The following is a 110180-nucleotide window of genomic DNA, read 5'->3' as shown; positions in this document are numbered from 1 at the left end:
AAGGTGGCGGAGGCGGCAAAGGTCATCGAGAACACCCAGCGCGATCTCAATATCGCGCTGATGAACGAGCTTGCCCTTATCTTCGACCGGGTGGGCATCGCCACGAGCGACGTGCTCGACGCGGCCGCGACGAAATGGAACTTCCAGCGCTTCTCGCCGGGCCTCGTCGGCGGCCATTGCATCGGGGTCGATCCCTACTACCTCACCGCCAAGGCCGAGGCGCTCGGCTACCACCCGCAGATGATCCTCGCCGGGCGGCGCATCAACGATGCGATGGGGCATTTCATCGGCGAGAAGCTGGTGAAGCTGCTTCTGGCGCGCGGGCGCGACCTGCACACGGCGCGCGTCGCCATCCTCGGCCTCACCTTCAAGGAGAACGTGCCGGACCTGCGCAACAGCCGCGTGCCGGACATCATCGCCGAACTCGGCGAATACGGCATCCGCCCGCTGGTGCACGATGCCCTGGCGGAAGCGCGCGAGGCCGAGCGCGCCTATGGCGTCGCCCTCGCCGACTGGGGGGCCCTCGACGCGCTCGACGCGGTGGTGCTCGCCGTCCCGCACGGCGCCTATGTCGCGGATGAGGGCGCCCGCATCGCCTCGATGCTGGCGCCGGGCGCTGTCGTGATCGACGTGCGCTCGGCGATCAAGCCGGGGCGCCTGCCGAAGGACGTCCTGCACTGGCGTCTGTGAGGAGGGGCGCAGCCTCCATTCACGCGCGCTTGTCATATTCCAGTCCTATTGCCCTTTCCGTGGCGGGGCGGCAAGAACGACGCCGGCTGATGCCAGAACTCGGGGGGCGGGGATGAAGTGGGCAGCAATCGCGCTGACGCTCGCGGCAAGCGTCGTGGTCGCCGGATGCAAGACGACGGAAGAGGCCAGCAAGGCACTGCGAGGCAAGTGGATCGGCCAGACCGCTGATGCCTTCTTCGTGGAAAACGGCCCGCCGCTGTCGCGCTACGAGCTTGACGGCGGCGGGGCCATCTACACCTGGCGCGGCGGCGAGACGAGCTACGTGCAGCCGGCGCGAGTGCAGACGCAAGGGCCTTCGCAGCCGCTCAACCGTTCCGAGCGCACGGTTACAACCGTGTCCAATCCGGCGCCGGGCACCACCGTCACGCGCACAAAGACCACGTCGACATCCTTCGGTGCCATGATGCCGACTGCCGTCATCGTCGAGCCGGCGCGGCGCGTCGACCTATTCTGCGAAGCGCAGATCGCGACCGATGCACAGGGCGTCATCACCTCGGTGCGCATCAACCGGGATACGGATGGGGCTGGCTTCTCCTTCTCGCGCTGCGCCGAGTTGTTCGGCGACGAATAGCGCCCGGGTCAGGCGGCGACGCCGTGGCGCATGCCGGCCTCGCCGGCGTGCCGCTAGAACGTCGACCAACGAGGAGACACCGGGCCCATGGTTACGATTGAAGCTGTCTTTGCCGGCAAGGCGGTACCCTATGCGCGCGAGGGCATTCTGAGCGCCATCGACAAGCGGCGCCTCGAGGCGCCGGTCGAGATCCTCGCGGAAGGGCTCACCGGCGACGAGCAAGGCGACCGCAAGAACCACGGCGGGCCGGACAAGGCGGTGCACCATTATCCGGCCGAACACTATGAAGCCTGGGCGAAAGAGGGCATCGATATGTCGTCGTTCCTGCCCGACCGGGCGGCCTTCGGCGAGAACTTCCGCACGCGGGGACTCGCCGAAGCGCATGTATGCATCGATGACATCTTCCGGGCCGGCACGGCGCTCGTCCAGGTCTCGCAGGCGCGGCAACCCTGCTGGAAGCTGAACCACCGCTTCGGCCGCAAGGACATGGCGCGGCGCGTGCAGGAGAGCGGCCGCACCGGGTGGTACTACCGGGTGCTGGAGCCGGGGATGGTCGCGTCGGGCGACCGGATGGTCCTCCTCGAGCGGCCGCAGCCGCAATGGCCGGTGTCGCGCGTGCTCCACGTCCTCTATGTCGACATGCTCGACCGCGAGGCTCTGGCGGAACTCGCCCGTCTGCCGCATCTGCCGGCCTCGTGGAAGGCACTGGCGGTGCGGCGGCTGGAGCGCGGGATCGTGGAGGACTGGTCGCGGCGGCTTGGCGAGGGCTGATCAAGCGGGGGCCGGCCCCGGCGCTGGCATGGCGAGTTCGATGCTGCGCTCGCTGGCGCAGGTGGTGTCGAGGGGCCGCGCGGCGAGTTGGCGCACATAAGCGCGTGTCAGGCGCTCGCGCAGCGGATTGAGCGAGCCGACCGCCTCGTCGTCGGCGAAGCGGCAGCTCAGCACGAGCCCGCTCTCCCGACGCACCGCCGTGAGTTCGACGGCCCTGCGGGCGCGCTGCGCCTCGTCCAGATAGGCCGGCAGCAGTGCTGCGAGATAGAGGCCGATGCCGATGGCACGGTCGAGATCAACCGTGACGTCGCGGGCGGCAACCTCGATTCTCACCTGCTCGGCAGGCAGCGCCGCGGAGCGGCGCAGGCCGTCCACCACGTCCTCCAGCAGCTCGGTGAGCGGGGCGTCGGTGATGTCACCGAGCGCGTAGCAGACGCGATAGGCGACGGCCATGGCCTGCACGTGATCCTCGATGAACCGGATGTCGTCGCGCCGCTCCGCGGGCAGCGCCTGCTTGTGCAGGCTGAGCAGGCTGACGATGACCTGGAAGTTGTTCTTGACCCGGTGATGAAGCTCGCGCAACAGCTGCGACTTCTCCTCGGCTACCGTCTCCAGCGCCTCGGCATGCTGGGCGATGTTCTCGGCCATGTTGTCGAAGGCCTCGCCGAGCTCGGCGAGCTCGCTCGGCGCGTGCACGAGCCGCACGGCCCGGACGGAGAAGCGGCCGCTGCCGTAGACCCGCGTCAGGCGCTTGAGGTAGTGCAGCCAGCGCAACACCAGCCGGTCGACGGCGAAGACGATGCCTATCGTCGCGCCCAACAGCATGATGACGGGCGGCATGATGGCGCCCCACAGCTGGCGCTGCTCGTTGCTGAAGAAGGCTGCCGACGGATACCCGGTGAGGACCGTCACTCCCGTCCGCGACGAGCGGGTTGCGAAATAGCGATAGCCATCGCCGCCGCGACTCTCGTCCATGAAGGCATGCGATCCGCTGCCGAACTGCTGGGCGGAGATCCCCCCACGCGGTAGCCAATCGGCCGGGATATTCTCGGTCCGGTACTCGGCGACGAGGCGGTCCGACGGTGAAAGGACGATCGAGCCGTGCTCCTGTGACACCCGCGCCGACCGCAGAGCAATCTCGAAGATGACGTGCGACACGGAGAAGATCGCGACCGTATCGCGGTTGCTTCTGGCGGTGATTGCACTTGCCAGCAGCACCGGGCCGCCGCTGACCGGGCTGTCGAGAACGGCGGTGAGCCCTTGCGCGAGTTGGGTGGACAGTCGCTCCCGGGTCGTCGTGCTGGCGCGGGCAACGAGGGCATCACGATCGAAGCCGTAGGCGCAGCGCAATGTGTCACCAGTAAAGACGGCAACCGCCGTCAGCTCCGGGTAGGAGCCGAGGACCGGGGCGGCGGCGGCGCTGCAACTGTCGGCTGCAGCGCCGGTCTTTGCGAGCTGCGATTCGAGCTCTGCCGCTGCAAGCTGTGCCTCCCGCAGCACCTCGTCAATCTGTGCTGCGACATAGGCGTTGGCCTGGGTGGCGGCATCGATCCGCTCCTGCCGCAGCTGGCGGTTCTGTGCCACCGTCCAGCCGAGAGCGATCAGCGCGGCCGGAAGAAGCACGAGCGCGAGTGCCGCCACGAGGCGGCCGCGCAGGCTGCGGCTGAGACTGTTGACGCCTTCTATCGCCTGGACCTTGCGGTCCTCGTTGGGACTGCCGGTGCCGGCATTGCGAAGGATCGTCATGGCTCGCCGGTCCACTGACCCATGGAGCGCGACCGGTGCACTGGGCGCATGCGCGATCCTAAGGGCACGGACGGCGACCGTTCATGCCAACACGCTTCCATCATCAGGGAAACCGCCAGCAAATCGATCGATCCTCATTGCTTTTCCTCGCCCTCGTCCGGTTCGTCCGCACGTGGGAGGGGGGCGCCCGTTCTGGCGTCGAGTTCCGCCAGCAGCTTCATGAAGCGATCAGGCACCTCCTGCCTCAAGACATCGTCGTAGACGGCACGCAACTGCTGGCCGATCTGAACCTGGACATCCTTGTCGAGGGCCGGACGACTGCGGGGGGCCCTGCCCCCAATTGGAGGCGCGCTCGACGCCGGTTCCTGCTGCCGTTGGGAGCGCCCACCGCTTGCGGCCTTGTCTTCGCCCATATGCCTGCTCGTGTTCCGTCTGCGACTTCCGCCTCTCCATCGATAATGGGCGGAGTTTTAAATTGTTCCTGACCCAACGGAACTTTTTTGAATGGACTCCGTTTGGTCATGATGGTGCTGTCGCCGCGCCAGTGGCGGGGCGGCCCCCACCGCGATGGCGGTGTGCAGACGACGACAACGAAACAGAGGTTGTTCATGTCCCTCGCTCAAGCGATTGCTCCCCATCTACCCTACCTGCGCCGTTTCGCGCGTGTGCTCGCGGGCAGCCAGAGCGGAGGCGATGCCTATGCCGTCGCGACATTGGAGGCGATTCTGGCCGATCCGGCGGCGCTCGACCGGCAGATCGACCTGCGTGTCGCGCTCTATCGCGTTTTCCTCACCGTTTGGCAGTCTGCCCAGCCTGACAAGGCGCCTGCCGCCACCGGTACGGAGGCGCAGGATGAAGGCTTCACGCGCCTTGAGCAGTTGACTCCGCGCCCGCGGGTCGCCTTTCTCCTCGCGGCGGTGGAGGGGTTCCCGACTGCGCATGTAGCCCAGGCCCTCAATTGCAGTGAGGACGAGGCGGCTGCGCTTCTCGCCGAGGCTGGCAAGGAACTCTCGGAACAGCTTGCGACCGACATTCTCATCATTGAGGATGAGCCCATCATCGCCATGGATCTCGAGACGCTGGTCGAAAGCCTCGGCCATCGGGTCATCGACGTGGCGCGGACGCATAGCGAGGCCCTCGAAGCCGTGAAGCGGCATCGGCCGGGCCTGGTGCTCGCCGATATCCAGCTTGCCGACGGTTCGTCCGGCCTCGATGCGGTCAACGACATCCTGGCCGAGGCCGAAATGCCGGTGATCTTCATCACGGCCTATCCGGAGCGACTGCTGACCGGCGCGCGGCCCGAGCCGACCTTCCTCGTCACAAAGCCTTTCAGCCCCGATGCCGTGAAGGCGGTCATCAGTCAGGCGCTGTTCTTCGAGCGGCGCTCGCATCAGGCAGGGCCGGTCGCAGCGGCGAGCTGATCGTGCCGCTGCCGCGCCTCCGCTGAGGGGCGCGGCAGGGGGCCTTCCTAACGGCTATTTCTTCTGAGCCGATCGTCCGGGAGGTTCCAGCAGGCGCCCAGAGACGAAGCCAGCGATCAGCGCGATGAGTATCAGCTGCTTGCCGTCGAGTGATCGGGCGAGTTCGCGCCCCGCCGCCAGGGCGGAGGCTTCGAGCGCCTCGTGCCGCGGCAAGCCCGTCGTCGCGGCCGTTCCGGCTGCGATAGCGCGCGGCCGAGCGCGGCCGGCACGCATCACCAGGAGAAGGATCGTGGCCGCGAGAACGAAGGCCCCGGCGATGATCAGCGGAGCGGCGATGGGCCCATAGAGCTGTTCAAGCCACCGATGTGCGGCGATCGCGGCGAAGACGAGTCCGATGCCGAGTGAGATGGCGGCCAGCAGGCCCAGAACGATGCCGCGCACGATGCGTGCCGCACCCTTCTGCACCTGCTGGCGGACCGCGCCGGTGACGAGCGAGAGCACCCCACCCATCACCGCCGGCTCATCATGCCGAGGATGAGACCGATGCCGCCGGCGATCAGCACCGCCGTGAGCGGATTGCGCTCGATGCTGCGCTCGATCTCAGAGCCGACGGACCGCACCCGTCGCTCGGCGTCGGCGGCCGCATCGCGCGTGGCCCGGGCGAGGTCCTCGGCCGTCGCCGTGAAGCGGTCCATCGTCTCGCCGGCTGCCGTGCGCACGCGCTCGCCGGTTTCATCAAGTTCGCGCTGAAGGAGATTGGAGATCGCCTCGGTCAGACGGCCGATGTCGCCTTTGAGGGCATCGATCTCCCGTCGCAACTCACTCGCCTCGGCGGACCCGTCATCGGTCTTGGTGGCCATCCTCTCCTCCTCGCTTTTGACATGCGCGACGGCGTCTCAGTGCCGGTTCAGCCAGGTCTCGACCTCGCGCTCGGCCTGTTCCTTGGCATAACCGTAGCGCTCCTGGAGGCGGCCGACGAGTTCCGTCCGCTTGCCCTCGATGACGTCGAGGTCGTCATCGGTGAGCTTGCCCCACTGCTGCTGAGCCATGCCTTTGAACTTTTTCCAGTTACCTTCGATCTGATCCCAGTTCATCTCCATCTCCATTGCAAGGAATTCTGAAAGGTCGCATTGCCGTGCCGGCTTTGCCTGGAAAGAACGTCCATGCAGCAGCGATGGTTCCGTCCGCACATCGTCGCCGATCGGTCGGAACTTCTCGTCCGGAGCCACGTTGGTGGATGGAGAAGCACAGGACTGTATGATGATCGTGACAGCGTTTATGGAGACCTTGTTATGTCCATGACGAGCGACGGAAGAGCCGGAGACGGCCGCAACCGACGCCGTGATGCTGCCGTCGGCGGCGGGCCAGCCGTTCGGATGCGCGAGACGGATGGCGGATCCCTCATGGTCGGCGAAAAGAACGGTGCAGCTATTGCGCCGTTCCCGGCCGTGCAACTGGCTGCGCCGCTGCCGGAGCACCTGACGCGGTGCCTCAGAGCCATGTACGACGATGTTCTCGACGAGCCGGTGCCGGATCGCTTCCGTCAACTCCTCGAAGAGCTCGATCGTCAGCAGGGGGCAGCCGATGCAGCCGACTGAGAAGACCAAGCAGGATCTGCTGAAGGCCATCCCGAGCCTGCGAGCTTTCGCTATGTCGCTCGCCGGCAATCCGGATCGTGCAGATGATCTCGTTCAGGAAGCGCTCATCCGTGCCTGGGCCAATTTGGGTTCCTTCACTGAGGGTACCAACATGGTCGCCTGGCTCTATACGATCCTGCGCAACGCCTTCTATTCAGAATATCGCAAGCGCAGCCGCGAGGTCGAGGATGTCGACGGCCGTGCCGCCGCAGCACAGGCCATGCCGCCCTCGCAGCTCGACCACATGAACATGTGTGACTTCCGTACTGCCCTGATGACCCTGCCTGCCGACCAACGCGAGGCGCTCGTGCTCGTAGGGGCCGCGGGCATGTCCTACGAGGAAGCGGCGGAGATCTGCGGCTGCGCGCTCGGTACCATCAAGAGCCGCATCAACCGGGCGCGCACGCGCCTTGCCCAGATGCTCTCCGTCGAGAACGGCGCCGATTTCAGCGCCGATCCCGAATGGCAGGCGGTCCTGGAGCAGCCGGCTCCCGCGGCACGCGCCGGCTGAGCGCGCTCAGCCGGCCTTTTTGCCGAAGGTGGCCTTCAAGGCCCTGGCGAGGCGTCGGCTGTCGCCGTCGAACAGCCTGTCCGCGGCACGGGCGATCTTCTTCTCCAGCCGCCGCTGCTCGCTGCAGACGAGGGAGTCGATGGCGGCGAATTCCGCCCCATCGACGAGGCCGGCGCGCGCGATGGTCTGGCGGGCGTCATGGAGGTCGTGGTGGCGACCGAGGAGATCGCGCAGGTCCTGCATGCGCTTGCGCCGCGTCTCGGTGAGCCGGCCCGCGGCCGCGAGAAAACCGAGATGGTAGCGATGGCGCACGACCCAGCGCCGCGCGGCATGCAGTTCCTCCGCGTCGCCGCTGGCGAGGCCCTTCGCGAGGCGCTGCCGCGCGCGGCGCCCGGTGCGCTTCGCGCCCTTGATGAGGTGCGGCCACGCGTCCGGCAGCGGCCAATTGTCGACGCCCGCGGCCAGTCGGAGCAAGATCTCGGCCACCTGTGCCGCGCGCCGGTGGCCGAGGGCCTCGGCTTCGGCGATGGTGGCATATTCGTCGGCCCACCGGCACAGTCGGGCCAGCAGGGCAGCGGCCGTGCCTCTGGCGCGGGGTACCAGGTCGCCGAGGGTTCCGGCAAGGACGCGCGCCTCACGTGCGCCCGCGAGCAGTGCTGCGCTGTCGCGCAGCTGCGTGTCGATATCGCCGAGTTGCCCGCATGCCGGGTCGGCGAGGCGCAAAAGCGCTCTCAGTGCCTTGATGCCTTTCCGCGTCTCATGGGCGGCCGGCGCCGGCATCGTGTCGAATGTGTCGAGCGCGCGGGACATGTCGGCGAGGAGGGCACGCGCGAGCTGTCGCAAGGCCTCGTCGGCGGGCAAAGAGGGGTCGAGCGCGTGTTCCGCGATGGTCGGCGGACGTGCATCCATGGCGTTATTCGCGGCATCATCAAGCCTGCTGTCAACGGCAAGGTGCGCCCGGGCGGCGAATAGGATCGTGGAGCACGTCGCGGGGCAGCTTTCAAATCCGCAGCTTCCTGATCTAAGCTCGTGAAAGCGCCGTCATCGGCGGCCGCGGGCGTGTGCCCGCATCTCGGGAGGCAATCGATCATGCAGAAACTGTTCTCGCGCCGCGATGTCGCGCGGCTCGGTCTGGGGCTCGGCGCGGCTGCGCTCATGGGGCGCGCAGCCTTCGCGCAGGGGCCGGCCTTCTTCCGCATCGGCACGGGCGGCACGGCGGGCACCTACTATCCCGTTGGCGGCCTCATCGCCAACGCGGTCTCCAATCCGCCCAATCTCATCGTGACGGCGCAGGCGGCCAACGGCTCCGTCGCCAATGTCAACGGCATCGCCTCCGGCGCCATCGAATCCGGCTTCAGCCAGGCGGACGTCGCCTACTGGGCCTATACGGGCACGGGCCTGTTCGAGGGCAAGGGCAAGGTCGACGTGCTGCGGCTCATTGCCAACCTCTATCCGGAGAGCATCCACCTCGTCGTCTCCAAGGCCGCCAACATCAAGTCGGTCGCCGACCTCAAGGGCAAGCGCGTGTCGCTTGACGAGCCGGGCTCGGGCACCCTTGTCGATGCCAAGATCATCCTCGGCGGCTGGGGCCTGACCGAGAAGGACGTGGCGGCGGACTACCTGAAGCCGAACCAGGCAGCCGAGAAGATGCGCGACGGCGGCATGGACGCTTTTTTCTTCGTCGGCGGCTATCCGACGAGCGCCATCGCGGAACTCGCGGCGACCAGTTCCACCGGCATCGACATCGTGCCGATCGACGGCGAAGGCGCGGCCAAGATCATGAACGAATACAAGTTCTTCGCGGCCGACGAGATTCCGGCCGACACCTACAAGGGCGTCGGTGCTGTCAAGACGCTCGCCGTCGGCGCCCAGTGGGTGACCTCCTCGAAGGTGCCGGATGATGTCGTCTACGAGATCGTCAAGGCGCTGTGGAGTGACAAGACCCGCCAGGCGCTCGACGCCGGCCACGCGAAGGGCAAGCTCATCCGCAAGGAGACGGCGCTCGCCGGCGCGGGCATCCCGGTCCATCCGGGCGCCGAGAAGTTCTACAAGGAAGCCGGCCTCTTGAAGTAAGAGCCTGGAGAGGCAGTAGGCAATCGGCCGTCGGCAGTCGGGATCCCGGCCGCCGAGGCGCGATTGCCTGCTGCCAAGCCTTTTGGGGCAGACAGCCCCGACGACTGCCGACTGCCCATTGCCGTGTCCCTGACAATGACCAATGCAAATCTTCACACGGTGACCGAGAGCCGGTCGCTCGAGGAGAAGTTCGATCCGGAGATGCGCTTCCGCCCGCTCCAGCCGGGCGTGGCGTGGCTGGTCGCGGGGCTGCTCTTCGCGCTGTCGTCATTCCATTACTACACGGCCGGCTTCGGCCTCCTGCGCGAGACGACGCATCGCGGCATCCACATGGCCTTCGTCGTCGGCCTCATCTTTCTCGTCTTTGCCGCCCGCAAGGTCGACCAGGACAGGCTCGCGCCCTCGCGCTGGTGGCGTCCCGGCGGCATCCCGCTTCTCGACTGGATCCTGGCCGTCGCCGCCGTCGCTGCCAGCCTCTACGTGCCGTGGATCTTCAGCGAACTCGCCTTCCGAGTCGGCAACCCGACGCCGACCGACGTCCTCATGGGCACGCTGATGATCGTCACGCTGATCGAGGCGACCCGGCGTGGCGTTGGCTGGCCCCTGCCGATCATCGCGACGGGCCTCATGGTCTATGCCTATTTCGGCCCCTCCATGCCGGGCATCTTCCAGCATCCGGGTGCCTCCTGGTCCAACATCGTCAACCACCTCTACCTGACGAGCCAAGGCATCTACGGCATCCCGCTCGGCGTCGTGGCGACCTATGTCTTCCACTACGTCCTGTTCGGGGTGCTGGCGACGCGCATCGGCCTCGGCAAGCTGTTCATCGATCTCGCCTCCTGCGTCGCCGGGCGCTTTGCCGGCGGGCCGGCGAAGATCTCGATCTTCGGATCGGCGCTCTTCGGCATGATCTCCGGCTCGTCTATCGCCAACACGGTGACGGTGGGCTCGCTCACCATTCCGGCCATGATCCGGCTCGGCTATCCGCGCCACTTCGCGGCGGCGGTGGAATCGACTGCGTCGACCGGCGGGCAGATCACGCCGCCGATCATGGGGGCTGCGGCCTTCCTCATGGTCGAGTTCCTCGGCATCGCCTATACCAGCGTCATCCTCGCCGCCGCCGTGCCTGCCTTCATGCATTTCTACGGCGTCTTCGCGCAGGTACATTTCGAGGCGAAGAAGGCCGGCCTGCGCGGCCTGACCGCGGCCGAACTGCCGAATCCGCTCAAGGTGCTGCGGGAGGGTTGGCAGACGCTGATGCCGCTCGCCGCGCTGCTCACGATCCTCTTCTCGGGCTATACACCCTATCTCGCCGCGTTCTGGGGCATCACCGCCTGCATGATCGTCGGCCTCGCGCGCGTGCCGGCGATCACCGTCGGCTATTTCGTGGCGCTCGCGATGGCGGTGGCCTTCGGCGTCGTCACGCAGCTCTGGTTCTCGGTGCCGATGGTGCTCTTCGCCATCGGACTCGGCGTCGCTGGCTGGCTGCGCGACGATCGGCACAAGGCGCTCGTCATCGACGTCGCCGACGGCTTCGTGGTGGGCGCCAAATATGCCATATCGGTGGGAGCCGCTGCCGCGACCGTCGGCATCATCATCGGCATCGTCACGCTGACGGGTGTCGGCTTCAAGATCTCTTACATCGTCACGAGCCTTGCGGCGCAGATAGGCCAAGGGGTACTCTCGGTCGTACCAGGCGAACTCCTGAGCGACAAGGGGCTCACGCTCTTCTTCACCCTCGTGCTGACCGCCATCGTCTGCATCCTGCTCGGCTGCGGCGTGCCGACGACGGCCAACTACATCATCATGGTGACGGTGGCGGCACCGACGCTCGCGCTCTTCGGCATCGAACCCGTGGTGGCCCACTTCTTCGTCTTCTACTACGGGGTACTGGCGGATGTGACGCCGCCCGTTGCCCTTGCGGCCTATGCTGGCGCCAGCATGGCGGGCGCCGACCCGTTCCGCACGGGCAACACGGCCTTTCGGCTCGCACTCGGCAAGGTGCTGGTGCCCTTCGTCTTTGTCTATGGCCCGGCTATGCTCATCGTTACACAGGGCTTCAACTGGCCGGACTTCCTGACGACGACGGCGGGCTGCCTCATCGGCATCACGCTGCTCTCAGCGGCCTTCGCCGGCTATGGCCTTGCCCCGCTCGCCGGCTGGGAGCGGTGGCTCATCGGCATCGCGGCGCTGCCCACCGTGGCGCCGGGGCTGACGAGCTCGCTCGCCGGCGTCGCCCTCGCGAGCCCGGTCGTCCTGCGCCAGATCCTTGCCATGCGGCGCGCGGCGGCGCCCGGCCTCGGCTGAGGCCGGCAGGTCAGGCCTTGACGTAGACCCAGGCCTCGCGGCCGGAGGCGAGGCGCACGAGGATGCGCCGGTAGTCCGCCACCTCGTAGGCGTCGGCGGCCGCCAGCTCGGCCTCGGTGATGGCGAAGACCTTGCCGGGGACTCGGTCGGCCGGGTCACCGGTGGGCGCGACGATGGGGTGGAAGCGGCTGCCGCTGGTGCGGACGACCTCCGGATCGGTGATCTCGACGAAGGATTGCCGGTATCCCGGCATGGCATCGTCGCTGCCGTCGAGCAGCCGGCCGAAGGAGGCGAGCTGCACGTTCTCCTGCTGCAGGGTGCCGTAGGAGAACAGGAGAACGGTGCGGCTGTCGCTCATCGGGTCGCCCTTCAGTCGAAAAATCGCGGGGCCGATACGTTAGCGCCTCGCGCCCCGCCGGCCAGTGGGTGTCGCCGCGGCAGGCTGCGACATCGTCGCGCGGGTTCCTGCGGCGCATCTCGCCCTTCGCCGCGGAACGAAGGTGGCCGCGCTTCGTTCGAAGACTGTCCCCGACAACGAAAGGGAGAAGACAGATGCAGGATATTTCCGGCAAGCGCGTCGCAATTCTCGCAACGAACGGCTTCGAGCAGTCGGAGCTCGAGGTGCCGCGCGACAAGCTGCGCCAGGCGGGTGCCGAGGTTCACGTGGTTTCGCTTAAGGCTGGCGAGATCAAGGGGTGGGACAAGAGCGACTGGGGCCGCCCGGTGCCGGTCGACAAGACCCGCGAGGAGGTCCGGCCGCAGGACTACGACGCGCTGGTGCTGCCCGGCGGGCAGATCAACCCCGACCTGCTGCGCGTCGAAACGAAGGCGCTCGCCTTCATCAGGAGCTTCTGGACCGACAAGAAGGTGATCGGTGCCATCTGCCATGCGCCGTGGCTGCTGATCGAGGCCGGCGTCATCCGCGATCGTCGCGTCACATCCTACAAGTCCATCAAGACCGACGTGATCAATGCCGGCGGCAAGTGGGAGGACAGCGAAGTGGTCACGGACCAGGGCCTCGTCACCAGCCGCAATCCCGGCGACCTCGACGCCTTCTGCGGCAAGCTCGCGGAGGAGATCCGCGAGGGCCGGCACGAGCGCCGCGCTGCGTGACCGCCGTGACCCGGACCGCACACGGGAAAGCGCCCCTCAGAGGGCGCTTTTTCCATTTCGGAGCGGACAACGTGCCGCCGCTACCATCCCGGAAGCGTCCATCAGCTTGACAGGGGCCCGGTCCCGATTCATAGGAGAATGAATGTTCATTCTCATCGGGTGAGTGTTGGGTAGCGACCTATGGGAGCGTTCGGCCGAGGGCGAGGGCAGCGCTGACAGGCGCTCGCGTATCCTCGATGCGGCCGAGCGGTGTTTCGTCCGCAGCGGCTTTCATCGCACGACGATGCAGGACGTTGCCGCCGAGGCAGGCATGAGTGCGGGCAATCTCTACCGGTACTTCCGCTCAAAGGGCGCGATCGTCGCGGGCCTGACGGAGCGGGACCGGGCGGAGATGGCCTCCGACCTGTCCGTCATCGGTGCGGGGGACGATTTCATCGCCGCCTTCCGTGAACTGGGGCGCAAGCACTTCGAGGACGAGCCGCGCGAAAGGGCGGTTCTGTGCCTCGAGATCTGGGCGGAGGCCACCCGCAACCACGAGGTGGCCGCAACGGCGCGGGAGTTCGAGCACGACCTCATCACGCGCCTGACCGACCTGATCGCCGCGGCGCAGGCAAATGGCTCGGTCTCGACGCAAAGCGAGGCGCGTGACATTGCGGTGCTGATCGCAACGCTTGCCGATGGGCTGTTCGTACGCCGGGCTCTCCTGCCGGATTTCGACGCCGAGCGGGAGGTCCGTCATGTTCTCACAATCCTTGGTGCCTTGTTGAAGGGACACATTTGTCTGTCACAAGGCGGTTGCGGCGCGGAGGCGTCCCCATGAAGGCCAGTCGAGTTCTTGCCGGCGTCATCCTGATCAGCGCCGTCGCGTGGATCGGATCGGGCGTGTTCGGCCGCGACGGCGAGCAGACCGCGGCGCTTGCACCGCAGGTCGAGAAGCAGGCGTCGGCGCTCTTTCGCGTCGCGGTGCTGCCGGCGACGGTGGAGGACCATGCGCGGCGCGTCGTCCTGTCCGGCCGGACCGAGGCGGACCGGCGCGTCAATGTGACGGCCCGCGCCGATGGCACCATCGATCAGCTCAACGTGCGACGCGGCGCGCGCGTCAAGACCGGCGACGTCCTCGCCGTCATTTCCGACGAGGCACGCGAGGCTCTGGTGGCGCAAGCCAAGGCCAAGCTCGAGCAGCGTCGCGTAGAGCTTAGGGCGCGGCTTACTTTGATCGAGCAGGGCAATCTCGCCCCGTTGCAGAAGCCGCAACTCGAGGCAGAGCTGCGTGCGGCCGAGGCCTCGCTTGCCCAGGCCGAGACGGAGCTGAGCAAGAACCAGGTGCGTGCCCCCATCGACGGCATCGTCATCGAGGTGCCGGTGGAGGCCGGCCAGCCGCTGCAGGTCGGCGCCAAGGTGGCCGAGATCATCAGCCTCGATCCCATGCTTGCCGTGGTCGAGATTGCCGAGCGCCAGCTCGGCGGCATCACAGTTGGCGATACGGCGAAGGTCAAGACGGTGAACGGCGTCGAGGCCACCGGGCGCGTGCGCTTCATCTCGGCGGCAGCAAGTCAGCAGACCCGGACCTACCGCGTCGACATCGAGCTTGCCAATGCCGATGGGCGGCTGCCCGACGGCGTGACCTGCGAGGTGGTGCTGGAGCTCGCGCCCCAGCCGGCCGCGCATGTGCCGCGCTCGGCGCTGACCTTCTCGGCCGAGGGACGGCTTGGGGTGCGCGTCGTCGGCGCTGGCGATGAGGTGGCCTTCGTGCCCGTCACGATCATCGAGGACGGGCTTGAGAAGGTGTGGCTCGGCGGCCTTCAGACCGGCCAGCGCGTCATTGTCCAGGGGCAGGATTTCGTCAAGGAAGGCCAGCGCGTGGCGCCCGTCGAGGCGCCAGCGGCAATGGTCAGCAAGGGCTGAGGCCCGCGCGACTGCCTGTATCCGGCCCGCCGGCTGGCGTTTCGGGGCCATCATGCATCTTCAATGGCCGGACGGCGCGAGCGGCCGTTCCGCCTGTAACGTTCGGGGACCGGGTCCATGGCCAATCCTGTCGATTATGCCATCTCCCACGCCAGGCTGACGCTTGCGACGCTGGCGTTCCTGCTCATCGCCGGCTTTTCAGCCTATCTGTCCATCCCGAAGGAGGCGGAGCCGGACGTCAAGGTCCCGATCATCTATGTCAGCGTCACCCAGCGCGGCATCAGCCCGCAGGATGCGGAGCGGCTCATCCTGCGGCCGCTCGAGACGCAGCTCAAGTCGGTGTCGCACGTCAAGGAGATGCGGGCGGCTTCCTACGAGGGCGGCGGCTACGTGCTGGTCGAGTTCGAGGCGGGTTTCGATTCCAATGCGGCGCTCGCCGACGTGCGTGCCAAGGTAGACGACGCCAAGAGCGACCTGCCGCGTGAGGCGGACGAGCCGAAGGTGCAGGAGGTCAATCTCTCGCTCTTTCCGGTGCTCGTGGTGGCGCTCGGAGGCAATGTGCCGGAGCGGACACTGCTGCAGCTCGCACGTCAGGCCGAGACAGCGATCGAGCAACTGCCGGGCGTGCTCTCGGCCGACCTGCGCGGCGCGCGGGACGAAGTGGTTGAAATCATCGCCGAGCCGATGCTGATGAAGAGCTACGGCATCTCGCTCGACGCGCTGGTACAATCGTTTTCCGCCGGCAATAGCCTCGTTGCTGCGGGCGCCATCGAGAGCGCGTCGGGGCGCTTCGCGGTGAAGGTGCCTTCGCTCATTGAACGGCCGGAGGATGTGCTGAAGTTCCCGGTGGCGGCGACGCCATCTGCCGTCGTCACGCTCGGCGACGTCGCCGAGGTGCGGCCGACTTTCAAGGATGCGACATCGATCACGCGCATCAACGGCAAGCCGGCCATGACGCTCGAGATCGTCAAGCGCACCGGCGCCAACCTCATCGAGACGGTGGATGCCGTCAAGCAGACGATGGCGAATCTGCAGAAGACCTGGCCGTCGACCGTGGAAGTGGCGTTCACGCAGGACAAGTCGAAAGACATCCGTACGATGCTGCACGAGCTGCAGAACAGTGTCATCACGGCCGTGCTGCTCGTCGTCATCATCATGCTCTTTGTGCTCGGCGGCCGTGCGTCGATCTTCATCGGCATCGCCATTCCGGCTTCGTTCCTCGCCGGCATCCTCGGCCTGCAGCTCGCGGGGCTGACGGTCAATATCGTCGTCCTGTTCTCGCTCATCCTCGCCGTCGGCATGCTGGTCGACGATGCGATCATCGTCTCGGAATTCGCAGAGCGGCGCATGGCCGAAGGGATGCCGGCGAAGGCGGCCTATTCGCTCGCCGCCAAGCGCATGGCCGGGCCGGTGATCGCCGCCACGGCGACGCGCGTCGCCGCCTTCTCGCCGCTGATGTTCTGGCCCGGCATCGTCGGGGAGTTCATGAAATTCCTGCCACTGACGCTGATCGCCACGCTCTCGGCGTCGCTTGCGGTCGCCCTGTTCTTCACCCCGACTCTCGGCGCCATCATGGGCCGGGCCACCGAGATCAAGGACGAGCGTGCGGCGGAAAGGGGCTTCTACATGCGCACCGTGCGCGTTGCCCTGAAACATCCCCTCGCGACGCTCGGGCTCGCGGTGCTGCTGCTGGTCGGCGTCATCCAGGCCTATGGGCGCTTCGGCAACGGCGTGGAGTTCTTCCCGGAGGTGGAGCCGGACTATGCTCTGGTGCAGGTGCGCGCGCGGGGCAATCTCTCCATCGCCGAGAAGGACAGGCTCGTGCGGCAGGTGGAGGAGACGCTGCTCGGCATGAAGGAGCTGGAGACCGTCTATGCGCGCGCCGGCGAAGGCCAGCGCGGCTCCGACGAGGTGACCGAGGACACGGTCGGTACCATCCAGTTCGAATTCGTAGATTGGCGCGAGCGGCGGCCGGCTTCCGTCATCATGGAGGAGATCCGCCAGAAGACCGCGGACATTCCGGGCGTTATCATCGAGGTGACGAAGCCCGCAGCCGGTCCGCCGACGGGCAAGCCCATCACGCTGCAGATCACCTCTCTCGATCCCGAGAAGCTGTTCCCCACGGCCGTGCGGGTGGCCGACATGCTGCGTGCCATGCCGGACACGCGCGACGTGGACGACGGGCTGCCGCTGCCGGGCATCGACTGGCGGCTCGACGTGGACAAGGCCGAGGCCGCCAAGTACGGCGCCAATCCCTCCTCCGTCGGTACGGCCGTGCAGCTTGTCACGAACGGCGTGAAGATCGCGGAATACCGGCCCGACAACACCGACAAGTCGGTCGACATCCTCGTGCGCTTTCCGGAAGACCGACGCAGCATCGACCAGCTCGACGACCTCCGGATGAACACGCCTTCGGGCTATGTCCCGATCGGCAATTTCGTCACGCGCACGCCGGACCAGAAGGTCGGCCTCATCAATCGCGTCAATGCCCAGCGCGTCGTGACGGTGACGGCCAACGTCGCCGAGGGAGTGCAGACCGCCCAGGTTCAGCAGGCGGTGATGGAGGCGCTCGGCAGGGAGAATTTCGGCGACGGCATCTCCTTCAAGATGAAGGGTGAGGACGAGGAGCGCGAGAAGGCCGGCGCCTTCCTGATGAAGGCCTTCGGCGCGGCGTTGTTCCTGATCTTCGCCATCCTGCTCGCGCAGTTCAACAAGTTCACCAGCGTCCTCCTGGTGCTGACGGCCGTCATCCTGTCGACCATCGGGGTGCTCGTCGGCCTCATGATCATGGGCCAGGCCTTCGGCGTGGTGATGACCGGCATCGGCGTCATTGCCAATGCAGGCGTCATCGTGAACAACAACATCGTGCTGATCGACACCTACGACCGGTTGAGGCGCGAAGGCTGGACGGCCTATGACGCCATCATCGAGACCTGCCGCGAGCGTGCTCGGCCGGTGGTGCTGACAGCGGTGACGGCGGTGCTCGGTGTTGCGGCGATCGCCTTCGGGGTCAACATCGACTTCGTGACGCGCGACGTCTTTGTCGGGGCGCCGTCGACGCAGTGGTGGGTGCACCTGTCGACGGCCATTGTCTTCGGCCTCGGCTTTGCAACGATCCTGACGCTCATCGTCACGCCGGCCGCCCTCATGGCCATCGCCAATCTCGCCGCCTGGCGCGACGCGCGCCGCGCCCGCCGGCGCGAGCGTAAGGCCGGACCGGCCGGTGGCGGCTCTGCGGCGGGTGCGACGCCGGCGGAATAGCCGAGACAGAACGGGGCCGGCCGGGCAGGGTGATTGCCGACAGGACCCCTCTCGTGTCGACGGTCTTGAGTCACAGCGTCATGCCCGCGCTCGTCGCGGGCATCCACGCCTGCGAGGTCGTGCAGCTTCAAGAGCGTGGATGGCCGGGACAAGCCCGGCCATGACGCTGGAAGCGTGGTTTTCGATATTATTCCGCCGCGTCCGGCACCTTCAGCACGCCGCGGCGGATCTGGTCTTCCTCGATGGATTCGAAGAGGGCGCGGAAGTTGCCCTCGCCGAAGCCTTCGTCGCCCTTGCGCTCGATGAACTCGAAGAAGATCGGCCCGAGCACCGTGCCGGAGAAGATCTGCAGGAGCACGCGCGTCATGGTGCCGCCGCGCGCGCCGACCTTCACGGCGCCCTCCCCGTCGATGAGGATGCCGTCCTTCTTCAGCCGCTCCACGTCCTCGCCGTGGCCGGGCACGCGCGCGTCCACCTTCTCGTAATAGGTCGGTGGCGGAGCGGGCATGAAGGGCAGGCCGTTTGCCTTGAGGCGCTCGACGCTCTCGTAGATGTCACGGCAGCCGCAGGCGATGTGCTGGATGCCCTCGCCCTTGTAATCCTTGAGATATTCCTCGATCTGGCTCTTGTCGTCGACGGATTCGTTGATCGGGATCCGGATCTTGCCGCAGGGGCTGGTGATGGCGCGGCTGATGAGGCCGGTCAGCTTGCCCTCGATGTTGAAGAAGCGGATCTCCTTGAAGTTGAACAGCTTCTCGTAGAAGCCGGCCCACACGTCCATGCGCCCGCGGTGCACGTTGTGGGTGAGATGGTCGATGTAATAGAGCCCGACGCCCGCGGGCTTCTTTTCGGAACTTGGCAACCGCTCGAAATCGGCCATCCAGTCGTCGCCCTTGTTGGAGACGAAATAGATGACCGAGCCGCCGATGCCTTCGATCGCCGGTGCATCGAGCGCGAGCGGTCCGCGGTCCTCGCGTACGGGCTTGGCATTGAGCGAGAGCGCGCGGTCGCGTGCAAAGGCGGGATCGACCATGCGCCAGCCCATGCCGACAGCGCAGGGGCCGTGCTCGGCTTTGAAGGCCGCAGCATAGCTCGCCGGTTCGTCATTGGCGAGATAGCAGACGTCGCCCTGGCGCCATAGCGTCACCGCCCGGCTCTTGTGCCGGGCGACAGGGGCAAAGCCCATCTTCTTGAAGAGATCGGCGAGCCTCTCAGGCTCGGGATGGGCAAACTCGACGAAGGCGAAGCCGTCGGTGCCCATGGGATTGGAAGCATCGATGACGGCCGGTCCGGCGTCATGCGGGAAGGGTCCCATGCTGTTGTCTCCTCTCTGGCTATGGAAGACAGAATGACGCATGATCGGCGCAAGGTGCTTGCAAACGGCGGCATCTAGGTCGGCAATGATGCTAGTTTGGTGCATGAAACGGAGGATGGATGCAGGAAGCGATCGCGCTCGACGGGTTTGACTGGCGTCTCCTCCACGCGTTGCAGGGCGATGCCTCGCTGACCAATGCAGGGCTTGCCGAGCGCGTCGGCCTGTCGGCCTCGCAGGTATCGCGGCGGCGCCAGAAGCTGGAGGAGGCCGGGATCATCCGCGGCTACCGGGTCGATCTCGACGGGCGCAGGCTGGGCCTCGGCGTCACGGTCTTCGTCCATGTGACGCTCAACACCCATTCGCGCGACAATGCCCGGCGCTTCCGGGATCTCGTGCGGCGCACGCCGAGCGTGCTCGAGGGCCACGCCCTGACCGGCGAGGCCGACTATCTCCTCAAGCTCGCCGTTGCGGATCTCGGCGAACTGTCGCTCGTCATCAACGATGTCCTCCTGCCGGACCCGAGCGTTGCCCGGGTGCGTTCGGAAATCGTGCTCGAGACGTTGAAGGAGGCGGCCGGACTGCCGCTGCCCGGCCTGCCCGCCTGAGGTGGGGCGGAAGGCTGGCCGGTGCGATTTGCGGCCGGGCGAAGCAGGGCTCCATCTGGCAATAGCCGCCCGGCGATCCTACCTGCCGGAAGGAGAGGGCGGCGAGCAGCGCCCGCAACAGGGAGAGAGGGATGTTCGACGCCAAGAAGCTTCTCGACGCGCTGGTCGGTTCGGCGGCTGCCGGCGGCAATACCGCCAGGCAGGGGGATGCCGGCCTCGGTAGCATGCTGAACGAAGTGCTCGGGCAGTTCACGGGCGGTGCAGGCGCAGCCGGACGCCCCGGAGCACCAGGGGTGGACGGCAACATCGCCGAGAAGGCGATGGGCTATCTCAACACGCCGCAGGGCAACATGGCGGCGAGCGCCGTCATCGGCGGCCTCGCGGGCCTGCTGATGGGCTCGAAATCCGGCCGCAAGCTCGCCGGCTCGGCCGCGAAGATCGGCGGCCTCGCACTGATCGGTGGCCTCGCCTATACCGCCTACCGCAACTGGAAGGCCGGGCAGCAGCCGGCCGCCTCGGCCGGTGCGCAAAACGGCGGAGTGCAGATGCTGCCGCCGCCGTCGCAGTCGCCCTTCAGCGTCGAGGGCGCCTCGCAGGACACGGCGCTCGTGCTGCTGAGGGCGATGATCGCCGCGGCGGCTGCGGACGGGCACGTCGATACGGTCGAGCGCGGCCGCATCATCGGCGGGCTGAAGCAGGCGGGCTTCGACATCGAGGCGACGCAGTTCCTCGACAACGAATTCGCCAATCCCGCCCCGATCACGACGCTCGCTGCCGCCGCGCGGACGCCGGAACTGGCGAGCGAGATCTACACGGCGGCGCGCCTCACGATCGAGCCGGACACCTTCGAGGAAAAGACGTTCCTGACCCAGCTCGGCGACGCGCTCGGCCTCGACAAGGCGCTCATCGCCCATATCGACGCCGCGGCGACGGCGGCGAAGGCGTAAGCCGCGGGCAGAACATGGGGCGCCGACGCGCTCGTCGAGGGGATGACGGCGTGACGCTCGCCCGGGATTGAAGGGCGTGGATGGCCGGGACAAGCCCGGCCATGACGGGCGGAGAGGTTCTGCCTCATTCCTCCTGTTCCATCTGCGTAACTGTCTCGGCCGTCATGCCCGCGCTTGTCGCGGGCATCCACGCCGTCCGTGCTCGCGCAAGGCTGAAAGGCGTGGATGGCCGGGACGAGCCCGGCCATGACGAACGGGGAAGTTGCGCCACGCTCTTCCCGCTCCCTTTGCGCAGCCGTCTCCACCGTTGTGCCCGCTCGTCGCGGGCATCCACGCCGTGACGTTCGCGCAGGGGTGAAAGGCGTGGATGGCCGGGACGAGCCCGGCCATGACGAACGGGGAGGTTGTGCCACGCTCTTCCCGTTCCATCTGCGCAGCCGTCTCCACCGTCATGCCCGCGCTTGTCGCGGGCATCCACGCCGTCCGTGCTCGCGCAAGGCTGAAAGGCGTGGATGGCCGGGACGAGCCCGGCCATGACGGGCGGGGAGGCTACGCTCTGCCGTTGAGCGAGGCAGGCTCGTCACGCCTTGCGCGAGGCGAGGAAGGCGCCCATGCGCTCGAGCGCCTTCAAGATGTTCTCGGTCGAGTTGGCATAGGACAGGCGGATGAAACCCTCGCCATGGACGCCGAAGTCCGGCCCGCCGATGACGGCGACGCCCGCCTCCTCGAGAAGGGCTGAGGCGAGCGCCTTCGCCTTCCAGCCCGTGCGCGAGACGTTCGGGAAGGCATAGAACGCGCCCTTCGGCGTGGCGCAGGAGACGTTCGGCAGCTTGTTGAGGCCCTCGACGACGACCTTCCGCCGCCGGTCGAACTCGGCCACCATCTCTCCCACGCAATCCTGCGGCCCGGTGAGGGCGGCGAGTCCCGCCCATTGCGCGGCGGCATTGACGCAGGAATAGGAATTGACCGCGAGCTTGCGCGCCGCCTCGTAGAGCGGCTTCGGCCAGACCGAGAAGCCCATGCGCCAGCCGGTCATGGCATAGGTCTTCGACCAGCCGTCAAGCAGGATCAGGCGGTCGCGGATCTCGGGATAGGCGAGCAGCGACACATGGCTCTTGCCGTCATAGGTCATCTGGCCGTAGATCTCGTCCGACATCACGGCGACGTCCGGGTGGTCGGCAAGGCCGGCGACGAGCCGGTCGATCTCGGCCTTGGGCGTGACGCCGCCGGTGGGGTTGGCGGGGGAATTGAGGATGAGGAGGCGCGTCCGCGGCGTGATCAGCGACAGGGTCTCCTCGGCGGAGAAGGCAAAGCCGTTCTCCTCGCGGATCGGCACCGGAACGGGCGTCGCCCCGGTGAACTCGATCATCGAGCGGTAGATGGGAAAGCCGGGATCGGGATAGAGGATCTCGGCCCCCGGCTCGCCGAACATGAGGATCGCCATGAACATGGTGACCTTGCCGCCGGGTACGATCAGCACCTCGTCGGGCGAGACGGAGACGCCGAGGCGGCGGTGGATGTCGGCGGCGACGCCCTCGCGCAGCGGCAGGATGCCGGTGGCCGGCGTATAGCCGTGGTGGCCGTCGCGCAGGGCCTTGACGGCCGCCTCGACGATGTGGGGCGGGGTCGGGAAATCCGGCTGGCCGATGCCGAGGTTGATGATGTCGCGCCCCTCGGCGGCGAGCGCGGTGGCGCGGGCCAGCACGGCGAAGGCGTTTTCCTCTCCTATACGCCCGAAGGCGTCGACGATCCTGAGCATTCTCACTCCCTAGATCTTCCGTTGATGTCCCGGTTGTTCATCTGCTTGCCGAGGGCGCAGGCGCGGTTGGCGCCCGTGCCCGGGGCGTTCTCGAAAGTGCATCGGCGCTCCGGTTGCGGTCCGCAGACCTTCGCGAGGTCGCGAAAGCCGACGCAGCGGCCGTCCGGGCCGCGGTAGCCGGGGCCGCCCTTGCAGCCGCAGCCGCGGCACGCCGGCCGCTCGGGACAGGCCGCCAGGACCGGACCGGCGCAGGCCAGCACGGCGACGGCGAACACCGCCGCGAACAGCCGCATGGTTCGGCCGCTGCGCCCCCTCCGATCGCTCCCCACCCCTCGCGTCCCCCGCCTGTTGCCAGCGTGAGGCAACCGAGCCCTGCCTCCAGCGCATCCGTTCAGCGATTGATTTTCCGCTGCATTTAGGGCGATGCTGGCAGGGAAATCAAACGGCTAAATCGGTTTTATAGCGCCTTGCCAAAAAGGCGTGAGACGGGAAGGACAACGCCACATGACTGCGCAATCCCGGGACAAATCGCAGCTGCGCTCGCGCCTGTGGTTCGACAATCCCGACAATCCGGGCATGACGGCGCTCTATCTCGAGCGCTACCTCAACTACGGCCTGACGCGCGAGGAACTGCAGTCGGGCAAGCCCATCATCGGCATCGCCCAGACGGGCTCGGACCTCTCGCCCTGCAACCGCCACCATCTCGATCTGGCGCACCGGGTGCGCGAGGGTATCCGTGCGGCCGGCGGCGTGGTGATGGAATTCCCCGTCCATCCCATCCAGGAGACGGGCAAGCGTCCGACCGCCTCGCTCGACCGCAACCTCGCCTATCTCGGCCTCGTCGAAGTGCTCTACGGCTATCCGCTCGACGGCGTGGTGCTGACGACGGGCTGCGACAAGACGACGCCGGCCTGCATCATGGCGGCGGCGACGGTGAACATCCCCGCCATCGTGCTCTCCGGCGGGCCGATGCTCAACGGCTGGTTCCGCGGCGAGCGCACGGGCTCCGGCACCGTGGTGTGGAAGGCGCGCGAGCTGCTTGCCGAGGGCAAGATCGACTACGAGAAGTTCATCGAGCTCGTGGCCTCCTCGGCGCCGTCCGTCGGGCACTGCAACACCATGGGCACGGCCTCGACCATGAACTCGCTGGCCGAGGCGCTCGGCATGAGCCTGCCGGGCTGTGCCGCGATCCCGGCACCCTACCGCGAGCGCGGGCAGATTGCCTACGAGACCGGCAAGCGCATCGTCGAGATGGTATGGGAAGACCTGAAGCCCTCCGACATCCTGACGCGCGAGGCCTTCGAGAACGCCATCGTGGTCAATTCGGCCATCGGCGGCTCGACCAATGCGCCGATCCACATCAATGCTATCGCCAAGCACATTGGTGTGCCGCTGAGCGTGGAGGACTGGGAGACGGTGGGGCACAAGGTGCCGCTGATCGTCGACCTGCAGCCGGCCGGCAAATATCTCGGCGAGGAATATCACCGTGCCGGCGGCGTGCCGGCGGTGGTCAACGAACTGATGAAGCATGGTCTTATCCACGAGAGCGCGCTCACGGTGAACGGCAGGACCATCGGCGAGAACTGCCGTGGGCGCGAGGCGGAGGACCGCGACGTCATCCGCAGCTTCGACAACCCGCTGATGCAGGATGCCGGCTTCATCGTGCTGAAGGGCAACCTGTTCGATTCGGCGATCATGAAGACGAGCGTGATCTCGAAGGAGTTCCGCGACCGCTACCTGTCGAATCCGAGCGACCCCGACGCCTTCGAAGGGCGGGCCATCGTCTTCGACGGGCCGGAGGATTACCACAGGCGCATCGACGATCCGGCTCTCGGCATCGACGAGCATTGCATGCTCTTCATGCGCGGCGCCGGGCCCATCGGCTATCCCGGGGCGGCTGAGGTCGTCAACATGCAGGCGCCGGATTATCTCCTCAAGAAGGGCATCACCTCGCTGCCCTGCATCGGCGACGGGCGTCAGTCCGGCACGTCGGGCTCCCCGTCGATCCTCAACGCCTCGCCGGAAGCGGCGGCGGGTGGCGGCCTGGCACTGCTCAGGACCAACGACCGGGTGCGCGTCGACCTGCGCAAGGGCACAGCCGACATCCTCATCTCCGGCGAAGAGCTTGCCGCCCGCCGGGCGGAGCTCGAGAAGAACGGCGGCTATCCCTATCCCGCCAGCCAGACGCCCTGGCAGGAGATCCAGCGCGCCATGGTCGATCAGCTCTCGGAGGGCATGGTGCTGAAACCGGCGGTGAAATATCAAAAGGTCTCCCAGACCTTCGGGGTGCCGCGCGACAACCATTGACGTCGTTCACACGGCTCGCCTTTCCCGACGGAGAGACCAGTGAGCTCCATCCACGACCGCCGCCACGCATTCCGCCGGCTGCACGAGGCCGGCGGCACCTTCGTCATGCCGAACCCGTGGGACGTGGGCACCGCACGCTTCTTGCAGAGCCTCGGCTTCAAGGCGCTCGCGACGACGAGCGCGGGCGTCGCCTTCTCGCAGGGCTTCCCGGACACCGACTGGGCCGTGCCGCGCGATGCGATGCTGGCTCATATCCGCGAGATCGTCGAAGCCGTGGACGTGCCGGTGAACGCCGATTTCGAATCGGGCTATGCGCACGAGCCGGGCGACGTCGCCAAGAATGTGCGGCTGTGCGTCGACACCGGCGTCGCGGGCCTCTCCATCGAGGACGCGACGGGAGAGCCGTCGCGTCCACTCTATGACCTCAGCCTCGCGCAGGAACGGATCGCGGCGGCGCGTGCGGCCATCGACGAGGCCGGCAAGGGCGTCGTGTTGACGGCGCGGGCGGAGTGCTGGCTCGTCGGCCATGCGGCGCCGCTCGACGAATCCATCCGCCGGCTCGTGGCTTATGCCGAGGCCGGGGCCGATTGCCTCTATGCGCCGGGCTGCAGGACGCCCGAGCAGATCCGCGCCATCGTGGAAGCCGTGGCGCCCAAGCCCGTCAACGTGCTCATTCCCGCCGGCACGACCATGGGCGTCGACGATTTTTCGGCCCTCGGCGTCAAGCGCCTCAGCGGCGGCTCGGCCTTGTGCCGGGTTGCCTGGGGCGCCTTCATGCAGGCGGCGCGCAGTGTCGCGGCGACCGGGCGCTTCGACGCGCTCGCCGAGGCCGTGCCCTTCGACGAGATCAACGGCTTCTTTCGCGACGACCTGGCGCACGGGCGGAGGCCGACGCGATGAACGCTCCGGTCATCGGCCCGGCGCGCGGCCTGCCGCCGCGGCGAGAGCACGAGGGGCGCACGGTCGTTCTCGCGCCGCTTGACGCGCGGCGGCATGCGGCCGACCTGTGGGCGGCCGTCGCCGGCCACGACAGCCTCTGGGACTACATGGCCTACGGCCCCTTCGCCGATGCGGAGGCTTTCGGCCTCTGGCTCGAGGGGCGGGCGGAGCTGAGCGACCCGTTCTATTTCACCGTGATCGACCGCGGCACGGGACGGGCCGTGGGACTCGCGACGCTGATGGAGATCCGCCCCGCCCACGGGGTCGTCGAGGTCGGTAACATCGTCTTCTCGCCGGCGCTGCAGCGCACCCCTGCGGCGACGGAGGCGATCTATCTTCTTGCGAAGCATGCCTTCGACGATCTCGGCTACCGCCGCTTCGAGTGGAAGTGCAACGCGGCCAATGCCGCCTCGCGTCGGGCAGCCGAGCGCTTCGGCTTCACCTTCGAGGGCATCTTCCGCCAGCACATGATCGTCAAGGGAAAGAACCGCGATACCGCCTGGTTCGCGATGCTCGACAGAGAGTGGCCGGCGCGCAAGGCGGCCTTCGAGGGCTGGCTGTCGCCCGACAATTTCGACGCGGCGGAGCGCCAGCGCGTCCCGCTCGCCGCTTTTCAGAAGAAATCTCAAGCGACAATCTAGGGAGTAACGCAAGTGGCTGGACGCCTATCGGGCAAGACATGTGTCGTGACGGCGGCAGGGCAGGGCATCGGCCGGGCCTGCGCCGAGGCCTTCCTGCGCGAAGGAGCCCAAGTCGTCGCGACCGATCTCGACGAGACCAAGCTCGCCGGTCTTGCGGGCGCGCGCTGCAGCAAACTCGATGTGCGCTCGACCGTTGCCGTCGAGGCGCTGGCGCGCGCCGTCGGCCCGGTGGACGTGCTGCTCAACGCGGCCGGCTATGTCCACCACGGCTCGGTGTTGGAATGCTCGGAAGAGGACTGGGATTTTTCCTTCGACCTCAACGTGAAGTCGATGCATCGCACGGTGCGCGCATTCCTGCCCGGTATGCTGGAGAAGGGCGCCGGTTCCATCGTCAACATCGCCTCGGGTGCCTCCTCCGTGCGCGGCATCCCCAACCGCTATGTCTATGGTGCCAGCAAGGCGGCGGTCGTCGGCCTCACCAAGGCGCTGGCGGCCGACTTCATCCGCAAGGGCGTGCGCGCCAACGCCATCTGCCCCGGCACCATCGAATCACCCTCGCTCGACGAGCGGATCGCGACCCTGGCGCGCGAGACCGGCCAGAGCGTGGAAGCCGTCCGGCAGGCCTTCATCGACCGCCAGCCGATGGGCCGGCTCGGCAAGCCGGAAGAGATCGCCGCTCTCGCAGTCTATCTCGCCTCCGACGAGTCGGCCTTCACGACGGGCCAGATCCATCTCGCCGACGGCGGCTTCGCGCTCTGAACGACGATTGGTCTAACGGGGCGAGCGCATCCCGTTCCCTCTCCGAGGGTAGGGAGGGGGTGGTGCAGCATGCAGGGCTTCATGGCTCTTGCGTCGCGACCGCACCCCAACTCTCCCCGCAAGGGGGAGGGGCTCCGTCCCTACCGCAATGCAAAGGAACCCCAGGTCATGCATATCCTCATCATCGGCGCGGCGGGCATGGTCGGCCGCAAGCTCACGGAACGGCTGGTCCGAGACGGAGCGCTCGGCGGCAAGACGATCACGCGCGCCACGCTGCACGACATCGTGGAGCCGCCCGTCCCGGCGGGTGCGCCTTTCGCCGTGAAGACGCTCGCCTCCGATTTCTCTCAGCCGGGCGAAGCCGAGAAGCTGGTGGCCGAGCGACCGGATGTCATCTTCCATCTCGCGGCCATCGTCTCCGGCGAGGCGGAGGCGGATTTCGACAAGGGCTACCGCATCAATCTCGACGGCACGCGTTATCTCTTCGACGCGGTGCGCGCGATCGAGGGCTATGTGCCGCGCCTCGTCTTCACCTCCTCGATCGCGGTGTTCGGCGCGCCCTTCCCCGACGCGATCGGCGACGAGTTCTTCACCACGCCGCTGACGAGCTACGGCGCGCAGAAGGCGATCGGCGAACTGCTCCTTGCGGATTACACCCGCCGTGGCTTCTTCGACGGCATCGGCATCCGCCTACCGACGATCTGCGTCAGGCCGGGCAAGCCGAACAAGGCGGCGTCGGGCTTCTTCTCCAACATCATTCGCGAGCCGCTGTCCGGTATCGAGGCGGTGCTGCCCGTGGGCGAGGACGTGCGCCACTGGCACGCGAGCCCGCGTTCGGCCGTCGGCTTCCTCATCCACGCCGCGACCATCGAGGGCGAAAAGGTGGGGCCGCGTCGCAACCTCACCATGCCGGGCCTCTCCGTGACCGTGGGCGAGCAACTCGAGGCGCTGCGGCGCATCGCCGGCGACAAGGGGGTGGCGCTGGTCAGGCACGAGCCGGATCCGGGCATCATGAAGATTGTCGCTGGCTGGCCGCGCAACTTCGATGCCAGCCGCGCCCTCTCCCTCGGCTTCAAGGCGGAGGCGTCCTTCGACGACATCATCCGCGTGCATATCGAGGATGAGCTCGGTGGCAAACTGGGGGTGTGACGGGAAGGAGCACGCAAGCTGACATTCTTCGATGTGGTCAGGCCCGCGCTGGCCGCCGGCACCCACGTCTTTGCCGGCTGAGTAACGTCAACGGCGAAGATGGCCGGGATAGGCCCGGCCAAGACGTGGGGAGACGGTGGCATTTTATCTCAACCGAACAGCCGTGGGGCATCAAGCGCCCGTGGCGGGCGAGGAAGGTCTGACTCGAACGCCCCCGGTCGCGCCTTCCCCCACGAAGCGGTGGGGAGGGGCGGGGCGATGCCGCAGGCCGGCGGTCGCCGATTGAAAGTTGGGAGAGAGCGTTGCTGGTCGGGGATTGCCGGCATGCTCGTGACGAACGTCGGCGCCCCCCATCCCTAGCCCCTCCCCGCCGCAAGCGGGGGGGAGGGGGACAGGGCCCTCTGGCGGCTGCGCTGCTTGATGAGTTCGGCTGCGTGTCACTTCCGCGGCCAGGGCGTCTCGGCCACGGGCGTCTTCGGGCCCTTGCCCTCGAACCAGGACACGAGGTTGTCGACGACGAGCCGGCCCATGGCGTTGCGCGTGTAGACCGAGGCCGAGCCGACGTGGGGCAGCAGCACCACGTGGTCCATGGCGATGAGCTCGGCCGGGACGCGCGGCTCGTCCTCGAAAACGTCGAGGCCGGCGGTGAGGATCTTGCGGTCGCGCAGAGCGGCGATCAGCGCCTTCTCGTCGACAACACTGCCGCGCCCGACATTGATGAGGATTCCGTCCGGGCCGAGTGCCGTGAGCACATCGGCGTTCACGATATGATGCGTCGCCGCCCCGCCCGGCGCGACCACCATCAGCACGTCCACGTCGCGTGCCATGGCGAGGAGGTTGTCGTAGTAGCGGTAGGGCACGTCGGCCTGGCGGCTGCGGCCGTGGTAGGCGATGTCAAGGCCGAAGGCGGCGCAACGCTCGGCGATGGCCTTGCCGATGCGGCCGAGGCCGAGGATGCCGACCTTGCGCTCGCGCAGCGTGGCGGTGAGCGGATAGGGCTTCTCCAGCCACTTGCCGGCGCGCAGATAACGGTCCACCTGCGGAATCTGGCGCACGGTGGCGAGAAGCAGACCGAGTGCGAGGTCCGCCACCTCGTCCGTGAGCACGTCTGGCGTGTTGGTGACGATGACGCCACGCTCGGCTGCCGCCTTCACGTCGATGCCGTCATAGCCGACGCCGAAATTGGCGATGATCTCGAGCGCCGGTAGCTTCTCGATCAGTGCCCTGTCGGCCTTGCCGGCGCCACCGGCCGCGACACCGCGGATGCGCGGGCCTACCTCGCGGAAGAAGGCTGACTCGTCCGCGACCTGGGCGAGCTTGTGCAAGGTGAAGTGCTGCGTCAGTCCATCCTCGATGAGAGGCATGATGGGGCGGACGAGGAGAATGTCGGGCTTGCTCACGGGCGCGTTTCCCTGGCTGTCGTTCGGTTTCGTCGGGCTTAAGCGTTTAAACGATTGAATTCAAGTTGAGACGCGGCTAGCGTTAGGTGAACAAGGATGCCGCCGACGCGGCACGCCAAGAATTGCCGGATACCGGCGATGGGGGGAACAGCCTTCGCGGGCCCAGGGGAGGGGACAGCGTGCGCAACCGGTGCGCGTCATCTCAGCTTTTCGCGATGAGCGGGTTTTCGTCTTGCGTAGCGATTGCGTTTGACGAACGATCTCGCGTGTCCTGATGCCTTCCGTGGAAGGCATCGGGGAAAGTGGTGATGCGGCCGGTGGCGCCGCTCGAACAGGGACGGTCGACTTAAATGGCATCGGTTGAAATTCGAGACGTGCGCAAGGCGTTTGGCGCGACCCAGGTCATCCACGGCGTGTCGATCGACATCGTGGACGGCGAGTTCGTGATTCTCGTCGGCCCTTCCGGATGCGGCAAGTCGACCCTGCTGCGGATGGTGGCCGGCCTCGAGAACGTGACCGGCGGCGAAATCCGCATTGGCGAACGCGTCGTGAACGATGTGCCGCCGAAGGAGCGGGACATCGCCATGGTTTTCCAGAACTACGCGCTCTATCCGCACATGACGGTGGCGGATAACATGGCCTTCTCGCTCAAGCTGCGGAACGCACCCAAGAGCGAGATCGAGGCCCGTGTCAAGAAGGCGGCCGACATCCTCGGCCTCGGCCATCTGCTTGACCGCTATCCGCGCCAGCTCTCGGGCGGCCAGCGCCAGCGCGTCGCCATGGGCCGCGCCATCGTACGCGACCCGCAGGTCTTCCTTTTTGACGAGCCGCTGTCGAACCTCGATGCCAAGCTGCGTGTGCAGATGCGCACCGAGATCAAGGAACTGCACCAGCGCCTGAAGACCACGACGGTCTACGTCACGCATGACCAGATCGAGGCCATGACCATGGCCGACAAGATCGTTGTCATGCACGACGGCATCGTCGAGCAGATGGGCGCGCCGCTCGAGCTCTACGACAGGCCCGCCAACATGTTCGTCGCCGGCTTCATCGGCTCGCCGGCCATGAACTTCATCAAGGGCAGCATCACGGCTAACGGCAAGGCGGTCTTCAGGACAGAGGGCGGCCTCGAGCTGCCGCTGGCTACGGCGCCGGCCGGTGCAGACGGGCGTCCGGCCGTCTATGGCATCCGGCCAGAGCATTTCGTTATTGACGAGGCGAACGGCATCCCGGCCGAGGTCGTCGTCGTCGAACCGACGGGCTCGGAGACCCAGGTCTTCGCCAAACTCGGCGGGCAGGACATTGTCGGCGTCTTCCGCGAGCGCGTCACCGTCGGCCCGGGCGACACCATCCCGCTCACGCCCAATCCCGCGCTCGTTCACCTGTTCGACGCGCAGACGGGTCAGCGCCTGTAAGGCTTCGGCCGCGGCCTTGCGGCCGCGGCTGCATGGCGGTGTCTTCATGCAGAATGGCCAAGGGACGGCCGCACCGCGCCCATGAGTTGCGTCCCATCATATCGGAGGATTGCCCATGACCATTTCGAGACGCGATCTGCTTCTCGGCAGCGCCGGCCTTGCCGCCGGCGCTGCCGGCATGTCCATGCTCGGCTCCGTGCCGGCCCGTGCCCAGTCCGCCATGAAGTTCACGCCCGAGCAGGGCGCCTCATTGCGGGTGTTGCGCTGGTCACCCTTCGTCAAGGGCGACGAGGACGCTTGGCTCGCCAATACCAAGAAATTCACGGAAGCCACCGGCGTCGAGGTGCGCATCGACAAGGAGAGCTGGGAAGACATCCGGCCGAAGGCGGCGGTCGCGGCCAATGTCGGCTCCGGGCCGGATGTCATGTGGGTGTGGTTCGACGACGCGCACCAGTATCCCGACAAGCTCCTCGACGTGACCGACCTTGCCAACGACCTCGGCTCGCGCTACGGCGGCTGGTACGCTGGCCCCGAGGGCTATGCCAAGCGCGACGGGCGGTTTATCGGCCTGCCGCTCGCCACCATCGGCAACGCCCTGTGCTATCGCGATAGCTGGGTTAAGGAAGCTGGCTTCAGCGAGTTTCCGAAGGACACCAAGGGCTTCCTCGAGCTCTGCAAGGCACTGAAGGCCAAGGGCCACCCGGCGGGCTTCCCGCACGGCAAGGCCGTTGGCGACGGCAACAACTACGCCCACTGGCTGCTGTGGAGCCATGGCGGCAAGATGGTCGACGAGAACGGCAAAGTCGTCATCAACAGCCCGGAGACGATCGAGGCGCTGAAATATGCCCGCGAGCTCTACCAGACCTTCATCCCCGGCACGGAGAGCTGGCTCGACGTCAACAACAACCGCGCGTTCCTCGCGGGCGAGATCTCGGTGACGGCGAACGGCGTGTCGCTCTACTACGCCGCCAAGAACGATCCGAAACTCGCCGAGATGGCGGCGGACATCAAGACGACCAACCTGCCGATCGGACCGGTTGGCCAGTCTGTCGAGCTGCACCAGACGACGACGGCGGTGATCTTCAAGTACACGAAGTTCCCGCAGGCGGCGCAGGCCTATCTGCAGTTCATGTTCGAGGCCGACCAGATGAACAACTGGATCCAGGGCTCGAGCGCCTATTGCTGCCAGACCTTGAAGGCCTTCGCCAGCAATCCGGTGTGGACGTCGGATCCGGTGCACGCGCCCTATGCCAAGGCCTCCGAGACGCTGCGCCCGAACGGTTATGCCGGGCCGCTCGGCTATGCTTCGGCAGCGGTCATGGCGGATTACGTGCTCGTCGACATGTTCGCCGAGGCAGCGACCGGCCAGCGCACGCCGGAAGATGCGGCCAAGCGCGCCGAGCAGCGCGCCAACCGCTACTACCGCGTCTGATCGATCACGAGGCGGCGGCGCCGCCGCCGCCTCCTCAAGGCCGCCGCGGCCCGTCAAACCCGGCCGCGTGGCGGTCTCGTTCACTGTGAAACCGGAGAGCGGCGTATGTCCGTCAGTGCCGATTCGATCCCGGCCGCCCCCTCATCGCGCTGGAGCCTGTCGCGGCTTGCGCACGACCATAATGTCCTCGGCGTCCTGTTCCTGTTGCCAGCGGCCGCGTTCCTGCTGGTCTTCCTCACCTATCCCCTCGGCCTCGGTGTCTGGCTGGGGTTCACAGACACGCGCATCGGCCGCTCGGGCATCTTCGTCGGGCTGGAGAATTACCAGCTCTTGTGGGAAGACCACATCTTCTGGCTGTCGGTGTTCAACACCATCCTGTACACCACCGTCGCCTCGGTGCTGAAATTCGGGCTCGGCCTGTGGCTTGCCCTGCTTCTCAACGAGCGCCTGCCGTTCAAGGCCTTCTTCCGCGCCATCGTGCTGCTGCCTTGGGTCGTGCCGACCGTGCTGTCGGCGATCGCCTTCTGGTGGATCTACGACGCGCAGTTCTCCATCATCTCCTGGGCGCTAATCAAGATCGGCCTGATCGATTCCAACATCAACTTCCTTGGCGACGCGACGAATGCGCGGGCCTCGGTGATCGCAGCCAATGTCTGGCGCGGCATTCCCTTCGTCGCCATCTCGCTGCTCGCGGGCCTGCAGACCATTCCGCCTTCGCTGCACGAGGCGGCGACGCTGGACGGGGCAACATCATGGCAGCGCTTCCGCCACATCACGCTGCCCATGCTGACGCCGATCATCGCCGTTGTGATGACCTTCTCGGTGCTGTTCACGTTCACCGACTTCCAGCTCATCTACGTGCTGACGCGCGGCGGGCCGCTCAATGCGACACATCTCATGGCAACGCTGAGCTTCCAGCGGGCCATTCCCGGTGGGCAGCTGGGCGAGGGCGCGGCTATCGCGGTCGCCATGATTCCATTCCTGCTTGCCGCCATCCTGTTCAGCTATTTCGGCCTGCAACGCCGCCGCTGGCAGCAGGGCGGGGCCGATTGAGGGAGACATCGATGAGCGCTCCAACCCACACGGCGCCCCGCGAGGCCCTCGTTGGCGACGAGGGCGGGATGGGCTATCTCGAGCGCCTGCCGCGGCGACTCGTGACCGTCTACCTGCCCCTTCTCGTCTTCCTCTTCGTCTTGCTGTTCCCGTTCTACTGGATGGCGATCACCTCCATCAAACCGAATGCCCAGCTGACGGACTACAACAACTACAGCCCCTTCTGGGTGGTCGACCCGACGCTCGACCACATTCGCTACCTCCTGTTCGAGACCTCCTATCCGGGCTGGCTGGTTAACACGATGATCGTCGCGGTGGCGGCGACCTTCGTGTCGCTCGTCACCTCGGTGTTCGCGGCCTATGCCATCGAGCGGCTGCGCTTCACGGGCTCGCGCTTCGTCGGCCTCGCCATCTTCCTCGCCTATCTGGTGCCGCCGTCGATCCTGTTCATTCCGCTGGCCCTGATGGTGTTCAACTTCGGCATATACGACAGCAAGCTGGCGCTCATCTTCACCTATCCGACCTTCCTCGTACCGTTCTGCACGTGGCTGCTGATGGGCTATTTCCGCTCCATCCCCTACGAGCTCGAGGAATGCGCGCTGATCGACGGCGCCTCGCGCTGGCAGATCCTCGTCAAGGTGTTGCTGCCGTTGTCGGTGCCGGGCTTGATCTCGGCCGGCATCTTCGCCTTTACGCTGTCGTGGAACGAGTTCATCTACGCGCTCACCTTCATCGCCTCGTCGGAGAACAAGACGGTGCCGGTCGGCGTGCTGACGGAGCTGGTGCGCTCGGACGTCTATGAATGGGGGTCGCTGATGGCCGGGGCGCTCATCGGCTCCCTGCCGGTGGTCATCCTCTATTCCTTCTTCGTCGAGCACTACGTCTCGTCGATGACCGGCGCGGTGAAGGAATAGGGCCGGCTGGCCTGGTCATCATGCCCGCGCTCGTCGCGGGCATCCACGCCCTTGCCAACATCAGCGACGTCAAAGGCGTGGATGGCCGGGACGCGCCAGGCCATGACGAGAGGGGCGTGCACCGGGCCGTTGCAGACGATACGTCGCTCAACCTGGACGGTCGTGCGTTGTGCTGGCGCTGGGTCGAGAAATGGCCGGGCCTGCGGTTCGCTATCCGCCCCTTGTCACCGCAGCGGGCAGGTCGAGTTGCGCACGACGAGGCGCGGCTCGAGGAGGACGCGGCGCACCTCCGCCTGCGGTGAGGCGATGCGGCGGATAAGCAGCTCGGCGGCGCTCTGGCCCATTTCGAGCTGGCGGTTATGAACCGTCGTCAGGGCCGGATACCACTGGGCTGCCTCGGCGACGTCGTCGCAACCGACGACCGAAAAGTCGACGCCGGCCTCACGCCCCGCATGGCGCAGGCCGAGCATCGCGCCGAAGGCGACGAGGTCGTTGAAGCAGACGGCGGCCGTCGGCGGATCGTGAAGTCCGAGCAGACTCTGCACGCTGCGGAAGCCGAGCTCGCGCGTGCCGAAGCCCTCGACGACGAGGGCGGGATCGAAGCGGATGCCATGGCGGGCGAGGGTGTTGCGATAGCCGATCCTGCGGTTGTGCCCGGTCGAGATCAACTCGTTGCCGCCGATGAGCGCAATGCGCCGGTGGCCGAGCGCGAGCAGGTGCTCGACCGCCAGCTCCATGCCCCGCGCGTCGTCGGAGCCGGCGAAGTCGAGAGGGGCGTCAGGCACCTCGCGCGACACCTGCACGACGGGAATGCCCGCTGACGTCAGGATGCGCAGGTTGGCGACCGTGGTGCCACCGGCAGGGCAGATGATCATGCCGTCCGGCCGATATTCCCGGAGCGTCGCGAAGACCTTGTTCTGCTTCTCGAGACTCTCGGCATAGGTGCCTAGCAGGATGGTGAGGCCGTTGCGGCTCGCCGTGTCCTCGATCGTGCTGAGCAGTTCGGTGAAATAGGGGTTGGTGATGTCGTGGAAGGCGACCGCGATGATGTTGGTGCGGGCGGTGCGCAGGCTGGCGGCGCTGCGGTTGTAGACATAGCCGAGCTCGCGGGCGAGTTCCTGCACGCGCTGCTTGGTGCTCTCGGCCACCACGGCGCTGTCGCGCAGGGCGAGCGAGACGGTGGCCGTGGAGAGGGAGAGCTTGTCGGCGATGACCTGCAGGGTTACGCGGCCGCGCTCCTGGCCTTCGGTCATCAAGCCATCGACGGTCATGGTCTGCGCTTCCCCCTGGTCTGCCCCGCTTCGCCGGAGCCCTTTGCTTGTCCAGCAAGGACGCATTTTCAATCGAATTAAGTCAAGGGGCCATTTGGCGAAACGACATTCTGCGCCGCGGCACGCGGCAAGATGTCCGTCTCAGCCTGCAGCCTGGCTCAGCGGGGTCTTCTGCACGCGCTCCCGGTACAGCAGATAGAGCCCGGATGCGACGACGATGCCGGCGCCCGCGAGCGTCCATCCGTCCGGCACATCGCCGAAGACGATGAGGCCGAGCGCGATCATCCACACGATCTGCGTGTAGATGAAAGGGGCGAGAATCGGGGCGGGGGCACGCCGGTGCGCCAGAATCAGCATCCAGTGCCCGAGCGCGCCGAAAGCGCCGACGGCGAACATCATGAGCCAGACCATGAGCGAGGCCGGAGCTGACCAGACGAAGGGAATGATCGGCGTCGTCAGCGCCACCCCGGCGAAGCCGGAATAGACCATCGTCGTCTCGGACGAATCATGGGCGGCGAGGACGCGCGTGGCGATGCTGTAAAGAGCATAGCAGACGGCGCCGGCGACGGAGAGCAGCGCGGCCGGATGCAGCCCGCCGATGCCGGGCCGGGTGACCACGAGGACGCCGATGAATCCGACGCCGATGGCGGCGAGGCGTCGCGGCCCCGCCCATTCGCCGAGGAGCGGGCCGGCGATCAGCGCGACGATGAGCGGCGTCGAAAAGAGGATCGACATCGTCTCGACGAGCTGCAGGTAGCGCAGCGCGAAGAAGTTGAGAATCGTTGACAGGAAGAGCAGCAGCGAGCGCCCGAGCTGCAGCGCGAGGCGGTTGGTCCTGAGAACGCCGGGATGCGTGGCGGGATTGATGAGCGCCGCCACAAAGATGATGCTGCCGATATAGCGCACCCACACCGTCTGGATGGGGTCCATGTAACGGTTGAGCCACTTGGCGCTGGTGTCGAGGCAGGCGAAGCACAGAAGGGCCCCGCACATCAGGGCGATCGCGACGAGCCGGTCCCTGCGCGCCCTTTCATCCGCCGCTTCGAGCGAGGCCTGCGTCATCCTGCCGATTTCAACCGTTTTGACCGAGCCATGCCCGACGCTAGACGAGGCGCGGGCGAAGAGCGAGTCGTCCCCCCGCAAAGCTCCCCTGCGCCTTGTGCGGTGCTGCGGCGATGCGGTGCTCAGCCAACGGAGGCGATCGCGGGCGCCTCCTCGATGTCGTCGGTGTCAGGATCCTCGTCGAGACTCTCGCCCTCGTCGGAGCTGCTGCCCGCGAGATTCCTGGCAGCCTTGCGCAGGAGCTTGCGCAGGCGCTTGCGGTCCTTGTTGTCGAAGCCCCGCAGTAGATCGTCCTCCACCTCGTTCCAGAGATTATCGATCGAGGCGGCGCGGCGGGCGCCCTCGTCGGTCAGCCTCACGACGACGATGCGGGCGTCACCCGGCTCTGTGGCGCGCTGGACAAGCCCCTGAGCCGCGAGCCGAGCGATGGTCTTGGAGGCGGTGGGCGGCTTGACGCGCAGGAGGCTGGCGAGCTCGCCCATGGTTAGCGTCTTGCCGCCGACGAGGGCCTGCAGCACCTGTTCCTGGCCCGGGAACAGGCCGAGGCCGTTGAGCCGCTCGCCGACGCGCGTGCGGTGGAGACGGGCGGCGTGGACCAATGCCCACCCGACACTCTTGGCGACCGGGTGCTTCATTGCGGGCCTCGAACAGTTTTGCTCACGGAAAGGCTTGCCTTGCCGTCGAAATAATGACCGGCAGGCCGTGACACTTCAATGACGGCCTGAGCCTATCGTCGGTCAGACACGGCCGAGGACGCGCGAAACCCTGGCGAGAAAGCGCCGGCGCTCGTCCGCCGTCACGGTGTCCATGCCGTGCAGGCCGAGCCAGAGGCGCTTGCACCTGAGGCCGCACAGGGCGCCGATGCCGGTCAGCAGCATGCGCCGGCCGGGCATGCCCATGAACCACCACCACCAGCGCGGGCTGCCGAGGGTGGAGACGACGGCGAGAAAGCGGATGTGGCCCATGGTGCCGAGGGTCGTCTTGCCGCGCTCGGGCATGCGGAAGGTGGCATGCGGCACGAAGACGCGATCGAGCCAGCCCTTGAGCATCGCCGGCGGCCCGTACCACCAGGTGGGGTGGACGAAGACGAGCCCTTCCGCCCAGCGCAGCAGGGCGAGATGGCCGGCGACCGGCTCCTCGTTGGTGCCGGGCGTGTGATAGCCGCGGCGCTCGTCCGCGCTCATTACCGGGTCGAAGCCCTCGGCATAGAGATCGAGCAGGTGCACGTCGTGCCCTCGGCCCGACAGGGCAGAGAGGGCGGTGTCGCGCACCGCCGCGGTGAAGCTGTCCGCGCAAGGGTGGCAGTAGACGAGGAGGATGCGCATCGCTGCCGCCCGGCGTCAGGCGGCGCGGTCGGCAAGGCCAGGAAAGAGGTAGGTCTTGCCCGACGTGTAATCGTAGTCCGGGTTCTCCCAGGCGATCATCTTGCCGGGGTTAAGGAGGCCCCGTGGGTCGGCCTCGCGCTTGAAGGCGAGTTGCACGGCATCGGTCTGCTTCATGCCACCCTCTTCGAGCGTGTAGCGATGCGGATTGAACACAGGCACGCCCATGTCCTCGTGGATGCGGATGATCTCGTCGAGGCGCTCCTCGCTGGTAAAGCGCACGAGCGGCAGGCCAAAGCAGGTGATCTTGCCGTCGAAGCGGACGAATTCGAGATGGGCCATCACCTCGTCGCCGAAGCGCTCGCGGGTCTTCTCGACGAGGTCGAGCTGGTTCGGGAAGGGATAGAGCGTCTGCAGATAGGTGATGCTCGGGTCGATGCGCAGGGCGCGCAGCGTCGTGTGATTCCAGGCGAGCTCGAAGGCAGGCGGCAGGCCGCGCAGCTCCTCGGGGCTCATCACGTCCTGGCGGAAGAGCACCTCCGCCCCCGCGAAGCGGCGGGTGAAGGCGAGGGTGGCGTCGAGCGCGTGCTCCGCCACCATGGCGACAGCGATGTGCTTCTCCCGCGGCAGGAATTTCTGGTGGCGCAGGAAGACGTCATGGGGAACCGGCGCAGCGATGACGGCGAGCTCCTTCAGGAGGAGCCCGTCCTGCTCGCCGAGGGCGTTGGCATAGGCCGCGGCCGCAGCCAGCGTGTCGAAGCCGACAATGACGTCGACCCAGGTATAGGCCGGCGCCAGCGGCACGGAGACTTCCGTGATGATGCCGTTGGTGCCGTAGGCATGGGCCACCTTGTGCAGGTCGTCGCCCGTGAGCGTCAGGACGCGCGGGCTCGCCTCCATGGTCGCGACCTTGAGCGAGAGGACGTTGCCGGCATCGCGCAAGCCGCCCCAGCGGATGGAGCCGACGCCGCCCGAGCCGCCGGCGATGAAGCCGCCGAGCGAGGCGGTGGCATAGGTGGACGGGAAGAGGCGCAGCTCCTGCCCGGAATGGGGCCGGGTCTGCCGGTCGATCTTGGCGAGCATGGCGCCGGGCTCGGCCACGAGGCGCCCGGGGCCGATCTCCTTGACCTTGTCCATGCCCGACATGTCGAGGACGACACCGCCAGAGAGTGGCATGGCCTGGCCGTAATTGCCGGTACCGGTGCCGCGCGGTGTGACCGGGATGCCGAGCTCGTAGGCGGCGGCGAGCACGCGCAGCACCTCGCTCTCGCTCGCGGGCGAGACGAGGATGTCGCCGGTGACGTTCTCGAGTTGGCGCTTGAGGGTCGGCGAATACCAGAAGAAGTCGCGGCTCTTCTGGCGCACGAGGGCCGGGTTGTCCTCTGTCTTGATACCGTCGATGCGGCTCTTCAGCCCCTCGATGTCGTAGCGGTGGGTCATCGGTCCTGTCCCTCTCGTTGCGCTGCGACCAGCCGGTCGAGTTCGTGATAGTCCGGCAGGGCCTCGTCGAGGGCCCGGCCGGCCACGACGACGACGCGGTCCGCCTGTGGCCGTGCCAGAAGTTCCGTCCAGCTGCGCGCCCGTGTTAGCACGAGGTCGGCCGGGCCACCCTCGGCGAGCCGGCCCGCGTCGGCAAGGCGCATCACGTCGCCCGGCGTCGTCGTCACCGTCGCGATCCAGTCGTCGCCGTTGTGATCGAGATGGGCGACGCGCGTCGCTTCGCGAAAGACCTCGACCATGTCGAGGTCGCCGTAAGCGTAGAAGGGGTCGCGCGTGTTGTCGCTCGCCACCATCACCGGCACTCCGGCGGCCTTCAGCTCGTGCAGGGGCGCGACGCCGCGCCAGCGTGGCGTGCGTCCCGGGCGGCGATCCTGCAGGTACATGTTGCACATCGGCAGCGAGACCACGGCAATGCCCGCTTCGCCCAGCTTGTCGATAACGCGCGCGGCATCGGTTTCATTCTGCAGGGCCAGCGAGCAGCAGTGGCCGGCGAGGATGCGGCCCTTGAAGCGGTGGCGCATGGCGGCGTCGGCGATGCGCTCGAGGCTGCGCGCCTCGGGGGCGTCGCTCTCGTCAACATGGAAGTCGAGGTCGAGACCGTTGGCTGCGGCGGCCATGAAGATGCGATCGAGGGCAAGATCGAGCGCCGCATCTGGCGCGGCGCCGAGGAAGGTGACGCCGCCGAGGACGCCGCCATGACGGGCGACGGTGGCGACGATGTCGCGGAATTGCGGCTCGTCGCCGGTGACGATGTCGCAGGTGAAGAGCGCGGTCGCCTGTAGGGCGATGCGCCCCTTCCACGCCTCGCGCATCTCGGCGAAGACCGGCCAGGAGATGGCGGTCTGCGGCCCGAGCGAGTCGAGATGCGTGCGCACGGCGCCCGTGCCGTGGGCGAGGGCGCAGCGCAGGGCGAAGTCCATGCGGGCGGCGACGTCTTCGGCGCTCCAGAAGGCAATGCGATCCCGCCCGGCGCTGTCGAGCGCGCCCATGAAGCTGCCGTCGGGGTTCGGCGTGCGCGGCCAGATGTGGCCCTTGTCGAGATGAGTATGCACGTCGACGAGGCGTGGCAGGACGATGCCGCCGTCGAGGCCGACCCGCGTCGGCGCGGACGCTGTTTCCTCGCCGCCACCGACGGGAGCGATGCGCGCGATGCGGCCGTCGGCCACGTGAATGTCGCAGCGCACGAGCCCTTCGACGGCGCCGCGTAAGGCCGCCGCGGGCAGCACCGCCGCCGGCACCGTGGCGTCGGCGAGGACGAAGGCCGACGTGTCGGGAAGCGAAAGGAAGCCGCGGCTCACCTCAGGCCTCCCGCTTGCGGGCGCTCTCGTGCCAGCGGTGCAGCAGGAGATGGCTGAGGGCCGTGAAGAGGAGGAAGATGAGGATGCCCGCCACAGAGATCAGGAAGAGCGCCGCGAACATGCGCGGGATGTTGAGCCGGTAGCCCGATTCGATGATGCGGAAGGCAAGGCCCGAGCCCTGGCCCGCCGTGCCGGCGGCGATCTCGGCGACGATGGCGCCGATCAGCGCCATCCCGCCGCCGATGCGCAGCCCACCGAGGAAATAGGGCAGGGCGGCCGGCAGGCGCAGGTAGACGAGCTGCTTGAAGCGCGAGGCGCCGTAGAGGTCGAAGAGGTCGCGCAGGTTGTGATCCGCGGAGGCAAGCCCGAGCGCGGTGTTCGACAGGATGGGGAAGAAGGCGACGAGGAAAGCGCAGACGAGCACGGCCGTGCCCGGCTCGAGATAGATGAGCAGCAGCGGCGCGATGGCGACGATCGGCGTCACCTGCAGGATCACCGCAAAGGGGAAGAAGGACAGTTCGATCCAGCGCGACTGGGCGAAGAGGATGGCGAGCAGGACGCCCCCGACGACGGCGGCGAACAGCGCGAGAAAGGTGATGCGCAGCGTCACGAGCAGCGAGCCGAACAGCACCGGCCAGTCCTTGACGAGCGTCGCCGCGATCTGCGACGGCGCCGGCAGGATGTAGGGAGGGATCTCGTTGAGCTGAACCGCCGCCTCCCAGCCGGCGACGGCGAGGAGGAGAATCGCGACCGGCAGGAGGATGGCGGCGAGGCGCGTCGCATCCATGCGCGAGGGGCCGGAGGTTGCGGGCGTATCGTCTGTCGAGGCGCTCATCGTGGGCTGCTAGAGATGGTCGTCGGGCGCCATGGCGCCGTGCAGGGCGGCCGAGGCCTCGCGGCACAATTCGGCATAGCGCGCCGTGGCGCGGAAGCTCTCGCCACGCGGCATCGGCGCGTCGACCTCGATCGTCGAGACGACGCGGCCGGGGCGCGCCGCCATCACCACGATGCGGCTCGACATGTAGACGCTCTCGTAAACCGAATGGGTGACGAAGACGACCGTACAGCCGAGCTCGGCCTTGAGGCGCAGGAGATCGTCGTTGAGCCTGAAGCGGGTGATCTCGTCGAGCGCGGCGAAGGGCTCGTCCATCAGGAGGATGGAGGGCTTCGTCGCGAGTGCGCGGGCGATGGAGACGCGCATCTTCATGCCGCCGGACAATTCGCGCGGATACGCGCCGGCGAAGGCGGCGAGGCCGACGAGCGCGAGGCTGTCACGGATCACGGGATCGGCCTTCGCCCGCGATACGCCCTTGAGGCGCAGGGGCAGCCAGACATTGTCCGCCACCGTCGCCCAGGGCATCAGCGTCGGCTCCTGGAAGACGAAGCCGATGTCGCCGCGGTGCTCGCCGGGATCGTGGCGGACGATGGAGACCTCGCCGCACGTCGCCCGGCCGAGGCCCGCCATCAGCCGCAGCGCCGTCGATTTGCCGCAGCCCGATGGCCCGAGCAGCGACAGGAACTCGCCCGGAAAGACGTCGAGGTTGAGGTTATCGAGCGCCATCGTGCCGTTGGAGAACGTCTTGCCGACCCCGCTGAGGGACACGACCGGTTCCCGGTCCGCGACGGTCGGCGACAGCGAAGCGAGCATCATTAGGTCTCGAGTGTCGTTGAATCTCGTGCCGCCGGGCGACACGCCGCGCATTCGTCTTGGCGTCGATTGCGTCAGTGCTTGCACTCCCCGCCCCGGCGCGTCAACCGCCGGGGGCGAGCCGCTGCCGGTTTCCGACCGCTTCCTCTTCCCGTCAGTTCAGGTCCCGATCAATTCTTGGGTTTGAGGTCGAGGCCGACACCCTTGTTCACGAACTGGAGGGTGTAGCTCTTCTTGTAGTCGAGGTCCGCCGGCACGACGCCGGCCTTCACCATCTTGTCGAAGAAGTCCTTCATGCGCTCGTCGGTCATCGCGCCAATGCCCTTATCGCTCGCGTCGCCCGAATCGACGATGCCGTATTCCTTCATCTTGGCGACAGAATAGGCGATCTGCTCGTCAGTCATCTCCGGGTTGTCGCGCTTGATGGCTTCGTTGGCCTTGGCGTTGTCGCCGTAGAGGTAATTGTACCAGCCGATGGCCGAGGCATCGACGAAGCGCTGCACGAGGTCGGGGTTCTTCTCGACGAGATCGCGGCGCGTCTCGACGGTCGTCGCATAGGTCGAGAAACCGTAGTCGGCGAGCAGGAAGACGTTGGGCTTGAAGCCGGCCTCGCGCTCGACGGCCAGTGGCTCGGAGGTGAGGTAGCCCTGCTGGCCCGCTTTCTTGTCCGCGATGAAGGGGGCGGCATTGTAGTTGTAGGGGCGGACCTGGCTCTCGCTGAAGCCGTACTGGCTCACCATCCACTGGTAGAAGGAGGCAAGGCCCTCCTTGGAGATCAGCAGCGTGGCGCCCTTGAGATCCTCCCACTTGTCCATGCCAGGGTGCGAGATGATGACCTGCGGGTCCTTCTGGAAATGGGCGGCGACGACGAGGGTCGGGATGTTCTCCTGGACGGCCGAGAAGGCCTGGATCATGTTGCCGCCCATGTAAAAGTCGAGCTTGCCGACCGGGAGCAGCATGCGGTTGTTGGACTGCGGCCCGCCGGGGACGATCTCGACGTCGAGGCCGTATTTCGCGTAGGTGCCGTCGACGACGGCCTGGTAATAGCCGCCATGCTCGGCCTGGGCGACCCAGTTGGTGCCGAAGCGTACCTTGTCGAGCGCCTCGGCACCGCTCGTTGCAGCGAGGATGGCAAGAGCAGTCACACCTGCTGCCAGTGCCTTTGAACCGTTCATGCGCTGCCTCCCTCTTGCGCAGCCTTCCAGCTAAGACGCCTGTTGTGCGATGCCAGCGCGCCGGTTGGCAAGGTTCAACGGCGATCCCGGCACGGCGCTGGCAAGACCCGTGCCGGACAGGAACGGTCCCGCCCGGTGCATGGCGCCCTTCCCATTCGGGCGTTGCCGTGATGCGGCGTGTCCGCGATGGTGTGGCAAGTCTCCGAGCAACGGACGGACAAGAATGAACAAGGCCCATAGCCCGGCGGGTGTCCGCCCGCCCTTCGCCCGCTACAGCCATGCCGTCGAGGTGCAGGCCGGCAGCCGCATGCTGTTCGCTTCCGGCCAACTCGGCATCAGCGTCAACGACGAGGTGCCGGAGGACGCCGGCGCCCAGGCCGAACTGTGCTTTCGCGCGATCGGCGCGATCCTGGCGGAGGCGGACATGGATTTCGGCGATATCGTGCGCATCAACGCTTATGTCACCGACAGGGCCTTCATGAAGGCCTATATGGAGGTGCGCGACCGATTCGTGCGCGAGCCGCCGCCGGCCTCCACGCTGATGATCGTCTCCGGCTTCACGCGCGAGGAGTTCAAGGTGGAGGTGGAGATCATCGCCGCCGCCAAGGGCTGACGCCGGGCTGACATTCCGCAAGCCGAGGATCTGCCGCCATGTTTCCCTCTCGCTACTGGCTCGATCTGACGAGCGACGACTTCCGCCGTCTGCCCATGGACGAGGCGATCGCCGTGCTGCCGGTCGCTGCTGTCGAGCAGCACGGCCCGCACCTGCCGGTCGGCGTCGATACCCATATCATGCAGGGCTATCTCGACGCCGTGGCGCGGCGCCTGCCTGACGATCTATTCGTGCTGTTCCTGCCGGTGCAGTCGGTTGGCAAGTCGAACGAGCATCTCGCCTATCCGGGTACACTCACCTTGTCGGCCGAGACGGCCATGCGGGCCTGGACCGAGATCGGCGAGAGCGTCGCCCGCGCCGGTTGTCGCAAGCTCGTCATCGTCAACTCGCATGGCGGCAACGTCGCTATCATCGACATCGTGGCCCGTGAGTTGCGCGTCGCCTGCGACATGCTGGTGGTCTCGGCTTCCTGGCATCGCTTCGGCTATCCCGACCTCTTCGCCGCGCGCGAATTGAGGCACGGCATCCATGCGGGCGAGGTGGAGACCTCGCTGATGCTCGCCTTCCGGCCCGACACAGTGCGCATGGACAAGGCCGAGAACTTCGAGCCGCGCTCGCTCGCCATGGAGCAACGCTATCGCCACATCGGCATCGGCACGGCAACGTCCTTCGGCTGGATGAGCCAGGACCTGCATGAGGCTGGCGCCATGGGCGATGCCGCGCGCGCCAGCCGCGAGAAAGGCGAGGCCTGCGCCATTCACGGCGCCGAGGCCTTCATCGCCATGCTGCGCGAGGTGGCGGATTGTCCGCCGCCGCAGCCGTGGCAAAAAGAGGGTTACTGAGCCCCTTCACTGGCTCGACCAGGGATAGATCCAGGTTTCGGTCAGCGCCTTGTCGCCGGCGCGCAGGAAAGCGCGCACATCGCCTGTCTGGCCCTCCGGCACCTCGATATCGATGGAGGCGCGGAAGCCGCCGATGGCCGGATTCGGCAGCACGAAGGCGCGCGTGACCTGGCCGGCCGAGATGCTGGCATCGACCTGCACCAGTTGCGGGTCGCCGAGATAATAGGGCAGGTCGTCGCCGTTGAAATCGACGAGATAGCGTCGCGCCCCCGCCGGCACCGGCTCGTCCGAACCGTGCGCCTTCGGCACGGTGACGAAGGTGTTGAGCACCTTGCCGCCGGGATGCATCTCCGTCTCCCGGTCGAGGGCGGTGATGCGGTAGCCGAAGGTCAGTTCCTGCCCGCGATCCGGCGTCTGGCGCGGGATCCATGCGGCGACGATGTTGTCGTTCGTCTCGTCGCCGGTGGGCAGTTCGACGAGTTCCACATGCCCCTCGCCCCAGTCGCCGCGCGGCTCGATCCAGTAGCTCGGGCGTGTCTGATAGTGCAGGTCGAGGTCCTGATAGTGTGAGAAATGCCGGTCCCGCTGCATCAGACCGAAGCCGCGCGGGTTCCTCTCGACGAAGGCGGCGATGGCGGGACGCGCGGGATTGCGCAGGGGACGCCAGATCCATTCGCCCGAGCCGGAATGGATGAGCAGGCCGTCCGAATCGTGCAGCTCCGGCCGGTAGCCCGTGTCGAGGTGGCGGTCGTTCTCGCCAGAGAAGAACATCGAGGTCAGCGGCGCTATGCCGAGCTTCGGGATGCTGGTGCGCGGGAACAGCGTCGCCGTCACGTCGAGGACGCTCTGCGCCGCGGGGTAGAGGTGGAACTGGAAGGCTCCCGCGATGGAGGGGCTGTCGAGCAGGGCGTAGATCGTGGCGCGCTCGGCATTGGCTTCCGGGTTCTCGATCCAGAACTCTCGGAAGACGGGAAATTCCTCGGGTTCCCCGCCGGCGTTGACGGCGAGCCCGCGCGCCGAAAGCCCGTAGTGCTGGTTGCGGCCGAGGAAGCGGAAATAGCTCGCGCCGAGGAAGGAGATGACCTCGTCGAGCACCTTCGGGTTGTTGAGTGGATAGTGCAGACGAAAGCCCGCGAAGCCCGTATTCACCGGCAGCGGCTTGTCGAGCTTGGTGCGGCCGTAGTCGAACATCTGGGCGGAGAAGGGCACCGGCGTTGGCACGCCTTCGCGGATGACGTTGATCGTCACCGGCTGGCGGAAGAGGAAGCCGGGGTGGAAGAGCTGCATGCGGAAGGGCCCGCCACTCTGGGCGAGCAGGGCCTTGTCCGGACGGAAGCGGATGTCGCGGTAGGCATCGAAGTCGAGCTTGGCCAATACGTCGGCCACGGCGCTCGCCGGCCGCTCATAGGGTAGAGAACCGAGATCACGGGCCCGGCGAACGACCTCCTCGAAGCTGAAGGGCGGGCGGGCCTGCGGGCCACGGGCGGCGGGATCGACCTGCTGGGCGATGCCGGTCCGCGGCATCAGGGAAGCGGCGGCGGCCGTTGCGACGAGCTTGAGAAGGGTGCGGCGGTCCATCGTCATCTGCTGCGCTTTTCTGGTCCTCGTCCCATGGGAACAACGAGGCCGGAACGGTGCCATTCCGACCTTTAAGATCCCATCAATCCGCCCATGCGGCAGCATCAAGGCGGGGCTGCGCTGGGGGCACGAAATTTTTCGACATTTTTGCACGCTTCGGGTCTTGAGAGCGGCAGGCAACGATACTATTAAACGCATGCCCAATTTCGCACGTGCCTGTGGTCGCGTGCCGGTCGGTGGGCATCCGGACAAGAGGCCGGACAGCCGCCCGAAGCGCAAGCGCTTCGAACACTTGACTGGCAGCCGGAGGCGAAACCGGCGCACTCCGCTCTCCGCGGGGGACGCGGCTTAAAGCAACGACGGAACGGGCTTTTTTGGTCTCTACCGACCCTCCAAAGGTCGGCTCGGGCTACCGAAGAGGCTTGTCCATCATTGCCAGGCGTGCGGAAGGCATTCCTTCCAAAGCGTAGGCAGCACGTTCGGGTGTGAAACCCCTCGTCGTCGTCACGTCTCCACAGCGTGGCGACGCAGGCTATCGCATCCGTGTCATGCCGGGCGGTTTCGCCCCTGTTGAGCTTTGGGAGCAGGTCGATGACCGAGCGCATCCGCGAATTTCTGCGCAACCGACGAGAGGATGGTCCCTGCCTCGTGGTGGACCTCGACGTCGTGCGCGACAACTACCTCGATTTTGCGCGCGCGCTGCCGGACACGCGCGTGTTCTATGCCGTCAAGGCCAACCCCTCGCCGGAGGTGCTGAAGCTGCTCGCCGGCCTCGGCTCGTGCTTCGATACGGCGTCCGTCGCCGAGATCGAGATGGCCATGGCCGCCGGCGCGACACCGGACCGCATCTCCTTCGGCAACACCATCAAGAAGGAGCGTGACATCGCGCGCGCCTTCGCGCTCGGTGTGCGCCTCTATGCCGTCGACTGCGCGGACGAGGTGGAGAAGGTCGCCCGCGCCGCGCCCGGCGCCAAGGTCTTCTGCCGCATCCTCTGCGACGGCGCGGGTGCGGAGTGGCCGCTGTCGCGCAAGTTCGGCTGCGAGCCGTCGCTCGCCGTCGACGTGCTGGAGCACGCCCACCGCCTCGGCCTCGAGGCCTATGGCGTGTCCTTCCACGTCGGGTCGCAGCAGGGCAACACCGAGGCCTGGGATCAGGCTCTCGGCTCCGCAGCCGGCATCTTCCGCGAGTGCGCGGAGCGCGGCATCAACCTGTCGATGGTCAACCTTGGCGGCGGCTTCCCGACGCGCTACCTCAGGGACGTTCCGACGGTCGAGGCCTATGGCTCGTCAATCTTCCAGGCGCTGTGCCGCCACTTCGGCAACGCGATTCCGGAGACGATCATCGAGCCGGGCCGCGGCATGGTCGGCAACGCCGGCATCATCGAGGCCGAGGTCGTGCTCATCTCGAAGAAGAGCGCGAGTGACGAGGTGCGCTGGGTCTATCTCGACATCGGCAAGTTCGGCGGCCTCGCCGAGACGATGGATGAGGCGATCCGCTATCCCATCCGCACGCCGCGCGACGGCGACGCGGTGGAGCCGTGCGTGCTCGCCGGGCCGACGTGCGATTCCGCCGACGTGCTCTACGAGAAGGTGCCTTATCCGCTGCCGGTCAGCCTGTCGATCGGCGACAAGGTGCTGATCGAGGGCACGGGCGCCTATACGACGACCTATTCGGCGGTCGCGTTCAACGGCTTCCCGCCGCTGAAGGCCTATCACATCTGAGCCGCGGACCGTCAGGGTCCCGGCTCCGCCATCGTCGGGAGCCGGGCGGCCGGCTCCCCTTCCTCACGAAGCAACGCAGGTTGCACGGAACGTCCCGCCCGCGGGACGGGGAAGGCATTGCCATGATCATCGGGAAAGAAGAGCCGCGTGACATCGCGGCACGCGAGGCGCTGCTCGACGAGGCCTTCGGAGCGGCGCGCTTCACGAAGACGTCGGAGCGCCTGCGCGAAGGGCGCCTGCCGGCCGAGGGGCTCGCCTTTGCCGCGCGCGAGGGCGGGCGGCTCGTCGGCACCTTGCGCCTGTGGCACGTCACGGCCGGTCCCTCACGGCCGGCGCTCATGCTCGGCCCGCTCGCGGTGGCGGCTGATAGGCGCTCGGCCGGCGTTGGCGGCGCGCTGATGCGCCAGGCCATCGCCGATGCCGCCGATCTCGGCCACGGGGCCATCCTGCTCGTGGGCGATGCGCCCTATTACGCGCGCTTCGGCTTCTCGGCGGCGCACACCGGCGGCCTGTGGCTGCCCGGACCCTTCACGCGCGAGCGCTTCCTCGGGCTCGAACTCGCCCCCGGCGCGCTCGGCGGGGCGCGCGGCCTCGTCTCGCCGACCGGGCTGCCGGCGGCGCTGCCCGATCTTGGCCAGCTCGTCGCCGCGGCGCACGAAGGCGGCCGGGAATACGCCCGGGCGGCCTGATTCCTGCTTTTCCGATTGACTGCGCCGCACGGACACGGATTCGTGCGGTCGCAGCCGTTTTGTCCGTCCCGCCTGCGGGACATCACCCGCCAGCCCAGGAGAGTGAAGAGATGACCGACTGGCCCGTGCATGCCCGCTTCGACGGCCCCATCGTCATGATCGGCTTCGGTTCCATCGGCAAGGGCACCCTGCCGTTGATCGAACGCCACATCGCCCACGACCGCTCGAAATTCGTGGTCATCGATCCCGATGCCAAGAACCGCGGCGTGCTCGACGAGCGCGGCATCCGCTTCATCAACGAGGCGATCACGCGCGAGAACTTCGACCATCTCCTCAAGCCGCTGCTGACGGCCGGACCGGGGCCGGGCTTTCTCGTCAACCTGTCGGTCGAGGTGTCGTCCACCGAGATGATGCGCCTCGCGCGCGAGTGCGACGCCTTCTACATCGATACCGTGGCCGAACCCTGGGCCGGCTTCTACACGGACCCGCGCCTCACGGTCTCGCAGCGCTCGAACTACGCCCTGCGCGAGGGGGTGCTCAACATGAAGGGCGCGCTTGGCCCGGGCCGCACGGCCGTCAACTGTTGCGGCGCCAACCCCGGCATGGTGTCCTGGCTCGTCAAGCAGGCGCTCCTCAACCTCGTGGCCGACCTCGGCCTCGACGAGCCCGAACCGGCGAGCCGCGAGGAATGGGCGCAGCTGATGATGAAGGCCGGCGTCAAGGGCATCCATGTCGCCGAGCGCGACACCCAGCGCGCCAAGTGGCCCAAGCCGCGCGGCACGTTTGTCAACACGTGGTCGGTCGACGGCTTCATCGCCGAAGGCCTGCAGCCTGCCGAGCTTGGCTGGGGCACGCACGAGAAGACGCTGCCGCCAGAGGGCCGCAGCCACGACTTCGGTTGCGGCGCCGGTATCTATCTCATGCGCCCCGGCGCGGGCACGCGCGTGCGCTCCTGGACGCCGACGGCCGAGGCCCAGCACGGCTGGCTCATCACCCACAACGAGGCGATCTCCATCGCCGACTATTTCACGGCGCGCGAGGGCGGGAAGGTGGTCTACCGTCCGACCTGCCACTACGCCTACCACCCTTGCGACGACGCGGTGCTGTCGCTGCACGAGATGGCCGGTGGCCAATGGAGGATCCAGGACATATGGCACATCCTCGACGAGGAGGAGATCGTCGATGGCATCGATGAACTCGGCGTGCTGCTCTACGGCCATGCGCGCAATGCCTACTGGTACGGTTCGCAGCTTTCCATCGAGGAGACGCGGCGCCTCGCGCCTTATCAGAATGCGACCGGTCTGCAGGTGACCTCCGCGGTGCTCGCCGGCATGGTCTGGGCGCTCGAAAACCCGGACCGCGGCGTGGTCGAAGCCGACGAGATGGATTTCCGTCGGTGCCTTGAGGTGCAACTGCCCTATCTCGGCCCCGTCGTCGGCCGCTATACCGACTGGACGCCGCTCAAGGACCGCGGCGTCCTCTTCCCCGAGGACGTCGACCACGACGATCCCTGGCAGTTCAAGAACGTCATCGTGCGCTGAGGCGGGGCCGACAGGCCCTCGTTTCCGCTTCGACAGCAGCAAGCGCCGTCGCGGTTGACGCGGCGGCGCGGGCATGGACAGACTGTTGGCAACAGTGCGGTCCGAGCGGCCCGCAGGGTGCCGGTCCGGCTACCCCGACGTCGTCCGGCGTCTGTCGCCAGCGTTGCCCTTATCCGCGTAGCCTTGCCCGAGTTGTCGCGCCCATGCCCTTATTCGACGACATCTACGCAGCCAAGCTGCGCGGCAATCTCGGCCTCGCCGATGCCGAATCAGTGATCGACCTGCGCGGCCTGGCCCGCCAGCGGGCGCTCGCGTCCATCAAGGAGATGCTGGAGCGCAGCCGCTTCGCCGCGGGCAAATCCGTCGCCGTGCTCATCGATCCGGCCTCGCCGACGAGCGGAGAGACCTTATTCCAGCCCGTCGGCCGCCTTCTGCTCGAGGCGCGGCGCAAGGGCTGGGTCGAGCGGCTCACGCCGCTTCCGGCTCGCGACGGCGCCGGTTTCTACGTCGCGCTTTCGGGCCGGCCGGACAACGGCGATTGAACGCCGTCAGCCGGCGTCCTCCGGCAGGCCCGCGCCGGCAATGGGCAGGGTCTCGTGGCGGTTGCGGAAACCCGCGATCAGCGGCCGCGCCTCGGCGATGGCGGCCTTGACCGCCGGCAGGTCGAGCGAAGCGGCGTGGCTCTCCCTGTCCTTCCACACCTCCGTCACCCACAGGGCGTCGGCATCCTCCATGTCATAGGCGACGACATAGCTGATGCAGCCCGGCATGTCGGCCGTGCCCTCGACGAGGATGGCCGCCAGCCTGTCACGCGCGCCAGGCGTGGCGATGATCTGGCCGAGCAGTCCGTACATGGCGTCGTCTTCCCCTGAGGATGCCGGTGTGACGACAGGTTAGGGCGGGCGAAGGGGACTGGCAATCGGAGGGGCGGCGCCTGTGCATGCGCCACCCCCGACCGGTCTCAGAACCGATATTCCATGACGATCTCGCCCCCGATGACAGCGCCGGTGTACCGGAAGCCGAAGCTCTCGTAGATCCGGCGCGCCCGCTCGTTCTCGGGATGCACGCCCAGGACGACGCAGGGGCAACCGGGCAGCCGCGAGAGCTGCTCGAGGATGTGCCCCAGGGCAGCCCGCCCATATCCCTTGCCCTGGAACCGAGCATCGATCATCAGGCGATAGATCCAGTAGTTCCCGTCGTCCTCATCGCGTGCATACATGGCGAACCCGACGGGCTCACCTGCCGCGGTTATGATGAGCGGCACGCAGGCACCATTGTCTTCTGCTTCCTCAAGCGATTCCGCGTTGCTCGCGATATACGCCGCCTGGTGCGGATGGGGCCGCAACGACAAGATCGAGCGATAGTCCTCACGCTTCGGTGGTCTCACTGTAACGGCGGCGCGCACTTCGGCAGCCCGCTGCTCGATGTCTTTCATGAACAATTCCGGAGTTGTTCGCGATCACCGCCCTTTGCCCGGAGTGGGATCGGCCGTGGCAATGCACACCGTTCTTCTCAAGCCCGCGGGGGCCGAGCAGAACCGGTGACTGGTGAGCTGGCTCAGAAGGGATCGGGCGCGACCGGGCCTAACGCCTGTCGCCCTGTTCGATGCCAGCGAGCGCGCTTGAGACAGAAGTCTTGGACATGAGCGCGCTCCCCGGTTCGCATTGCACATCGCAGGGAGCTAGCCGATTGGACGACGGCTTGCAAGCTCACGCAATTTAAGATCATTGGGGAAAATCATAAATAATGGCGTGGGATGGGTCTGATATCGGACCGTTTCCACACCAAGTGCGTCGACACGAAGTCCGAGCAGGGACTACTGCTGACCGGCACAGAATGCATCACTCATTGAGAATTTCGGCCGGGCCCGTCACTGCTGCGAATGTATTTCTCGATACCGCCGTGTGTCGAGTTCGTAGAACATGTCGCCCTTCTCGCTTCCCGGCAAGGGGGCGGGCCAGTCCAGGTGACGGGTCTCGACGTGAACGAAGCCGAGCTTGTCAAGGACGCGCCGCGAGCCGGTGTTGACTGTCATCGTTGTCGCCCTGACCCGTGTCAGGCCCATTGTCGCGATCCCGTGCTGCAGGACGGCAGTTGCCCCTTCGGTGGCGAGGCCCCGACCCCAGTCAGCCGAACGCAGCCGATAGCCGAGTTCGGCCGTGCCGGAGCGATCCTCCGCAGCGATCAGGGCAAACCATCCGACGAAACTGCAGTCCGAACGCAACCGCGCAGTCCAGATGCCCGGTTCGCCGCCGCGCGGTCGCAGAAAGGGTGCGGAGTCATCTTCAGGCAGTCCCGGCGGTCCGAGGAAACGCATGACCTCGGCATCGAATTCAAGGGAAGCAAGCTCTGGGCCATCGTCCGGCGAGGCGGGCGTCAGAGTCATGCGGGCCGTCGTGAGGATCGTTGCCGGCGCCAGGGCGCCCGGCGACCTGAAGGTTTCGGCCGGAAGCCGCAGACGGGTGCCGTCGATCAAGGCCATGGAGAAGCCCTTCGTAATAGGCATGATGTGCCGGCCAATCCGTGCGGCGCCTGGCGTCAAATCCCGCGATCCGGGAGCCTGCGCGCGACGCCGCGGAATTCAGCAACTACGGTGCCGTCGGACGCGGTGACCGTACCGTCGTAGACGCCCGAGCGTCCGGCCCCGGACCGACGCGACACTTCGGCGGTCAGCCGCTCGCCCTGCCGGGCAGGCCGCAGATATGTGACGGTGCAATGCTGCGCCACCGCCGTATCGCTTCCGCCATTGCAGGCGACGCCGAACGCGGCATCGGCGAGGGCAAAGATCACACCGCCATGACACGTCCCATGACCTTGAACCATCCCCTCGCCAACGACCAGCGAAATCCGCGCCCTGTCGCCGTCGGCGCTTTCCAGAACGGCGCCGAAACTGCGCATCAGCGCGTCACCCTCGAACATCTGCCGGGCCCTTTTCCCTTCACTTACACCCATTGCAAGTTGCCTCGTCCGTCTTTATGTTGCCAAAAGCAACCTAAATGGAACATTGGCAACATGCAAGATGCCGCCATCGCCGCCATCCGGCAGTTCAACCGCTTCCACACGAAGCTTGTCGGTGCGCTGAACGAACATCTGCTGGCCTCCGACTATTCGCTGCCGCAGGTCCGGGTGCTCTACGAGATCGCCAACGCCCCCCCGGCCGCGCCGCTTTCGGCCAACGATCTGGCCGAAGCCCTCCGGCTCGATCCCGGCTATCTCAGCCGCCTGATCGGCGGGCTCGAGGCGAAGGGGCTGATCCTGCGCGAGCCGGCGCCCGGCAACGCGCGCCGGCAGGAACTGCGGCTCACCGAGACGGGCCGTGCGGAGTTCGCCCGGCTCGACAGCGCCTCTGCCGCCGAGGTCGAGGCGCTGATCGCGCCCCTGTCCGAGCGTGACCGGCGCGAGCTTGTCGGGGCCATGGCGCGCATCCGGCAGCTTCTCGGCGACCGGACCGAGGACCGTTTTGTGGTCTTGCGGGATCCCGAGCCGGGCGATCTGGGCTGGATCGTGCACCGCCAGGCGCGCCTTTATGCAGAGGAATACGGTTGGGACTGGACCTACGAGGGCCTCGTGGCCGAAATCGTCGGGCAGTTCGTGAAGCATTTCGACCCGGCCGGCGAACGCGCGTGGGTGGCCGAGCGCGACGGCGGCATCGTGGGCTCGATCTTCGTCGTCCGCGAGGACGATGCAACAGCGCGCTTGCGCCTTCTCTATGTTGAGCCCTCGGCGCGCGGCCTGGGTCTGGGGCGGCGGCTGGTGGAAGAGGCGCTGCGCTTCGCCGGCGCCCGCGGTTACCGGCGAATGATTCTCTGGACCAACGATGTTCTTGTCTCGGCGCGGCGCATCTACGAGGCGGCGGGTTTCCGGCTGATCGACGAGAAACCCCACCACAGCTTCGGGCAGGACCTCGTCGGCCAGACCTGGGAGCGCGCGCTGTGACCGGGTACGCTCACCTCGCGGCGGCGGCGACCGGCGTGCAGGTCGGCGCGGCGATGGCGATGAGCGCGGCGGCCGTGGCCGAAACCGGCGCGTCCACGCTCGCCTTTCTGCGCTATGGTGTAGGGCTCGCGATCCTCGTGCCGGCTTTGCGCGGAGCATGGCGCATCCTGCCCGGCACTCGCGATCTTCTGGTCATCTGCGCGACAGGTGCAGCCCAGTTCGGCCTTCTGGTCGTGCTGCTGAACATGGCTGTGGCCACGGCACCCGCGTCGCAGGTGGCGCTCGTCTTCGCGACCATGCCCCTGATGGCGCTGGCGCTGTCGGCCTTGGCGGAGGGACGCGCCGTCACGCGTTGTCAGGCGGTGGCGGTCTGCGGGGCGGTTGCTGCGACGGGCCTCGTCCTGGGGCGGCAGGCGCTGGCCGCGAGCCCTTCCGTCTCGGCCCTGCCGGGGCTGGGTCTGGCTGCGCTGGCCACACTGGTCGGGGCGGCTTGCGCGCTGGTCCATCAGCCGCAGATCGTGCGCCATGGAGTCGCCCGCGTGAGTGGCCTGTCGATGGCGGCGGCGCTGCCGTTCCTCGCCCTCGCAACCCTTCTCGAGGGTTGGCCCGTCCTGCCGCGCAACTGGTCGGAAGAGACAGTCGCGCTCGTGCTGGGCCTCGGCGCTTCGAGCGGCCTCGGCATCCTCCTGTGGCTCACGGCTCTGGAGCGGCTGCCAGCCGGAGTTGCCAGCGCTTTCCTCGGCCTCGGCCCGGTGACTGCGCTGGTCATCGGCTGGGCGGCATTGGGCACGCCGACACATCCGGTCGAGGTGGCCGCCGCGGCGCTGGTTCTCGGCAGTCTGATCCTGCTGGCGCGCTGCACTTCGATCGAACCTGCTGAAAGGAAATCGCCGCTTGCGTGACACCCTGATTCCCGGCCTTCGTCACGAGTCGAGGACGATCGTGACCCCTGCCATGCTGGTGCCGGCCCTGGCCGGCCAACTGCCACCCTTTGCGGACATGCCCGCCGTTCTGGCCACGGCGATGATGGTTGGCTTCGTCGAGGCGACCTGCATAGACCTGATGCGCCCGCATCTCGACGAGGGCGAACATTCGGTCGGCATCCATATCGACATGAGCCATGCGGCTCCGACCTCTGCAGGGTCGGATCTGCGCGCCGAGGTCGAAGTTGAGACCGTCGCGGGTCGGATCCTGAGTTTCCGCGTCCGGGCCTTCGATTCGGCTGGTCCAATCGGCGAGGGGACGCATCGCCGAGCGGTCATTCGCATGTCGCGCTTCTCCGAGAAGATCGTCGAACGTGCGGGGACAGCCACTGTAGGCACGGGGCGCCCGACATGACCGTGGCTGCAAGCATCGACAGGGACGCGATCCGGCAGACCGAAGCCCTGATCCGCCCGCACATCCGGCGCACACCCGTGCTGCGCTGCGACCTCGCGGACTTCGGTGGGGCGCCTTGCGCTGTCGCCCTGAAGCTCGAATGCCACCAGCATTCCGGATCTTTCAAGGCACGCGGCGCCCTTGCGGCGTTGATCGGCCATCCCGTGCCGCAGGCTGGCGTGGTCGCTGCCTCGGGGGGCAATCACGGCGCCGCGGTGGCATGGGCCGCCGGTCGCCTCGGACATCCGGCCACGATCTTCGTGCCCGAAGTCGTGTCGCCGGCCAAGGCCCGGCGCATCGAGAGCTACGGCGCTCGCCTTGTCGTCGGCGGTGCCCGTTACGCCGATGCTCTTGCCGCCAGCGAGGCCTTCGCAGCAGAAACAGGAGCGCGTCCGATCCACGCTTTCGATCAGGCCGAGACCCTGCTGGGTCAAGGAACGCTGGGCCTTGAGATTGCACAGGACGCCCCCGAAGCCGAGACCCTGCTGGTTGCCGTCGGCGGCGGCGGCCTGATCGGCGGGATCGCAGCCTGGTTTGCCGGCGAAAGGCGGGTCGTCGCCGTCGAGCCCGAGACAGCGCCGACGCTTCATGCCGCGCTGGCCGCAGGACAGCCGGTCGATGCCCCTGCGGGCGGGATCGCTGCGGATTCCCTTGCGCCACGGCAGGTGGGACGGATAATGTTCCCGATCGCCCGGGCCCTTGTCGCCGAAAGCCTGCTTGTTACCGATGACGAGATTCGGCGGGCGCAAGCCGCACTGTGGGAAACGGCGCGGGTCGTGGCCGAACCGGGCGGAGCCGCGGCCTTTGCCGCGATCCTGAGCGGGCGCTACCGGCCTCGGGCCGGCGAGACGGTCTGCGTGCTGATCTGCGGCGCGAACACCGATGCCGTGCGGATCGACTTGGACTGAGCCGCCGACGAGAGGCGAGGCAAGGTTGGCAACCGGCCGGCCTGTCACTACCCGATGTCGTTTGTGTCCGCGTCATGGCCGCCCCGTGGAGACGGGCCGCTCTATGTCGTTTGACGGAAGCCGCATGATCTATTCGGGTTCTGGATGGTTCAGGATGCCTGAGGTGACTCCATGGTCCCGAAGAATACCGTCTGTCTCGGATTCAACCGCGAGGTCGAGCGCGCCTTCGCCGCGATAATGACCATGCGCAAGATCGACCAAGCCGCCATCAATGCCGCCGGTCGGGGCTGAGGCCATGCAGGGCAAGACCCGCTATGCCAACGGCCAGCCCGTTTTCCGGCAGGAGGATGAACTGCTGACCTACTATTTCAAGACCGGGCTGAAGAAGGCCCAGGGACGCTCTGTCGCTGGTGTCATGCAGGGTGAATGGCTGTTCTGGCGCGAGACGGGCGAGCTGTGGCAGATCGGCCATTTCCGCGACGGCGTGAAGCACGGGGACTGGCTGCGCCTTGCCCGCGACGGGTCGGTGGAGAAGCGCGAGACCTTCGCCGAAGGCAAGGCCGTCCGGGGGGCGGCGCCGTGACTGCTCCTGCTCCTACATCGGCCGCCGACGTGCGGCGCCTCGCCCTGTCGCTCCCCGGCACGACCGAAGCGCCGCATTTCGACCGCGCGGCATTTCGGGCCCGGCGCATCTTTGCCACGCTGCCACGGGATGGGACCACCGCGAACCTGCGCCTGTCGCCCGAGGATCAGGCGCATTGGTGCGCCCTGCTTCCTGCGGCGCTGCGCCCGGTGCCGAACGGCTGGGGGGCGCGGGGCTGGACGGAGGTGCTACTGGATCGGATCGAGCTTGTCGATCTGGAAACGATCCTGCAGCGGGCTTGGCTCGATGCAGACGGGCGGATGGACGAACGGCCGCTCAGGGGGGCGACATAGCGCAGACGCTCATCCGCAAGGCGCGGTCCGACGCGGACGATACGCTGCATGCGCTCGCCATTCGATCCGCGACCGTCCGGGGCTATATGCCGTCTTCGGACGCTATTCCAGGGCGAATGTTGCCGCTGATGCCGCGCGAACCTCCGCGACGAAGGGTAAACTTCGCCGGTCGGCAAATTGTCCTTGACGACGGCGTGCCGTGCGATTACTTCGCCCTATGGAAAACAATTCGGACCGACTCGATCACGTCTTCGCCGCCCTGTCCGACCCGACCCGCCGCGCCATTGTCGCGCGGCTGGCGCAGGGCGAGGCGTCGGTGGGCGATCTGGCAGAGCCTTTCGCCATCGGTCTGCCGACGATGCTCAAGCACATCCGGGCGCTGGAGCGCGGCGGGCTGATCGTCTCGACCAAGACAGGCCGCGTCCGGCGCTGCGCTCTGGTCCCCGACGCCCTGCGCCAGACCGAGGCCTGGCTGCGCACCCATATCGCCGCTTGGGAAGGCCGGCTCGACCGGCTGGAGGCGCATCTCACCCGCATGAAGAAGGATCAAGGCAATGACCGCTGACTCCGCCTGGGCCGACTGGCCGCTCGATCGTGAGATCGTCCTTGCCCGGGTTCTCGATGCCCCGCCCGAGGCAGTGTTTGACGCCTGGACCGATCCCAACCAGATCACCGCCTGGTTCGGGCCTGAAGGCATGGCGATCGAGACGCGCGCGATCGACCTCACCGAAGGGGGCGTCTGGCGCTTCGACATGGTGGGGGCAGACGGCACCCGCTACGACAATCGCATGACCTTTCTCATCATCGACCGGCCGCACCGGATAGAGGTTGAACACGGCGCCGACCGCGACGACGACCCCGGCCGCTTCCGCATGCTGGTCACGTTCGACGCGCAGTCGGACGGCAAGACGGTGCTGACCTTGCGCCAGATGCATCCGAGCCGCGCGCAGCGGCAGGCGACTGTCGGCTTCGGTGCGGTCGAATACGGCGCGCAGACGCTTGACAAGCTCGCGCGCCACCTCGCCGCGCGTGGTGCGCGGGCAGGTGTGTGATGACGAGACGCTCCATGCCTATCCGTTCTCGTTTCACAGCCAGAAGGTGCTGGTCGCGCTGTGGGAGAATAACGTCCACATTGATGACCGACATCTCGAGGAACCCGGCGCAATGAACGCCATGCAGACCGCCGTGGACGGGGCGATCCGGCCCGGATAGGACGGGCTGGCTGAGGCGCGCCAAAAAGCCATCGAACGGCTCGATGCCGCCCATGGCTGGATCCGGCGGCGTATTACCGGCCGGGCCAGGGCGGCAGGGCTGGCGCTGTTCGATGCCGCTGGGCGCAACCCATCGGGCTCGAGCATCCGGGGTTGCCTATCGCGCCTGGCTGTTGGCGCGCCCGTCCTTTGCAGGCGCGGTCGACGAGGCGCCGCGCTGTTGCGGTGATTTTCCGCTGGTCGCGTCGGATCGGGACCGACGCGACCGGAGAATATGCAACCTTTTCGTTGTATTTTGCGGTGCCCGTGGCATCATGCAACTATTGTGTTGCATATTCAGAAGTGACCATGCCCGATACGATCGAGAAGACCATCCACCTCAAAGCTCCGCCCGACCGCGTCTGGCGTGCGCTGAGCGACAGTACCGAGTTCGGCCGCTGGTTCCGCGCAGAAGTGACCGGCGAGATCCGCGAGGGCGCGGTGCTCTCCTGCCGCAGCCTCTATCCCGGCACTGAGCACATGCGCTGGGACATGCGCATCGTGACGCTGGAACCCGGCCGGCGGCTGGTCTGGGACTGGCCCGCCTTCGACCCCGCAGCCTTTCCTGGTGATCCGGACAGCGACGCGCGGCTGACGGTCTCGATCACGCTCACGCCCGAGGGCGCGGGCACGCGGCTGACGCTGGTGGAATCGGGCTTTGCCGATCTGCCCGAGGGGCCGGCGCTCGCCGTCTGGCAGCGCAACGAGGGTGGGTGGACGATGCAGATGCAGAACATCGTCGATCATGTCGCGACCTGAGATGCGCGCGCCCGATGCGGTGCCGATCTTTGCCGCGCTCGGCGATCCCACCCGAGCGGGCATCCTGCGGCGGCTGGCGCGCGAGGGGCGGCTGAGCCTGACGCAGCTTGCCCGCGGCGCGCCGATCACCCGGCAGGCGGTCAGCCGTCATGTCGCCGTGCTCGAGGCGGCGGGCCTCGTCGCGGCGCGCCGCCATGGACGCGAACTACAGCTGACTCTGCGCCCCGCGCCGCTGGCCGAGGCGGCAAACTGGCTGGCCGAGGTTGGCGCCGCCTGGGACGGTGCGCTCGACCGGTTGGCGCGGCAGGTCGAGGAGGACGAGGGGTGACAAGAAACACATTCCTCACTCTGCGCGACAGGGGCGCCCGGCATGGCTGATCGACCCGGCTGCCAAACGGAGCCCCAGGCCCGCCGACTCTTCGTCGGCCTTCCAGGCGATACCGGGCCGGGGCCCGAGACCGTTGCACCGCAGGCCGAGACGGACACGCTGTCCGTGCCGCCGGACCTGCGCCCCGCGATCCGTCAGGCGCTGGTGTGGCGCGAGGCCGTGGCGCCCCACCGGCGGATTGTCGAGCATGTCCTGCCGGACGGGGCCGTGCGGCTCTGGTTCGACCTGTCGGGGGCGGCGGCAGAGCCGTTGGTTCTGGGCCCGCGGTTGGAGGCCCAGACTGTCATCGTGCAGGGGTGCGTGGCGGGGTTGTCGCTCGCGCTGACGCCTGCCGCGGCGCGGGCAATTGTGGGCGCCCCGCTCCGGGACCTGCGCGCGCAGGCCGTGGGCTTTACCGACCTCTGGGGACTGGAGGCGAGGGATCTCGGCGACCGGCTCACGGGTGCCGCAGACCTGGGGCAGCTTGCCGCGGCCCTGTGGCAAGGGCTGCGGCAGCGCCTTCAGTGCGCCGGCGGCCTGTCCGACGAGGGCAGGCGGACCGCGCGGGTGGCGGCGGCGCTGGCGCGCGGCGAGGGCCCCGACAAGATTGGACTCGGCGAGCGGCGAATTCAGCAGCTTTTCGTCGAACATCTGGGGCTTTCGCCGCGGGAGCATCGGCGGCTTTGGCGCTGGCACAGCTTGCTGCGCCGCCTGCGCATGGTGGACCGGCCGGACTGGGCCGCGCTCGCCGTTGCGCAGGGCTGGTACGACCAGGCGCACATGCTGCGCGACTTCCGCGCCTTCGCGGGCATGACGCCGACGGTCTATCGGGCGCTGGCCGTTTCGGGTCCGTCCAAGACGGCCGGCCGGGAGTCGGGCTAGGCAACGCGCCAGCCGAGACAGGAGACTGCCCATGTCAGCACCCGAGCGTCCCCTGAAGGATTGCATCGCGCTCGTGACCGGTGCCAGCCGCGGCGCGGGGCGCGGCATCGCCATCGAACTCGGGGCCGCCGGCGCGGTCGTCGTGGTGACGGGGCGCAGTACGCGCGGCCGGCCGGCGGACAGCTACGGCGGGATTCTGGGGCTCTCGGGCCTTTCGTCTGCACCGGGCAGCATCGAGGATACGGCCGAGGCCGTCACCGCCGCGGGCGGCTTCGGGATGGCGATGCGCTGCGATCATGGGGATCCGGCGGCGGTGAACGATCTGGTCGAACGGATCGAGCAGGAGACCGGCGCCATCGATCTTCTGGTCAACAATGCCTGGGGCGGACACGAGAGCTTCGACGGGCGTTTCGACGTGCCGTTCTGGGAACAGCCGCTGTCGCACTGGCCGGCGATGATGGACGGCGGCGCGCGTCTGCACTGGTTGGCGGCCCGCGCCGTCGCGCCGCGGATGGGGAGACGCGGCCGCGGGGTGATCGTCGCCACCACCTTCTGGGACGAGGGCCGGGTGCTGCGCGGCAACCTCTGCTACGATCTCGCCAAGGCCGCGATCTGTCGCCTCGCCGGTGCCATGGCAGAGGAACTGCGCCCCCACGGTGTGGCCTCGCTGGCGCTCTCGCCCGGCTGGATGCGGACGGAATGGGTGCTGGCGGCCCATGGCACCGACGAGGCGCACTGGCAGGACGTCCCGGCGCTGGCGCGGACGGAGTCACCCCGCTACCTCGGCCGCGCCGTCGCCGCGCTGGCCGCCGACCCGCGGGTCATGCGGCACAGCGGCAAGGTGCTGCGGGTGGCCGATCTCGCCGCGCACTACGGTTTCACTGACATCGACGGTCGCCGCGTGCCCGCCTTCGTGCCGGAGCCTTCGCCATGACTGCTTTCGCCCCGCCTCGCCGCGGGCTGTGTCAACTGAATAGAATCCTAGCTGGATACGGCCCCATATTGCAGGACCTGCACCTTTTCCAGCGTAACCAACCCGCTGGTCATGATGGTTTCGAGCACCGGCAGGAAGGAATTGATCTTGTCTTCGCTGTCGACGATTTCGATTACCAGGGGCAGATCCTCCGAAAGCCGAAGTATCTTTGTGGTGTGAAGGCGGCTCGATTTTCCGAAACCCATCGGACCGCGCAGCACGGTTGCTCCCGCGAGATGCATCTCGCGCGCCTTCAGCACAATGGACTCGTAGAGGGGGTGACCGTCATCCCGGTCGCTCTCTCCTATGAAGATGCGCAGGAGCAGCGCGTTCTTCGGTACCTGCACGTCAGTTTCCTCCAATGCGGTTAATGCGGGAAGCGATGGCATGTCCCAGCCAGACAGCGGCGAGCCAGGCCAATACTGAGATTCCAACATTCGCGCCTGCAGCCAGGAGCCTGTCCGCTTGGACCAGTCGAAACGTTTCTAAGCTGAAGACGGAGAAGGTGGTGAAGCCGCCGCAGATGCCGGTCATCACGAACTGTCGCTGGCGGACGCTCACGAAAGACCGGCCATCGGGCCCGGTCAGCGTGGCATAGAATCCGATGATGAAGGAGCCGACGACATTGACGAACAGCGTGCCGACCGGAAAACCGGCGTCGCCGATCTGCTGGACGACGGCGGAAGTACTTGCTCTCAACACGCCGCCGCATACTGACCCCGCGGCAACCGCCAGGTAGAGCGACAACGGTCCGCGGATCTTTCGCCAGCGGGCGCGCAGCGCCGCCTTGCGCCGGGGTAACCTGGTTTGATCGGCTCGCGGCCGTTCTTCTCGGCCGGTTCGGCTTCTCGCTGCGACGGTGGTCTCCTGCTCGGTCATGACACAACGCTCCCAAGCACCGCCGAGCCTATCGCGTAGCCGAGCGCGACGGCAGTCAGGCACAGGGCAAGTGAGGCGGCGACATTACCGATCGCGCGGGGGAACTCGCCGTCGCGCGCAAGCGCCAGGGTCTGCAGGCTGAAGGAAGAGACGGTGGTGTAGCTGCCGAGAAAGCCGACGACCATGAACTGCAAGGGCGCTCCGGACGAGAAGAGGCTATGCGCGCTTGCCAAGCCGGCGAACAGTCCGATCGTGAAAGCCCCGGTAACATTGACCGTTAGCGTGCCCCAGGGAAAGGTCTCACCGATATGCCGCCCCACGACGCCTGAAACGAAATACCTGGCCGTTCCACCCAAGGCGCTGCCGAGCGCAACCCAGATCATCCCAAGAAGAAAATCCTGCATCGAACTTACTGCGAGCGGCCAGAGGGACGGTTTGCGGAAGTCGCGGCTGATACAAGATCGATGCCGCGCATGATCATGGGCGCCCGCACAATGCCGAGCCCCACCGCTTGCCAGGAAACGGTTGCGAGAATGATCGCTGTGAACAGGATGAATGCCCCTGTCCGCTCCGGCGCGCCAAGGCCGGTGTGCTGGGACAGGATGTAGGCGCCCCCAGAGAGCAGCAGGATGAGGACCTGCGAAATAGGTGTATATCCGTCCGCCCACCTTTTATGGAGCCGAATTATGCCGATCGGGCGCGGTTCCGCGTTCATGGCTGCCTCCGTTGAGTGAAGTCTGCAACGTTCCCTGAATGTATGGATCTTTGAAAATCCTGTCGTAAAGGTCCTTGCCAAAGCTTGTCTGCAAGGGTTCTCCCTCCTTCAGCCTGAAGGTCCGCGTGCCGTCGGCCCCGCGCTCGGCCCGCAGAAACAAGGCCTGTGGCATCTTGCGGTCGAAAAGGCCGTGGGCGAACTCGTAGAGATGCGTTACGAAGAAAACCGTGTAGCCTTGCTCGACCAGAGCGTCGACGATCTGAATGGCGATCTCTGAGCCTTCCCTTTCGTTGGTCGCGGCGAACGACTCGTTGAACAGAACTATCGCGCCGTGCTCCAGGCGATCGGCAATCTCACTCATGCGGAGCAGTTCCTCGTCGAGCTTGCCGCTCCGCATTGTGACGTCTTCCTCACGTTTGAAATGCGTGACTACCTGGCTGAAGATGCTGGCCTGGAAGGCCACGGCCGGCACGAACATCCCGGCCTGCAGCATCAGTTGTGCAAGCCCGATGCTGCGCAGGAAGGTGGATTTGCCGCCCTGGTTCGCGCCAGTGATGACGACGAGGCACTTGCCGTCGGCGTCGGCATCGTTCCCGACCGCCTTGCGATCCATATTGAGAGCGAGGCCGATGTCATAAAGTTCCGAGAAGGAATGCCGCCGAGAGCCCAGCGGCTCGGGGACGGGAAAGCAGATCGGCTCGTGCATCTCCGTCAGGCGTTCGCGCAGATTCAGGCAGGCGACATAGAAGGCGAGTTCCGCGCGGAGCTGGCGGAAGAAGCTCAGGATGTGGTCGTTCGACTGCGCGAGCGCGTTGGCGACAAGGTTGATGCCCCTGTCCTGCAACTCCGACAGCGCCCTTGCCCCGGCCTCGTCACGCGGGTGCAGGGTATAGCTGAAGGTCGGTGGCCGTTCGGCGAACAATCGTCTCCACCAGCTGCGCTCAGTTTCCTTCGGCTTGCGGAGGACCAGGTTGGTGCTCTTGTTGCCGTGTCCCAGTTCCGCGCTGAGGAGGACGCCGTCCCGCAGCTTCAACTCGTTGAGATGCCCCTGGATCTCCGCGAAGTAGTCATCGCTCAACTCCTCGCGCAGTACGCGGAAGAACGTCCTGAAGCCTTCCGACGCGAAGTTTTCGGATCGCGTGTCGGCAACCACCCGCAGCCGCCGCAGCGCGCCAACGAAGAACTCAAGAACTTGCACGGACCGGCTCAGAATCGATCCAGGATATCGAAGGAAAAAGCCCCCGATCTTTTTCTCGCCTCCGAAAACCTTCACGGCGAGGTCGTAGAGATCACGGACGACCGCGGGATTTTCGAGACAATCCTTGAGGACGGCCTGACGGTAGAGGATCGCTTCCGGCTCGCTGAGGGGGCACAATGTCGCCCGCTTGGCGACGTCGCGCAGCAAGTCGTCCTTGCCCGCCATTGCCTCGAACACGGCTATGAGACCGAGATCCTGGATCAGCATCTCGGCGTTCCACGGCAGCGCAGCCTCCGCATCGAAATCGCGGTCGCGATACATCAGCAGCGGCTTCATGGCTTCAGCCGCTCCTTGAGATCGGCATAGGCCAGGCCGTGCAGCCGGGCGATCGCCATCGCGTGCGAGCGGCCGTCAGCGGGGCGTCTGATGACCTTGAAAGTACGCCGTGCAGGATTGTCCGGGTCGACCATGCTCGTAAGGCTCACGGTCTTGTCGCTGAGCGAGGCAAGCTCGTCGACGAAGGTGACGCAGACCGCGATGAGGTCGAGCGCCATGATCCTTTCCATCACCTTCCGACCGAGGAACAGCGCGTCGTGCAGCGTGGTCGAGGTGAATATCTCGTTCATGATAACGACGCTTCCCGGTGTGGCCTGCTCAAGCACCTGATGGATGCGGATGAGGTCATCCTCCAGCTTGCCGCGCAGGTTGGCGACGTCCTCCTCCTTCTCGAAATGCGTGAAAAGCCGATCGAACAGAAACAGCCGCGCTTCCTTGCCCGGAACCGGACAGCCGAGGCTCGCCAGGAAATGAAGCTGTCCGAACATGCGGGCAAAGGTGGTCTTGCCGCCCTGGTTTGGGCCCGTCACCACGAAGATGCGCTCGGGACCCTTCAGGAGAAAATCGTTGCAGACGATCGGCGCCTTCTCCGTCAGGAGCTTGGCAGCCAGGGCGAGGTCAAAGCTCTCAATGCTGTGGATGGCCTTATCGCTCGGCGAAACGTCAGGATAGCAGAAGGGGAGTTCGGCGGTAGCGAACCGCCGCATATACTCTATCCAGGAGAGGTAGAACTGCACCTCGCGGTCAAAGCCTATGATCCTCGAATCGGCGAAGTCCGGATGCTTCTGGAAGAAGGTGTCTAGCGCGTCGAACGTCTCCGGATAAAGCTTGGCCACCATGTCCACGACGGCGGCCTCGATGTGGTTCATCTCCAGATAGTCTGGAATGTCGCAGAGATGGCTTTCGACGGCGCCGCGCCGGAATTTTTCGAATGACCTTTCCACCTCCGCGCTGTAGTCGATCTCGGCTGCCGCCTTACGCACGCTGATCCGACCGCCCTTGATGTGCATGCAGTAGTGGACGGCAGAGAGGCTATCGTAAAGCTTCGCGATCTTGTCTTTCAGTGCGATGAAGTCGTTTGAGCCGATATGACCTTCGAGGAAGTTGCGAAAGGCCCTGAAACCACGCGAATGGAGTTTTGCGTCGGAAAGATTGTCGAGCAGGATGGAGACTGCCTCGCAATACGTGGAGGCTGCATCCAGGAACAGCCTCTCCTTCTGATATCGGTAGCGGAGCTTTTCCGCGGTTTCGAGCTGCTTGCGCATCTGCCGCATCCGGTTCGCGAAATCGACGATGTGCTCGAAAACACGTGTGTCCTCCAGATCCTGGAACACCTCGTGTCGGAAGCGGACGGCGTCCGCATCGTGCAGCGAGACATGGAAGAAGGGCTTCAGGTCGTATTCGGCGCGGCCCGCAGTCACGGCATCGACGATCTGGTCAAGGTTGAGGTCCACGAAACACTCAGGCGCATCGGCCTGCGTCTTGGGCATGCCGCCGAGGATGCTCGTGAAATCCTCCGGTGCGGGCTCATGTGCCTCAACGGCTTGCAGGACCGATGCGGTCGACGCCTCTGCCGCCCGATATGAAACGGGAGGTCGCCGTTGTCGCTCGGCTTTGACAGCTCGTCCCGGCATGTCTCCGCCTCCTGTCACTTGATCACCAAGACGTGGCACGGCGCGAGTTCCACCAGGCGGTCGGTGGTGCTGCCGATCAGCCGGTTATAAAGAGCGGAATGGCCCATGTAGCCGACAACGAGCAGGTCGAATCGACCACGCTCGACAAAGTCGATGATGGTCGGCACGGCATGGCCGGCGACGACATGCGTCTCGATTTTCACATGCGCGCTCCTGGCCTGGAACTGCGCCTGCGCGATCACCGGCTCGAACCGATGGTTCTCATCGAGCTTGTCTTCCACCACCTCGTCGATCGTGGTGGGAAGACGCGGCAGTTCCTCCACACAGATCATGTGCAGGTGGGCCTTGAGGCGATGGGCCAGCTTGATGGCATAGGCGAGCGCCCGGGTGCCGCCTTCTGAGCCGTCGTTGGCGATCAGGATCTTCTCGTACATCTCAGGCCTCCTTCCGTGACGGCTTTCCCGGCGCGAAATCGCCCTCGATGGGCTTGAACGCTGGCTGGAACCAGCGCTGCGCGATCAGCGTCGGCACGACCGCGCTGCCGATGACGGCGGTCACCAGGATCGTGTACTGGCGCTGGTCGATGATGCCGTTAGTGAGGCCGAAGAGTGCCGAGATCGTGCCGAAAGTCAGTCCGGTCGACATCAGCAGCGTCGTGTACATCCCCTCGCGCCGCTCGAACCGGAAGGCGTGAGTGAGCGGCAGTATGCCGACGAACTTGGTGACCATCTTGAGCGCGAGGAAGACGACGATGAGCCCGGCCGCCGCCAGGACCGCCTGGAAGTCGACCAGCGATCCGGCCTTCAGGAAGTAGAACGGCGTCAGGATGGTGAAGGCGATGATGCGCATGCGGTGCGGCAGTTCCGGATCGGCGAGGAAGGCTGGAGCCAGGGCCATGCCGACCAGATAAGCCGGGAGCACGGCTTCGCTGCCGGCGATCGAGGCCAGCCCGCCGAGGCCGAGCAGCACCAGCGAGATGAACTTGGTCTCGGGTTCGCTGACCCGGTGGCCGACCCTGGTGAAGAACCACGGCGCGAAGCGCGGCAGCATCCACAAGGCGGCTGCGGTGACGGCCCCGAACAGTGCCAGCCACCAGTCGAAATGGGCAAAGACGACGCCAAGCGCCAGCACCGTGCCGAGATCGTTGATGAAACAGGCGGCGAGGATGACCTTACCGATTTCGGTCTTGTTGAAGCCGGTCTCGACCATCACGGCGTAGACGACGGCAACCGAGGTGGTGGAAAGCGAAATCCCCGCGATCTGCGCCTGAGGCCAGGTCCAGTCTATGCCGTAGCGGGCATAGACCAGCACACCGAGATAGGGCGCCAGGAAGCCGACAACGCCAATCGACATGCTCGACCAGAAATGCATTCGGATGACGCGGCCGTCGATCTCGGTTCCGGCCAGGAAGGTGAGCAGGATTGCGCCGAACCCGGCGAGGAAGTTCACCCATTCGGTGAGTTGCAGCCCGATCGTGTTGCCGGCGAGCGCCCCGACCATGATCTCGACGAGCGCCACCGACATGGCGACGCGGATCGAGATGACCGAGGCAAGCAGCGCGAGCCCCAGCCAGACCGCCGAAACCAGCCAAACGTTTTCCATCGCATACCTCCGATCCGGCCGGCAGCCGGGTTGTTTCGGTCATGCGCATGGAAACGGGGCAGCAAAAAACCCGCCATTTTGGCGGGTCGCTTCCTTGAGCGACTCCCACCACATGTCTCCACGCGGCAGGAGTCATCAGCCCTCTCAGGCGGTTTCAGGGGGACTCCATCCCCATCACCTCGGTAAAATAATGTTTTGACCCACACGGGACAAGTCCCTCGCGGTCCAAAAGAAGCGCAGTCCAACGCCTGACCTTGCTCCTGCGATCTAATCCGGATCGAAGTTCGTTCTGGGCCTTTGAAAGGACCAGGCATGAAGCGCAGCCGCTTCTCAGTTCACAAGCGGGAGGGTCGAAACAGCTCATCGTTTCAAGGGATTACGAATCCGTGCCCTTGCTGGTTCAGTCCAGAGGTCGAGAGAAAAGCGGCCGAGAGAGAACGCTCGGAGCCGACTCTGCCGGGTTTGCAGTCCACACAGGTCAGCGCCCGGACCACGCGGTTCCTTGGCGTTTCAGCGCCGCGTCCGCGTGCCGAGAACGTTCGACGGGGTAGAAATGGCGGAGAGAGAGGGATTCGAACCCTCGATACGGTTGCCCGTATACACGCGTTCCAGGCGTGCGCCTTCAACCACTCGGCCACCTCTCCGGATCCGGATGCATGCCGGTTGGTCGGTTAGCCGACATGGGGCACGCTCGGATGGGGCGCGTTATATAGCCCGTCGGGCGGCGAGCGCAAGGCGTTCCGGCGGCAATTCACCGGTGCCGTCGATTTGATTGCACGGAACGCCGTGCGCGGTGATAGATGGAGGGAGGCGGGCGGTCCGCGCATGTACGGCAGCATCGGTTGCATACCATCTCGAGCCGTCCCGACCGGTCCGGTGGGCGGTGTCTTGCCGCCGCGGTCTCGTTGCAGCGTTCACGGGTGGAAGATGCGGTTCGTCCTGCGAGTTGTCGGTTTTCTGGTGATCGTTGCCGGCTTCGTGTCCTTCGTCATCGACAGCACGCGCGGCATAGCCAACGGGCATTTCGATTTCACCCCGCTCGGGGCGACTCTCTTCGCCCTGTTGCCGCACAGCTTTCCACTGATCGAGCCGGCAGTGGCGCGGCATATCCATCCCTTCCTGTGGGATCCGGTGCTGCTCACCGTCTTCACGACGCCGACCTGGGTGGTTGCGCTCGTCATTGGCATCCTCGCCATGTGGATCGGCCGGCGCAAGCCGGAGTCCGTCGGTTTCGCGAGCGACCGCTGAGGCGTGTCACGAAAGCTTGAGTGCTTCCCAGTCTCGCGACGACGCCTGCGCCTTCCTAAATCATGCGGGCCTGTTTAGCGAGGGAGATGCCGCATGTACGGTTTCAGGAAGCGCCAGACCATGCCGCTGCCGGGCGAGGCCTTGCCGGGCCGCGCGATGCCGCTGCCGACAGCGGAGCGGCATTTCGTGAATGGACAGCCACTGAAGGGGCCGTTTCCGCAGGATAGTGCGCAGGTGCTGTTCGGCCTCGGCTGCTTCTGGGGAGCGGAACGGGTCTTCTGGTCTCTACCGGGCGTCCATGTCACGGCGGTGGGCTATGCCGGCGGCGAGACGCCGAACCCTACCTATGAGGAAGTATGCACCGGACCGACAGGCCACAACGAGGTGGTGCTCGTGGTCTATGATCCCGCCGTCATCCCATTCGAGCATCTGCTCAAGGTCTTCTGGGAGAGCCACGATCCGACCCAGGGCATGCGCCAAGGCAACGACGTCGGCACGCAGTACCGCTCCGGCATCTATGTAACGGGCGCGACCCAGAAGGCAGCGGCCCTCGCCTCGCGCGAGGCCTATGGCAAGGCGCTCGCGGCGCGGGGCTATGGTCCGGTCACCACCGAAATCGTCGATGCGCCTGCGTTCTACTATGCCGAGGACTACCACCAGCAATATCTGGCCAAGAACCCTGGCGGCTATTGCGGCCTCGGCGGAACCGGCGTGTCCTGCCCGACGGTACAGGCGGCAAGTGCATAACACATTATTTGATGTGAAAATTACGAATTAACAAGATTATTGAGTTTATAGGCGCCCGCTGTATGCTGCGGCTGGCGCGGCGGATCAACGCCGCGCCTGGGCATCAGCGGGGCTTTCATGGTCTCCGAATTCCTTCTTCTCGCGCTCGTCGGCTTTTGCGCGCAGCTGGTCGACGGGGCGCTTGGCATGGCCTTCGGCCTCATTTCCACCTCGTCGCTGCTCGCGCTGGGCATACCGCCCGCCCATGCGAGCGCGGCTGTGCATACGGCCGAACTGGCGACCACTGCGGTGTCCGGGGTGTCTCACCTAGCGCACGGCAATGTCGACCGGCGCCTGCTCGTGCGCCTCGCGCTCGCCGGGGCGGCGGGCGGCAGTCTCGGGGCCTTCGTGCTCTCCAACGTCGAGGGCAGCGCCATCCGGCCCTTCGTGGCCGCCTATCTCCTCGTCATGGGCGGACTCATCCTCCTGCGCGTGGCGCGTTCGGCGCGCCGGAGCGATGCGTCGCCGGCCGGAGCCGCGCCGCTCGGTCTCGTCGGCGGCTTCCTCGACGCCATCGGCGGAGGCGGCTGGGGGCCGATGGTCACCTCGACGCTGATCGGCTCCGGCCATGCGCCGCGCAAGGTCATCGGCTCGGTCAACGCGTCGGAGTTCTTCGTCACGGCGGCCATCTCGGCGACGTTCTTCGGCCAGCTCGGCGCCACGCACCTGTGGAACGTCGCCGGCCTCATCGTCGGCGGCGTGCTGGCGGCGCCGCTCGCCGGCTATCTCGTCAGGCGCATCCGGCCGGAGCCGCTGATGATCGCGGTCGGGCTCGTCATCTCGCTGCTGGCGCTGCGCGAGCTCGCCATCGCCTTCAAGGTGTTCTGAGCGCCCTCCTATTGCGCCGCGAGGACCGAGCGGCAGGCTGCCGGCAGGTCTTCCAGGGTCAGGGGCGGGGCGGGGCGCGTGGGCTTGGGATTGCGTGCCTCATCGGAGAACCACCAGGCGAGTTCCTTGCCGCAGCCGTCGTCCTTCGGCGGCGGCGCCTGCGGGCGGCACTCATCCTCGCCGCGCGGGCAGGCGAGGCGGATGTGGAAGTGATAGTTGTGGCCGTATGTCGGCCGCACCGTCGCGAGCCATGCCCTGTCCCGCCCGGCCTCGCGGCACAGGGCCTTCTTGATGGCGGGGTTGACGAAGACGCGCTCCACCGCCGGCTCCTTCGCGACGGCGCGGATGAGCGCGGTGTGTGCCTTCGTCCAGGCCGTGGGGTCGACGTCATTCCAGTCGCCGGCGACGACATTGGTGGCGGCGATCTCGTCGCGTTCGGCGAGCGACAGGCGCCGCGACGGCATCGGCGTCAGCCAGATGTCGGCATCGAGGCCGACCTGGTGGGAGGCGTGGCCGGTCAGCATCGGGCCGCCGCGCGGTTGCGAGATGTCGCCGACGAGCAGGCCCGGCCAGCCGTTGATCTCCGGCACGCGCGCCGAGAGGCGCTCGAGGAAGGCGATGAGAGCGGGATGCCCCCAGTTGCGGTTGCGCGAGGTGCGCATCACCTGCCATGTCTCACCGTCGACTGGCAGTGCGCGGGCACCGGCGAGGCAGCCGCGCGAATAGAAGCCGATAGCGCGGGCGGCAAGGGGAGCGGCGCTCGTCTGCGTGCCGAAGAAGCGCTTGGCGGCGTCCTCGGGCAGGGATTTCAAAGCAGCCGCACGCCGCGCCGCCTCCTCGCGGGCGTTCTCCTGCCCATGAGCGGGCATCATCGACGCCGGCGCCAGCGCAAGAATGGCGAGCAGGGCGGCGAACGGCAGGCGGGCAGGGTGCATGGTGACGATCCCGGTTGCGAATCACCTCGATTGAGTATGACCAGAATGGCCCGGAATGCGGCCGCGATGCGCCTCGAGGGCGCCGCGGGCGCGAGGGTGAACGCAAGGAAGGATGCCGCCATGGCTTGGTCGCCGCAACAGGACGAGGCGCTCGCCGCCGTCGCCGCCTGGCTGCGCCGCAAGGACACGCAGGTGTTCCGCCTGTTCGGCTACGCCGGCACGGGCAAGACGACGCTGGCGCGCCACCTCGCCGAGGGGGTGGACGGTGGGGTCATCTTCGGCGCCTTCACGGGCAAGGCGGCCTCCGTGCTCAGGGCCAAGGGCTGCCCCGGTGCCGCGACCCTGCACAGCCTCATCTACCGCACGCGCGAGACCGAAGGCGAGAGCCCGACCTTCGTCCTCAATCGAGATAGCCCGGCCGCCAAGGCGGCGCTCATCGTCATCGACGAGTGCTCGATGGTCGATGAGGACCTCGGCAAGGACCTCCTGTCCTTCGACACACCGGTGCTGGTGCTGGGCGATCCGGCGCAGCTGCCGCCGGTCAAGGGCGGGGGCTTCTTCACCGAGGCGGAGCCCGACGTGATGCTGACGGAGGTGCACCGGCAGGCGCGTGACAATCCTATCATCCGCATGTCGATGGCGGTGCGCGAGGGTGAGGGCCTGTCGCGCGGCACCTATGGCGAAAGCCGCATCATCGGCAAGCGCGACATCGATGCCGAGGCCGTCATGCGCGCCGACCAGGTGCTCGTCGGCCTCAACCGCACGCGGCGGGCCTACAACAACCGCATCCGTAACCTCAAGGGTTTTCGCGACGCCATGCCGGCGGCTGGCGAGAAGCTTGTCTGCCTGCGCAACAACAAGCAGAAGGGCCTTCTCAACGGCGGCACCTGGCTGATCAAGGAATTCGCGACCTCGCGCTCGAAGAAGGCGGTGGTGACGATGCGCGTGCAGTCCGAGGAAGACGCCCGCAACGTCGTCAAGGTGTCCGTGCCGCAGGAGTTCTTCGACGGGCGGGAGGAGGAGCTGACGCCGCAGATGCGGCGCGAGTTCGACGAATTCACCTACGGCTATGCGCTGACCGTGCACAAGGCACAGGGCTCGCAGTGGGATGATATCGTCCTCTTCGACGAATCCTTCGCCTTCCGCGAGCACCGCAGCCGCTGGCTCTACACCGGCATCACCCGCGCCGCCCACTGCCTGACGCTGGTGATGTGAGCCCCGGTTACAGCGGCCAGACGACCAGCAGCATTGGCACCGAGACGGCGAGCACCACGACCTCGAGCGGCAGGCCCATGCGCCAGTAGTCCGAGAAGCGGAAGCCGCCTGGGCCCATGATGAGCGTGTTGTTCTTGTGCCCGATGGGCGTGAGGAAGGCGCAGGAGGCGGCGATCGCCACACCCATCAGGAAGGTATCGGGATTGACGTCGAGTTCGCGCGCAAGCCCGATGGCGACGGGCCCGGTGATGACCATGGTGGCGACGTTGTTGAGGACGTCCGACAGTGTCATGGTCGCCACCATGATGGCGAGGAGTGCAACGACGGGTGAATAATCGCGCGTCAGGGTGACGATGCCTTCGGCAATGAGCGCGGTGCCGCCCACCTCCTCGAAGGCCGCGCCGATCGGCAGGAGGAAAGCCAGCATGACGACGATCGGCCATTCGATCTGCAGGTAGAACTCGCGCGCCGGCACGATGCCGAGCGCCGCATAGGCCGCGACCGCCATGGCGATGGCGATGGTGAAGGAGACGAGGCCGAGCGAGGCGGCCGCGATGGCGGCGGCGAAGAGGCCGATGGTGATCGCCACCCTGCCCGGGGAGGTGCCGGCGACGCTCGCGCGGCTGAGCGGGATGACGCCGAGCAGGTCGAGCGTCGCGCTGTCGGTGCCGCGGCCGGTCAGGAGAAGCACGTCTCCGGCTGCGATGTAATTGTCGTGCACGCCCCTGCGGGTGAGGGTGCCCGCGCGAGCGATGCCGAGCAGCGTGATGCCGAAGCGGGGCCTCAGGCGCATCGCGCCGGCCGAGCGGCCGACGAGCAGCGAATCGGCCCGCACCACCGCCTCCACCACCTCCGGTCCCTTGTCGCGCTGTTCCTCCTCCTCGCCCTCAGGCTTGTTGTCTTCCTTCCTGCCGCTGCGGCGCCTGGTTCTTCCGGCGGGCTGGTCGGCCTCCACGTCGGCTCCCTCTTGCCGATCGCCCGGCTGCTGCAGGTCGAGCGCCTTGATGAAGGCGGCGATCGCATCGCTCGAGCCCTTCAGGCGCAGCTTGTCGCCGGCCGCAATGGCCGGCATGCGCATACGCGGCAGCTTGCGTCCCTCGCGCACGAGGCCGAGCACGATGACGTCGGCGGTGCGGGCTTCCTCGTCGATGTCCGTCGGATGGCGGCCGATGGCGGTGGAACCTTCGGGCACGCTCACCTCCGCCTCGAAGGAGGACGGTTTCGTCGCGGCGGACTGGTCGGCGCGGTGTGGCACGAGGCGCCAGCCCACGAGCGCGACGAAGGCGAGGCCGGCGGCGGCGACCGCGCCGCCGACGGGAGCGAAGTCGAACATGCCGTAGGGACTGCCGAGCAGGCGCTCGCGGATGCCGGAAGCGATGATGTTCGGGGGCGTGCCGATCAGCGTCACCATGCCGCCGAGGATGGTGGCGAAGGCGAGCGGCATCAGCGTGACGCCGGGCGGGCGGCCCGCCTTGCGCGCCGCCTCGACGTCGATGGGCATCAGAAGGGCCAGCGCGGCGACATTGTTGATGATCGCCGAGAGCGCCGCCCCGATGCCGCCGGTCATGGCGATGTGCCGGCTCGTGGGGCGGTGGTCGCTGACGAGCCGCCGCGTGACGAGCGTCAACGCGCCGGAGTTCTCGAAGGCCCGCGAGACGACGAGCACGAGCGCGACGATGACGACGGCCGGGTCGGCAAAGCCGGAAAAGGCCTTTTCCTGCGGCACGAGTCCAAAGGCCACCGCCACCAGCAGCCCGCCCGCCGCCACCAGATCGTAGCGCAGACGTCCCCACAGCAACATGGACAGGATGACGCCGAACAGGGCAAAGAGCAGGATCTGGTCGAAGGTCATCAAGGCTCCCCCGGGGCTTGCTGATGTCGGACCATTGCAGAACGGGTGTCACGCGACAAAGGTTCAGGCGGGCGAGGCGCATGGAGGGGCACAATGGATGGGAAGCCGGTCTGGGCCATCGGTCTGATGACGGGGACAGCCCTCGACGGGCAGATCGACATTGCGACGCTCCGCACGGACGGCGAGCGGATCGATCGGCTCGGGCCCTATGCGCTGTCGCCCTATCCCGCCGCGGTGCAGGCCCTGCTGACGCAAGCGGTCGCCGCGGCGCGAGGATGGAACTTCACCGGTCCCGAGCCGGCGATCTTCGCCGAGGCGGAGATGGCGCTGACGCGCGCGCAGGCCGAGGCGGTGAAGGCCTTCATGGGCCTGCACGGCCTGTCGGCGGCGGATGTGGCGGCGGTCGGCTTCCATGGCCAGACCATGTTGCACCGGGCGCCGCAGCCGGGACGGCCGGGGGACACGCGCCAGCTCGGGGACGGCGCCCTGATGGCGGAGATCGTCGGCGTGCCTGTCGTCTTCGATTTCCGCACCGCGGACGTGCGCGCCGGCGGACAGGGGGCGCCGCTCGCGGCGAGCTACCACGCCGCCCTCCTGCGGCGCGGGGGGCTCGGGCCGGAAGCGGCGGTGCTCAACCTCGGCGGCGTGGCGAACGTCACCTGGTGGGGCGGCGGGGACGATCTCGTCGCCTTCGATACCGGTCCGGCTAACGGCCCGCTCAACGACTGGATGAAACAGCATGCCGCCGGGGAGATGGATGTCGACGGCGCAGCCGCCCGGCGCGGCCGCGTGGACGAGGCGCGGCTCGCGCGGCTTCTCGACCATCCCTATCTCGCTGCGCCCTACCCGAAGTCGCTCGACCGCTACGACTTCACGGCCGCGATGGCGGAAGGCCTGACGCTGGACGACGGGGCGGCGACGCTGACGGCCTTCACCGCCGCAGCGGTCGGGCGCGGACTCGACCTCCTGCCGCGCCGGCCGGACAGGCTCGTGCTGTGCGGCGGCGGGCGCCGCAACCCGGCGCTCGTCTCGGCCCTCGCCGAACGGGCGGGCGTCACGGCGGTGATGGCGGAGGATGCGGGCTGGCGCGGCGATGCGGTGGAGGCAGAGTGCTTCGCCTTCCTCGCCGTGCGGCGCCTGCGGGGGCTGCCGATCAGCTTCCCGACGACGACCGGCGTGCCGGAGCCGATGGCGGGCGGGCGGGTAGCGATGCCATAGCGGCTTGGTGGGGCGGCCGCCGCTTTTCCTCTCCCCGCGGGGGGAGGGGCAGCGAGCGTCGCTCCTGGATCTTGGGAAAACCGCCTATTCCGCCGCGATGGGCAGCGGCAGCGTGCCCTGCATCTCCTCGGCCGCCTCTTCCTCCGCGGCTCCGCCGCGCTCGTCGAGATGCTTGCGGAACCATAGCGCGTAGAGCGCGGGCAGGAAGAGCAGGGTGAGGAAGGTGGCGACGAACAGCCCGCCCATGATGGTGATGGCCATCGGCCCCCAGAAGGCGGAGCGGGACAGCGGGATCATGGCGAGGATGGCGGCGAGCGCCGTCAGGATCACCGGCCGGGCCCGGCGCACCGTCGCTTCGACAATGGCCTCGCGGCGCGCGAGGCCGCCGGCGACGTCGGTCTCGATCTGGTCCACCAGGATCACCGTGTTGCGCATGATCATGCCGGCGAGCGCGATGAGGCCGAGCAGCGCCACGAAGCCGAAAGGCCTGTCGAAGACGTTGAGGGCGAGCGAGGCGCCGACGATGCCGAGCGGGGCGGTGAGGAAGACGAGGATCAGGCGCGAGAAGCTCTGCAGCTGGATCATGAGGATCGTCAGCATGACGATCACCATGATCGGGAAGAGCGCGAAGATCGAGGCGTTGCCCTTCTGCGATTCCTCGATGGCGCCGCCGATCTCGAGGCGATAGCCGGGCTCGAGCTTGTCGCGGATGTCCTTGAGGGCGGGCCAGATCTGGTTGGTCACGTCCGGCGCCTGCATGCCGTCGACGATGTCGGCCCGGGCGGTGATCGCCATGTCGCGGTTGCGCCGCCACAGGATCGGCTCCTCGTGGCCGTAGTCGATGCGCGCCACTTGGGCGAGCGGCACCGCGATGCCGCCGCGCGTGGTGATGGTGAGGTCGGGCAGGCGCGCGAGGTCGAGGCGCTCCTCGGCGACGGCGCGGGCCAGCACCTGCACGCGTTCGGTGCCGTCCCGCACCACCGTCACCGGCGCACCCGAGATGAGCGTTTGCAACGACTGTGCGATGTCGGCAACGTTGAGGCCGAGCGCCCGGGCCCGCTCCTGGTCGACGGAGAGCGAGATCGACGGCGTCTTCTCGTTCCAGTCGAGGTGCGGATCGACGACGTTGGGATTGGCGCGCATGACGTCGCGCACCTCGTAGGCGATGCGGCGCACGGCGTCGGGATCCGGGCCGACGATGCGGAACTGGACAGGGAAGCCGACCGGCGGGCCGAAGTTGAACCGGTCGACGCGCACCCGCGCCTCCGACAGGGCGCCGTCCGAAAGGGCCTTCTCAATGCGCGCCTTGATGCGCTCGCGCTCTTCGACGCCCTTCGCCACGATGACGATCTCGGCGAAGGCCTCGTTCGGCAGCTGCGGGTTGAGGCCGAGCCAGAAGCGCGGCGAGCCCTGGCCGATATAGGTCGTGTAGGTCGCGATGTCGTCGTCACCCGCGAGCAGGCGCTCCGCCTCCTTCGCCGTTGCCTCTGTGACGCCGATGGCGGTGCCCTCGGGCAGGCGCATCTGGAAGAAGAGCTCGGGCCGCTCGGAGAGCGGGAAGAACTGCTGCTGCACCCGGCCGAAGCCGACGATGGAGCCTGCGAAGATGAGGACCGTCGCGATGATGGTGAGCCCGCGCCAGCGCACGCAGAAGCGCACGAGGGCGCGGAAGCGCTCGTAAAGCGGTGTGTGGTAGATGGCGTTCGGGTCGTCGTGGATGCCGTGGCCGTGCTTCTTCGCCATCTTGGCCGCGAAGTCGGGCAGAAGCTTCATGCCGAGATAGGGCGTGAAGATCACGGCCACGAACCATGACGCGACGAGCGCGATGGCGACGACCCAGAAGATGCCGCCCGCATATTCGCCGACCGAGGAATTGGCGAAGCCGATGGGCAGGAAGCCGGCGGCCGTCACCAGCGTGCCGGTGAGCATGGGAAAGGCGGTGGAGGTCCAGGCGAAGGACGCGGCCTTCACCCGATCCCAGCCCTGCTCCATCTTCACCACCATCATCTCGATGGCGATGATGGCATCGTCGACGAGCAGGCCGAGCGCGATGATGAGGGCGCCGAGCGTGATGCGGTGCAGATCGAGCCCGATCGAGTACATCGCGATGAAGACGAAGGCGAGCACCAGCGGCACCGACAAAGCGACGACGATGCCCGTGCGCCAGCCGAGCGACAGGAAGCTGACGAGCAGCACAATGCCGAGCGCCTCGGCGAAGACCTTGACGAACTCGCCGACGGCACCGTCGACGACATGCGGCTGGTCGGCGATACGCTCGATGTCGATGCCCTGCGGCAGGGCAGCGGTGAAGCGCGCCATCGCCTCGTCAAGATCCTCTCCGAGCTTCAGGATATTGCCGCCCTTGGCCATGACGACGCCAACGCCGACGGCCGGCTCGCCGCGCTGGCGCACAAGATAGTCGGACGGGTCCTCGAAGCCGCGCGTGACGGTGGCGATGTCGCCGAGGCGGAAGGTGCGCCCGTTCGCCTCGACCGGCGTCTCGGCAACGGCCTGCGCCCCGTCGAGCGCGCCGGTGACGCGCAGGGGGATGCGCTGGGCGCCCGTCTCGACCGTGCCGGCCGGCGTCACCGCGTTCTGTCGCTGCAGAGAATCGAACAGCACCTGCGGCGAGAGGCCGAGCGTGGCGAGACGCGCGTGGCTGAACTCGACGAAGATCTTCTCGTCCTGCACGCCGTAGAGATTGACCTTGGTGACGTTCGGCACCTTGAGCAAGTGCTGGCGCATCGCCTCGGCCACGCGCTTCATCTGGGCGTAATCGAGGCCCGCACCGGTGATCATGTAGAGCACCGAATCGACGTCGCCGTATTCGTCGTTGACGTTCGGTCCGATGAGGCTGTCTGGCAGCTCACTCCTGAGATCGGTCAGCTTCTTGCGCAGCTGATAGAACAGCTCCGGCACCTCGCGCGCCGGCGTGTTGTCCCGGAACGTCACCTGCATCGCCGTGAAGGAGGGCTTAGTATAGGTCTGCACCTTGTCGAAATAGGGCAGCTCCTGCAGCTTCTTCTCGATGCGGTCGGCGACCTGCGCCTGCATCTCGGTGGCGGTGGCACCCGGCCAGATGGCGGTGACGACGGCGACCTTGATGGTGAAGGACGGATCCTCGGCCCGGCCGAGGCGCAGGTAGGAGATCGTGCCGCCGACGGCGAGCGCGAGGATGAAGAAGAGCACGAGCGCCTGATGCGTCACCGCCCAGTGCGAAAGGTTGAAGCGCTGCATGGTGGTGCGACTCTCGGCGGTCATCTCAAATCGTGATCGTTGACGGCCCGGCGGGATCAATAGACGAGGGCGTCGACGACGCGGACCTTCTGTGCCGGATCGAGCTTCTGCACGCCGAGCGCGACGATCTCGTCGCCTTCGGCGACGCCTTCCGTCACCAGCACGTCGCGGGCGTCGTAGCGGGCGACCCTCACCGGCTTCAGGCCGACGGCGCCTGTCGTCCGGTCCACGACCCAGAGGGCCGGGCCGCTTCCCTGGTTGAATAGCGCCGAGAGCGGCAGCCGGGCTGCCTTCTCGCCGGTGCCGCCCTTGATGGTCAGCGTCGCGCTCATGCCGAACGCCACATCGTCGCCGGCATCAGGCATGGCGAAGCGGGCGAGATAGGTGCGTGTCGTCGGATCTGCCGCCGGCGAGAGTTCGCGCAGGCGCGCGGCATAGCGCCGGTCGCGGTCCGACCAGAGCGTGACGGAGGCCTCGCCCTGGCGCACGCGCGACAGCAAGGCCTCCGGCACGGCGACGACGGCTTCCTTGTCGCCAAGCTCAGCGATGCGGACGGCGGTCTGGCCGGCGGCCACCACCTGGCCGGGCTCGACGAGGGTCGCGGTCACGACGCCGTCGGTGTCGGCGGTCAGCGTGGCATAGGAGAGATTGTTGCGAGTGAGCTCCACGGAACGCTCGGCGCGAGCGAGGCGCGAGCGGGCCTCGGCGGCGGCGGCCTTCTGGCGGTCGAAGGCGGCTTCGGAGGCCCAGCCGCGGCGACGCAACTCGGTGCTGCGGTTCTCCTCGGCTTCGGCTTGGGCCAAAGCCGTCCGGGCAGCATTGAGCTCGGCATCGGCCTGTTCCGCCTGCAGGCGCAGGTCTGTCTCGTCGAGCTCCGCGAGCGGCGTGCCCTTGGCCACCGTGTCGCCGACCTGGACGAGCCGGCGGGCAACCTTGCCGGTCACGCGAAAGCCGATATCACTTTCGACCCGCGGCCGGATGCTGGCGACGAAGGTCCGCTCGGGAACGATCTCCTCGAAGTGCACCTTGGCGACGAGCACCGGCCGGTCCGGCTTTGCCTCCTGCTCCGCGGCGCTGTCCGTGCAGGCCGCAAGGCCGAGGCAGAGCAGGGCGGCGAGGAACGCCGACGTGCGGGAGAGGCGGCCGTCGGCCGGCTGCGACGAGAACTGGTGCATCGGTCCTGGGCTCCTTGGGGTGACCGGTCCGGGGGCGGAACCCGTGGATCGGGGGGCACCGAGAGCGGACCACGCGCCACGCCACCGGACCGGCTGCCGCGAAGGTAGATGATGGATGATGAATGTCAATTTTCGTCATAAGGCACCCCACAAATCGGCGGATCGTGATGTGCGCTGGCGCACATCGCTTCACCTCGCCCGCCGCCGGTGCTAAGCGACGCCGGCGGCTGGGCTGCCGTGTTCGCGAGGGTTGTACACATGAATTCAGTGCTGGCCGGATTGCCGACGACGGTCTTCGAGGTGATGTCGCGCCTGGCGCGCGAGACCGGGGCCATCAATCTCGGCCAGGGCTTTCCGGACGATCCGGGCCCGGCCGACGTGCGCGCCATGGCTGCGGATGCCGTGGTCAACGGCTGGAACCAGTATCCGCCCATGCTCGGCCTGCCGGAGCTGCGCCAGGCCGTCGCCAATCACTACCAGCATCATCAGGGCCTTGCCCTCGATGCCGAGAGCGAGGTGATGATCACCTCCGGCGCCACGGAAGCCATTGCCGGCGCACTCCTCGCCCTCATCGAACCGGGCGACGAGGTCGTCCTCTTCCAGCCGATGTACGACGCCTATCTGCCGCTGGTGCGCCGGGCCGGCGGCGTGCCGCGCTTCGTCACCTTGAAGCCGCCCCACTGGCGGCTGAGCGAGGAGGCGCTTGCCGCAGCCTTTTCGGAGCGCACGAAGGTCGTCCTCTTCAACAATCCGCTCAATCCCTCCGCCGTCGTCTACGCCCGCGAGGACCTCGAGCTGCTCGCCCGCTTCTGCGAGCGCTTCGATGCCATCGCCATCTGCGACGAGGTGTGGGAGCACCTCGTCTTCGACGGGCGCCGGCACCTGCCGCTGATGACCCTGCCCGGCATGCGCGAGCGCTGCGTCAAGATCGGCTCTGCCGGCAAGATCTTCTCGCTGACCGGCTGGAAGGTCGGCTTCGTCTCGGCGGCGCCCGAGATCCTCAAGGTGCTCGCCAAGGCGCACCAGTTCCTCACCTTCACGACGCCGCCCAACCTGCAAAGCGCGGTCGCCTACGGCCTTGCCAAGGACGACGCCTATTTCGAGGGGATGCGGCGCGATTTCGCGCGCAGCCGCGACCGCTTCACCGAGGGGCTGAGGAGCTTGGGGCTCGCCGTGCTGCCGAGCGAGGGCACGTATTTCATCAACATCGACATCACCCCCCTCGGGGAGGAGGATGACGTTGCCTTCTGCAAGCGGCTTGTCGCCGAAAGGGGCGTCGCCGCGATCCCGGTCAGCGCCTTCTATCACGAGAATCCGGTGCGCAACGTGGTGCGCTTCTGCTTCGCCAAGAAGGACGCGACGCTCGACGGCGCGCTCGAGCGTCTCGCCGGTCTCGGCCGTTGAGAAAATGCCCGTAACCGCTTAGCCTTCACGGGGACGCTCGCCTTGGGCGTTCGCTTTCCATCTCGCCTTGGGAGACTGCCCGGAAATGGTCCGCGCTCTCGTTGCCTCACTCGTTGCCGCGCCGCTCCTTGCGCTCGCCGTCCCGGCGGCCGCACAGGAGAAGACCGTCCACGTCTACAACTGGTCCGATTATGTCGACCCGAAGATGCTCGAGGAGTTCACCAAGGAGACCGGCATCAAGGTCGTTTACGACACTTACGACAACAACGAGATCGTCGAGACGAAGCTGCTCGCCGGCAAGTCCGGCTACGACATCGTGGTGCCATCGGGACCCTTCCTGCAGCGGCTGATCAATGCAGGCATCTTCGCCAAGCTCGACAAGACGAAAATCCCCAACCTGAAGAACGCGTGGCCCGAGGTGACGGAGCGGCTTCGGGTCTTCGACCCGGGCAACGCGCACGCGGTCAACTACATGTGGGGCACGACCGGCATCGGCATCAATGTCGACAAGGTCAAGGAGCGGCTCGGCGACATCCCGCTCAACACGTGGGACATCGTGCTGAAGCCCGAGCTCTCGGCCAAGCTCAAGGACTGCGGCATCCACATGCTCGACGCGCCGGAGGACATCTTCCCGGGCGTGCTGGGCTATCTCGGCCTCAATCCAGATTCGAAGGACGCCAAGGACTTCCAGAAGGCCGCCGACCTTCTCGTGAAGGTGCGCGGCAATATCCAGAAATTCCATTCGTCCGAATATATCAACGCCCTCGCCAATGGCGACATCTGTGTGGCCGTCGGCTATTCCGGCGACATCCTGCAGGCCAAGGCCCGCGCCGAAGAAGCCAAGAACAACGTCAATGTCGCCTATGTCATCCCCAAGGAGGGGGCGCTGATGTGGTTCGACTCGATGGCCATCCCTGCCGATGCACCGCATCCGGACGAGGCGCATGCCTTCATCAACTTCATGATGAAGCCGAAGGTCGCTGCGGCGAACAGCAACTTTGTCGCCTACGCCAACGGCAATATCGCCTCGAAGGAGCATCTCGACGAGGCAATCCGCAACGATCCCGGCATCTATCCGGATGACGAGACGATGAAACGCCTTTTCACCAACACAGCCTATGACGAGCGCGCCCAGCGCACGCTGACCCGGCTGTGGACCCGGGTGAAGACCGGCCGGTAAGCCGAGCCGGATTGTCCCGGAGCAAGAAAAGGGCGGCATGTCTGGCATGCCGCCCTTTTTCGTTGCCTGCGCGACATGGGCATTGTCGAAGGAACCCTTGTCGGTGTCTCATATCCTGCTGCCGCCACCGGAGCGACAAGGCGCCGAGGGACGTCAAGAGGCCCCGCGCGAGGGAGGCGAACCATGCGTGATATTTATTGGGAGTGGCTTCACGCGCCAGGACAGGAGCACCTGCGACTCGTGGAAAAGCCTGAGGCGATCGTGGCCGAGGGTGTCGTGGCCGGCACGCTGGAGAGCGGCACCTTCCGTATGCACTATCTCGTGACCTGCGATCGCGCGTGGCGTTTTCGCCACGCCGAGGTGCAGTTGGAACAGGGGCCGACGCGGCGGGAAGTCCATCTTGGTCGCGAGCCGGACGGGCACTGGCGCGTCGACGGTGTCGAGCGGCTCGATCTCAGATCCTGCGCGGATATCGACCTGATGGGCTCGCCCTTCACCAATACGCTGCCTATCCGTAATCTCGGGCTCGCACCCGACGAGGCGCGGGAGATTCGCGTCGCCTATGTCCGCTTGCCGGACCTCGCGGTGACGCCGGAGGCCCAGGTCTACACAAGGCTCGACCGGGGCGAGCCCCCGCGGCGCTTCCGCTACCACGGTGTCGCGACCGGCTTCACGGCGGACCTCACCGTCGACGAAGCGGGCCTCGTCGTCGACTATCCGGGTATCTGGCGCCGGCGCGGGTGAGTGGCGCCGCCGGCCGGCTCAGCCAAGGTTCAGCTCTTTGAAGAAGTCATTGCCCTTGTCGTCGACGACGATGAAGGCGGGGAAATCCTCGACCTCGATGCGCCAGATGGCCTCCATGCCGAGCTCGGGATATTCCACCACCTCGACCTTCTTGATGCAGTCCTGCGCGAGGCGTGCGGCGGGGCCACCGATGGAGCCGAGATAGAAGCCGCCGTGCTTCTGGCAGGCTTCACGAACCTGTGCCGAGCGGTTGCCCTTGGCGAGCATCACCATGGAGCCGCCGGCGGCCTGGAACTGGTCGACATAGGCGTCCATGCGCCCGGCGGTGGTCGGGCCGAAGGAGCCGGACGCGTAGCCCTCCGGCGTCTTGGCCGGGCCGGCGTAGTAGATGGGGTGGTTCCTGAAATAGTCCGGCATCGGTTCGCCGCGCTCCAGCCGCTCACGCAGTTTGGCGTGAGCGAGGTCACGCGCCACGATCATCGGCCCGGTCAGCGACAGGCGCGTGCGGATGGGATGACGTGAGAGTGTGGCAAGGATCTCGGACATCGGCCGGGTCAGGTCGATCCTGACCACTTCGCCGCCGAGTGCCGCCTCATCGACCTCCGGCAGATATTGGGCGGGATTCGTCTCGAGCTGCTCGAGGAAGACGCCGTCGCGCGTGATCTTGCCCTTGGCCTGCCGGTCGGCCGAGCAGGAGACGCCGAGGCCGATGGGCAGCGAGGCGCCGTGGCGCGGCAGGCGGATGACGCGCACGTCGTGGCAGAAGTACTTGCCGCCGAACTGGGCACCGACGCCGAGCTTCTGCGTCATCCGATGGATCTCAGCCTCCATCTCGAGGTCGCGGAAGGCGTGTCCCGCCTCCGAGCCTTCGGTCGGCAGGCCGTCGAGATAGCGGGTGGAGGCGAGCTTCACCGTCTTCAGGTTGAGCTCGGCGCTGGTGCCGCCGATGACGATAGCGAGATGATAGGGCGGGCAGGCGGCGGTGCCGAGGGTGAGGATCTTCTCCTTGAGGAAGGCGAGGAGCCTGTCCCGCGTCAGCAGCGAGGGCGTGCCCTGGTAGAGGAAGGTCTTGTTGGCCGAGCCGCCGCCCTTGGCGACGAAGAGGAACTTGTAGGCATCCTCGCCCTCGGCATAGAGATCGATCTGCGCCGGCAGGTTGTTGCGCGTGTTCTTCTCCTCGAACATGGAGAGCGGCGCGAGCTGGGAATAGCGCAGGTTGCGCTTGAGATAGGCGTCGCGGATGCCCGCCGCGAGGGCGGCTTCGTCATCGCCGTCCGTCCAGATGCGCCGGCCCTTCTTGCCCATGACGATGGCCGTGCCCGTGTCCTGGCACATGGGCAGGATGCCGCCCGCCGCGATGTTCGCATTCTTGAGGAGGTCATAGGCGACGAACTTGTCGTTCGCTGTCGCCTCCGGATCTTCGAGGATCGTCTTGAGCTGCGCGAGATGGCCGGGGCGCAGCAGGTGATTGATGTCGCCAAAGGCGGCCTCGGCCAGCTGGCGCAGGGCCTCGGGTTCCACGACGATCATCTCGCGGCCGGCGAAGGTCTCGACCCGCACGCCGTCGCTCGCGATTTTGCGGTAGGGGGTGCCGTCGGCGGCGAGGGGGAAGAGCGGCGTGTAGGCGGCGTCGGCGGACATCGGGGTTCCTCATCTGGCGAGGGGAGGGGCACGGCCGTGGACCCTGCGGCCCGAGCGTGCTTCTAATGGCTCTCTCGCATCATTCCAAGGCGTGGAAGATGCGAATGCGTCCCCCCGTCGCACCGGGGGCCATCGGCAGGACAAGGAACGCTCAGGAAACCGATGTTCGCCTATCCTCTTCTCGTCGCCGACATCGGCGGCACCAATGCGCGCTTTGCGGTGGTGATGGAGCCCGGCGGGCCGCTCAGGCCCCTCGCGCAGCTGCACACCGGGTCCTATGCCAGCCTCGTCGCCGCGGCGGAGGCGGCCCTCGGACGGGCGGGCGACCTCTTTCCCCGCTCCGCCATCCTGTGCGCCGCGGGCCCCTGCGACGGCCGGCGCATCAAGCTGACCAACGCGTCCTGGATCATCGACGGGCCTGAGATCGCCGATGCCCTGTCGCTCGACCAGGGGCTGCTGCTGAACGATTTCGAGGCGCAGGCGCTCGCCTTGCCTGCCCTGCCGGAGCACGGCCTGCGCGACCTGACCGCCGGCCTCGCGGCGCACGGGCCGACGCGGGTCGTGCTCGGGCCTGGCACCGGGCTCGGCGTCGCCGGCCTGACGGAGGCGGCCGGGCGCTTCATCCCGCTGCCGAGCGAAGGCGGGCATGTGGATTTCGCGCCGATGGATGCGGCCGAGGCTGCGATCTGGGCGGCGCTCGAGCGGGTGGAGGGACGCCACACGGCCGAATCGATCCTCTCCGGACCCGGCCTTGTCCGGCTGCACCGGGCTCGGCTCGCCGTTGCGGGCGGCGAGGGTTCGACGGACGAGGCGCCGCAGATCGTGGAGCGGGCGCTCGCCGGCCAGGACGGCGAGTGCCGGGAGACGGTGGCGCTTTTCCTGCGGCTCGTCGCGCGCTTTGCCGGCGACATGGCGCTGACCTTCGGCGCGGCGGGCGGCGTCTATCTCGCCGGCGGCATTCTGCCCCGGCTCGCGCCGCTGATCGACGCGCCGGCCTTCGTGGCCGCCTTCGCCGACAAGCCGCCGGTCGCGGCCTTCGCGAAGGCCATTCCCGTGCGGCTCGTCACGACGCCGGACGCTGTGCTCTATGGGCTCGCCGCCATCGGCCGCGCGCCCGAGCGCTATGCGATGGAATGGGAACGACGGCTGTGGCGGCCGTGAGAGCTATTCGCTCGGCTGGTGGGCGACGCTCGGCGCCTGGGTGAGGATGGCGAAGAGTGCCGCCGGGTCGCGGGTTGCGCGGATGCGCTCCAGCACGTCCGGCTCGCGCAGGATGCGGGCGACGCGCGCGAGCGCCTTGAGATGATCCGCACCCGCCGATTCGGGCGCGAGCAGCAGGAAAACGAGGTCGACCGGCTGGCCGTCGAGGGCCTCGAAGTCGATCGGCCGTTCGAGCCGCGCGAAGAGGCCAAACAGCCGGTCGATCCTGGCCGGCTTGCCATGCGGAATGGCAATGCCGTCGCCGATGCCGGTGGAGCCAAGGCGCTCGCGCTGGAGCAGCGTTTCGAAGATGTCGCGCTCGTCGAGGCCAGTCAGCTCGGCCGCATGCGCGGACAGCTCCTGAAGAGCCTGTTTCTTGCCGTTGACTTTGAGCGCCGGCAGGACGGCCTCAGGCGAAAGCAAATCGGTCAGAGCCATATCTCAACACGCGGGTGCGCGGCCATTGGGCTGGAAAGGTCCAGCCCGTCGGCACACGTCAGGCCTTGTCAGCGGTGCCGTCGGCCGGCGGATCGACCCAGCCGATGGTCCCATCGTGGCGCCGGTATACGACGTTCAGGCGTCCACTGCCAGCGTGTCGAAACACGACGACCGGCGCTCCGGTCAGATCGAGCTCGATCACCGCGTCGCTGACGGACAGCACATGCAGCTGTTTGGTCGATTCCGCCACGATGACCGGGTGGAAGTCCGGGCCGCTCTCGTCCTCCTCGTCACCCGGCGCTTCGAGTACATAGGCCGACATGTCCTGCGGAGCACCGTTGACCACGCCATTGGCCGCCTGACGGTCCTTGAGGCGGCGCTTGTAGCGCCGCAGCCGCTTCTCGATGCGCTCGGCGGTCTGGTCGAAGCTCAGATAGGCGTCATGCGCCATGCCGGAGGCCTCGAGCGTGATGCCCGAGGCGAGGTGAAGCACGCATTCGGTCCTGAAACCCGTCCCCTCCTTGGCGACCGTCACGTGGCCTGCGTGCCCGCCCTCGAAATATTTCGAGATGACACTGGCCACACGCTCCTCCACCTGGCCGCGCAATGCCTCGCCGATGTCGATGTTCTTGCCCGAAACCCGCAGCGTCATTGTTCTCTCCCTTTCTGGCGACCTTTTACGGTGCCACCTCGAGGGGCCCCTTTCGGCAGGTTGTCACAGTATGTCGTAGAAAGAGCGCCGGCCCAAGTCAACGCGGTCCGCCGCCGCGCCGGCTTTCATTGAGTGCCGCGACCTTGCGCGCGCTTCTGCCGGCGACGCTCGACGGAGGAGGGAATGCGTAAGGATTCCCGATATTTGGCCACCGTGCGGCGGGCGATGTCGATTCCCGCACCCTGGAGCTTCTGGACGATGGCGTCGTCGGACAGCACGTCGTCCGGCGGCTCGGCGTCGATCATTTGCTTGATCCGGTGGCGCACCGCCTCGGCCGCGTGCGCCTCGCCCCCCGGCGTGCCGGAGATGGCGGCGGAGAAGAAGTATTTCATCTCGAAGACACCGCGCCGCGTGCCGATGGACTTGTTCGACGTCACGCGCGAGACCGTCGATTCGTGCATGCCGATGGCATCCGCCACGGCCTTGAGGTTCAGCGGCCGCAGATGCTCGATGCCGTGGGCGAAAAAACCGTCCTGCTGGCGCACGATCTCGCTGGTGACCTTGAGGATGGTGCGCGCCCGCTGCTCGAGGCTGCGGGTCAGCCAGTTGGCGGTCTGCAGGCAATCGGCGATGAAGGTCTTGTCGGCCTCGCTGCGGGCGTCGCGCGAGACGCGGGCATGATAGGTCTGGTTGACGAGCACGCGCGGCAGCGCGGCCTCGTTGAGCTCGATCAGCCAGCTGCCGTCGGCCGCCTCGCGCACGAAGACGTCCGGCACCAGCGTCTGCGCCACGCCGCTGCCAAAGGCCCGGCCGGGCTTCGGGTCGAGCCGGCGCAACTCGGCGAGCATGTCTGTGAGGTCCTCGTCGTCGACGCCGCAAAGGCGCTTGAGGGCGGCGAGATCGCGCCGGGCGACCAGCGGCAGGTGGGCGACGAGCGCCTGCATCGCCGGATCGAACCGGTCCTGCTCCTTCAACTGGATGGCGAGGCATTCGGCGAGGCTGCGCGCGGCGATGCCGGAGGGTTCGAAAGTCTGGACGAGGGCGAGCACCTCCTCGACGCGCTCGTTCGTGGTGCCGAGCCGCGCGGCGATGGCCGCCGTGTCCTCGGCGAGATAGCCGGTCTCGTCGACGGCATCGATGAGATGGCGGCCGATGAGCCGCTCCGCGGGGTCGCTGGTCGCGACGAGCAACTGTGCCTCAAGGTGATCGTGCAGCGACAGGTCGGCGGCGAGCGTCGCCTCAAGGCTCGGCCCCTCGTCGTCGTCGAAGGAGCCGTGCCCGGTGCCGCTCCACAAGGAGGACGAGACCGGCAGCTGGTCCTCAGCCGCACGGACCTCGCGGGCCTTCGCCCCTCCTTCGTCCTGGAAGACGTTATCGAGGCGCGTGCCGAGGCCTGCCTCGATCGTGTCGCGCGAGACGGCGAGCTCGTCCTTGAACCACTGGCGCTCATCGTCAGCGCTGGCCGGCTCGGGGGCGGGCTCCGCCATCTCGGCCGGCCGCTCGCCATCGGCACCGTCGGCCCGTTCGAGCAGCGGGTTGCGTTCGAGCTCCGCCTCGACGTAGGCCACCAGTTCGTTGTGCGAGAACTGAAGCAGCTTGATCGCCTGCAGCAGCTGCGGCGTCATCACCAGGCTCTGGCCCTGGCGCAGCTCCAGTCGGTGCATCAAAGCCATGTTGCCGCCGCCGTCCCCAAACACCGCGCGCCTTCGGCACGCTTCTTGCTTGGATCACGGTTTTAGCGAGTGTCGCACCCTGCGTCAAAGGGACGGTGCGCCCGGCATCGCCTTCAGAGGTGAAAATCCTCGCCAAGGTAAAGACGACGCACGTCCGCATTGGCGACGATCTCGTCCGGACGGCCCTCCGTGAGGACTCGGCCAGAGTGGATGATATAGGCTCGGTCGATGAGGCCGAGCGTCTCGCGCACGTTGTGGTCGGTGATGAGCACGCCGATGCCCCGGCTGGTCAGGTGCCGCACGAGGTTCTGGATGTCGCCCACGGCGATGGGGTCGATGCCGGCGAAGGGCTCATCGAGCAGCATGAAGGATGGCTGGCCGGCAAGGGCACGCGCGATTTCGCAGCGCCGCCGTTCGCCGCCCGACAAAGCGATCGACGGCGACTTGCGCAGCCGGGTGATGTTGAATTCCTCCAGCAGCGCATCGAGCTCGCGCTCGCGCTCGCGCTTGTCGCGGATGACAACCTCCAATACGGCGCGGATGTTGTCCTCGACCGACAGGCCGCGGAAGATCGACGCCTCCTGCGGCAGGTAGCCGATGCCGAGGCGCGCCCGCCGGTACATGGGCAGATGGGTGATGTCGTGCCCGTCGAGCGTGATGGTGCCGCGATCGGAGGCGACGAGGCCCGTGATCATGTAGAAGATCGTGGTCTTGCCGGCGCCGTTGGGGCCGAGCAGGCCCACGGCTTCGCCATTGCGCACGTTAAGCGCCGCATCCTGCACCACGGTACGCCCGCGATAGCTCTTTTGCAGGCCACGCACGGAGAGAATGCCAGGACCGCCATAGGCAGCGTCCCCGTCGTGGGCGCCAGCCGCATAGAGAGGGGCGAAATCGTCAGGGGCCTGGGGCGCGCCGAAGGGGGGCACGCCACCGGCAAAGGTGTCGGCGGTCTCCAGCCCGTCCGGGCGGTGCGCGGCACCGGCATGGCGCTTCAGGGAGAATTTCACGTCTGTGGTCCGTTCTCGATCGGTGAGCGGTGCGGCTCAGCGGGGACGTGCCGGTTTCTGCGGCTCGTTGCCCCCGGGGACGAACACACCCTGCACGCGCCCGCCCGGCTTCGACTCGCACCGGGCGATGCTGGTGTTGAGGTCGTAGACGATGTGGTCGCACTGCTGCACGTTCTGACCCTGGCTGAGCGCGACCTTGCCGGTCAGGAACACGCGGTTGGCCTGACGGTCGAAGGTGGCGTTGTCGCCGGTCGCGGTCTGGTCCTTGGAGACCACTGTCACCGGCCCGGCGCAGTCGAGCTTCTTGATGTTGTTTTCCGCCGGCGTGCCCCCGGTCTGTCCAGCCGCCTGCTGCGCGGCACTGGCTTGGTTGCCGCCGGCCTGGCTGCCGCCCCGTGTAGCACTCTGGTCATAATGGACGACGAGCTGCGAGCAGCGCATGGTCGTGTCGCCCTGAACGGCGACGACGTTGCCCGAGAACACGGCGCGCTGCTCCTTGTCGAAGATCTCGAGCCGGTCGGCGTCGATCTTGATCGGGTCCTTGCTGTTGCCGAGCCCGCCGAAGGGCGATGCGCTCTCCTGCTGCTGGGCGAGGGCCGGGGCTGCCATCAGCGCAACGGCAAGGAGGGCGTGGGGCAGGAGCCTGATGGTCATGGACGATCTTCTCGGTTGGATCCGGTTTCGGCGCCGCCGGTCGGCGGCGGATCGGCTGCGGTGGGCTGGCGAGCCGCCTTGGTCTCGATCGTTGCCTGCACCCGTCCGGCGAAGGTGATGTGCTGCCCGTTGTCGGTCACGTCAAGCGTGTCGGCGGTAATGGTCGCGCCGGTAATGGTGACCTCGACCGGCTGTTTGGAGGTCACCGTGCCGGCCTTGAAATCGACGAAAGCCGACTTGAGTCGCGCATCGTAGCCGCGCTCGGTCGTGACCCGCACGTTTCCGTCGAGCGCGAGCTGTTCCTTCTGGGAATCATAGAGGCCACTGTCGGCGCTCAGATGCGCGCGGCCCTGGTCCTTCAGCGTGACGTGGCCGTCGATGGTGGCGAGTTCGATGAGGTTGGGCTTGCGCGTGTCCTGGGTGGCGGCCGAGGCGGTCAGCTCGTAGGGCTGGGTACCCTCGCGGAAGCCGCGCAGCTTGGGCGCGCTCATGGTGATCTTGGTGCCGGACAGGCTGACGGGGCCGAGCGACAGGCCGCCGATGGCGCCCAACGGGGCAAGCAGGCTGATGCCAACGATGGCGAGAACGGCGAGAAATGCGCCGACGGGAATCGCGCGCCGCAGAAAGCGCACACGGCCTGAATGACGCAGGGCGGCTCCATAGGCATCGCCACCGCGCGTGACGCGGCGGCCGGCCCTGTTAGACGACGACACCCCGACGGACATGTGACAGGTTCTCAACCTCGCATGGCGAACGCACGGATGGGCGGATCCTTCCTGCCCCGACAAGGCGCGCGATCGACGGCAATATCAAAACGCAAGATAACTCGGCATGCACGGCAATGCACGCCAAGGCAAGCCTCATGTAGTGATGCCGGCGCGCAAGGTCAAAGCCTCGAGCCAACCGGCTCACGAATGCGCGAAAATGTCGACCTCGGGCCAGCCCGCAAGATCGAGCCGCGCCCGCGTTGGCAGGAAGTTGAAACACTGGCGGGCGAGCTCCGAGCGGCCCTCGCGGGCAAGGAGCGCCTCGAGCTTGTCCCTCAATGCGTGGAGATGCAGGACGTCCGAGGCCGCATAGGCGAGCTGGGCCTCGCTCAAAGTCGGGGCGCCCCAGTCGGACGACTGCTGCTGTTTGGAAATCTCGATGCCGAGGAGTTCCCGCAGCACGTCCTTGAGGCCATGGCGGTCGGTGTAGGTGCGGGTGAGGCGCGAGGCGATCTTGGTGCAGAACACCGGACCCGGCATGACGCCGAGATAATGCTCGATGACGGCGAGGTCGAAACGAGCGTAGTGGAAGATCTTCAAGACCTTCTCGTCCGCGAGGAGGCGCGCGAGATTGTCGGGCCGCGGCCCTTCGGGGCGGATCTGGACGAGGTCCGCCGTGCCGTCGCCGCGTGACAGCTGCACCAGGCACAGCCGATCGCGCTGGGGCACGAGGCCGAGGGTTTCGGTGTCGACGGCCACGGCATCGCCGAAGTCGGCGTCGGCCGGCAGGTCGCCGATGTGCAGGCGGATCGTCATGTCGCAGCGTCCTTCTTTCACTTCGGGCTACCACCGCGCCTACGGCAGGGCAAGGGCCCGCGAGAACGATGGCGACGGTCAGGGCGACGGCCGTTCGGCCGCGGTGCCCTGCCGGCGGGCGGACATCTGCGGCACGAGGAGGGTGCCGGTCGCCTCGGCCGTGTCGGCGAGCGAGCCGCCGAGACGCTCGACATGCGCGCCGTAGTTACCGCGCGAGGTCTCGTCGAGGACCGAGACCGGCGCGCTGATGACGAGGCCGGCGGCGGTGCCGACCGAACTCGCTGCACCCGCGGTCAGCTGAATGATGCGGTCGCCGAGGCCGACGCGCTGGTCCGTCATCGTCTGGCCGGCGACGAGGCGCTGGCCGATGATCTGCACGACCTCCGGGCTCTGGGCGAACTTGCCGTGGTTGAGCCGGTCGCCTGTCTGCAGCTTGGTGAGATCGATGACGGTAATGCCGTCGCGCGGCAGGTCGGTGTGGTAGGGCTCCGCCTCGGGATTGATGGCGCCGAGCCGGGCCGAACTGCCCCAGACCCGGCGCGAGACAGCGAGGGCCCTGTCGTCCTGCGAGACGAAAAGGGTGACATTGGGGCGCGGTCTCGTGATGGCGGCGAGCTGGGTACGGAAGACGTCGACGTCGACGTCCGGTGCCGCCAGCATGACGTTGCGGATCTTCGAAGCCACGCGGCCGTTGCGGATGGCCATCTGACGCAGCGCCTCCAGCGTCACCCAGTTGCCCATGGAATGGGCGAGCACCGAGATCTCACCGACCGCCGGATCCCGGGCAAGCGCGGTCAGCAGGGTTTCCAGCGCGTCGCGGGAATAGGTGCTGCTCTCGCGGTCGTAGCCGTAGGCGAGGATGCTGGCGCGCGACGGCCAGGTGAACAGCACCGGCACAACGGGCGAGCCCGAATCGTGGACGATCTGGGCGAAGCGGAAGACCGCATCCTCGAAGCGGTTGTTGAAGCCGTGGATGAACACGAGCACGCGGCGTTTGGGCGTGCGCGCCACCGCCTTGTGGAACCAGTCGAGCGCGCCCTGGCGGTCAAGTCTGTCGGCCCGGAGCGTGACGAAGTCGGTTGCCGGGTTGCCGGGCACGCGGCTTGGCCACTGCACCTCGCCGACGGTGCGGGCGCTATCGGGCGGGATCGAGACGGTAATCCGGGCGAAGGCTGGGTCACGGCCCCGCTCGCCCGTGAACATCTCGGCAGGGGTCGCCCCGGCACTGCGGGTCGTTGCCACGATCATGTCGACCGTGGCGGCACCGGGCGCCCCGGTGGCAACCGGCACCAGTACACCCTTGGGTGGGCCGGCGCAGGCGGCGAGGCTCGTGCAGAGGAGAATGCCGGCCAACGGCTTCAGCCACCACACTCGCAAACCGCCGACGACCATCGCCAGACCGCTCCCCAACCCCGCCGGTCAAGACGGCCGGCGCGGCAGCTTTGCCCGGCAGGGCGGGAATGGCAAGGCACAACAAGGCAGATGACCGATCGTCTCAGAGCCGCGCGCCGGCGGCCGCCGTGTGCAGGTCGTCGTCCGTCACCGCGCCGGCGGCCTTGGCGATCTTGAGCGCCCGGGTCCTGCGGCCGGGCTCCATGATGAGGACGACAGTCTCGAGGCCCGGGCAGGCGGGATCGGCGCAGACGATCTCGTTCACGGCGACGGTCGCCTCGTCGGAGAGGCAGAGCACGATGCGGGCCCGCTCCTTCAGGGCGGCGAGTGCGACCCTGGCCCCGTCGTCGCCGTCCTTCCTGCCGAAGAGGCCGAGGCGCAGCGCCATGGCCCCTCCTCAGGGCAAAGTGAGGATGCCGGCCGCCCCCGCGGCCGTGCCGAAGGCGAGGCGCTTACCCTTGGCGTCCCAGGCGAGGGCTGTCACCGCCGCATCCTCCTGCGCTTCCACGCTCGCGCGGCGCACCAGCAGCTCCGTCGCGTCGGTGAGGCGGATGAGGAGGATGCAGCCATCCTCGTATCCGGCGGCGACGACGAGCGCACCGGGATGGAAGGCGACGCGCGAAACCTTGGCGTGGCGCACGCCGCATTCCCGCGGCGCGCGGCCCATCGGGCCGTCCTTATCGAAGGGCCAGACGATGACGGCATCGGCGCCGGAGGTGGCGAGCCAGTTGCCGTCGTGCGACCAGGAGAAGGAGCGCGTCTTGGCCGGATAGCCGGTCATGCGCATGTCGCGCCGGTCGGAGAGGCGCCAGCCGTGCAGGGCGTTCTCCTGCATGGAGGTGACGACGAAGCGCGCGTCCGGCGACCAGGTGACGCCGAGGTGCGAGCCCTTCCATTCGAGCTTTTCGGGCTCCGCGTCAGTGTTCGGGAACCAGAGGCTGACGCCGTTGTAGTGAGCGATGGCGAGGCGGTAGCCCTTCGGCGAGAACGCAAGGCCCTGGGCTGTCGAGGGTGCCTCGAAATGGCGCAGGCGGCCCCGGCCGTCACGCGCCGTGACGCGCTTGCCGGCGCTCCAGGCGAGGGTGCCGTCGCGACCGGCGACGATGGCGTCGATCCAGCGGCCCTTCTCGTCGCCGATCTCCTCCACCGTACCGTCGCCGGCGACGGCGACGATGCGGCCGTCGTCCCCGCCGGTCACGAGCCGCCGGCCGTCGCTCGTCGCGACGAGCGCGGCCCCGTCCGGATGGGCCGCGACGCGTTTCTGGTCGTCGCCGGCAACGAGCAGCGCCGCGCCGTCGGCCAGTGCGAATGCGGTGGTGCCGCCGAGCCAGGCGAGGGCGGTGACATGCGCGCCGGCAGCGAGATCGGCGACATGGTCGGTGAGGGAGGAGATCGTCGGAGCGGCCATGGGATGTTTATGATCGAGCGTCGGTCGGAGACTCCCCTCCCCCTTGCGGGGAGGGGGTAGGGGTGGGGGTCGCGACGCAAGAGCACGACCGCCTGCGTGCTGCTCCACCCCCCTCCCTACCCTCCTCCACAAGGGGGGAGGGGACAAGAGGAGTCGTTCGGCAAGCCGGGGGAGCGAGCAATGGCCCGCCGCGTCACGCCGTACAGGCCAGGAAGCCCTCGCGGATCGCCTCCTTGTCGAGGTTGCGGCCGATGAAGACGATCTTCGACCGGCGCTCCTCGCCGGGCTTCCACTCGCGCTGCAGGTCCCCGTCGAGGATCATGTGCACGCCCTGGAAGACGAAGCGGCGCGGCTCGTCGCGGAAGGCGAGGATGCCCTTGGAACGCAGGATGTTCGGGCCTTCGCGCTGCACGAGGTCGTTGACCCACGGCAGGAACTTGTCGGGATCGACCTCGCCGTCGATGGTCAGCGCCACCGACTGCATGTCCTCGTCGTGATAGTGCTTCAGCCCGCCGTGATGGTGGTGATGATCATGGTCGCAGTCCGGACCGCAGGCATGGTCGTGGTCATGATCGTGGTGGTGGCCGTCGTCCTCGAGGAAGGCGGGCTCGAGCTCGAGCACGCGCTCCAGGTCGAAGGCGTTGCGGCCGAGCACCTGCGAGATGTCGACGGCGGCGCGCTCTGCCTTGTGCAGCATCGCGTAGGGGTTGATGGCGCGGATGCGGCCTTCCACCTCGGCCAGTTCCTCGGGCGACACGAGATCGATCTTGTTGAGGATGATGACGTCGGCGAAGGCGATCTGGTTCTTCGCTTCCGGCGCATCCTTCAGCCGGTCGGTCAGCCACTTGGCGTCGGCGACGGTGACGACGGCGTCGAGCTTCGTCTTGTCGGAGACGTCCTGGTCCATGAAGAAGGTCTGGGCCACGGGCGCCGGATCGGCGAGGCCGGTCGTCTCGACGATGATGGCGTCGAACTTGCCCTTGCGCTTCATCAGCCCGTCGAGGATGCGGATGAGGTCGCCGCGCACGGTGCAGCAGATGCAGCCGTTGTTCATCTCGAACACTTCCTCGTCCGCGCCGACGACGAGGTCGTTGTCGATGCCGACTTCGCCGAATTCATTGACGATGACGGCGAAGCGCTGGCCGTGCGGTTCCGTGAGGATGCGGTTGAGCAGCGTCGTCTTGCCGGCGCCGAGATAGCCGGTGAGGACGGTGACGGGAATCTTGTCGGCCATAGATGGGCTCCAAGGGACGCCGGGCGCGGCCCGATCCTGACGGATCCTGCCGCGCGGGCGTGATCAGACCTCGCGAAAGGCGGCGCCCCGGATGCGGGGCTTTTCACCCCCTCCTAGCACCGCCGCCGGGCCGCCGTCGACCGTCACCGGGCGAGGGCGGCGTTCAGCGCCTTTATATTGTGCTGCATCATGGCGATGTAAGTCCCCGCCGCGCCGTTTTCATCCGACAGGGCATCCGAGTAGAGGCGGCCGCCGATCTTGGCGCCGGTTTCCTTGGCGATGCGCTCGACGAGGCGCGGGTCGGTGACGTTCTCGAGGAAGACGGCGGGGATCTTGTCGCGTTTGATCTGGCGGATGATGCGGCCGACGTCGCGGGCCGAGGCTTCCGCATCGGTCGAGACGCCCTGGGGGGCGATGAAGGTGAGGCCGTAGGCCCGCGCGAAATAGCCGAACGCGTCGTGCGAGGTGATGACCTTACGGCGGTCGCGCGGGATGGCCTCGACCGCCGCCTTGACCTCGGCCTCGAGCGCATCGAGTCTGGCGAGATAGGCCTCGGCGTTGGCGGCATAAGCATCCTTGCCCGCCGGATCGGCGGCGACGAGTGCGTCGCGGATCGCCGCGACATATAGCTTCGCATTGGCCACATCCTGCCAGGCGTGCGGGTCCAGCCCGCCGTGCTCGTGGGCGTGCTTCTCGTCATGATCGTCGGCACGGCTGTGGGCGTGTTCATGCCCGTGGCCGTCGTTCTCCATTTCCAGCGGCGTCACTCGGGCCGCGGCCTCGACGATGGTGGCCCTGGTGCCGGAGGCCTGTACCAGGCGGTCGATCCAGCCTTCGAACTTGAGGCCATTGACGAAGATCACTCTGGCCTCGGCGAGGTTGCGGGCATCAGCGGGCGAGGGCGAATAGACATGCGCGTCGCCGTTAGGCCCGACAAGCACGGTCAGGTCGATGCGCTCGCCGCCGACCTCGCGGACGAGATCGCCCAGGATGGAGAAGGTGGCGACGACCCTCGTCTTCGAGGGCGCCTCGGCCGGTTGCGCCAAGGCAGCAGGAGCGAGTGGCAGCGCCATGACGGCGAAAAGTGCTGATATAACGTTGCGTCTGGTGCGCATGGTCTATCCTCCAGCGTCCGCCGCGGGGCGGCGGTGATTTCAGGCTTCGAGATGTCGTCCTGGCACGAGGCGCCACAGGAGGCCGTCGACTGGGCCGACGAGGAGCGAGGCAATATAGGCGCCGCCGGCGACAAGGATGATGGACGGGCCCGCCGGCAGGCCGGTGTGGTAGGACAGGATGAGCCCGGCCGCGCCGGACAGCATGCCGACGAGGGTGGAGACGCCGATCATCACCGTGATGTCACCGCTCCAGAAGCGGGCGCTCGCGGCCGGCAGCATCATCATGCCGACGGCGAGCAGGGTGCCGAGGGCGTGAAAGCCGCCGACGAGATTGATGACGACGAGGGCGAGGAATGCGAGATGCGCGGCGGCTCCCGCGCGGCTCACCGAGCGCAGGAAGCCCGGATCGACGCATTCCAGCACCAGCGGCCGGTAGAGGAGCGCGAGGGCGCCGAGGGTGACGGTGGCGATGCCGGCGACGAGCAGGAGCGTCGCGTCGTCGAGGGCGAGCACCGTGCCGAAGAGGACGTGCAGCAGGTCGACGTTGGAGCCGCGCAGCGAGACGAGCGTCACGCCGAGCGCGAGCGAGATGAGATAGAAGGCGGCGAGGGCCGCGTCCTCCTTCAGCGCCGTCGTGCGTGCGACGAGGCCGGCGGCGAGTGCCACCGCGAAGCCGGCGGCGAGCCCGCCGATGGTCATCGCCGGCAGCGACAGGCCGTAGAGGAGGAAGCCGACGGCGGCGCCGGGCAGGATGGCGTGAGCCATCGCGTCGCCCGTCAGGCTCATGCGCCGGAGCATCAGGAAGACGCCGACCGGGCCGCCCGACAAGGCAAGGGCGGTGGCGCCGACGAGGGCGCGGCGCATGAAATCGAACGCGACGAAGGGCTCGATGAGAAGGTCGTAGAGCATCGCCGCTCAGGCCGCGTCGCGTGCGCAGACCGGCGCATGCGTGTCGAAGGCCTCGACGAGGCGGCGGGCCCGCAGCAGGTTCTCGGCCGTCAGCACTTCGTCCGTCTCGCCCCAGGCCACCGGCTCGCGGGCCAGCAGGAGGGTGCGCGGGAAAGCCTGACGGACCATCTCCATGTCATGCAGCACGGCGACGACCGTGCGCCCCTCGTCGTGCCAGCGGCGCACGAGGGCGAGAAGGTCCGCCGTGGTGCGGGCGTCGATGGCGGTGAAGGGCTCGTCGAGCAGTATGATGTCGGCATCCTGCAGCAGGAGGCGGGCAAAGAGCGCCCGCTGCATCTGCCCGCCCGAGAGCGTGCCGATGGTGCGCTTCTCGAAGCCGGTGAGGCCGACGGCGGCGAGCGCCTCCTCGATCTGCACCCGGTCCTTGCGGCCGATGCTGCCGAAAAGGCCGGCGCGGCTCCACAGCCCGACGCAGACGAGGTCGTAGACGGTGATGGGGAAGCTGCGGTCGATGTCGGCCGCCTGCGGCAGATAGGCGATGCGCGCCTTCGCCCCGCGCGGCCTGCCGAGCGACAGGCGGATATGGCCGGACAACGGCGGCAGCGCCCCCACGATGCCCTTGAGCAGGGTGGACTTGCCGGCGCCGTTCGGCCCGACGACAGCCGTCAGGCTGCCGCTCGCCAAGGCGCCGTCGAGATGGTGCACGGCCGGGTGCCGGTCGTAGCCGAGCGTCAGGTTCTCGAAGCGGATGGCGTCGCTCGCGCGCGTGGCATCGGTCATGGGCTCAATCCAGCACGGACAGGACGGCGATCCATAGCAGCACGAGCACCGCACCCGCGCCGGCAAGGCGCGTCAGCGCCGACATGCGCAGCAGTGACAGGGTCGGCTGCACCGCTTCGGTATGGTGATGATGGTGGCGATGCGCGTGCGAATGCGTCATGACCATTGAATTAGATGTTCTACTATAACATTGCAAGCACGCAGGGCCGCGTCAGGGCGCCGCCGGGGAATGTTCCGGGATCTGCCGGTCCCGACACATCCTCGTGGCTCGCTTCGCATTCCGCTTCGCTGCTTGCGCGGGGACCGAGGTTGTGTGGCGGCGGGCCCCGCTGCTGCTCAAAACGGGTGGTACTGGTAGAGCCACGTCTCGGTCAGCACTTGGTCGCCGAGTTTCAGGAAGCAGCGCATCTCGACCGGCTCGGTGCCCTCGACGGTGAGGTCGAATTGCACGCGCCAGTGGCCGGGCACGTCGTTGGGCAGGGCCTCGGTGAGGATGTAGGAGAAGCTGCCGCGCGAGGCCCAGAGCACGGGTTCCGGCTGCTCGCCGAAGGGGATGGTCGCGAGCGGCGGGCCGCGGAACTCGAGCATGAACTTGCGCACGCCTGCCGGGCGCGGCTGGCCCGGCTGGCCGCCGTTGCCGAGGCGCGTGGCGACGCAGCGGCCGAGGGCCGTCGGGAAGGGCTCGTCGGCGAGCCAGTGCAGGCGGTAGGAGATGTCGTGGCGCGTGCCCGCCTTCGCGGGCTCGCGCGGCACCCACATGGCCACGATGTTGTCGTGGATCTCGTCGTCCGTCGGGATCTCGATGAGCTCGACGGCGCCCTTGCCCCAGTCGCCCTTCGGCTCCACCCAAAGGCTCGGCCGCCGGTCGTAGAAGACGCCGTCGAGATAGTGGTCGAAGGCGCGGTCGCGCTGCAGGAGGCCGAAGCCGCGCGGGTTCTCGTCCTGGAAGGCGGAGGCGATGGTGCGCGGCGGGTTGTTGAGGGGCCGCCAGATGTGCTCGCCTGCGCCGGTCCACAAGGCAAGACCGTCGGAATCGTGGATCTCCGGCCGCCAGTCGACGGCCGTCGGCTTCACCGTCTCCGAGTACCAGTACATCGACGTGAGGGGCGCCAAGCCGAAGCGAGTGACATCGCTGCGCAGGAAGAGCGTGCTGTCGATATCCATCAGCACGCCCTCACCGCGCTGCATGACGAAGCGGTAGGCGCCGCAGATGCTCGGCCCGTCCAGCAGGCAGCAGACCGTGACCGTGTCGCTGCCGTCCGCCGGCGTGTCGAAATAGACATGCGTGAAGGCGGGAAATTCCTCGGGCTTGCCGGCGACCGCTACGTCGAGCGCGATGCCGCGCGCCGACAGGCCGTACTGGTAGAGGGCGCCGATGGCGCGGAAATAGGAGGCACCGAGGAAGGCCACCCAATCGTTACCGCGCCAGTTGCGCTTCGGGTCGGTGCCGAATCGGCTTTCCTGGAAGCGGAAGCCCGCGAATCCCGAGCCGGCCGGCAGTTCATGCGCCGGGCTGTCCGCCGGCATGTCGAAATAGCGCTCGTCGTAGACGATCTCTCGCGCCTTGCCGTTGGCGACGACATGCATGCGCACCGGGCTCTGGAAGTAGCGGCCGAGGTGGAAGAAAGTGACGGGGAACTGGCCGGGCCCATCGGCGAAGAGCGCATAGTCCGGCTTGAAGCGGATCTTGCCGTGGGCGTCGTAGTCGATGCGCTCGAGAATTTCGGAGGGAGGTGCCGGCGGGGCCTTGTAGGGGCGCTTGGCCATCGCTTCGGCCCGCGCTACGAGCCCCTCGAAGGAGAACGGCGCCTCGTTGCCGAACTTCAGGCCCTGGGCTGCGAGGGCGGCAGGGGCGAAGCCCGTTGCCGCAAGGCCGGCAGTGGCGGCAGCGGAAGCAAGAAGCATACGTCTGTCGATCATGCGTCGGGCGCTCGTTGTGTGGCGTCGTGGGTCGGGCTCTCAGGCCATGTGGTGCCGCCGCTCCACCTTGTCATCCCCGCAAGGCGGCAACGGCATCATCGGGTTATCGCGGGGAAGATGGCGGGGGAATGGCGAAAACCGTGCGCTTGCGGCGCGGAAGACTTGAGCTTGCAGCCGTCGCCATGGATAACTCTCAGCCCCGATAGGGCGCGGCACTGCGATGTCGAGCCCGCTCAACGCATTCCGGGAGGAGGGAAGATGCGTCGCTTCATGAAGACGATGACTGCAGGAGCTGCGGCACTCACGGCCGTGCTGATGGCTTCGAGCCTGCCGGCCCGCTCGGCCGAGTTCATCAACGTGCTCACCGGTGGCACCTCGGGCGTGTACTATCCGCTCGGCGTCGCCCTGTCGAAGATCTATGCGGAGAAGATCCCGGACACCCGGCCGTCGGTGCAGGCGACCAAGGCCTCGGTCGAGAACCTCAACCTGCTGCAGCAGGGCAAGGGCGAAATCGCCTTCGCGCTCGGTGACAGCGTCAAGCTGGCCTGGGAAGGCGACACGGAAGCCGGCTTCAAGGGCAAGCTCGACAAGCTGCGCGGCGTCACCGCGATCTATCCCAATTTCATCCAGATCGTCGCGTCCAAGGAATCGGGCATCAAGACCCTGGCTGACCTCAAGGGCAAGCGCCTGTCGGTCGGCGCGCCGAAGTCGGGCACCGAGCTCAACGCCCGTGCCATCCTGGAGGCGGCCGGGCTCGGTTACAACGATCTCGGCAAGGTGGAGTACCTGCCCTTCGCCGAATCGGTCGAGCTGATGAAGAACCGCCAGCTCGACGCCACGCTGCAGTCGGCCGGCCTCGGCGTCGCCTCCATCCGCGACCTTGCCGCTTCGGTCGACATCACGGTCGTGGAGATTCCGGCCGACGTGGTCGAGAAGGTCGGTGCGCCCTATATCGCCGGCACGATCCCGGCGGGCACCTACAACGGCCAGACGGGTGACGTGCCGACCGCGGCGGTCGTCAACTTTCTCGTCACCCGCGCCGATGTCTCCGACGATCTCGTCTATGCGATGACGAAGACAATCTACGAGAACCTCGACCAGCTCGCGGCGGCCCACAGCGCAGCCAAGTCGATCAAGCTCGAGAATGCCCTCGGCGGTATGCCGGTGCCGCTGCACCCGGGCGCGGAGCGCTTCTTCAAGGAGAAGGGCGTGTCTCAATAAGCCGTCCGACGGACGGCTCGGCAGAAAAGCGGGCCTTGCGCCCGCTTTTTTCATGGCGGTTTTCATGACTGTGCCCCTGCCCTCCGCGCGGCGGCGATATTCGCGTACGGCATTGGGGCCTTGCAAATTCAGCATGAGTAGTGTTGAGACGGCGCACGCAAACCGGCAGGCGTGGGTCATGTCGGGAAGAAAGATGCTGGCGCTCTCCCAAGGCCGCGGCACGCGCCGCGAACGGGGGTGGGCGCTTCGCTTCGGGGAGTAGACAATGGCAGAAACGGCTGGCCGCGAGGCCGCAGCGACGGTAAATGTCGAGCACGGCATGCCCGACGGGTTCGGTGCCGGTGCGACGGCCAGGATCCTCTTCTGGGTCGCGGTTGCGTTTTCTTTCTTCCAGATCGTCACAGCCTTCGGCATCCCGCTCGACCGCGATTTCCTGCCGGGCGTCGACCTCATCGTCGTCACCGGCGCCGTCTTCGCCCTGTGGGCCGTGAAGATCGCGGTCGATGCCGCGCGCGGCCGCCCGGTCGCCGAGGCGCTCTATGCCTTCGTGCCGCTCGCTCTGACGATGGTGCTGCTGTCGCGATTCGGCGGCGGCGTGCCGAGCCAGATCGTGCGCACGATCCACGTCGGCTTTCTCTGCCTCGTCGCCGGTGGCCTGCTTGCCATGCACCGCTCGCAGACCCCCTGGGGCCGCGCGATCGCCTGGGCGCTCGGCATCGGCGGCTTCCTCGTCGGGCTCTACCACTGGGTCTTCTACTTCGACCTCGTGGTGCGCGCGGGCGAACTCATCCCGTCGGACTTCGTTGTCGGCATTGCCGCCATCGTCATCCTGTTCGTTCTCGTGTGGCGCGTGATGGGGCCAGCCCTGCCGATCGTGGCGGGGATTTTTCTCGGCTATTGCCTTTTCGGCAACTACCTGCCGGCGCCGTTCGACCATCGCGGTTACACGCTGGAGCAGGTGATCGAGCACATGTCCTTCGGCACCGAGGGGCTCTATGCGGTGCCGACGGCCGTGTCGGCAACCTACATCTTCCTGTTCATCCTGTTCGGCTCCTTCCTGGAGCGGGCGGGGATGATCCAGCTCTTCACGGACGTGGCGATGGGGCTCTTCGGCGGTGCCCGGGGCGGCCCGGCCAAGGTGTCCGTCTTCTCCTCCGCACTGATGGGGACCATCTCCGGCTCTGGCGTCGCCAATGTCGTCTCGACGGGGCAGTTCACCATCCCGCTCATGAAGCGCTTCGGCTACCGGGCGGCCTTCGCTGGCGGTGTCGAGGCGACGGCTTCCATGGGCGGGCAGATCATGCCGCCAGTCATGGGCGCGGTCGCCTTCATCATGGCAGAGACTATCGGCGTGCCCTATGCCGAGGTGGTGCAGGCTGCCATCGTGCCTGCGGTCCTCTACTTCGCCTCGGCCTTCTGGGCCGTGCACCTGGAAGCCGGGCGCTGCGGCCTCACCGGCATGCCGAGGTCGGAGTTGCCGAATGCTCTCACGGCCTTCACGACGAAGTGGTACCTGGTGCTGCCGCTGGCGGTGCTCGTCTACCTCCTCTTTGCCGGCTACACGCCCCTGTTCTCCGGTTCGGTCGGACTCGCCCTCACGGTGGTGCTCATTCTCGGCGCGGCGGTCGCGGCTGGGCTGGCGCACGAGGCGATGCGCGTCGTGTTCTGGGTCGGCCTCGGTCTTCTCGCCGCGACTTTCCTGATCTGGGGCGTCCTCGTCATCCTCGGCCTCGTCGCCGTGCTCGTCATCGCCAGCCTCTTCGTGCGCGGCGGCGTCGAGACGTTGGCGGCGTGCCGCGACGCGCTCGCCGAGGGGGCGCGCCAGGCGCTGCCCGTGGGCCTCGCCTGCGCCGTCGTTGGCATCGTCATCGGCACGATGACGCTGACGGGAATCGGCACAATCTTCGGCAACTGGGTCGTCTCCATCGGCAAGGGCTCGCTCGCGCTGTCGCTGGTGCTGACGATGTTCGTCAGCCTGCTGCTCGGCATGGGCATCCCGACGATCCCGAACTACATCATCACATCGTCGCTGGCGGCCCCGGCGCTGCTCGACCTCGGCGTGCCGCTGATCGTCAGCCACATGTTCGTGTTCTACTTCGGCATCATGGCGGATCTGACGCCGCCGGTGGCGCTCGCTGCCTTCGCGGCCGCTCCGATAGCGAAGGAGAACGGCTTCCGCATCGGCTTTCAGGCGCTGCGCATCGCGCTGCCGGGCTTTGTCATCCCCTACATGGCGGTCTACGATCCAGCGCTGATGCTACAGCCGGTCGCTGGCCTCTCGGGCGCCGCCTACTGGCTGGATGTCAGCTACATGATCTTCAAGACCGGCCTCGCCATCGGCCTGTGGGGCATCGCTTCCATCGGCTACCTCTGGTCGCCGCTGCAGACATGGGAGCGCGTCGTCGCGACCATCGCCGCGCTGTCGCTCTTCGCGGCTTTGTCGATGACCGACGAGATCGGCTTCGCGCTCGCAGCCGTGGTGCTCGGCTGGCACTGGTGGCGCACGCGCCGCGGCGCACGGCCGGCCTCGGCCGCGTGAGCGGCCTGTGCCTCGCGGCGGCGGGGCTCGTCGTGCATCTCGGCACGGCCACCCTGACGCTCGGCTGGACCCATTCGGTGGAAAAGACCGTCTGGGAGGAGGACTGGCGGCTGACGGAGCAGGGCCTCGCCATTGCCGAGGCGCGCGTCAAGGGCTCCGGCGCGGGCATGGACCCGGGGCCGGATGCCCGGCTGATCGACGGCTTCTGGCGCTGGACACCATCGCTGCCGCCGCAGGACACGGTCGTCATGCGGCGCTCGCAGGCGGTGGCGGACTGGTATCTCTGCGTGGAAGGGCTATGCAGGCCGCTCGAGCGGCTCGTGCCGCAGGCAGCGGATCCGGTGACGCTGCGGGCGTGCGACCGACCCTGATCGGGCCTTGATCAAGCCTTGTGGCCGCCCGCCCCGTGGGCGCCTTCGGCCCGGGAGGCCTGTCGCATGAAGCCGACCATCGCCCAAAGGCCGACGAGGGCGAAGAGCCCCATCAGCACATAGCCTACGGTCTGGCCGAGCTCGAAGATGCCGGCAATGGCCCAGCCGGCCGCGATGGCGACGGCGAACACCTCGGTGCCGACGAGCACGGCCACGCTGATGAGCGTGACGAGGGTGCGGGAGGTGCGGGCCTTCTGCGCTTCAGCCACTTCTGTCTTCCCCGTGCCGCGCGGCGGCTTCATGGTGACGTCACGGTCTTGGCACTACAGCATGGTGGCGGCGAAAGGCAAGAGGCCTTGGCCTTCGGCCTCGTCGGGGGCGGCTGGCGAAAAAGCCCCGGCCGCTCTATGGCTTGTCGGCTGCGTTCGATCGCAGGCGCGGCCGAGTCGCTCCCTCACCGCGACCATTCTCCAAACGAGTGGTGAAATGTCATCCAACGGTTCGCGTTACGCCATCTATTTCGCGCCCCATTCCGACGATCCGCTGTGGCGCTTCGGCTCCGGCATCCTCGGCTATGACGGGGCGACGGGCGAGGAGGTGCCGCAGATCGTCCCGCGCGGCCTCGATGCGGAGGCCTTCCACAGGCTGACGGAGGAGCCGCGGCGCTATGCCTTCCACGCCACGCTGAAGGCGCCGTTCCGCCTGGCCGAGGGCCAGGCCGAGAGCGACCTCATCGCGGCTCTCGTCGACTTCGCCGAGGCGCGGTCGGCTTTCACCCTGCCGCGCCTCATCCTGACGGCCATCGGCCGGCGGCCGGCGGAAGGCGCCTTCCTCGCGCTCGTCGAGGCCCGGCCATCCGCGGAGCTCGCGCAGCTGGAGCGGGCGCTCGTCCCCGCCTTCGAGCCTTTCCGCGCACCAGCGAACGGCGACGAGATCGCCAAGCGCCGGCCGGAGACGCTCTCCGAACGCCAGCGGCAGCATCTCGAGACCTACGGCTACCCTTATGTGCTCGAGGAATTCCGCTTCCACATGACGCTGACCGGGCGCGTGCCGCGCGAGGACGTGGCGCGCACCGAGGCGGCGCTCGCCCTCGCCTATGCGGAGCACGTGCCGCCGGCGGACGTCCTCGTCGATGCGCTCGCCCTCTGCCGGCAGGACGGGCCGGGCGAGCGCTTCCGCATCGTCGGCCGCGCTGCCCTCGGCGCTTAGAGCCGGATCCGATCGGGTTGAATCAAGCCGATCAGTCCGGACTCTAGCCGTAGAGCGCCCGCGGGAGGGCCGTGGCAAGGGCGGGGAACAGCCACAGGATGGCGAGCACGGCGAGCTGGATGGCAACGAAGGGCGCGACGCCCCTGTAGATATCCGCTGTACGCACCTCTGGCGGGGCGACGCCGCGCAGGTAGAACAGCGTCGGCCCGAAGGGCGGGGTGAGGAACGAGGTCTGCAGGTTCACCGCCATCATCACGCCGAGCCAGACGGGATCGATGCCCTCCATCTGCAGGAGCGCGGGGGCGACGATCGGCACGACGACGAAGACGATCTCGAGAAAGTCGAGGAAGAAGCCGAGGAAGAACATCACGGCCATGACGAGGAGCACCGCTCCCGCCGGGCCGCCCGGCATGGCCGAGAGGGCATCCTTGACGAGGTCCTCGCCGCCGAGGCCGCGGAAGACGAGGCTGAACAGCGTCGCGCCGATGAGGATGGCGAAGATCATCGCCGTCACGTCGGTCGTGGCGCGGGCGATGGTCTTGAAGAGCCCGTCTGCGGCCAGTCGCCAGAGGGCGTGGAGGAGGCCTGCCGCGACGAGCGCACACAGCGCCGCTGCCAAGAGGATGCCGGCGGACTGGCCCGCCGTCACGACCTCGCGCCCGAGGCGCAGATCGACGAAGGCGGTGAGGACGAGCAGAGCGAGCAGCGCGGCGGCGGTGGAGCGCGCGATGAAGGCGCTTCTGCGCCCGCGTCGGTCGGCCGCGATCAGGATGGCGCCGACCGCGCCGACGGCCGCCGCCTCCGTCGGTGTCGCCACGCCGCCGAGGATCGAGCCGAGCACGGCGACGATGAGCGCCACCGTCGGCACGACAGCGCGCACGACGGTTGCGACCGGCGAAGGGCCGAGGTCGCGGGCCTCCGCCGGCAGGGCCGGCGTAAGCGCGGGCCGCAGCCAGGCGACGAGCACCTGATAGAGCACGTAGAGCAGGACGAGCAGCAGGCCGGGAACGACCGCGCCGGCGAAGAGGTCGCCGACCGACACGGTCTCCGGCGCGAAGTTGCCGAGCGCGAGCTGGGCGCTCTGATAGGCCGTGCCGAGTTGGTCGCCGAGCACGACGAGCACGATGGACGGCGGGATGATCTGGCCGAGCGTGCCGGCGGCCGCGACGGAGCCCGCTGCCAGCGAGCGCGAATAGCCGTGGCGCAGCATCGGCGGCAGGGCCATCAGCCCCATGGTGACGACGGTGGCGCCGACGACGCCGGTCGTCGCGGCAAGAAGCGCGCCGACCAGGAAGATCGAGAGGCCGAGCCCGCCGCGCGCGGCGCCGAACAGGCGGGCGCAGGTGTCGATCAGCTCCTCCGCGACGCGCGAGCGCTCCAGCACCACGCCCATCAGCACGAAGAGCGGGATGGCGACCAGCACGTCGTTGGTCATGATGCCGTAGATGCGCTGGGGAAATGCCTGCAGGAAGGCATAGGGCATCGCCCCGGTCATCAGGCCGATGGCGAAGAAGACGAGCGCGCAGCCTGCGAGCGCGAAAGCGACGGGAAAGCCGGTGAGGAGCAGCGCGAAGGCGCTGCCGAACATGGCAAGGCCGAGGATGTCGTGGAGCACGCTCAACGCTCCCTGCCGGCTGCGAGCGCGGCGAGCGCCTTGAGCGCCATGGCGATGCCCTCGACGGCAAGAAGCACGGCAAAGGCGGGGATCAGGGTCTTGAGCAGGTAGACGAAGGGCAGGCCGCTCGTCTCGCGCGAGCCTTCGAGGATCGCCCAGGAGCGCGCGACATAGGGCAGGGCGACGTCGAAGGTCAGCAGCGCCAGCGGCACGACGAAAAGAAGCGCCCCGAAGAGGTCGACGAGCGCGCGCGAACGGGGGCCGAGCCGGCTGTAGACCACATCCACGCGCACGTGCCCGTCCCGCGCCAGCACGGCGCCCGAGGCCAGCATGAAGGTGGCGGCATGCAGGTAGATGACGCTCTCCTGCAGGGCGATGAAGCCGATGCCGAAGACGTAGCGCATGAGCACGACGGCGAATTCGACGACCACCATCAGGATGGCGCACCAGGACACGATGTTGCCGATGGCGAGGACCGGCATCTCGAGCGCGACGGCGAGGCGTGCGGGCAGTGGGCGTTCGGGCTGGGCGTTCGGCACGGGAACTCTCGTGCGGCAGGGGGCGGGACTTGAAGGCGAGGGACTAGGGGGGAAGCGGTCGCGGGTCAATCACCAACACGGGGGAAAGGCGGCGCGTGGGAAGGGGAGGCAGGACCGGAACGGGCTCGCTCCCCCGGCGAGCGGGCGCTATGATCGCCGCCGATCCTGCCCTTCGGTGCGAGGCGCCATGCACGAGCATTCCCACGGCCATCACCACGATGATCGCGACCACGATCACGAGGGCAGCGAGCTCTCGCCCATGGCGTTGCGCGTCAGGGCGCTGGAATCGATTTTGGTCGAGAAGGGCTATGTCGATCCCGCCGCGCTAGACGTGCTGATTGATACCTATGAGACGAAGATCGGCCCGCGCAACGGCGCGCGGGTGGTCGCCAAGGCCTGGGTGGACGAGGAGTACCGTGCCTGGCTGCGCACGGATGCGACGGCGGCCATTCATTCGCTCGGCTTCACCGGCCGCCAGGGCGAGCACATGGTCGCCGTCGAGAACACGGTGGAGGAGCACAACCTCGTCGTCTGCACGCTGTGCTCCTGCTATCCGTGGCCGGTACTGGGCCTGCCGCCGATCTGGTACAAGTCGGCGCCCTAC

General features: G+C 67.3%; 112 protein-coding genes, 1 tRNA gene and 1 riboswitch (2 of these 114 cut by a window edge). Of the genes, 55 read left to right on the top strand and 58 right to left on the bottom strand.

Annotated elements, in window-relative coordinates; all coding sequences use genetic code 11:
- The 3 genes from BOQ54_RS14905 to BOQ54_RS14895 form a co-directional block, all read left to right on the top strand.
- Positions 1-690: the 3' portion of a nucleotide sugar dehydrogenase gene (locus BOQ54_RS14905; RefSeq protein WP_055457816.1), read on the top strand. It extends 606 nt beyond the left edge of the window; the window shows 690 of its 1296 coding nt (coding positions 607-1296); its start codon lies beyond the left edge, outside the window; it ends in the stop codon at positions 688-690.
- A 112-nt stretch (positions 691-802) separates the two neighbouring features.
- Positions 803-1321 (top strand): hypothetical protein, encoded by a 519-nt coding sequence (locus BOQ54_RS14900; RefSeq protein ID WP_071924185.1) that lies wholly within the window; start codon positions 803-805, stop codon positions 1319-1321.
- Positions 1322-1408: 87 nt separating this feature from the next.
- The gene (locus tag BOQ54_RS14895) at positions 1409-2092 is read left to right on the top strand and encodes an MOSC domain-containing protein (protein WP_055457814.1); all 684 of its coding nucleotides are present in this window, start codon (positions 1409-1411) and stop codon (positions 2090-2092) included.
- Here the strand turns inward: BOQ54_RS14895 and BOQ54_RS14890 are convergent, their stop codons facing one another.
- Both BOQ54_RS14890 and BOQ54_RS14885 read right to left on the bottom strand, forming a co-directional pair.
- Positions 2093-3838: a histidine kinase dimerization/phosphoacceptor domain -containing protein gene (locus BOQ54_RS14890; protein WP_071924184.1), complete on the bottom strand. Its 1746-nt coding sequence runs from the start codon at positions 3836-3838 to the stop codon at positions 2093-2095.
- 134 nt (positions 3839-3972) lie between these two features.
- A complete protein-coding gene (locus BOQ54_RS14885; RefSeq protein WP_169790078.1) occupies positions 3973-4251 on the bottom strand; it encodes a NepR family anti-sigma factor in 279 nt (92 codons plus the stop codon).
- 195 nt (positions 4252-4446) lie between these two features.
- Between BOQ54_RS14885 and BOQ54_RS14880 the strand changes: the two genes are divergently transcribed.
- The gene (locus tag BOQ54_RS14880; protein ID WP_055457939.1) at positions 4447-5259 is read left to right on the top strand and encodes a response regulator; all 813 of its coding nucleotides are present in this window, start codon (positions 4447-4449) and stop codon (positions 5257-5259) included.
- Between the two features lie 54 nt (positions 5260-5313).
- On the opposite strand, the gene BOQ54_RS14875 is transcribed toward BOQ54_RS14880, so the two are convergent.
- The 3 genes from BOQ54_RS14875 to BOQ54_RS14865 are packed head-to-tail and all read right to left on the bottom strand — an operon-like array spanning position 5314 to position 6353.
- Positions 5314-5769: a hypothetical protein gene (locus BOQ54_RS14875; protein WP_055457812.1), complete on the bottom strand. Its 456-nt coding sequence runs from the start codon at positions 5767-5769 to the stop codon at positions 5314-5316.
- Complete coding sequence (locus tag BOQ54_RS14870; protein ID WP_071924183.1) at positions 5769-6119, bottom strand: DUF883 family protein; 351 nt, start codon at positions 6117-6119, stop codon at positions 5769-5771. The genes BOQ54_RS14875 and BOQ54_RS14870 overlap by 1 nt, the downstream gene beginning before the upstream one ends.
- Positions 6120-6155: 36 nt before the next feature.
- Positions 6156-6353, bottom strand: a complete 198-nt coding sequence (locus tag BOQ54_RS14865; RefSeq protein WP_055457938.1) for a CsbD family protein — start codon at positions 6351-6353, stop codon at positions 6156-6158.
- Positions 6354-6422: 69 nt separating this feature from the next.
- On the opposite strand from BOQ54_RS14865, the gene BOQ54_RS20410 reads away from it, so the two are divergent.
- Positions 6423-6857, top strand: a complete 435-nt coding sequence (locus BOQ54_RS20410; protein ID WP_348602917.1) for a NepR family anti-sigma factor — start codon at positions 6423-6425, stop codon at positions 6855-6857.
- Positions 6844-7407 carry a sigma-70 family RNA polymerase sigma factor gene (locus BOQ54_RS14860; protein ID WP_055457810.1) on the top strand — a complete coding sequence of 188 codons (564 nt, stop codon included), beginning with the start codon at positions 6844-6846 and terminating at the stop codon, positions 7405-7407. Before BOQ54_RS20410 ends, BOQ54_RS14860 begins: the two co-directional genes overlap by 14 nt.
- A 6-nt stretch (positions 7408-7413) precedes the next feature.
- Here BOQ54_RS14860 and BOQ54_RS14855 read toward each other — a convergent pair whose 3' ends face one another.
- On the bottom strand, positions 7414-8316 hold the full coding sequence (locus BOQ54_RS14855; RefSeq protein ID WP_071924182.1) for a CHAD domain-containing protein: 903 nt from the start codon (positions 8314-8316) through the stop codon (positions 7414-7416).
- Between the two features lie 180 nt (positions 8317-8496).
- Between BOQ54_RS14855 and BOQ54_RS14850 the strand changes: the two genes are divergently transcribed.
- Both BOQ54_RS14850 and BOQ54_RS14845 read left to right on the top strand, forming a co-directional pair.
- Positions 8497-9480 carry a TAXI family TRAP transporter solute-binding subunit gene (locus tag BOQ54_RS14850; RefSeq protein WP_055457808.1) on the top strand — a complete coding sequence of 328 codons (984 nt, stop codon included), beginning with the start codon at positions 8497-8499 and terminating at the stop codon, positions 9478-9480.
- A gap of 135 nt (positions 9481-9615) precedes the next feature.
- A complete protein-coding gene (locus BOQ54_RS14845) occupies positions 9616-11787 on the top strand; it encodes a TRAP transporter permease (protein WP_055457807.1) in 2172 nt (723 codons plus the stop codon).
- Positions 11788-11797: 10 nt separating this feature from the next.
- Here the strand turns inward: BOQ54_RS14845 and BOQ54_RS14840 are convergent, their stop codons facing one another.
- Positions 11798-12145, bottom strand: coding sequence for a gamma-glutamylcyclotransferase family protein (locus tag BOQ54_RS14840; protein WP_071924181.1), 348 nt, complete (start codon positions 12143-12145; stop codon positions 11798-11800).
- 194 nt (positions 12146-12339) lie between these two features.
- Between BOQ54_RS14840 and BOQ54_RS14835 the strand changes: the two genes are divergently transcribed.
- From BOQ54_RS14835 to BOQ54_RS14820, 4 genes are all read left to right on the top strand, one after another.
- Positions 12340-12900: a type 1 glutamine amidotransferase domain-containing protein gene (locus BOQ54_RS14835; RefSeq protein WP_071924180.1), complete on the top strand. Its 561-nt coding sequence runs from the start codon at positions 12340-12342 to the stop codon at positions 12898-12900.
- A gap of 163 nt (positions 12901-13063) precedes the next feature.
- Entirely contained in the window at positions 13064-13720 is a 657-nt protein-coding gene (locus tag BOQ54_RS14830) for a TetR/AcrR family transcriptional regulator (protein ID WP_432431512.1), read from the top strand.
- Positions 13717-14805 (top strand): efflux RND transporter periplasmic adaptor subunit, encoded by a 1089-nt coding sequence (locus BOQ54_RS14825; protein ID WP_055457803.1) that lies wholly within the window; start codon positions 13717-13719, stop codon positions 14803-14805. The genes BOQ54_RS14830 and BOQ54_RS14825 overlap by 4 nt, the downstream gene beginning before the upstream one ends.
- A gap of 117 nt (positions 14806-14922) precedes the next feature.
- Complete coding sequence (locus BOQ54_RS14820) at positions 14923-18066, top strand: efflux RND transporter permease subunit (protein ID WP_071924179.1); 3144 nt, start codon at positions 14923-14925, stop codon at positions 18064-18066.
- Between the two features lie 187 nt (positions 18067-18253).
- Here the strand turns inward: BOQ54_RS14820 and hppD are convergent, their stop codons facing one another.
- Positions 18254-19381 (bottom strand): 4-hydroxyphenylpyruvate dioxygenase, encoded by a 1128-nt coding sequence (gene hppD / locus BOQ54_RS14815; RefSeq protein WP_063187015.1) that lies wholly within the window; start codon positions 19379-19381, stop codon positions 18254-18256.
- Between the two features lie 119 nt (positions 19382-19500).
- Here hppD and BOQ54_RS14810 point away from each other — a divergent pair, with 119 nt between their 5' ends.
- Entirely contained in the window at positions 19501-19986 is a 486-nt protein-coding gene (locus BOQ54_RS14810; protein WP_063187013.1) for an Lrp/AsnC family transcriptional regulator, read from the top strand.
- Positions 19987-20117: 131 nt separating this feature from the next.
- Positions 20118-20933 (top strand): tellurite resistance TerB family protein, encoded by an 816-nt coding sequence (locus BOQ54_RS14805; RefSeq protein WP_063187012.1) that lies wholly within the window; start codon positions 20118-20120, stop codon positions 20931-20933.
- 580 nt (positions 20934-21513) lie between these two features.
- Here the strand turns inward: BOQ54_RS14805 and BOQ54_RS14800 are convergent.
- On the bottom strand, positions 21514-22692 hold the full coding sequence (locus BOQ54_RS14800) for a pyridoxal phosphate-dependent aminotransferase (protein ID WP_071924178.1): 1179 nt from the start codon (positions 22690-22692) through the stop codon (positions 21514-21516).
- Between the two features lie 2 nt (positions 22693-22694).
- The gene (locus BOQ54_RS14795) at positions 22695-22985 is read right to left on the bottom strand and encodes a hypothetical protein (RefSeq protein WP_071924177.1); all 291 of its coding nucleotides are present in this window, start codon (positions 22983-22985) and stop codon (positions 22695-22697) included.
- 211 nt (positions 22986-23196) lie between these two features.
- On the opposite strand from BOQ54_RS14795, the gene BOQ54_RS14790 reads away from it, so the two are divergent.
- From BOQ54_RS14790 to denD, 5 genes are all read left to right on the top strand, one after another.
- Positions 23197-24999 carry an IlvD/Edd family dehydratase gene (locus BOQ54_RS14790; RefSeq protein WP_071924176.1) on the top strand — a complete coding sequence of 601 codons (1803 nt, stop codon included), beginning with the start codon at positions 23197-23199 and terminating at the stop codon, positions 24997-24999.
- A gap of 39 nt (positions 25000-25038) precedes the next feature.
- Positions 25039-25899, top strand: coding sequence for an isocitrate lyase/PEP mutase family protein (locus BOQ54_RS14785; protein WP_063187004.1), 861 nt, complete (start codon positions 25039-25041; stop codon positions 25897-25899).
- Positions 25896-26579: a GNAT family N-acetyltransferase gene (locus BOQ54_RS14780; RefSeq protein WP_071924175.1), complete on the top strand. Its 684-nt coding sequence runs from the start codon at positions 25896-25898 to the stop codon at positions 26577-26579. Before BOQ54_RS14785 ends, BOQ54_RS14780 begins: the two co-directional genes overlap by 4 nt.
- A gap of 12 nt (positions 26580-26591) precedes the next feature.
- On the top strand, positions 26592-27338 hold the full coding sequence (locus tag BOQ54_RS14775; RefSeq protein ID WP_071924174.1) for an SDR family oxidoreductase: 747 nt from the start codon (positions 26592-26594) through the stop codon (positions 27336-27338).
- 168 nt (positions 27339-27506) lie between these two features.
- On the top strand, positions 27507-28487 hold the full coding sequence (gene denD / locus BOQ54_RS14770; RefSeq protein ID WP_071924173.1) for a D-erythronate dehydrogenase: 981 nt from the start codon (positions 27507-27509) through the stop codon (positions 28485-28487).
- A 437-nt stretch (positions 28488-28924) separates the two neighbouring features.
- On the opposite strand, the gene BOQ54_RS14765 is transcribed toward denD, so the two are convergent.
- The gene (locus tag BOQ54_RS14765; protein WP_186437991.1) at positions 28925-29887 is read right to left on the bottom strand and encodes a 2-hydroxyacid dehydrogenase; all 963 of its coding nucleotides are present in this window, start codon (positions 29885-29887) and stop codon (positions 28925-28927) included.
- Positions 29888-30237: 350 nt separating this feature from the next.
- Between BOQ54_RS14765 and BOQ54_RS14760 the strand changes: the two genes are divergently transcribed.
- The 4 genes from BOQ54_RS14760 (at position 30238) to BOQ54_RS14745 (ending at position 34701) form a co-directional block, all read left to right on the top strand.
- Complete coding sequence (locus BOQ54_RS14760) at positions 30238-31302, top strand: ABC transporter ATP-binding protein (RefSeq protein WP_055457791.1); 1065 nt, start codon at positions 30238-30240, stop codon at positions 31300-31302.
- A 115-nt stretch (positions 31303-31417) separates the two neighbouring features.
- Complete coding sequence (locus BOQ54_RS14755; RefSeq protein WP_055457790.1) at positions 31418-32734, top strand: ABC transporter substrate-binding protein; 1317 nt, start codon at positions 31418-31420, stop codon at positions 32732-32734.
- Between the two features lie 105 nt (positions 32735-32839).
- A complete protein-coding gene (locus tag BOQ54_RS14750; protein ID WP_055457789.1) occupies positions 32840-33787 on the top strand; it encodes a carbohydrate ABC transporter permease in 948 nt (315 codons plus the stop codon).
- Positions 33788-33798: 11 nt separating this feature from the next.
- Entirely contained in the window at positions 33799-34701 is a 903-nt protein-coding gene (locus BOQ54_RS14745; RefSeq protein ID WP_055457788.1) for a carbohydrate ABC transporter permease, read from the top strand.
- A gap of 224 nt (positions 34702-34925) precedes the next feature.
- On the opposite strand, the gene BOQ54_RS14740 is transcribed toward BOQ54_RS14745, so the two are convergent.
- The 9 genes from BOQ54_RS14740 to BOQ54_RS14700 all read right to left on the bottom strand — a co-directional run bounded on the left by BOQ54_RS14740 (position 34926) and on the right by BOQ54_RS14700 (position 43977).
- Positions 34926-35972 carry a LacI family DNA-binding transcriptional regulator gene (locus BOQ54_RS14740; protein ID WP_055457787.1) on the bottom strand — a complete coding sequence of 349 codons (1047 nt, stop codon included), beginning with the start codon at positions 35970-35972 and terminating at the stop codon, positions 34926-34928.
- Positions 35973-36113: 141 nt separating this feature from the next.
- Positions 36114-37034 carry a DMT family transporter gene (locus BOQ54_RS14735; protein WP_071924172.1) on the bottom strand — a complete coding sequence of 307 codons (921 nt, stop codon included), beginning with the start codon at positions 37032-37034 and terminating at the stop codon, positions 36114-36116.
- A gap of 122 nt (positions 37035-37156) precedes the next feature.
- Positions 37157-37669 (bottom strand): MarR family winged helix-turn-helix transcriptional regulator, encoded by a 513-nt coding sequence (locus tag BOQ54_RS14730; protein ID WP_071924171.1) that lies wholly within the window; start codon positions 37667-37669, stop codon positions 37157-37159.
- 102 nt (positions 37670-37771) lie between these two features.
- Complete coding sequence (locus BOQ54_RS14725) at positions 37772-38359, bottom strand: NAD(P)H-dependent oxidoreductase (RefSeq protein WP_055457784.1); 588 nt, start codon at positions 38357-38359, stop codon at positions 37772-37774.
- A 15-nt stretch (positions 38360-38374) separates the two neighbouring features.
- Positions 38375-39796 (bottom strand): FAD-binding oxidoreductase, encoded by a 1422-nt coding sequence (locus tag BOQ54_RS14720; protein ID WP_071924170.1) that lies wholly within the window; start codon positions 39794-39796, stop codon positions 38375-38377.
- On the bottom strand, positions 39793-41154 hold the full coding sequence (locus BOQ54_RS14715) for a cytosine deaminase (protein ID WP_071924169.1): 1362 nt from the start codon (positions 41152-41154) through the stop codon (positions 39793-39795). Before BOQ54_RS14715 ends, BOQ54_RS14720 begins: the two co-directional genes overlap by 4 nt.
- Before the next feature lies 1 nt (position 41155).
- Positions 41156-41989, bottom strand: a complete 834-nt coding sequence (locus BOQ54_RS14710; protein WP_071924168.1) for an ABC transporter permease — start codon at positions 41987-41989, stop codon at positions 41156-41158.
- Between the two features lie 9 nt (positions 41990-41998).
- A complete protein-coding gene (locus BOQ54_RS14705) occupies positions 41999-42805 on the bottom strand; it encodes an ABC transporter ATP-binding protein (protein ID WP_071924167.1) in 807 nt (268 codons plus the stop codon).
- A 167-nt stretch (positions 42806-42972) separates the two neighbouring features.
- On the bottom strand, positions 42973-43977 hold the full coding sequence (locus tag BOQ54_RS14700) for an ABC transporter substrate-binding protein (protein ID WP_055457779.1): 1005 nt from the start codon (positions 43975-43977) through the stop codon (positions 42973-42975).
- A gap of 223 nt (positions 43978-44200) precedes the next feature.
- Between BOQ54_RS14700 and BOQ54_RS14695 the strand changes: the two genes are divergently transcribed.
- Positions 44201-44590 carry a RidA family protein gene (locus BOQ54_RS14695; protein ID WP_055457778.1) on the top strand — a complete coding sequence of 130 codons (390 nt, stop codon included), beginning with the start codon at positions 44201-44203 and terminating at the stop codon, positions 44588-44590.
- Between the two features lie 38 nt (positions 44591-44628).
- Positions 44629-45432, top strand: a complete 804-nt coding sequence (locus BOQ54_RS14690) for a creatininase family protein (protein WP_055457777.1) — start codon at positions 44629-44631, stop codon at positions 45430-45432.
- Positions 45433-45438: 6 nt separating this feature from the next.
- Here the strand turns inward: BOQ54_RS14690 and BOQ54_RS14685 are convergent, their stop codons facing one another.
- Positions 45439-47016, bottom strand: coding sequence for a glucan biosynthesis protein (locus BOQ54_RS14685; RefSeq protein WP_055457776.1), 1578 nt, complete (start codon positions 47014-47016; stop codon positions 45439-45441).
- A gap of 585 nt (positions 47017-47601) precedes the next feature.
- Here BOQ54_RS14685 and BOQ54_RS14680 point away from each other — a divergent pair.
- From BOQ54_RS14680 to BOQ54_RS14665, 4 genes are all read left to right on the top strand, one after another.
- Positions 47602-48732, top strand: a complete 1131-nt coding sequence (locus BOQ54_RS14680; protein WP_071924166.1) for a type III PLP-dependent enzyme — start codon at positions 47602-47604, stop codon at positions 48730-48732.
- Between the two features lie 122 nt (positions 48733-48854).
- On the top strand, positions 48855-49421 hold the full coding sequence (locus BOQ54_RS14675; protein ID WP_071924165.1) for a GNAT family N-acetyltransferase: 567 nt from the start codon (positions 48855-48857) through the stop codon (positions 49419-49421).
- 110 nt (positions 49422-49531) lie between these two features.
- Positions 49532-50962, top strand: a complete 1431-nt coding sequence (locus BOQ54_RS14670; protein ID WP_063186991.1) for a homospermidine synthase — start codon at positions 49532-49534, stop codon at positions 50960-50962.
- Between the two features lie 203 nt (positions 50963-51165).
- Positions 51166-51504 (top strand): hypothetical protein, encoded by a 339-nt coding sequence (locus tag BOQ54_RS14665; RefSeq protein ID WP_071924164.1) that lies wholly within the window; start codon positions 51166-51168, stop codon positions 51502-51504.
- A gap of 6 nt (positions 51505-51510) precedes the next feature.
- Here BOQ54_RS14665 and BOQ54_RS14660 read toward each other — a convergent pair whose 3' ends face one another.
- From BOQ54_RS14660 to paaI, 4 genes are all read right to left on the bottom strand, one after another.
- On the bottom strand, positions 51511-51816 hold the full coding sequence (locus tag BOQ54_RS14660) for a putative quinol monooxygenase (protein ID WP_055457771.1): 306 nt from the start codon (positions 51814-51816) through the stop codon (positions 51511-51513).
- Between the two features lie 107 nt (positions 51817-51923).
- The gene (locus BOQ54_RS14655) at positions 51924-52397 is read right to left on the bottom strand and encodes a GNAT family N-acetyltransferase (RefSeq protein WP_055457936.1); all 474 of its coding nucleotides are present in this window, start codon (positions 52395-52397) and stop codon (positions 51924-51926) included.
- A 435-nt stretch (positions 52398-52832) separates the two neighbouring features.
- Positions 52833-53444, bottom strand: a complete 612-nt coding sequence (locus BOQ54_RS14650) for a GNAT family N-acetyltransferase (RefSeq protein WP_083585988.1) — start codon at positions 53442-53444, stop codon at positions 52833-52835.
- Between the two features lie 56 nt (positions 53445-53500).
- Positions 53501-53860 carry a hydroxyphenylacetyl-CoA thioesterase PaaI gene (gene paaI / locus BOQ54_RS14645; protein WP_245280457.1) on the bottom strand — a complete coding sequence of 120 codons (360 nt, stop codon included), beginning with the start codon at positions 53858-53860 and terminating at the stop codon, positions 53501-53503.
- Between paaI and BOQ54_RS14640 the strand changes: the two genes are divergently transcribed.
- The 12 genes from BOQ54_RS14640 to BOQ54_RS14580 all read left to right on the top strand — a co-directional run bounded on the left by BOQ54_RS14640 (position 53759) and on the right by BOQ54_RS14580 (position 62311).
- Entirely contained in the window at positions 53759-54898 is a 1140-nt protein-coding gene (locus BOQ54_RS14640; protein WP_348626512.1) for a bifunctional helix-turn-helix transcriptional regulator/GNAT family N-acetyltransferase, read from the top strand. The genes paaI and BOQ54_RS14640 overlap by 102 nt on opposite strands.
- A complete protein-coding gene (locus tag BOQ54_RS14635; protein ID WP_055457767.1) occupies positions 54895-55800 on the top strand; it encodes a DMT family transporter in 906 nt (301 codons plus the stop codon). Before BOQ54_RS14640 ends, BOQ54_RS14635 begins: the two co-directional genes overlap by 4 nt.
- Entirely contained in the window at positions 55793-56236 is a 444-nt protein-coding gene (locus tag BOQ54_RS14630) for a thioesterase family protein (protein WP_071924161.1), read from the top strand. The genes BOQ54_RS14635 and BOQ54_RS14630 overlap by 8 nt, the downstream gene beginning before the upstream one ends.
- The gene (locus BOQ54_RS14625) at positions 56233-57183 is read left to right on the top strand and encodes a threonine/serine dehydratase (RefSeq protein WP_071924160.1); all 951 of its coding nucleotides are present in this window, start codon (positions 56233-56235) and stop codon (positions 57181-57183) included. The genes BOQ54_RS14630 and BOQ54_RS14625 overlap by 4 nt, the downstream gene beginning before the upstream one ends.
- Positions 57184-57478: 295 nt before the next feature.
- Positions 57479-57766, top strand: a complete 288-nt coding sequence (locus tag BOQ54_RS20285; RefSeq protein WP_071924525.1) for a toxin-antitoxin system YwqK family antitoxin — start codon at positions 57479-57481, stop codon at positions 57764-57766.
- Positions 57763-58119 (top strand): MmcQ/YjbR family DNA-binding protein, encoded by a 357-nt coding sequence (locus BOQ54_RS19545; RefSeq protein WP_245316229.1) that lies wholly within the window; start codon positions 57763-57765, stop codon positions 58117-58119. The genes BOQ54_RS20285 and BOQ54_RS19545 overlap by 4 nt, the downstream gene beginning before the upstream one ends.
- A gap of 217 nt (positions 58120-58336) precedes the next feature.
- Positions 58337-58684: an ArsR/SmtB family transcription factor gene (locus BOQ54_RS14610; RefSeq protein WP_055457763.1), complete on the top strand. Its 348-nt coding sequence runs from the start codon at positions 58337-58339 to the stop codon at positions 58682-58684.
- The gene (locus BOQ54_RS14605) at positions 58674-59171 is read left to right on the top strand and encodes an SRPBCC family protein (RefSeq protein ID WP_055457762.1); all 498 of its coding nucleotides are present in this window, start codon (positions 58674-58676) and stop codon (positions 59169-59171) included. The genes BOQ54_RS14610 and BOQ54_RS14605 overlap by 11 nt, the downstream gene beginning before the upstream one ends.
- 507 nt (positions 59172-59678) lie before the next feature.
- Positions 59679-60128, top strand: a complete 450-nt coding sequence (locus BOQ54_RS14595; protein WP_055457760.1) for an SRPBCC family protein — start codon at positions 59679-59681, stop codon at positions 60126-60128.
- A complete protein-coding gene (locus tag BOQ54_RS14590) occupies positions 60115-60456 on the top strand; it encodes an ArsR/SmtB family transcription factor (protein ID WP_245316227.1) in 342 nt (113 codons plus the stop codon). The genes BOQ54_RS14595 and BOQ54_RS14590 overlap by 14 nt, the downstream gene beginning before the upstream one ends.
- A 42-nt stretch (positions 60457-60498) precedes the next feature.
- Positions 60499-61377: an AraC family transcriptional regulator gene (locus BOQ54_RS14585; RefSeq protein WP_071924158.1), complete on the top strand. Its 879-nt coding sequence runs from the start codon at positions 60499-60501 to the stop codon at positions 61375-61377.
- 31 nt (positions 61378-61408) lie between these two features.
- Positions 61409-62311 carry an SDR family oxidoreductase gene (locus BOQ54_RS14580; RefSeq protein ID WP_096335316.1) on the top strand — a complete coding sequence of 301 codons (903 nt, stop codon included), beginning with the start codon at positions 61409-61411 and terminating at the stop codon, positions 62309-62311.
- A 47-nt stretch (positions 62312-62358) separates the two neighbouring features.
- On the opposite strand, the gene BOQ54_RS14575 is transcribed toward BOQ54_RS14580, so the two are convergent.
- From BOQ54_RS14575 to BOQ54_RS14535, 9 genes are all read right to left on the bottom strand, one after another.
- Entirely contained in the window at positions 62359-62697 is a 339-nt protein-coding gene (locus tag BOQ54_RS14575) for a DUF190 domain-containing protein (protein WP_055457756.1), read from the bottom strand.
- A gap of 1 nt (position 62698) precedes the next feature.
- Positions 62699-63229 (bottom strand): fluoride efflux transporter CrcB, encoded by a 531-nt coding sequence (gene crcB, locus BOQ54_RS14570; protein ID WP_083585985.1) that lies wholly within the window; start codon positions 63227-63229, stop codon positions 62699-62701.
- Entirely contained in the window at positions 63226-63633 is a 408-nt protein-coding gene (crcB, locus tag BOQ54_RS14565) for a fluoride efflux transporter CrcB (protein WP_055457755.1), read from the bottom strand. Before crcB (BOQ54_RS14565) ends, crcB (BOQ54_RS14570) begins: the two co-directional genes overlap by 4 nt.
- Positions 63634-63638: 5 nt before the next feature.
- The gene (locus BOQ54_RS14560; protein WP_071924157.1) at positions 63639-63944 is read right to left on the bottom strand and encodes a hypothetical protein; all 306 of its coding nucleotides are present in this window, start codon (positions 63942-63944) and stop codon (positions 63639-63641) included.
- The gene (locus BOQ54_RS14555; protein WP_071924156.1) at positions 63901-65478 is read right to left on the bottom strand and encodes a MutS-related protein; all 1578 of its coding nucleotides are present in this window, start codon (positions 65476-65478) and stop codon (positions 63901-63903) included. Before BOQ54_RS14555 ends, BOQ54_RS14560 begins: the two co-directional genes overlap by 44 nt.
- Positions 65475-67112, bottom strand: a complete 1638-nt coding sequence (locus BOQ54_RS14550; protein WP_210187185.1) for a MutS-related protein — start codon at positions 67110-67112, stop codon at positions 65475-65477. The genes BOQ54_RS14555 and BOQ54_RS14550 overlap by 4 nt, the downstream gene beginning before the upstream one ends.
- 14 nt (positions 67113-67126) lie before the next feature.
- A complete protein-coding gene (locus BOQ54_RS14545; RefSeq protein ID WP_063186960.1) occupies positions 67127-67546 on the bottom strand; it encodes a universal stress protein in 420 nt (139 codons plus the stop codon).
- A gap of 1 nt (position 67547) precedes the next feature.
- A complete protein-coding gene (locus BOQ54_RS14540; protein ID WP_071924154.1) occupies positions 67548-68714 on the bottom strand; it encodes a cation:proton antiporter in 1167 nt (388 codons plus the stop codon).
- 119 nt (positions 68715-68833) lie between these two features.
- Positions 68834-68896: riboswitch (Fluoride riboswitch) on the bottom strand.
- Positions 68897-69268: 372 nt separating this feature from the next.
- A tRNA-Ser gene (locus tag BOQ54_RS14535) sits at positions 69269-69358 on the bottom strand.
- Between the two features lie 283 nt (positions 69359-69641).
- Here BOQ54_RS14535 and BOQ54_RS14530 point away from each other — a divergent pair.
- The 3 genes from BOQ54_RS14530 to BOQ54_RS14520 all read left to right on the top strand — a co-directional run bounded on the left by BOQ54_RS14530 (position 69642) and on the right by BOQ54_RS14520 (position 71576).
- Complete coding sequence (locus BOQ54_RS14530; protein WP_055457750.1) at positions 69642-69962, top strand: hypothetical protein; 321 nt, start codon at positions 69642-69644, stop codon at positions 69960-69962.
- Between the two features lie 93 nt (positions 69963-70055).
- Positions 70056-70709 (top strand): peptide-methionine (S)-S-oxide reductase MsrA, encoded by a 654-nt coding sequence (gene msrA, locus BOQ54_RS14525; protein WP_071924153.1) that lies wholly within the window; start codon positions 70056-70058, stop codon positions 70707-70709.
- Between the two features lie 117 nt (positions 70710-70826).
- On the top strand, positions 70827-71576 hold the full coding sequence (locus BOQ54_RS14520) for a sulfite exporter TauE/SafE family protein (protein WP_055457748.1): 750 nt from the start codon (positions 70827-70829) through the stop codon (positions 71574-71576).
- An 8-nt stretch (positions 71577-71584) separates the two neighbouring features.
- On the opposite strand, the gene mepA is transcribed toward BOQ54_RS14520, so the two are convergent.
- Positions 71585-72511: a penicillin-insensitive murein endopeptidase gene (mepA, locus tag BOQ54_RS14515; protein ID WP_055457747.1), complete on the bottom strand. Its 927-nt coding sequence runs from the start codon at positions 72509-72511 to the stop codon at positions 71585-71587.
- A 120-nt stretch (positions 72512-72631) separates the two neighbouring features.
- Here mepA and BOQ54_RS14510 point away from each other — a divergent pair, with 120 nt between their 5' ends.
- On the top strand, positions 72632-73726 hold the full coding sequence (locus BOQ54_RS14510) for an ATP-dependent DNA helicase (protein WP_071924522.1): 1095 nt from the start codon (positions 72632-72634) through the stop codon (positions 73724-73726).
- A 7-nt stretch (positions 73727-73733) separates the two neighbouring features.
- Here the strand turns inward: BOQ54_RS14510 and BOQ54_RS14505 are convergent, their stop codons facing one another.
- Complete coding sequence (locus tag BOQ54_RS14505; protein WP_071924152.1) at positions 73734-75578, bottom strand: SLC13 family permease; 1845 nt, start codon at positions 75576-75578, stop codon at positions 73734-73736.
- Positions 75579-75671: 93 nt separating this feature from the next.
- Between BOQ54_RS14505 and BOQ54_RS14500 the strand changes: the two genes are divergently transcribed.
- Positions 75672-76796 (top strand): anhydro-N-acetylmuramic acid kinase, encoded by a 1125-nt coding sequence (locus BOQ54_RS14500; RefSeq protein ID WP_071924151.1) that lies wholly within the window; start codon positions 75672-75674, stop codon positions 76794-76796.
- An 84-nt stretch (positions 76797-76880) separates the two neighbouring features.
- On the opposite strand, the gene BOQ54_RS14495 is transcribed toward BOQ54_RS14500, so the two are convergent.
- Both BOQ54_RS14495 and BOQ54_RS14490 read right to left on the bottom strand, forming a co-directional pair.
- Positions 76881-80033, bottom strand: a complete 3153-nt coding sequence (locus BOQ54_RS14495) for an efflux RND transporter permease subunit (protein WP_071924521.1) — start codon at positions 80031-80033, stop codon at positions 76881-76883.
- Positions 80034-80089: 56 nt separating this feature from the next.
- On the bottom strand, positions 80090-81208 hold the full coding sequence (locus BOQ54_RS14490) for an efflux RND transporter periplasmic adaptor subunit (RefSeq protein WP_071924150.1): 1119 nt from the start codon (positions 81206-81208) through the stop codon (positions 80090-80092).
- Between the two features lie 258 nt (positions 81209-81466).
- Between BOQ54_RS14490 and BOQ54_RS14485 the strand changes: the two genes are divergently transcribed.
- From BOQ54_RS14485 to BOQ54_RS14475, 3 genes are all read left to right on the top strand, one after another.
- A complete protein-coding gene (locus tag BOQ54_RS14485; RefSeq protein WP_071924149.1) occupies positions 81467-82612 on the top strand; it encodes an aminotransferase in 1146 nt (381 codons plus the stop codon).
- 85 nt (positions 82613-82697) lie between these two features.
- Positions 82698-83792: a polyamine ABC transporter substrate-binding protein gene (locus tag BOQ54_RS14480; protein WP_071924148.1), complete on the top strand. Its 1095-nt coding sequence runs from the start codon at positions 82698-82700 to the stop codon at positions 83790-83792.
- A 183-nt stretch (positions 83793-83975) separates the two neighbouring features.
- Positions 83976-84536 (top strand): putative glycolipid-binding domain-containing protein, encoded by a 561-nt coding sequence (locus tag BOQ54_RS14475; RefSeq protein WP_071924147.1) that lies wholly within the window; start codon positions 83976-83978, stop codon positions 84534-84536.
- Between the two features lie 18 nt (positions 84537-84554).
- Here BOQ54_RS14475 and BOQ54_RS14470 read toward each other — a convergent pair whose 3' ends face one another.
- Positions 84555-86177: a fumarate hydratase gene (locus tag BOQ54_RS14470; protein WP_055457740.1), complete on the bottom strand. Its 1623-nt coding sequence runs from the start codon at positions 86175-86177 to the stop codon at positions 84555-84557.
- Positions 86178-86339: 162 nt separating this feature from the next.
- Between BOQ54_RS14470 and BOQ54_RS14465 the strand changes: the two genes are divergently transcribed.
- Positions 86340-87338: a glucokinase gene (locus BOQ54_RS14465; protein WP_063185567.1), complete on the top strand. Its 999-nt coding sequence runs from the start codon at positions 86340-86342 to the stop codon at positions 87336-87338.
- A 3-nt stretch (positions 87339-87341) separates the two neighbouring features.
- Here BOQ54_RS14465 and ptsN read toward each other — a convergent pair whose 3' ends face one another.
- The 16 genes from ptsN to BOQ54_RS14390 form a co-directional block, all read right to left on the bottom strand.
- The gene (gene ptsN / locus BOQ54_RS14460) at positions 87342-87815 is read right to left on the bottom strand and encodes a PTS IIA-like nitrogen regulatory protein PtsN (RefSeq protein WP_063185565.1); all 474 of its coding nucleotides are present in this window, start codon (positions 87813-87815) and stop codon (positions 87342-87344) included.
- A gap of 58 nt (positions 87816-87873) precedes the next feature.
- Positions 87874-88467, bottom strand: a complete 594-nt coding sequence (gene hpf, locus BOQ54_RS14455) for a ribosome hibernation-promoting factor, HPF/YfiA family (RefSeq protein ID WP_055457737.1) — start codon at positions 88465-88467, stop codon at positions 87874-87876.
- A gap of 125 nt (positions 88468-88592) precedes the next feature.
- Entirely contained in the window at positions 88593-90140 is a 1548-nt protein-coding gene (rpoN, locus tag BOQ54_RS14450; protein ID WP_063185616.1) for an RNA polymerase factor sigma-54, read from the bottom strand.
- A 113-nt stretch (positions 90141-90253) separates the two neighbouring features.
- Positions 90254-91147, bottom strand: coding sequence for an LPS export ABC transporter ATP-binding protein (lptB, locus tag BOQ54_RS14445; protein ID WP_082464669.1), 894 nt, complete (start codon positions 91145-91147; stop codon positions 90254-90256).
- A gap of 36 nt (positions 91148-91183) precedes the next feature.
- Entirely contained in the window at positions 91184-91801 is a 618-nt protein-coding gene (locus BOQ54_RS14440) for an LptA/OstA family protein (protein ID WP_071924146.1), read from the bottom strand.
- Positions 91798-92526, bottom strand: coding sequence for an LPS export ABC transporter periplasmic protein LptC (gene lptC, locus BOQ54_RS14435; protein ID WP_055457735.1), 729 nt, complete (start codon positions 92524-92526; stop codon positions 91798-91800). Before lptC ends, BOQ54_RS14440 begins: the two co-directional genes overlap by 4 nt.
- Before the next feature lie 183 nt (positions 92527-92709).
- Positions 92710-93324: a ribonuclease D gene (locus BOQ54_RS14430; protein ID WP_055457734.1), complete on the bottom strand. Its 615-nt coding sequence runs from the start codon at positions 93322-93324 to the stop codon at positions 92710-92712.
- Between the two features lie 78 nt (positions 93325-93402).
- On the bottom strand, positions 93403-94716 hold the full coding sequence (locus BOQ54_RS14425; RefSeq protein WP_055457733.1) for an alpha/beta hydrolase: 1314 nt from the start codon (positions 94714-94716) through the stop codon (positions 93403-93405).
- A gap of 103 nt (positions 94717-94819) precedes the next feature.
- Positions 94820-95104 carry a hypothetical protein gene (locus BOQ54_RS14420; protein WP_071924145.1) on the bottom strand — a complete coding sequence of 95 codons (285 nt, stop codon included), beginning with the start codon at positions 95102-95104 and terminating at the stop codon, positions 94820-94822.
- A gap of 9 nt (positions 95105-95113) precedes the next feature.
- Entirely contained in the window at positions 95114-96124 is a 1011-nt protein-coding gene (locus BOQ54_RS14415) for a WD40 repeat domain-containing protein (RefSeq protein WP_055457731.1), read from the bottom strand.
- Positions 96125-96317: 193 nt separating this feature from the next.
- The gene (locus BOQ54_RS14410; RefSeq protein WP_063185557.1) at positions 96318-97358 is read right to left on the bottom strand and encodes a CobW family GTP-binding protein; all 1041 of its coding nucleotides are present in this window, start codon (positions 97356-97358) and stop codon (positions 96318-96320) included.
- A gap of 143 nt (positions 97359-97501) precedes the next feature.
- Positions 97502-98473 (bottom strand): metal ABC transporter substrate-binding protein, encoded by a 972-nt coding sequence (locus BOQ54_RS14405; RefSeq protein WP_071924144.1) that lies wholly within the window; start codon positions 98471-98473, stop codon positions 97502-97504.
- A gap of 39 nt (positions 98474-98512) precedes the next feature.
- Positions 98513-99382 (bottom strand): metal ABC transporter permease, encoded by an 870-nt coding sequence (locus BOQ54_RS14400; protein WP_063185553.1) that lies wholly within the window; start codon positions 99380-99382, stop codon positions 98513-98515.
- Positions 99383-99388: 6 nt separating this feature from the next.
- Complete coding sequence (gene aztA, locus BOQ54_RS14395) at positions 99389-100162, bottom strand: zinc ABC transporter ATP-binding protein AztA (RefSeq protein ID WP_071924143.1); 774 nt, start codon at positions 100160-100162, stop codon at positions 99389-99391.
- Positions 100163-100166: 4 nt separating this feature from the next.
- Positions 100167-100322 (bottom strand): hypothetical protein, encoded by a 156-nt coding sequence (locus tag BOQ54_RS20070; protein ID WP_157672312.1) that lies wholly within the window; start codon positions 100320-100322, stop codon positions 100167-100169.
- 176 nt (positions 100323-100498) lie between these two features.
- Positions 100499-102082 (bottom strand): glucan biosynthesis protein, encoded by a 1584-nt coding sequence (locus tag BOQ54_RS14390; RefSeq protein WP_055457726.1) that lies wholly within the window; start codon positions 102080-102082, stop codon positions 100499-100501.
- Between the two features lie 258 nt (positions 102083-102340).
- Between BOQ54_RS14390 and BOQ54_RS14385 the strand changes: the two genes are divergently transcribed.
- The 3 genes from BOQ54_RS14385 (at position 102341) to BOQ54_RS14375 (ending at position 106213) form a co-directional block, all read left to right on the top strand.
- Positions 102341-103303, top strand: a complete 963-nt coding sequence (locus tag BOQ54_RS14385; protein ID WP_425349083.1) for a TAXI family TRAP transporter solute-binding subunit — start codon at positions 102341-102343, stop codon at positions 103301-103303.
- Positions 103304-103868: 565 nt separating this feature from the next.
- Positions 103869-105842, top strand: a complete 1974-nt coding sequence (locus BOQ54_RS14380) for a TRAP transporter permease (protein ID WP_245280455.1) — start codon at positions 103869-103871, stop codon at positions 105840-105842.
- Positions 105800-106213 (top strand): DUF1850 domain-containing protein, encoded by a 414-nt coding sequence (locus BOQ54_RS14375; protein ID WP_071924141.1) that lies wholly within the window; start codon positions 105800-105802, stop codon positions 106211-106213. The genes BOQ54_RS14380 and BOQ54_RS14375 overlap by 43 nt, the downstream gene beginning before the upstream one ends.
- Before the next feature lie 11 nt (positions 106214-106224).
- On the opposite strand, the gene BOQ54_RS14370 is transcribed toward BOQ54_RS14375, so the two are convergent.
- A complete protein-coding gene (locus BOQ54_RS14370; protein WP_186437990.1) occupies positions 106225-106482 on the bottom strand; it encodes a hypothetical protein in 258 nt (85 codons plus the stop codon).
- Between the two features lie 217 nt (positions 106483-106699).
- Between BOQ54_RS14370 and BOQ54_RS14365 the strand changes: the two genes are divergently transcribed.
- Entirely contained in the window at positions 106700-107422 is a 723-nt protein-coding gene (locus BOQ54_RS14365) for a DUF1045 domain-containing protein (protein WP_055457723.1), read from the top strand.
- A gap of 43 nt (positions 107423-107465) precedes the next feature.
- On the opposite strand, the gene BOQ54_RS14360 is transcribed toward BOQ54_RS14365, so the two are convergent.
- Together BOQ54_RS14360 and BOQ54_RS14355 are read right to left on the bottom strand one after the other, a co-directional pair.
- Positions 107466-109010 (bottom strand): TRAP transporter large permease, encoded by a 1545-nt coding sequence (locus tag BOQ54_RS14360; RefSeq protein ID WP_071924520.1) that lies wholly within the window; start codon positions 109008-109010, stop codon positions 107466-107468.
- A gap of 29 nt (positions 109011-109039) precedes the next feature.
- Positions 109040-109576 (bottom strand): TRAP transporter small permease subunit, encoded by a 537-nt coding sequence (locus tag BOQ54_RS14355; RefSeq protein ID WP_082464668.1) that lies wholly within the window; start codon positions 109574-109576, stop codon positions 109040-109042.
- Positions 109577-109763: 187 nt separating this feature from the next.
- On the opposite strand from BOQ54_RS14355, the gene nthA reads away from it, so the two are divergent.
- Positions 109764-110180: the 5' portion of a nitrile hydratase subunit alpha gene (gene nthA / locus BOQ54_RS14350; protein WP_071924140.1), read on the top strand. The gene runs 234 nt beyond the window's last position; only the first 417 of its 651 coding nucleotides appear in the window; it begins with the start codon at positions 109764-109766; the stop codon falls past the right edge of the window.

It is taken from the genome of Chelatococcus daeguensis, assembly GCF_001887265.1.
Lineage (GTDB): Bacteria > Pseudomonadota > Alphaproteobacteria > Rhizobiales > Beijerinckiaceae > Chelatococcus_A > Chelatococcus_A sambhunathii.
Note: the sequence above shows the minus strand (reverse complement) of the source record. Positions and strands in the feature narration are given on the sequence as shown.

Coding starts and splice junctions, on each gene's coding strand:
- BOQ54_RS14805 (WP_063187012.1), top strand. CDS start 20,118: ATGTTCGACGCCAAGAAGCTTCTCGACGCGCTGGTCGGTTCGGCGGCT.
- BOQ54_RS14855 (WP_071924182.1), bottom strand. CDS start 8,316: ATGGATGCACGTCCGCCGACCATCGCGGAACACGCGCTCGACCCCTCT.
- BOQ54_RS14380 (WP_245280455.1), top strand. CDS start 103,869: ATGGTGCTGCTGTCGCGATTCGGCGGCGGCGTGCCGAGCCAGATCGTG.
- BOQ54_RS14560 (WP_071924157.1), bottom strand. CDS start 63,944: ATGAACGCGGAACCGCGCCCGATCGGCATAATTCGGCTCCATAAAAGG.
- BOQ54_RS14865 (WP_055457938.1), bottom strand. CDS start 6,353: ATGAACTGGGATCAGATCGAAGGTAACTGGAAAAAGTTCAAAGGCATG.
- BOQ54_RS14740 (WP_055457787.1), bottom strand. CDS start 35,972: ATGACCGTCGATGGCTTGATGACCGAAGGCCAGGAGCGCGGCCGCGTA.
- BOQ54_RS14720 (WP_071924170.1), bottom strand. CDS start 39,796: ATGACCCACCGCTACGACATCGAGGGGCTGAAGAGCCGCATCGACGGT.
- BOQ54_RS14595 (WP_055457760.1), top strand. CDS start 59,679: ATGCCCGATACGATCGAGAAGACCATCCACCTCAAAGCTCCGCCCGAC.
- BOQ54_RS14530 (WP_055457750.1), top strand. CDS start 69,642: ATGCGGTTCGTCCTGCGAGTTGTCGGTTTTCTGGTGATCGTTGCCGGC.
- BOQ54_RS14695 (WP_055457778.1), top strand. CDS start 44,201: ATGAACAAGGCCCATAGCCCGGCGGGTGTCCGCCCGCCCTTCGCCCGC.
- BOQ54_RS14605 (WP_055457762.1), top strand. CDS start 58,674: ATGACCGCTGACTCCGCCTGGGCCGACTGGCCGCTCGATCGTGAGATC.
- denD (WP_071924173.1), top strand. CDS start 27,507: ATGCATATCCTCATCATCGGCGCGGCGGGCATGGTCGGCCGCAAGCTC.
- msrA (WP_071924153.1), top strand. CDS start 70,056: ATGTACGGTTTCAGGAAGCGCCAGACCATGCCGCTGCCGGGCGAGGCC.
- BOQ54_RS14690 (WP_055457777.1), top strand. CDS start 44,629: ATGTTTCCCTCTCGCTACTGGCTCGATCTGACGAGCGACGACTTCCGC.
- BOQ54_RS14700 (WP_055457779.1), bottom strand. CDS start 43,977: ATGAACGGTTCAAAGGCACTGGCAGCAGGTGTGACTGCTCTTGCCATC.
- BOQ54_RS14440 (WP_071924146.1), bottom strand. CDS start 91,801: ATGACCATCAGGCTCCTGCCCCACGCCCTCCTTGCCGTTGCGCTGATG.
- BOQ54_RS14505 (WP_071924152.1), bottom strand. CDS start 75,578: ATGACCTTCGACCAGATCCTGCTCTTTGCCCTGTTCGGCGTCATCCTG.
- BOQ54_RS14495 (WP_071924521.1), bottom strand. CDS start 80,033: ATGCAGCGCTTCAACCTTTCGCACTGGGCGGTGACGCATCAGGCGCTC.
- BOQ54_RS14710 (WP_071924168.1), bottom strand. CDS start 41,989: ATGAGCGCCTCGACAGACGATACGCCCGCAACCTCCGGCCCCTCGCGC.
- BOQ54_RS14870 (WP_071924183.1), bottom strand. CDS start 6,119: ATGGCCACCAAGACCGATGACGGGTCCGCCGAGGCGAGTGAGTTGCGA.
- BOQ54_RS14590 (WP_245316227.1), top strand. CDS start 60,115: ATGTCGCGACCTGAGATGCGCGCGCCCGATGCGGTGCCGATCTTTGCC.
- BOQ54_RS14465 (WP_063185567.1), top strand. CDS start 86,340: ATGTTCGCCTATCCTCTTCTCGTCGCCGACATCGGCGGCACCAATGCG.
- BOQ54_RS14640 (WP_348626512.1), top strand. CDS start 53,759: ATGACACGTCCCATGACCTTGAACCATCCCCTCGCCAACGACCAGCGA.
- BOQ54_RS14880 (WP_055457939.1), top strand. CDS start 4,447: ATGTCCCTCGCTCAAGCGATTGCTCCCCATCTACCCTACCTGCGCCGT.
- BOQ54_RS14665 (WP_071924164.1), top strand. CDS start 51,166: ATGCCCTTATTCGACGACATCTACGCAGCCAAGCTGCGCGGCAATCTC.
- BOQ54_RS20285 (WP_071924525.1), top strand. CDS start 57,479: ATGCAGGGCAAGACCCGCTATGCCAACGGCCAGCCCGTTTTCCGGCAG.
- BOQ54_RS14825 (WP_055457803.1), top strand. CDS start 13,717: ATGAAGGCCAGTCGAGTTCTTGCCGGCGTCATCCTGATCAGCGCCGTC.
- BOQ54_RS14730 (WP_071924171.1), bottom strand. CDS start 37,669: ATGAAGCACCCGGTCGCCAAGAGTGTCGGGTGGGCATTGGTCCACGCC.
- BOQ54_RS14795 (WP_071924177.1), bottom strand. CDS start 22,985: ATGCGGCTGTTCGCGGCGGTGTTCGCCGTCGCCGTGCTGGCCTGCGCC.
- BOQ54_RS14385 (WP_425349083.1), top strand. CDS start 102,341: ATGCGTCGCTTCATGAAGACGATGACTGCAGGAGCTGCGGCACTCACG.
- BOQ54_RS14675 (WP_071924165.1), top strand. CDS start 48,855: ATGATCATCGGGAAAGAAGAGCCGCGTGACATCGCGGCACGCGAGGCG.
- BOQ54_RS14520 (WP_055457748.1), top strand. CDS start 70,827: ATGGTCTCCGAATTCCTTCTTCTCGCGCTCGTCGGCTTTTGCGCGCAG.
- BOQ54_RS14895 (WP_055457814.1), top strand. CDS start 1,409: ATGGTTACGATTGAAGCTGTCTTTGCCGGCAAGGCGGTACCCTATGCG.
- BOQ54_RS14850 (WP_055457808.1), top strand. CDS start 8,497: ATGCAGAAACTGTTCTCGCGCCGCGATGTCGCGCGGCTCGGTCTGGGG.
- hpf (WP_055457737.1), bottom strand. CDS start 88,467: ATGACGCTGCGGGTTTCGGGCAAGAACATCGACATCGGCGAGGCATTG.
- BOQ54_RS14840 (WP_071924181.1), bottom strand. CDS start 12,145: ATGAGCGACAGCCGCACCGTTCTCCTGTTCTCCTACGGCACCCTGCAG.
- BOQ54_RS14400 (WP_063185553.1), bottom strand. CDS start 99,382: ATGCTCTACGACCTTCTCATCGAGCCCTTCGTCGCGTTCGATTTCATG.
- BOQ54_RS14745 (WP_055457788.1), top strand. CDS start 33,799: ATGAGCGCTCCAACCCACACGGCGCCCCGCGAGGCCCTCGTTGGCGAC.
- aztA (WP_071924143.1), bottom strand. CDS start 100,162: ATGACCGATGCCACGCGCGCGAGCGACGCCATCCGCTTCGAGAACCTG.
- BOQ54_RS14500 (WP_071924151.1), top strand. CDS start 75,672: ATGGATGGGAAGCCGGTCTGGGCCATCGGTCTGATGACGGGGACAGCC.
- crcB (WP_055457755.1), bottom strand. CDS start 63,633: ATGCAGGATTTTCTTCTTGGGATGATCTGGGTTGCGCTCGGCAGCGCC.
- BOQ54_RS14580 (WP_096335316.1), top strand. CDS start 61,409: ATGTCAGCACCCGAGCGTCCCCTGAAGGATTGCATCGCGCTCGTGACC.
- BOQ54_RS14680 (WP_071924166.1), top strand. CDS start 47,602: ATGACCGAGCGCATCCGCGAATTTCTGCGCAACCGACGAGAGGATGGT.
- BOQ54_RS14835 (WP_071924180.1), top strand. CDS start 12,340: ATGCAGGATATTTCCGGCAAGCGCGTCGCAATTCTCGCAACGAACGGC.
- BOQ54_RS20410 (WP_348602917.1), top strand. CDS start 6,423: ATGCAGCAGCGATGGTTCCGTCCGCACATCGTCGCCGATCGGTCGGAA.
- BOQ54_RS14725 (WP_055457784.1), bottom strand. CDS start 38,359: ATGCGCATCCTCCTCGTCTACTGCCACCCTTGCGCGGACAGCTTCACC.
- BOQ54_RS14470 (WP_055457740.1), bottom strand. CDS start 86,177: ATGTCCGCCGACGCCGCCTACACGCCGCTCTTCCCCCTCGCCGCCGAC.
- BOQ54_RS14655 (WP_055457936.1), bottom strand. CDS start 52,397: ATGAAAGACATCGAGCAGCGGGCTGCCGAAGTGCGCGCCGCCGTTACA.
- BOQ54_RS14540 (WP_071924154.1), bottom strand. CDS start 68,714: ATGGAAAACGTTTGGCTGGTTTCGGCGGTCTGGCTGGGGCTCGCGCTG.
- BOQ54_RS14405 (WP_071924144.1), bottom strand. CDS start 98,473: ATGCGCACCAGACGCAACGTTATATCAGCACTTTTCGCCGTCATGGCG.
- BOQ54_RS14550 (WP_210187185.1), bottom strand. CDS start 67,112: ATGCCGGGACGAGCTGTCAAAGCCGAGCGACAACGGCGACCTCCCGTT.
- BOQ54_RS14410 (WP_063185557.1), bottom strand. CDS start 97,358: ATGGCCGACAAGATTCCCGTCACCGTCCTCACCGGCTATCTCGGCGCC.
- hppD (WP_063187015.1), bottom strand. CDS start 19,381: ATGGGACCCTTCCCGCATGACGCCGGACCGGCCGTCATCGATGCTTCC.
- BOQ54_RS14360 (WP_071924520.1), bottom strand. CDS start 109,010: ATGTTCGGCAGCGCCTTCGCGCTGCTCCTCACCGGCTTTCCCGTCGCT.
- BOQ54_RS14480 (WP_071924148.1), top strand. CDS start 82,698: ATGGTCCGCGCTCTCGTTGCCTCACTCGTTGCCGCGCCGCTCCTTGCG.
- BOQ54_RS14545 (WP_063186960.1), bottom strand. CDS start 67,546: ATGTACGAGAAGATCCTGATCGCCAACGACGGCTCAGAAGGCGGCACC.
- BOQ54_RS20070 (WP_157672312.1), bottom strand. CDS start 100,322: ATGACGCATTCGCACGCGCATCGCCACCATCATCACCATACCGAAGCG.
- BOQ54_RS14890 (WP_071924184.1), bottom strand. CDS start 3,838: ATGACGATCCTTCGCAATGCCGGCACCGGCAGTCCCAACGAGGACCGC.
- BOQ54_RS14485 (WP_071924149.1), top strand. CDS start 81,467: ATGAATTCAGTGCTGGCCGGATTGCCGACGACGGTCTTCGAGGTGATG.
- crcB (WP_083585985.1), bottom strand. CDS start 63,229: ATGACCGAGCAGGAGACCACCGTCGCAGCGAGAAGCCGAACCGGCCGA.
- BOQ54_RS14390 (WP_055457726.1), bottom strand. CDS start 102,082: ATGATCGACAGACGTATGCTTCTTGCTTCCGCTGCCGCCACTGCCGGC.
- paaI (WP_245280457.1), bottom strand. CDS start 53,860: ATGCGCAGTTTCGGCGCCGTTCTGGAAAGCGCCGACGGCGACAGGGCG.
- BOQ54_RS14415 (WP_055457731.1), bottom strand. CDS start 96,124: ATGGCCGCTCCGACGATCTCCTCCCTCACCGACCATGTCGCCGATCTC.
- BOQ54_RS14555 (WP_071924156.1), bottom strand. CDS start 65,478: ATGAAGCCGCTGCTGATGTATCGCGACCGCGATTTCGATGCGGAGGCT.
- lptC (WP_055457735.1), bottom strand. CDS start 92,526: ATGTCCGTCGGGGTGTCGTCGTCTAACAGGGCCGGCCGCCGCGTCACG.
- BOQ54_RS14750 (WP_055457789.1), top strand. CDS start 32,840: ATGTCCGTCAGTGCCGATTCGATCCCGGCCGCCCCCTCATCGCGCTGG.
- BOQ54_RS14475 (WP_071924147.1), top strand. CDS start 83,976: ATGCGTGATATTTATTGGGAGTGGCTTCACGCGCCAGGACAGGAGCAC.
- BOQ54_RS14900 (WP_071924185.1), top strand. CDS start 803: ATGAAGTGGGCAGCAATCGCGCTGACGCTCGCGGCAAGCGTCGTGGTC.
- ptsN (WP_063185565.1), bottom strand. CDS start 87,815: ATGGCTCTGACCGATTTGCTTTCGCCTGAGGCCGTCCTGCCGGCGCTC.
- BOQ54_RS14660 (WP_055457771.1), bottom strand. CDS start 51,816: ATGTACGGACTGCTCGGCCAGATCATCGCCACGCCTGGCGCGCGTGAC.
- BOQ54_RS14790 (WP_071924176.1), top strand. CDS start 23,197: ATGACTGCGCAATCCCGGGACAAATCGCAGCTGCGCTCGCGCCTGTGG.
- BOQ54_RS14885 (WP_169790078.1), bottom strand. CDS start 4,251: ATGGGCGAAGACAAGGCCGCAAGCGGTGGGCGCTCCCAACGGCAGCAG.
- mepA (WP_055457747.1), bottom strand. CDS start 72,511: ATGCACCCTGCCCGCCTGCCGTTCGCCGCCCTGCTCGCCATTCTTGCG.
- BOQ54_RS14510 (WP_071924522.1), top strand. CDS start 72,632: ATGGCTTGGTCGCCGCAACAGGACGAGGCGCTCGCCGCCGTCGCCGCC.
- BOQ54_RS14735 (WP_071924172.1), bottom strand. CDS start 37,034: ATGACGCAGGCCTCGCTCGAAGCGGCGGATGAAAGGGCGCGCAGGGAC.
- BOQ54_RS14705 (WP_071924167.1), bottom strand. CDS start 42,805: ATGATGCTCGCTTCGCTGTCGCCGACCGTCGCGGACCGGGAACCGGTC.
- BOQ54_RS14875 (WP_055457812.1), bottom strand. CDS start 5,769: ATGGGTGGGGTGCTCTCGCTCGTCACCGGCGCGGTCCGCCAGCAGGTG.
- BOQ54_RS14365 (WP_055457723.1), top strand. CDS start 106,700: ATGTCATCCAACGGTTCGCGTTACGCCATCTATTTCGCGCCCCATTCC.
- BOQ54_RS14425 (WP_055457733.1), bottom strand. CDS start 94,716: ATGGTCGTCGGCGGTTTGCGAGTGTGGTGGCTGAAGCCGTTGGCCGGC.
- BOQ54_RS14800 (WP_071924178.1), bottom strand. CDS start 22,692: ATGCTCAGGATCGTCGACGCCTTCGGGCGTATAGGAGAGGAAAACGCC.
- BOQ54_RS14860 (WP_055457810.1), top strand. CDS start 6,844: ATGCAGCCGACTGAGAAGACCAAGCAGGATCTGCTGAAGGCCATCCCG.
- BOQ54_RS14685 (WP_055457776.1), bottom strand. CDS start 47,016: ATGACGATGGACCGCCGCACCCTTCTCAAGCTCGTCGCAACGGCCGCC.
- BOQ54_RS14430 (WP_055457734.1), bottom strand. CDS start 93,324: ATGACGATCCGCCTGCACATCGGCGACCTGCCGGCCGACGCCGACTTC.
- BOQ54_RS14810 (WP_063187013.1), top strand. CDS start 19,501: ATGCAGGAAGCGATCGCGCTCGACGGGTTTGACTGGCGTCTCCTCCAC.
- BOQ54_RS14625 (WP_071924160.1), top strand. CDS start 56,233: ATGACCGTGGCTGCAAGCATCGACAGGGACGCGATCCGGCAGACCGAA.
- BOQ54_RS14820 (WP_071924179.1), top strand. CDS start 14,923: ATGGCCAATCCTGTCGATTATGCCATCTCCCACGCCAGGCTGACGCTT.
- BOQ54_RS14490 (WP_071924150.1), bottom strand. CDS start 81,208: ATGCACCAGTTCTCGTCGCAGCCGGCCGACGGCCGCCTCTCCCGCACG.
- BOQ54_RS14610 (WP_055457763.1), top strand. CDS start 58,337: ATGGAAAACAATTCGGACCGACTCGATCACGTCTTCGCCGCCCTGTCC.
- BOQ54_RS14650 (WP_083585988.1), bottom strand. CDS start 53,444: ATGGCCTTGATCGACGGCACCCGTCTGCGGCTTCCGGCCGAAACCTTC.
- BOQ54_RS14585 (WP_071924158.1), top strand. CDS start 60,499: ATGGCTGATCGACCCGGCTGCCAAACGGAGCCCCAGGCCCGCCGACTC.
- BOQ54_RS14420 (WP_071924145.1), bottom strand. CDS start 95,104: ATGGCGCTGCGCCTCGGCCTCTTCGGCAGGAAGGACGGCGACGACGGG.
- BOQ54_RS14760 (WP_055457791.1), top strand. CDS start 30,238: ATGGCATCGGTTGAAATTCGAGACGTGCGCAAGGCGTTTGGCGCGACC.
- BOQ54_RS14755 (WP_055457790.1), top strand. CDS start 31,418: ATGACCATTTCGAGACGCGATCTGCTTCTCGGCAGCGCCGGCCTTGCC.
- rpoN (WP_063185616.1), bottom strand. CDS start 90,140: ATGGCTTTGATGCACCGACTGGAGCTGCGCCAGGGCCAGAGCCTGGTG.
- BOQ54_RS14670 (WP_063186991.1), top strand. CDS start 49,532: ATGACCGACTGGCCCGTGCATGCCCGCTTCGACGGCCCCATCGTCATG.
- BOQ54_RS14845 (WP_055457807.1), top strand. CDS start 9,616: ATGACCAATGCAAATCTTCACACGGTGACCGAGAGCCGGTCGCTCGAG.
- BOQ54_RS14780 (WP_071924175.1), top strand. CDS start 25,896: ATGAACGCTCCGGTCATCGGCCCGGCGCGCGGCCTGCCGCCGCGGCGA.